105 protein-coding genes and 7 tRNA genes (1 of these 112 running past the window's edge) are annotated in these 114,068 nt (G+C 70.7%); 86 read left to right on the top strand and 26 right to left on the bottom strand.

The genetic code is table 11. The annotated features are described in order from the left end of the window. A protein-coding gene (locus ACZ4EG_RS21720; protein ID WP_467791729.1) for a pyridoxamine 5'-phosphate oxidase family protein crosses the window boundary here: on the bottom strand, window positions 1-309 show its 5' portion. 279 nt of this gene lie to the left of the window's left edge; the window shows 309 of its 588 coding nt (coding positions 1-309); the start codon lies at window positions 307-309; the stop codon falls past the left edge of the window. A 154-nt stretch (window positions 310-463) separates the two neighbouring features. After that, window positions 464-1,336 carry a hypothetical protein gene (locus ACZ4EG_RS21715; protein WP_467791728.1) on the bottom strand — a complete coding sequence of 291 codons (873 nt, stop codon included), beginning with the start codon at window positions 1,334-1,336 and terminating at the stop codon, window positions 464-466. A 187-nt stretch (window positions 1,337-1,523) separates the two neighbouring features. On the opposite strand from ACZ4EG_RS21715, the gene ACZ4EG_RS21710 reads away from it, so the two are divergent. From ACZ4EG_RS21710 to ACZ4EG_RS21690, 5 genes are all read left to right on the top strand, one after another. Next, window positions 1,524-2,720 (top strand): argininosuccinate synthase, encoded by a 1,197-nt coding sequence (locus ACZ4EG_RS21710; RefSeq protein WP_467791727.1) that lies wholly within the window; start codon window positions 1,524-1,526, stop codon window positions 2,718-2,720. A 102-nt stretch (window positions 2,721-2,822) separates the two neighbouring features. Beyond that, window positions 2,823-4,247, top strand: a complete 1,425-nt coding sequence (gene argH / locus ACZ4EG_RS21705) for an argininosuccinate lyase (protein ID WP_453549587.1) — start codon at window positions 2,823-2,825, stop codon at window positions 4,245-4,247. A 216-nt stretch (window positions 4,248-4,463) separates the two neighbouring features. Continuing rightward, window positions 4,464-5,435 carry an aldo/keto reductase gene (locus ACZ4EG_RS21700; RefSeq protein WP_467791726.1) on the top strand — a complete coding sequence of 324 codons (972 nt, stop codon included), beginning with the start codon at window positions 4,464-4,466 and terminating at the stop codon, window positions 5,433-5,435. Window positions 5,436-5,545: 110 nt separating this feature from the next. Then, the gene (locus ACZ4EG_RS21695; RefSeq protein ID WP_453549582.1) at window positions 5,546-6,097 is read left to right on the top strand and encodes a TetR/AcrR family transcriptional regulator; all 552 of its coding nucleotides are present in this window, start codon (window positions 5,546-5,548) and stop codon (window positions 6,095-6,097) included. Continuing rightward, a complete protein-coding gene (locus ACZ4EG_RS21690; RefSeq protein ID WP_467791725.1) occupies window positions 6,094-7,617 on the top strand; it encodes an MFS transporter in 1,524 nt (507 codons plus the stop codon). Before ACZ4EG_RS21695 ends, ACZ4EG_RS21690 begins: the two co-directional genes overlap by 4 nt. Before the next feature lie 87 nt (window positions 7,618-7,704). Here the strand turns inward: ACZ4EG_RS21690 and ACZ4EG_RS21685 are convergent, their stop codons facing one another. Then, window positions 7,705-8,376 (bottom strand): lysophospholipid acyltransferase family protein, encoded by a 672-nt coding sequence (locus tag ACZ4EG_RS21685; protein ID WP_263206736.1) that lies wholly within the window; start codon window positions 8,374-8,376, stop codon window positions 7,705-7,707. 368 nt (window positions 8,377-8,744) lie between these two features. Between ACZ4EG_RS21685 and ACZ4EG_RS21680 the strand changes: the two genes are divergently transcribed. From ACZ4EG_RS21680 to ACZ4EG_RS21670, 3 genes are all read left to right on the top strand, one after another. Continuing rightward, the gene (locus ACZ4EG_RS21680) at window positions 8,745-9,917 is read left to right on the top strand and encodes a glycerophosphodiester phosphodiesterase (RefSeq protein ID WP_453549577.1); all 1,173 of its coding nucleotides are present in this window, start codon (window positions 8,745-8,747) and stop codon (window positions 9,915-9,917) included. 75 nt (window positions 9,918-9,992) lie between these two features. Continuing rightward, window positions 9,993-10,499: a sigma-70 family RNA polymerase sigma factor gene (locus ACZ4EG_RS21675; protein ID WP_453549575.1), complete on the top strand. Its 507-nt coding sequence runs from the start codon at window positions 9,993-9,995 to the stop codon at window positions 10,497-10,499. Between the two features lie 45 nt (window positions 10,500-10,544). Next, window positions 10,545-11,042, top strand: coding sequence for a GNAT family N-acetyltransferase (locus tag ACZ4EG_RS21670; protein WP_390710903.1), 498 nt, complete (start codon window positions 10,545-10,547; stop codon window positions 11,040-11,042). On the opposite strand, the gene ACZ4EG_RS21665 is transcribed toward ACZ4EG_RS21670, so the two are convergent. Both ACZ4EG_RS21665 and ACZ4EG_RS21660 read right to left on the bottom strand, forming a co-directional pair. Beyond that, complete coding sequence (locus ACZ4EG_RS21665) at window positions 11,032-11,460, bottom strand: hypothetical protein (protein WP_453549572.1); 429 nt, start codon at window positions 11,458-11,460, stop codon at window positions 11,032-11,034. The two genes, ACZ4EG_RS21670 and ACZ4EG_RS21665, sit on opposite strands and share 11 nt — an antisense overlap. Before the next feature lies 1 nt (window position 11,461). Beyond that, a complete protein-coding gene (locus tag ACZ4EG_RS21660; protein WP_467791724.1) occupies window positions 11,462-11,821 on the bottom strand; it encodes a hypothetical protein in 360 nt (119 codons plus the stop codon). A gap of 69 nt (window positions 11,822-11,890) precedes the next feature. Here ACZ4EG_RS21660 and ACZ4EG_RS21655 point away from each other — a divergent pair, with 69 nt between their 5' ends. The 10 genes from ACZ4EG_RS21655 (at window position 11,891) to ACZ4EG_RS21610 (ending at window position 24,779) form a co-directional block, all read left to right on the top strand. Continuing rightward, window positions 11,891-12,541, top strand: a complete 651-nt coding sequence (locus tag ACZ4EG_RS21655; RefSeq protein WP_453549568.1) for an HAD family hydrolase — start codon at window positions 11,891-11,893, stop codon at window positions 12,539-12,541. Between the two features lie 370 nt (window positions 12,542-12,911). After that, complete coding sequence (locus tag ACZ4EG_RS21650; protein ID WP_467791723.1) at window positions 12,912-13,955, top strand: methionine ABC transporter ATP-binding protein; 1,044 nt, start codon at window positions 12,912-12,914, stop codon at window positions 13,953-13,955. Continuing rightward, window positions 13,952-14,689 (top strand): methionine ABC transporter permease, encoded by a 738-nt coding sequence (locus ACZ4EG_RS21645; protein WP_467791722.1) that lies wholly within the window; start codon window positions 13,952-13,954, stop codon window positions 14,687-14,689. The genes ACZ4EG_RS21650 and ACZ4EG_RS21645 overlap by 4 nt, the downstream gene beginning before the upstream one ends. Window positions 14,690-14,812: 123 nt before the next feature. Next, entirely contained in the window at window positions 14,813-15,643 is an 831-nt protein-coding gene (locus ACZ4EG_RS21640) for a MetQ/NlpA family ABC transporter substrate-binding protein (protein ID WP_467791721.1), read from the top strand. A 176-nt stretch (window positions 15,644-15,819) separates the two neighbouring features. Then, a complete protein-coding gene (locus tag ACZ4EG_RS21635) occupies window positions 15,820-16,458 on the top strand; it encodes a GNAT family N-acetyltransferase (RefSeq protein ID WP_453549557.1) in 639 nt (212 codons plus the stop codon). Window positions 16,459-16,581: 123 nt separating this feature from the next. After that, window positions 16,582-17,793, top strand: coding sequence for a precorrin-6y C5,15-methyltransferase (decarboxylating) subunit CbiE (cbiE, locus tag ACZ4EG_RS21630; protein WP_467791720.1), 1,212 nt, complete (start codon window positions 16,582-16,584; stop codon window positions 17,791-17,793). A gap of 345 nt (window positions 17,794-18,138) precedes the next feature. Further along, window positions 18,139-22,098: a nicotinate-nucleotide--dimethylbenzimidazole phosphoribosyltransferase gene (cobT, locus tag ACZ4EG_RS21625; protein ID WP_467791719.1), complete on the top strand. Its 3,960-nt coding sequence runs from the start codon at window positions 18,139-18,141 to the stop codon at window positions 22,096-22,098. Window positions 22,099-22,242: 144 nt separating this feature from the next. Continuing rightward, window positions 22,243-23,487 (top strand): uroporphyrinogen-III C-methyltransferase, encoded by a 1,245-nt coding sequence (gene cobA, locus ACZ4EG_RS21620; RefSeq protein ID WP_453549550.1) that lies wholly within the window; start codon window positions 22,243-22,245, stop codon window positions 23,485-23,487. Window positions 23,488-23,550: 63 nt separating this feature from the next. Then, window positions 23,551-24,369: a TrmH family RNA methyltransferase gene (locus ACZ4EG_RS21615; RefSeq protein WP_390710893.1), complete on the top strand. Its 819-nt coding sequence runs from the start codon at window positions 23,551-23,553 to the stop codon at window positions 24,367-24,369. An 8-nt stretch (window positions 24,370-24,377) separates the two neighbouring features. Beyond that, the gene (locus ACZ4EG_RS21610; RefSeq protein WP_453549547.1) at window positions 24,378-24,779 is read left to right on the top strand and encodes an NUDIX domain-containing protein; all 402 of its coding nucleotides are present in this window, start codon (window positions 24,378-24,380) and stop codon (window positions 24,777-24,779) included. A 588-nt stretch (window positions 24,780-25,367) separates the two neighbouring features. On the opposite strand, the gene ACZ4EG_RS21605 is transcribed toward ACZ4EG_RS21610, so the two are convergent. Further along, the gene (locus ACZ4EG_RS21605; protein ID WP_467791876.1) at window positions 25,368-26,702 is read right to left on the bottom strand and encodes a protein kinase domain-containing protein; all 1,335 of its coding nucleotides are present in this window, start codon (window positions 26,700-26,702) and stop codon (window positions 25,368-25,370) included. Between the two features lie 196 nt (window positions 26,703-26,898). Between ACZ4EG_RS21605 and ACZ4EG_RS21600 the strand changes: the two genes are divergently transcribed. From ACZ4EG_RS21600 to ACZ4EG_RS21585, 4 genes are all read left to right on the top strand, one after another. Further along, window positions 26,899-27,198: a hypothetical protein gene (locus ACZ4EG_RS21600; RefSeq protein WP_467791875.1), complete on the top strand. Its 300-nt coding sequence runs from the start codon at window positions 26,899-26,901 to the stop codon at window positions 27,196-27,198. Between the two features lie 203 nt (window positions 27,199-27,401). Beyond that, the gene (locus tag ACZ4EG_RS21595) at window positions 27,402-27,593 is read left to right on the top strand and encodes a hypothetical protein (protein ID WP_467791718.1); all 192 of its coding nucleotides are present in this window, start codon (window positions 27,402-27,404) and stop codon (window positions 27,591-27,593) included. 243 nt (window positions 27,594-27,836) lie between these two features. Continuing rightward, window positions 27,837-28,928, top strand: a complete 1,092-nt coding sequence (locus ACZ4EG_RS21590) for a phosphotransferase (protein WP_467791717.1) — start codon at window positions 27,837-27,839, stop codon at window positions 28,926-28,928. A gap of 80 nt (window positions 28,929-29,008) precedes the next feature. Next, complete coding sequence (locus ACZ4EG_RS21585; protein WP_467791716.1) at window positions 29,009-29,308, top strand: TFIIB-type zinc ribbon-containing protein; 300 nt, start codon at window positions 29,009-29,011, stop codon at window positions 29,306-29,308. Window positions 29,309-29,361: 53 nt separating this feature from the next. On the opposite strand, the gene ACZ4EG_RS21580 is transcribed toward ACZ4EG_RS21585, so the two are convergent. From ACZ4EG_RS21580 to ACZ4EG_RS21560, 5 genes are all read right to left on the bottom strand, one after another. Next, a tRNA-Val gene (locus tag ACZ4EG_RS21580) sits at window positions 29,362-29,433 on the bottom strand. Between the two features lie 12 nt (window positions 29,434-29,445). Beyond that, window positions 29,446-29,517, bottom strand: a tRNA-Val gene (locus ACZ4EG_RS21575). A 35-nt stretch (window positions 29,518-29,552) separates the two neighbouring features. Beyond that, window positions 29,553-29,624: transfer RNA gene (locus ACZ4EG_RS21570), tRNA-Val, on the bottom strand. Between the two features lies 1 nt (window position 29,625). Further along, window positions 29,626-29,699, bottom strand: a tRNA-Cys gene (locus ACZ4EG_RS21565). Between the two features lie 37 nt (window positions 29,700-29,736). Continuing rightward, window positions 29,737-29,809, bottom strand: a tRNA-Gly gene (locus ACZ4EG_RS21560). A gap of 177 nt (window positions 29,810-29,986) precedes the next feature. Here ACZ4EG_RS21560 and ACZ4EG_RS21555 point away from each other — a divergent pair. The 3 genes from ACZ4EG_RS21555 to ACZ4EG_RS21545 all read left to right on the top strand — a co-directional run bounded on the left by ACZ4EG_RS21555 (window position 29,987) and on the right by ACZ4EG_RS21545 (window position 32,767). After that, window positions 29,987-31,039, top strand: a complete 1,053-nt coding sequence (locus tag ACZ4EG_RS21555) for a chorismate-binding protein (protein WP_467791715.1) — start codon at window positions 29,987-29,989, stop codon at window positions 31,037-31,039. Then, window positions 31,036-31,857: an aminotransferase class IV gene (locus ACZ4EG_RS21550; RefSeq protein WP_467791714.1), complete on the top strand. Its 822-nt coding sequence runs from the start codon at window positions 31,036-31,038 to the stop codon at window positions 31,855-31,857. The genes ACZ4EG_RS21555 and ACZ4EG_RS21550 overlap by 4 nt, the downstream gene beginning before the upstream one ends. A gap of 85 nt (window positions 31,858-31,942) precedes the next feature. After that, window positions 31,943-32,767, top strand: a complete 825-nt coding sequence (locus ACZ4EG_RS21545; RefSeq protein WP_467791713.1) for a GNAT family N-acetyltransferase — start codon at window positions 31,943-31,945, stop codon at window positions 32,765-32,767. 30 nt (window positions 32,768-32,797) lie between these two features. On the opposite strand, the gene ACZ4EG_RS21540 is transcribed toward ACZ4EG_RS21545, so the two are convergent. Then, a complete protein-coding gene (locus tag ACZ4EG_RS21540) occupies window positions 32,798-33,325 on the bottom strand; it encodes a DsbA family protein (protein ID WP_390710887.1) in 528 nt (175 codons plus the stop codon). A 224-nt stretch (window positions 33,326-33,549) separates the two neighbouring features. On the opposite strand from ACZ4EG_RS21540, the gene ACZ4EG_RS21535 reads away from it, so the two are divergent. Next, entirely contained in the window at window positions 33,550-33,984 is a 435-nt protein-coding gene (locus tag ACZ4EG_RS21535; protein WP_453549532.1) for a hypothetical protein, read from the top strand. A gap of 189 nt (window positions 33,985-34,173) precedes the next feature. Then, a complete protein-coding gene (locus tag ACZ4EG_RS21530; protein ID WP_263206696.1) occupies window positions 34,174-34,326 on the top strand; it encodes a hypothetical protein in 153 nt (50 codons plus the stop codon). An 84-nt stretch (window positions 34,327-34,410) separates the two neighbouring features. On the opposite strand, the gene ACZ4EG_RS21525 is transcribed toward ACZ4EG_RS21530, so the two are convergent. Both ACZ4EG_RS21525 and ACZ4EG_RS21520 read right to left on the bottom strand, forming a co-directional pair. Further along, entirely contained in the window at window positions 34,411-34,971 is a 561-nt protein-coding gene (locus ACZ4EG_RS21525) for a CGNR zinc finger domain-containing protein (protein WP_453549530.1), read from the bottom strand. Window positions 34,972-35,237: 266 nt separating this feature from the next. Then, window positions 35,238-35,651 (bottom strand): SsgA family sporulation/cell division regulator, encoded by a 414-nt coding sequence (locus tag ACZ4EG_RS21520; RefSeq protein ID WP_004002642.1) that lies wholly within the window; start codon window positions 35,649-35,651, stop codon window positions 35,238-35,240. 191 nt (window positions 35,652-35,842) lie between these two features. Between ACZ4EG_RS21520 and ACZ4EG_RS21515 the strand changes: the two genes are divergently transcribed. The 7 genes from ACZ4EG_RS21515 to ACZ4EG_RS21485 all read left to right on the top strand — a co-directional run bounded on the left by ACZ4EG_RS21515 (window position 35,843) and on the right by ACZ4EG_RS21485 (window position 43,416). Continuing rightward, a complete protein-coding gene (locus tag ACZ4EG_RS21515) occupies window positions 35,843-36,295 on the top strand; it encodes a TIGR02611 family protein (RefSeq protein ID WP_453549527.1) in 453 nt (150 codons plus the stop codon). 63 nt (window positions 36,296-36,358) lie between these two features. After that, window positions 36,359-36,430: transfer RNA gene (locus tag ACZ4EG_RS21510), tRNA-Val, on the top strand. 337 nt (window positions 36,431-36,767) lie between these two features. Next, window positions 36,768-38,054, top strand: a complete 1,287-nt coding sequence (locus ACZ4EG_RS21505; RefSeq protein WP_467791712.1) for an ABC transporter substrate-binding protein — start codon at window positions 36,768-36,770, stop codon at window positions 38,052-38,054. A gap of 73 nt (window positions 38,055-38,127) precedes the next feature. Continuing rightward, window positions 38,128-39,096 (top strand): carbohydrate ABC transporter permease, encoded by a 969-nt coding sequence (locus tag ACZ4EG_RS21500; RefSeq protein ID WP_467791711.1) that lies wholly within the window; start codon window positions 38,128-38,130, stop codon window positions 39,094-39,096. Continuing rightward, on the top strand, window positions 39,093-39,965 hold the full coding sequence (locus ACZ4EG_RS21495) for a carbohydrate ABC transporter permease (RefSeq protein WP_467791710.1): 873 nt from the start codon (window positions 39,093-39,095) through the stop codon (window positions 39,963-39,965). Before ACZ4EG_RS21500 ends, ACZ4EG_RS21495 begins: the two co-directional genes overlap by 4 nt. Window positions 39,966-39,969: 4 nt before the next feature. Continuing rightward, on the top strand, window positions 39,970-40,560 hold the full coding sequence (locus tag ACZ4EG_RS21490; RefSeq protein ID WP_467791709.1) for a hypothetical protein: 591 nt from the start codon (window positions 39,970-39,972) through the stop codon (window positions 40,558-40,560). 117 nt (window positions 40,561-40,677) lie between these two features. After that, window positions 40,678-43,416, top strand: a complete 2,739-nt coding sequence (locus ACZ4EG_RS21485) for an exo-rhamnogalacturonan lyase family protein (protein WP_467791708.1) — start codon at window positions 40,678-40,680, stop codon at window positions 43,414-43,416. Between the two features lie 4 nt (window positions 43,417-43,420). Here ACZ4EG_RS21485 and ACZ4EG_RS21480 read toward each other — a convergent pair whose 3' ends face one another. Further along, complete coding sequence (locus ACZ4EG_RS21480; protein WP_467791707.1) at window positions 43,421-45,829, bottom strand: SCO7613 C-terminal domain-containing membrane protein; 2,409 nt, start codon at window positions 45,827-45,829, stop codon at window positions 43,421-43,423. A gap of 102 nt (window positions 45,830-45,931) precedes the next feature. On the opposite strand from ACZ4EG_RS21480, the gene ACZ4EG_RS21475 reads away from it, so the two are divergent. Together ACZ4EG_RS21475 and ACZ4EG_RS21470 are read left to right on the top strand one after the other, a co-directional pair. Further along, window positions 45,932-46,378, top strand: coding sequence for an SRPBCC family protein (locus ACZ4EG_RS21475; RefSeq protein ID WP_453549510.1), 447 nt, complete (start codon window positions 45,932-45,934; stop codon window positions 46,376-46,378). Between the two features lie 39 nt (window positions 46,379-46,417). Next, window positions 46,418-46,489, top strand: a tRNA-Val gene (locus ACZ4EG_RS21470). Window positions 46,490-46,571: 82 nt separating this feature from the next. Here the strand turns inward: ACZ4EG_RS21470 and ACZ4EG_RS21465 are convergent. Then, window positions 46,572-47,297, bottom strand: coding sequence for a 3'-5' exonuclease (locus ACZ4EG_RS21465; protein WP_363296799.1), 726 nt, complete (start codon window positions 47,295-47,297; stop codon window positions 46,572-46,574). A gap of 168 nt (window positions 47,298-47,465) precedes the next feature. Here ACZ4EG_RS21465 and ACZ4EG_RS21460 point away from each other — a divergent pair, with 168 nt between their 5' ends. The 4 genes from ACZ4EG_RS21460 (at window position 47,466) to ACZ4EG_RS21445 (ending at window position 52,049) form a co-directional block, all read left to right on the top strand. Then, window positions 47,466-48,032: a DUF4365 domain-containing protein gene (locus ACZ4EG_RS21460; protein WP_316755150.1), complete on the top strand. Its 567-nt coding sequence runs from the start codon at window positions 47,466-47,468 to the stop codon at window positions 48,030-48,032. Further along, window positions 48,029-49,264, top strand: coding sequence for a hypothetical protein (locus tag ACZ4EG_RS21455; protein ID WP_467791706.1), 1,236 nt, complete (start codon window positions 48,029-48,031; stop codon window positions 49,262-49,264). Before ACZ4EG_RS21460 ends, ACZ4EG_RS21455 begins: the two co-directional genes overlap by 4 nt. Window positions 49,265-49,408: 144 nt before the next feature. Next, entirely contained in the window at window positions 49,409-51,385 is a 1,977-nt protein-coding gene (thrS, locus tag ACZ4EG_RS21450; protein ID WP_467791705.1) for a threonine--tRNA ligase, read from the top strand. Between the two features lie 103 nt (window positions 51,386-51,488). Further along, complete coding sequence (locus ACZ4EG_RS21445) at window positions 51,489-52,049, top strand: HIT family protein (RefSeq protein ID WP_453549502.1); 561 nt, start codon at window positions 51,489-51,491, stop codon at window positions 52,047-52,049. Between the two features lie 180 nt (window positions 52,050-52,229). On the opposite strand, the gene ACZ4EG_RS21440 is transcribed toward ACZ4EG_RS21445, so the two are convergent. Together ACZ4EG_RS21440 and ACZ4EG_RS21435 are read right to left on the bottom strand one after the other, a co-directional pair. Next, entirely contained in the window at window positions 52,230-53,876 is a 1,647-nt protein-coding gene (locus tag ACZ4EG_RS21440) for a hypothetical protein (protein ID WP_467791704.1), read from the bottom strand. A 217-nt stretch (window positions 53,877-54,093) separates the two neighbouring features. Continuing rightward, entirely contained in the window at window positions 54,094-56,292 is a 2,199-nt protein-coding gene (locus ACZ4EG_RS21435) for an elongation factor G-like protein EF-G2 (protein ID WP_453549497.1), read from the bottom strand. 284 nt (window positions 56,293-56,576) lie between these two features. On the opposite strand from ACZ4EG_RS21435, the gene pgsA reads away from it, so the two are divergent. From pgsA to ACZ4EG_RS21360, 15 genes are all read left to right on the top strand, one after another. After that, window positions 56,577-57,260, top strand: coding sequence for a phosphatidylinositol phosphate synthase (pgsA, locus tag ACZ4EG_RS21430; protein WP_390710870.1), 684 nt, complete (start codon window positions 56,577-56,579; stop codon window positions 57,258-57,260). Continuing rightward, complete coding sequence (locus tag ACZ4EG_RS21425; RefSeq protein WP_453549495.1) at window positions 57,257-58,165, top strand: phosphatidylinositol mannoside acyltransferase; 909 nt, start codon at window positions 57,257-57,259, stop codon at window positions 58,163-58,165. The genes pgsA and ACZ4EG_RS21425 overlap by 4 nt, the downstream gene beginning before the upstream one ends. After that, complete coding sequence (locus ACZ4EG_RS21420) at window positions 58,162-59,322, top strand: glycosyltransferase family 4 protein (RefSeq protein WP_467791703.1); 1,161 nt, start codon at window positions 58,162-58,164, stop codon at window positions 59,320-59,322. Before ACZ4EG_RS21425 ends, ACZ4EG_RS21420 begins: the two co-directional genes overlap by 4 nt. 545 nt (window positions 59,323-59,867) lie before the next feature. Next, window positions 59,868-60,410, top strand: a complete 543-nt coding sequence (locus ACZ4EG_RS21415; protein ID WP_453549490.1) for a LemA family protein — start codon at window positions 59,868-59,870, stop codon at window positions 60,408-60,410. A gap of 126 nt (window positions 60,411-60,536) precedes the next feature. Beyond that, window positions 60,537-61,442, top strand: a complete 906-nt coding sequence (gene pdxS, locus ACZ4EG_RS21410; protein ID WP_390710866.1) for a pyridoxal 5'-phosphate synthase lyase subunit PdxS — start codon at window positions 60,537-60,539, stop codon at window positions 61,440-61,442. 20 nt (window positions 61,443-61,462) lie between these two features. Next, window positions 61,463-62,068 (top strand): pyridoxal 5'-phosphate synthase glutaminase subunit PdxT, encoded by a 606-nt coding sequence (gene pdxT / locus ACZ4EG_RS21405; protein WP_453549488.1) that lies wholly within the window; start codon window positions 61,463-61,465, stop codon window positions 62,066-62,068. A gap of 49 nt (window positions 62,069-62,117) precedes the next feature. After that, complete coding sequence (locus tag ACZ4EG_RS21400) at window positions 62,118-62,870, top strand: YebC/PmpR family DNA-binding transcriptional regulator (protein WP_453549486.1); 753 nt, start codon at window positions 62,118-62,120, stop codon at window positions 62,868-62,870. A 125-nt stretch (window positions 62,871-62,995) separates the two neighbouring features. After that, on the top strand, window positions 62,996-63,535 hold the full coding sequence (gene ruvC, locus ACZ4EG_RS21395; RefSeq protein WP_467791702.1) for a crossover junction endodeoxyribonuclease RuvC: 540 nt from the start codon (window positions 62,996-62,998) through the stop codon (window positions 63,533-63,535). Then, window positions 63,532-64,137: a Holliday junction branch migration protein RuvA gene (gene ruvA, locus ACZ4EG_RS21390; RefSeq protein WP_263206653.1), complete on the top strand. Its 606-nt coding sequence runs from the start codon at window positions 63,532-63,534 to the stop codon at window positions 64,135-64,137. The genes ruvC and ruvA overlap by 4 nt, the downstream gene beginning before the upstream one ends. Window positions 64,138-64,170: 33 nt before the next feature. Continuing rightward, window positions 64,171-65,241 carry a Holliday junction branch migration DNA helicase RuvB gene (gene ruvB, locus ACZ4EG_RS21385; protein ID WP_467791701.1) on the top strand — a complete coding sequence of 357 codons (1,071 nt, stop codon included), beginning with the start codon at window positions 64,171-64,173 and terminating at the stop codon, window positions 65,239-65,241. A gap of 167 nt (window positions 65,242-65,408) precedes the next feature. Next, complete coding sequence (gene yajC, locus ACZ4EG_RS21380) at window positions 65,409-65,906, top strand: preprotein translocase subunit YajC (RefSeq protein ID WP_390710862.1); 498 nt, start codon at window positions 65,409-65,411, stop codon at window positions 65,904-65,906. Window positions 65,907-66,046: 140 nt separating this feature from the next. After that, window positions 66,047-67,825 (top strand): protein translocase subunit SecD, encoded by a 1,779-nt coding sequence (gene secD / locus ACZ4EG_RS21375; protein ID WP_467791700.1) that lies wholly within the window; start codon window positions 66,047-66,049, stop codon window positions 67,823-67,825. A 1-nt stretch (window position 67,826) separates the two neighbouring features. After that, complete coding sequence (gene secF / locus ACZ4EG_RS21370; RefSeq protein WP_453549479.1) at window positions 67,827-68,930, top strand: protein translocase subunit SecF; 1,104 nt, start codon at window positions 67,827-67,829, stop codon at window positions 68,928-68,930. Beyond that, window positions 68,927-69,466, top strand: a complete 540-nt coding sequence (locus tag ACZ4EG_RS21365; protein WP_453549477.1) for an adenine phosphoribosyltransferase — start codon at window positions 68,927-68,929, stop codon at window positions 69,464-69,466. Before secF ends, ACZ4EG_RS21365 begins: the two co-directional genes overlap by 4 nt. A gap of 719 nt (window positions 69,467-70,185) precedes the next feature. After that, window positions 70,186-72,714 carry a RelA/SpoT family protein gene (locus ACZ4EG_RS21360; protein WP_467791699.1) on the top strand — a complete coding sequence of 843 codons (2,529 nt, stop codon included), beginning with the start codon at window positions 70,186-70,188 and terminating at the stop codon, window positions 72,712-72,714. A 122-nt stretch (window positions 72,715-72,836) separates the two neighbouring features. Here the strand turns inward: ACZ4EG_RS21360 and ACZ4EG_RS21355 are convergent, their stop codons facing one another. Beyond that, the gene (locus ACZ4EG_RS21355) at window positions 72,837-74,066 is read right to left on the bottom strand and encodes a DUF349 domain-containing protein (protein ID WP_453549472.1); all 1,230 of its coding nucleotides are present in this window, start codon (window positions 74,064-74,066) and stop codon (window positions 72,837-72,839) included. Between the two features lie 144 nt (window positions 74,067-74,210). Continuing rightward, on the bottom strand, window positions 74,211-75,032 hold the full coding sequence (locus ACZ4EG_RS21350; protein ID WP_467791698.1) for a peptidylprolyl isomerase: 822 nt from the start codon (window positions 75,030-75,032) through the stop codon (window positions 74,211-74,213). Window positions 75,033-75,199: 167 nt separating this feature from the next. On the opposite strand from ACZ4EG_RS21350, the gene ACZ4EG_RS21345 reads away from it, so the two are divergent. After that, window positions 75,200-75,910, top strand: a complete 711-nt coding sequence (locus ACZ4EG_RS21345) for an MBL fold metallo-hydrolase (RefSeq protein ID WP_467791697.1) — start codon at window positions 75,200-75,202, stop codon at window positions 75,908-75,910. A gap of 11 nt (window positions 75,911-75,921) precedes the next feature. Next, window positions 75,922-77,184 (top strand): histidine--tRNA ligase, encoded by a 1,263-nt coding sequence (gene hisS, locus ACZ4EG_RS21340; protein ID WP_453549467.1) that lies wholly within the window; start codon window positions 75,922-75,924, stop codon window positions 77,182-77,184. 65 nt (window positions 77,185-77,249) lie between these two features. On the opposite strand, the gene ACZ4EG_RS21335 is transcribed toward hisS, so the two are convergent. Genes ACZ4EG_RS21335 through ACZ4EG_RS21320 form a run of 4 tightly spaced genes read right to left on the bottom strand, consistent with a single transcriptional unit; the run spans window position 77,250 to window position 80,786 of the window. Then, a complete protein-coding gene (locus tag ACZ4EG_RS21335; protein ID WP_467791696.1) occupies window positions 77,250-77,876 on the bottom strand; it encodes a response regulator in 627 nt (208 codons plus the stop codon). Further along, the gene (locus ACZ4EG_RS21330; RefSeq protein ID WP_467791695.1) at window positions 77,873-79,081 is read right to left on the bottom strand and encodes a sensor histidine kinase; all 1,209 of its coding nucleotides are present in this window, start codon (window positions 79,079-79,081) and stop codon (window positions 77,873-77,875) included. Before ACZ4EG_RS21330 ends, ACZ4EG_RS21335 begins: the two co-directional genes overlap by 4 nt. Next, a complete protein-coding gene (locus ACZ4EG_RS21325) occupies window positions 79,078-79,923 on the bottom strand; it encodes an ABC transporter permease (protein ID WP_467791694.1) in 846 nt (281 codons plus the stop codon). The genes ACZ4EG_RS21330 and ACZ4EG_RS21325 overlap by 4 nt, the downstream gene beginning before the upstream one ends. Beyond that, window positions 79,920-80,786 carry an ABC transporter ATP-binding protein gene (locus ACZ4EG_RS21320; RefSeq protein ID WP_453549458.1) on the bottom strand — a complete coding sequence of 289 codons (867 nt, stop codon included), beginning with the start codon at window positions 80,784-80,786 and terminating at the stop codon, window positions 79,920-79,922. Before ACZ4EG_RS21320 ends, ACZ4EG_RS21325 begins: the two co-directional genes overlap by 4 nt. A 145-nt stretch (window positions 80,787-80,931) precedes the next feature. Between ACZ4EG_RS21320 and ACZ4EG_RS21315 the strand changes: the two genes are divergently transcribed. The 3 genes from ACZ4EG_RS21315 (at window position 80,932) to rpsD (ending at window position 83,898) form a co-directional block, all read left to right on the top strand. Beyond that, window positions 80,932-81,582: a vitamin K epoxide reductase family protein gene (locus tag ACZ4EG_RS21315; protein WP_467791693.1), complete on the top strand. Its 651-nt coding sequence runs from the start codon at window positions 80,932-80,934 to the stop codon at window positions 81,580-81,582. A gap of 43 nt (window positions 81,583-81,625) precedes the next feature. Next, a complete protein-coding gene (locus ACZ4EG_RS21310) occupies window positions 81,626-82,981 on the top strand; it encodes a replication-associated recombination protein A (RefSeq protein WP_453549453.1) in 1,356 nt (451 codons plus the stop codon). A gap of 302 nt (window positions 82,982-83,283) precedes the next feature. Continuing rightward, the gene (rpsD, locus tag ACZ4EG_RS21305; protein WP_014671539.1) at window positions 83,284-83,898 is read left to right on the top strand and encodes a 30S ribosomal protein S4; all 615 of its coding nucleotides are present in this window, start codon (window positions 83,284-83,286) and stop codon (window positions 83,896-83,898) included. A 21-nt stretch (window positions 83,899-83,919) separates the two neighbouring features. Here the strand turns inward: rpsD and ACZ4EG_RS21300 are convergent, their stop codons facing one another. Continuing rightward, window positions 83,920-86,085, bottom strand: a complete 2,166-nt coding sequence (locus ACZ4EG_RS21300; RefSeq protein WP_467791692.1) for an ATP-binding protein — start codon at window positions 86,083-86,085, stop codon at window positions 83,920-83,922. A 163-nt stretch (window positions 86,086-86,248) separates the two neighbouring features. Here ACZ4EG_RS21300 and ACZ4EG_RS21295 point away from each other — a divergent pair, with 163 nt between their 5' ends. The 13 genes from ACZ4EG_RS21295 to nusB all read left to right on the top strand — a co-directional run bounded on the left by ACZ4EG_RS21295 (window position 86,249) and on the right by nusB (window position 99,297). Then, window positions 86,249-86,692 carry a DUF948 domain-containing protein gene (locus tag ACZ4EG_RS21295; protein ID WP_263216346.1) on the top strand — a complete coding sequence of 148 codons (444 nt, stop codon included), beginning with the start codon at window positions 86,249-86,251 and terminating at the stop codon, window positions 86,690-86,692. Between the two features lie 9 nt (window positions 86,693-86,701). Beyond that, window positions 86,702-87,049: a hypothetical protein gene (locus ACZ4EG_RS21290; RefSeq protein ID WP_453549448.1), complete on the top strand. Its 348-nt coding sequence runs from the start codon at window positions 86,702-86,704 to the stop codon at window positions 87,047-87,049. After that, window positions 87,049-89,721, top strand: coding sequence for an alanine--tRNA ligase (alaS, locus tag ACZ4EG_RS21285; protein WP_467791691.1), 2,673 nt, complete (start codon window positions 87,049-87,051; stop codon window positions 89,719-89,721). Before ACZ4EG_RS21290 ends, alaS begins: the two co-directional genes overlap by 1 nt. A 14-nt stretch (window positions 89,722-89,735) precedes the next feature. Beyond that, window positions 89,736-90,200 carry a Holliday junction resolvase RuvX gene (gene ruvX / locus ACZ4EG_RS21280; RefSeq protein ID WP_362584756.1) on the top strand — a complete coding sequence of 155 codons (465 nt, stop codon included), beginning with the start codon at window positions 89,736-89,738 and terminating at the stop codon, window positions 90,198-90,200. Between the two features lie 123 nt (window positions 90,201-90,323). Then, window positions 90,324-92,033, top strand: a complete 1,710-nt coding sequence (gene mltG / locus ACZ4EG_RS21275; protein WP_467791690.1) for an endolytic transglycosylase MltG — start codon at window positions 90,324-90,326, stop codon at window positions 92,031-92,033. A gap of 82 nt (window positions 92,034-92,115) precedes the next feature. Next, complete coding sequence (locus tag ACZ4EG_RS21270; protein ID WP_467791689.1) at window positions 92,116-92,955, top strand: shikimate dehydrogenase; 840 nt, start codon at window positions 92,116-92,118, stop codon at window positions 92,953-92,955. 175 nt (window positions 92,956-93,130) lie between these two features. Continuing rightward, window positions 93,131-94,315: a chorismate synthase gene (gene aroC / locus ACZ4EG_RS21265; protein WP_467791688.1), complete on the top strand. Its 1,185-nt coding sequence runs from the start codon at window positions 93,131-93,133 to the stop codon at window positions 94,313-94,315. A gap of 32 nt (window positions 94,316-94,347) precedes the next feature. Next, window positions 94,348-94,830 (top strand): shikimate kinase, encoded by a 483-nt coding sequence (locus ACZ4EG_RS21260; protein WP_467791874.1) that lies wholly within the window; start codon window positions 94,348-94,350, stop codon window positions 94,828-94,830. Further along, entirely contained in the window at window positions 94,827-95,918 is a 1,092-nt protein-coding gene (gene aroB, locus ACZ4EG_RS21255) for a 3-dehydroquinate synthase (protein ID WP_453549439.1), read from the top strand. Before ACZ4EG_RS21260 ends, aroB begins: the two co-directional genes overlap by 4 nt. Window positions 95,919-96,140: 222 nt before the next feature. Continuing rightward, a complete protein-coding gene (locus ACZ4EG_RS21250; protein ID WP_390710838.1) occupies window positions 96,141-97,031 on the top strand; it encodes a Pro-rich N-terminal domain-containing protein in 891 nt (296 codons plus the stop codon). A gap of 104 nt (window positions 97,032-97,135) precedes the next feature. Continuing rightward, window positions 97,136-98,242, top strand: coding sequence for an aminopeptidase P family protein (locus ACZ4EG_RS21245; protein ID WP_467791687.1), 1,107 nt, complete (start codon window positions 97,136-97,138; stop codon window positions 98,240-98,242). 51 nt (window positions 98,243-98,293) lie between these two features. Further along, the gene (efp, locus tag ACZ4EG_RS21240; RefSeq protein WP_046726575.1) at window positions 98,294-98,860 is read left to right on the top strand and encodes an elongation factor P; all 567 of its coding nucleotides are present in this window, start codon (window positions 98,294-98,296) and stop codon (window positions 98,858-98,860) included. A 2-nt stretch (window positions 98,861-98,862) separates the two neighbouring features. Next, window positions 98,863-99,297, top strand: coding sequence for a transcription antitermination factor NusB (gene nusB, locus ACZ4EG_RS21235; RefSeq protein ID WP_453549432.1), 435 nt, complete (start codon window positions 98,863-98,865; stop codon window positions 99,295-99,297). A 196-nt stretch (window positions 99,298-99,493) separates the two neighbouring features. On the opposite strand, the gene bldD is transcribed toward nusB, so the two are convergent. After that, a complete protein-coding gene (gene bldD / locus ACZ4EG_RS21230; RefSeq protein WP_086170636.1) occupies window positions 99,494-99,997 on the bottom strand; it encodes a transcriptional regulator BldD in 504 nt (167 codons plus the stop codon). A gap of 254 nt (window positions 99,998-100,251) precedes the next feature. On the opposite strand from bldD, the gene pyrR reads away from it, so the two are divergent. From pyrR to ACZ4EG_RS21165, 13 genes are all read left to right on the top strand, one after another. Further along, window positions 100,252-100,833, top strand: coding sequence for a bifunctional pyr operon transcriptional regulator/uracil phosphoribosyltransferase PyrR (gene pyrR / locus ACZ4EG_RS21225; RefSeq protein WP_453558045.1), 582 nt, complete (start codon window positions 100,252-100,254; stop codon window positions 100,831-100,833). Between the two features lie 95 nt (window positions 100,834-100,928). Further along, window positions 100,929-101,909: an aspartate carbamoyltransferase catalytic subunit gene (locus tag ACZ4EG_RS21220; protein WP_263206597.1), complete on the top strand. Its 981-nt coding sequence runs from the start codon at window positions 100,929-100,931 to the stop codon at window positions 101,907-101,909. A 5-nt stretch (window positions 101,910-101,914) separates the two neighbouring features. Further along, the gene (locus ACZ4EG_RS21215; protein WP_467791686.1) at window positions 101,915-103,201 is read left to right on the top strand and encodes a dihydroorotase; all 1,287 of its coding nucleotides are present in this window, start codon (window positions 101,915-101,917) and stop codon (window positions 103,199-103,201) included. Continuing rightward, a complete protein-coding gene (locus ACZ4EG_RS21210) occupies window positions 103,198-103,776 on the top strand; it encodes a PH-like domain-containing protein (protein WP_467791685.1) in 579 nt (192 codons plus the stop codon). The genes ACZ4EG_RS21215 and ACZ4EG_RS21210 overlap by 4 nt, the downstream gene beginning before the upstream one ends. After that, a complete protein-coding gene (gene carA, locus ACZ4EG_RS21205; protein WP_453558038.1) occupies window positions 103,773-104,930 on the top strand; it encodes a glutamine-hydrolyzing carbamoyl-phosphate synthase small subunit in 1,158 nt (385 codons plus the stop codon). The genes ACZ4EG_RS21210 and carA overlap by 4 nt, the downstream gene beginning before the upstream one ends. Continuing rightward, window positions 104,923-108,231, top strand: a complete 3,309-nt coding sequence (carB, locus tag ACZ4EG_RS21200) for a carbamoyl-phosphate synthase large subunit (protein WP_453558036.1) — start codon at window positions 104,923-104,925, stop codon at window positions 108,229-108,231. The genes carA and carB overlap by 8 nt, the downstream gene beginning before the upstream one ends. A 55-nt stretch (window positions 108,232-108,286) precedes the next feature. Continuing rightward, window positions 108,287-109,402: a quinone-dependent dihydroorotate dehydrogenase gene (locus ACZ4EG_RS21195; protein ID WP_467791684.1), complete on the top strand. Its 1,116-nt coding sequence runs from the start codon at window positions 108,287-108,289 to the stop codon at window positions 109,400-109,402. Continuing rightward, a complete protein-coding gene (pyrF, locus tag ACZ4EG_RS21190; protein ID WP_363296848.1) occupies window positions 109,399-110,244 on the top strand; it encodes an orotidine-5'-phosphate decarboxylase in 846 nt (281 codons plus the stop codon). The genes ACZ4EG_RS21195 and pyrF overlap by 4 nt, the downstream gene beginning before the upstream one ends. Window positions 110,245-110,576: 332 nt before the next feature. Next, window positions 110,577-110,900, top strand: coding sequence for an integration host factor (locus ACZ4EG_RS21185; RefSeq protein ID WP_003977346.1), 324 nt, complete (start codon window positions 110,577-110,579; stop codon window positions 110,898-110,900). A 60-nt stretch (window positions 110,901-110,960) separates the two neighbouring features. Continuing rightward, window positions 110,961-111,518, top strand: coding sequence for a guanylate kinase (gene gmk / locus ACZ4EG_RS21180; RefSeq protein ID WP_453558032.1), 558 nt, complete (start codon window positions 110,961-110,963; stop codon window positions 111,516-111,518). A gap of 38 nt (window positions 111,519-111,556) precedes the next feature. Then, window positions 111,557-111,829 (top strand): DNA-directed RNA polymerase subunit omega, encoded by a 273-nt coding sequence (gene rpoZ / locus ACZ4EG_RS21175; RefSeq protein ID WP_005319902.1) that lies wholly within the window; start codon window positions 111,557-111,559, stop codon window positions 111,827-111,829. Between the two features lie 139 nt (window positions 111,830-111,968). Next, window positions 111,969-113,171 (top strand): bifunctional phosphopantothenoylcysteine decarboxylase/phosphopantothenate--cysteine ligase CoaBC, encoded by a 1,203-nt coding sequence (coaBC, locus tag ACZ4EG_RS21170; RefSeq protein WP_467791683.1) that lies wholly within the window; start codon window positions 111,969-111,971, stop codon window positions 113,169-113,171. 238 nt (window positions 113,172-113,409) lie between these two features. Beyond that, window positions 113,410-114,068 (top strand): S-adenosylmethionine synthetase N-terminal domain-containing protein (locus tag ACZ4EG_RS21165; protein ID WP_467791682.1); only part of this gene is annotated, 659 nt, incomplete at its 3' end.

Raw genomic sequence — 114,068 nt, 5'->3', positions numbered from 1 at the left:
GTCGTCACGGAAGACGGCCTCGCCCCGCCCGTGCACCCGCACGATGTTCGGCGGGCCCTGGAAGGCGCACCACATCAGGGTGATGCGGCCGTTCTCCCGCAGATGCGCGATGGTCTCCGCGTTGGATCCGGCGAAGTCCAGATACGCCACGGTGTGCTCGTCGAGCACCGCGAAGGAGCCCTTGAGGCCCTTGGGGGAGAGGTTGACCGTGCCGTCGCCGGACAGGGGCGCGGTCGCGGTGAAGAAGAGGGGCTGTTCCTCGATGAACGTGCGGAGCCTGCCGTCGATGCGCTCATAGGTCTTTCCCATGGCCAACGATTATCGGGAGAGTCCTTTCGACTGTCTAAGGATTTCCCTGAGCGGCGATCCGGCGATCCGGCGATCCCGCGATCCGGCGGTCGACCGGTCCGCCGTGGCCGCCCCGGCCGGAGGGAGTGCGGGGCGGCCACAGCAGCCTGTCACCTCACTTGGTGAGCGTGCAGGCGGCCAGGGAGTCGAGGCCCGTCGGCTTGGCCGACGTACGGCCGATGGCGATGGCGATGCGGTCGATCGTCGAGACGCGCTTGCCCTGGAGTGGGCCGAGGATGGCGTTGTTGACGAAGTTGGGGCCGCCCTGGCCCACGGTGTCGACCAGGCGTTTGTTGGCTTCCTGGATCTGGGTCTGGAGGAGGGCGAGGTTGCGGTCGACCTCGGCCTTGGCGGAGGCGGGGATCGCGGGGAGCTTCGAGGCCACGTCCGGGCAGCTGATCGTGCCCACGGCGGCGTTGGCGTTGTTCGTGCCGCCGGTGGACTGCTGCGCGGCCGTCGCGCTGGGGGTGGCCGTCGCCTGGTTGCCCGCGGCGGCACCGCCCGTGCTGGTGCCCGCGTTCGTGCCCGTGTTCGCGCCGCCCGCGTTCAGCGTGCACGGTGCCAGCGCGTCCAGGCCCGTCGGCTTGGCGGCCGTACGCCCGATCGCCGTGGCGATGCGGTTGACGGTCGCCACCCGCTTGTCCTTGAGTGGGCCGAGGATGGCGTTGTTGACGAAGTTGGGGCCGCCCTGGCCCACGGTGTCGACCAGGCGTTTGTTGGCTTCCTGGATCTGGGTCTGGAGGAGGGCGAGGTTGCGGTCGACCTCGGCCTTGGCGGAGGCGGGGATCGCCGGGAGCTTCGAGGCCACGTCCGGGCAGCTGATCGTGCCGGGGCTCGCGAGGGTGCGGGCGTTCGTGGCGCTGCTGCTCTTGGCGGGCGTCCCGGCGAGGGCGGTGCCGGCGATGACCGCGCCGGACAGCACCACGGCGGCAGCGCCACCGATGACGGCCACGCGACGCTTGTTGTACTTCGGAAGAGCCCTGGACATGCGGATGCCTCACTTGGGTCAGGAGTGGGTCGGCGAACGCGGCGCCGGCGTTCGGGGGTGAGTACGGGAAAGCGGTTTCGTTTGTTCAGCGTCTCTTCGAAACTCTCTCGACAGGCTCGCGGATTGACGAATCATGCAGAGCACTGCATACTCATGCATGTCAGTAATGCACGGTGAGGAGACACCAGTGACCGAGCGCGTCGTACTCGCCTACTCGGGCGGTCTGGACACCTCCGTCGCCATCGGCTGGATCGCCGAGGAGACGGGCGCCGAGGTCATCGCGGTCGCGGTCGACGTCGGTCAGGGCGGCGAGGACCTGGACGTCATCCGCAAGCGCGCCCTCGCGTGCGGGGCCGTGGAGGCCGAGGTCGCGGACGCCAAGGACGAGTTCGCCGACGAGTACTGCCTCCCGGCGATCAAGGCCAACGCCCTCTACATGGACCGCTACCCGCTGGTCTCCGCCCTGTCCCGGCCGGCGATCGTCAAGCACCTCGTTGCCGCGGCCCGGAAGCACGGCGCCACCACGGTCGCCCACGGCTGCACCGGCAAGGGCAACGACCAGGTCCGCTTCGAGGCCGGCATCGTCGCCCTCGCCCCCGACCTCAAGTGCATCGCCCCGGTCCGTGACTACGCGATGACCCGCGACAAGGCGATCGCTTTCTGCGAGGCCAAGCAGCTCCCGATCGCCACCACCAAGAAGTCCCCGTACTCCATCGACCAGAACGTCTTCGGGCGCGCGGTCGAGACGGGCTTCCTGGAGGACATCTGGAACGCCCCGATCGAGGACATCTACGAGTACACCTCCAATCCGGCCGAGCCCCGCGAGGCCGACGAGGTGATCATCACCTTCGAGCACGGCGTCCCCGTCGCCATCGACGGCAAGGCCGTCACCGTCCTCCAGGCGATCCAGCAGCTCAACGAGCGCGCCGGCGCCCAGGGCATCGGCCGGATCGACATGGTCGAGGACCGTCTCGTGGGCATCAAGTCCCGCGAGGTGTACGAGGCCCCGGGTGCGATCACGCTCATCACGGCCCACCAGGAGCTGGAGAACGTCACCGTCGAGCGCGAACTCGCCCGCTACAAGCGGCAGGTGGAGCAGCGCTGGGGCGAACTGGTCTACGACGGCCAGTGGTTCTCCCCGCTCAAGCGCGCCCTCGACGGCTTCATCGCCGAGGCCGATCAGCACGTCAACGGCGACATCCGGATGACCCTGCACGGCGGCCGCGCGGTCGTCACCGGCCGGCGCTCCGAGTCGTCGCTGTACGACTTCAACCTCGCCACCTACGACACGGGCGACACCTTCGACCAGGCCGCGGCCAAGGGCTTCATCGACATCTACAGCATGTCCTCGAAGATCGCGGCGCAGCGTCAAGCGCAGGCGTAGCCTGACGCGACCTCGCGTAAGCAGTAACGCCATTGCCGCCTCCCTGACCGCCGGTCGGCAGGGAGGCGGCGGCACATCCGTCTCTCTCTAGGAGCAACGCAAGTGAGCAGCAACAGCGGTGACGTACGGCTCTGGGGCGGCCGTTTCGCCGACGGTCCCGCCGAGGCCCTGGCCAAGCTGTCCGCGTCCGTCCACTTCGACTGGCGGCTCGCGCCCTACGACATCGCCGGTTCGCGTGCCCACGCGCGCGTGCTGCACAAGGCGGGGCTCCTCACGGAGGACGAGCTGACCCGGATGCTCGCCGGGCTCGACCAGCTCGAAGCGGACGTGGCCGACGGCTCCTTCGTCGGCACCATCGCCGACGAGGACGTCCACACCGCCCTGGAGCGCGGCCTCCTGGAGCGCCTCGGCCCCGACCTCGGCGGCAAGCTGCGCGCGGGGCGGTCGCGGAACGACCAGGTGGCGACCCTCTTCCGGATGTACCTGAGGGACCACGCCCGTACGATCGGCGGTCTGATCGCCGACCTCCAGGACGCCCTGATCGGCCTCGCCGAAGCCCACCCCGACGTGGCCATGCCCGGCCGCACCCACCTCCAGCACGCCCAGCCGGTCCTCTTCGCCCACCACGTCCTCGCACACGTCCAGTCCCTGTCCCGGGACGCCGAGCGGCTGCGCCAGTGGGACGAGCGCACGGCGGTCTCGCCGTACGGCTCGGGTGCCCTCGCCGGCTCCTCCCTGGGCCTGGACCCGGAGGCGGTCGCCAAGGACCTCGGCTTCGAGCACGGCAGTGTCGGCAACTCCATCGACGGCACGGCCTCCCGCGACTTCGTCGCCGAGTTCGCCTTCATCACGGCGATGATCGGGGTGAACCTCTCCCGGATCTCCGAGGAGATCATCATCTGGAACACGAAGGAGTTCTCCTTCGTCACGCTGCACGACGCGTTCTCCACGGGCTCGTCGATCATGCCGCAGAAGAAGAACCCGGACATCGCGGAGCTGGCGCGCGGCAAGTCCGGCCGGCTGATCGGCAACCTGACGGGGCTGCTGGCGACCCTGAAGGCCCTGCCGCTGGCCTACAACCGCGACCTCCAGGAGGACAAGGAGCCGGTCTTCGACTCCTGCGACCAGCTGGAGGTGCTGCTCCCGGCCTTCACCGGGATGATCGCCACGCTCACGGTCAACCGCGAGCGCATGGAGGAGCTGGCCCCGGCCGGCTTCTCCCTCGCCACCGACATCGCGGAGTGGCTGGTCAAGCAGGGCGTGCCGTTCCGGGTGGCGCACGAGGTCGCGGGGGAGTGCGTCAAGGTCGCCGAGTCCGAGGGCAAGGAACTCGACGGCCTCACGGACGAGCAGTTCGCGAAGATCTCCGCCCACCTCACACCGGAGGTGCGGAGCGTCCTGAACGTCCCGGGCGCCCTGGCCTCCCGCGACGGCCGCGGCGGTACGGCCCCGAGCGCGGTCGCGATCCAGCTGGCCGAGCTGAAGCAGAACGTGGCGGCCCAGCACGAGTGGGCGACGGCCAAGTAAGAGGCCTGTGCTCCCAAGGGCCGCAGGCCCTTTGGGGGCGCGGGGCTGTATCGATCTGCGGCTCCGCCGCGCGGGAGCGACAAGCTACGACGCTCCCGCACCCGCCCAGGAGCCGCACCACCCGAGCTCTTGGGCGCCCCCGCCTCGCTGAGCGCAGCGGCATCGCGGGTTACGTTGGTCGCAAGCCGTAACGGAGCCGACCGAACGGAGCCCGCGATGCCCTTCGCGCGACTGGCCTCAGCAACGACCCCGACCTGCCACATCGGACTCGGTCTCGCCGCCGTCGGCCGCCCCGGCTACATCAACCTCGGCCGGGACCAAGACCTGGGCGAGGACCGCAGCGTCGGGACGCTGCGCACCCGCACCCACGAGCTCCTCGACGCCGCCTACGCCCAGGGCGTGCGCTACTTCGACGTCGCCCGTTCCTACGGCCGCTCCGAGGAGTTCCTCGCCGACTGGCTGAACACCCGCCCCGACATCGACGACATCGTCGTCGGCAGCAAATGGGGCTACACCTACACCGCCGGCTGGTCCACCGACGCGGAGGAGCACGAGGTCAAGGACCACAGCCTCGCCACCTACGAGCGGCAGCGCGCCGAGACCGACGAACTGCTCGGCGACCGCCTCGACCTCTACCAGATCCACTCGGTGACCCCGGACAGCCCGGCCCTCACCGACAAGGAACTCCACAGCAGGCTCGCCCAGGCCGCCGCCGAGGGGGTGACCATCGGCTTCTCCACCAGCGGCCCCGCCCAGGCCGACGCCGTCCGGGCCGCCCTCGCCGTGACCGTCGACGGCGAGCCCCTCTTCCGTACCGTCCAGTCGACGTACAACGCCCTGGAGACCTCGGCCGACCCCGCCCTCGCCGAGGCCCATGACGCCGGGCTCACGGTGATCGTCAAGGAGGGCATGGCCAACGGGCGGCTCGCGGAGCCCCATGCACCGGAGGTGCTGAAGGCCGTGGCCGCGGAGACCTCCCTCGGCTGCGACGCCGTGGCCCTCGCCCTGATCCTGCGCCGGCCGTGGGCCGGGATCGTCCTCTCCGGTGCCGCGACCACCAACCAGCTCGCCTCCAACCTGCACGCCGCGGTCGTCGACCTCGACGAGGACCAGCTGGAGAAGCTCGCGGCCCTCGTCGAGGAGCCGGCCGCGTACTGGGAGCGGCGCGGGCAGCTGCCCTGGCACTGACGGACCCACCCGTGCCCCGGGGGCGGCGGGGCATGTCCACCGACCAGCAACGATGAGTCACGCACGCCTATAATGAGACAAAGATGTCTCACATGGGCTACGATTGTTTCATGGCCTTCGATCGTGATCACGTGCTGCGCAGCGCCGCGGCCCTGCTGACCCGTAAATCCACCGCCACCATGGACGAGGTCGCCAGGGCGGCCGGGATCAGCCGCGCCACGCTGCACCGCCACTTCGCCGGGCGCGACGCGCTCGTGCGGGCGCTGGAGGCGCTCGGCATCGCGGAGTGCGAGGCGGCGCTCGACGAGGCCCGGCCCGACGAGGGGCCCGCGAGCGAGGCCGTACGCCGGCTGGTGCGGGCGATCGAGCCCGCGGCCGGACTGCTCGCCTTCCTCTACACCGAGAACCAGCTGTTCGAGGGCGAGGAACAGAACGAGGGCTGGGCCCGTCTCGACGCCCGCGTCGCCGCCCTGTTCCGGCGCGGCCAGGCCGGCGGCGAATTCCGCATCGACCTCACCCCGGCCTGGCTCACCGAGGCGCTGTACGGCCTGATGGCCTCCGGCGCCTGGGCGGTCGCGGAAGGCCGCGTGGCCCCCAAGGACTTCACCCACATGATCACCGAGCTGTTGCTCGGCGGCGCACTCAGAAGAGAGGAATCATGACCAGCACCCTGCAGCCGGCCCCCATGACGGAGGCGGAGAAGCGTCCGGGCCGTTGGCTCGCGCTCTCCGTCCTCGTGCTGGCCGTGCTGCTGGTGGCCGTCGACGCGACCGTCCTCGGTCTCGCGACCCCCTACATCAGCGAAGACCTCAACCCCTCCGGCACCCAGCTCCTGTGGATCGGTGACGTCTACTCGTTCGTCATCGCCGGACTGCTGGTCTCCATGGGCAGCCTCGGCGACCGCATCGGCCGCAAGCGGATCCTGCTCGGCGGCGCCACGGTGTTCGGCGCGATATCCGTCCTCAACGCCTACGCCACCACGCCGGAGCTGCTGATCCTGGCGCGGGCGCTGCTCGGTGTCGCGGGCGCGACCCTGATGCCCGCCACACTCGCCCTGATCCGCAATCTGTTCCACGACCCGCGCGAGCGCAGCCTCGCGGTCGGCATCTGGGGTGCCACCGCCTCCGCCGGCACGGCCGTGGGGCCGATCGTGGGCGGCTTCCTCCTCGGGCACTTCTGGTGGGGCTCGGTCTTCCTCATCAACCTGCCGGTGATGGTGGTCCTCGTCCTCGTCGGCATCAGGACGCTGCCCGAGTCCCGGAACCCCGATCCCGGCCCGTGGGACCTGATCAGCGTCGTGCTTTCGCTGGTCGGCATGATCGGCGTCGTCTACGCGGTCAAGGAGGCCGCGACGCACGGCTTCACCCCGGAGACGCTCGTCGCGGGCCTGCTGGGCGCCGCCGCGCTGTACGGCTTCGTCCACCGCCAGCTCACCATGCCCACGCCCCTGCTGGACATGCGGCTGTTCCGCAAGCGGGGTTTCAGCGGCGCGGTCCTCGCCGACCTGCTGACCGTGCTCGGCATGTCCGGCCTGGTGTTCTTCCTCTCCCAGTACCTGCAACTCGTCCAGGGCAGGCGCCCGTTCGAGGCGGGTCTGGCCGAACTGCCCGCCGCGGTCGGCGCGGTGACGGCCGGTCTCGTCGCGGGCCGCGCGGCCCGGCGCTTCTCGGTACGGGCCGTGGTCTCCGGCGGCCTCGCGGTGGTGGGTCTCGCCCTCGCCGTCCTCACGACGCTGGGGCAGTCGACGGGCTATCCGGTCCTGGGCGCGGCGCTCCTGGTCGTCGGCGTGGGCGCGGGCTTCTCCTTCACCGTCACCGCCGACGTGATCCTCTCCAGCGTCCCCAAGGACCAGGCGGGCGCCGCCTCCGCGGTCTCCGAAACGGCGTACGAACTCGGCGCCGCGCTGGGCATCGCCCTGCTCGGCTCGATCGTGACGGGTGTCTACCGCGACTTCACGGGCCCGGCGGGCACTCCGGAAGCGGCCCATGAGTCACTGGGCGCCGCGGTGGAAACGGCGACGACTCTCCCGGCCCACACCTCGGCGGAACTCCTGACGGCGGCCCGGGACTCCTTCGTCCACGGCCTGCACCTGGCCTCGGGCGCAGGAGCGGCCGTCCTCCTGGCAACAGCGGCGGCGGCGTGGTTCCTACTGAAGGACCAGAAACTGGAAAGCACCGGGTGAGTGCAGAGCCCCTTCAGGGGCGCGGGAAACTGCGCGACAAGCCACAACGCACCCGCACCCGGGAAACGACAGAAACCCCTGTGGCGCTCAGGCCGCCTTCGCCTTCGTGGCGTACATGTCCACGTACTCCTGCCCCGACAGCCGCATGACCTCCGCCATCACGGAGTCGGTCACCGCCCGCAGCACATACCGGTCCCGGTCCATCCCCTCGTACCGGGAGAACTCCATCGCCTCACCGAAACGAACGGTCACGCGGCCCGGCCGCGGAATACCCCGACCCCCCGGCTGCAACTTGTCCGTGCCGATCATCGCGAAGGGAACCACCGGCGCGCCCGTCATCAGAGTGAGGCGGGCGATGCCGGTGCGGCCCCGGTACAGACGGCCGTCGGGCGACCGCGTGCCCTCGGGGTAGATGCCGAAGACCTTGCCCTCCTCAAGGATCCGGCGACCGGTCATCAGCGCGGCCACGCCACCGCTCGCCCCGTCCCGGTCCACCGGGATCATGCCGACGCCGGTGAAGAACCAGGCCATCAGCCGGCCCTTGAGGCTCTTGCCGGTGACGTACTCGTCCTTGCCGATGAAGAACACCTGCCGCTTGGTCACCAGCGGCAGCACGAGCGAGTCGATGAACGTGAGGTGGTTGCCGGCCAGGATGACCGGTCCGTCGCCCGGGATGCGCTCCGCGCCTTCCACCTGGGGGCGGAACATCAGGCGCATGATCGGTCCGAGCACTGCCTTGATGAGCGCGAAGCGGGACAACGGGTCCTCCGATGTCGAGGGGGTCGATATGAGTCTGTGCAGGTGAGGACATTACTCGCGGCTCCGGGGGAAGCGCACATCGGGTGCGTCCGCTTCACCGAGGTCTTACGTAGTGTTGACGCAGGTTTACCTGCGGTGGCGTGCCGGAATCCGCGCGTAACGTCGGTGCGACGATGTGACGGACATCGCGCGGGTGGCCCATCGGGCCGGGTACCCGCGCCGTCCGCGCCGATGCCGACGGACCGTCACATCTTGCTTTCCTCATGACATCCGGCGTCACCCGCGTGTTCGAACCGAGGTCTCCCGGCAGTCATGTCCACGCCCCTACCATCGGGCCGCAATCACGGGCGGACGGCAGGAGGGCCCTCATGGAAAGCCACGAGTCGAACGAGCAGACGCAGGGCACCGCACGACGGGCGCTTCTCGGCGCCGCGGTGCTCGGGGCGGGCGGAGCGGTCTTCGGGCTGCCCGGCGCCGCCAGAGCCGCGGAGGCCAAAACGGCCCGGACCGGCGGTGGTCTGAAGAGCCTGCCCAAGCCGACGATCATCGGCCACCGGGGTACCAGCGGCTACCGGCCCGAGCACACCTTCGGGTCGTACAACCTGGCCCTCGACCTCGGCGCCGACGTCGTCGAGGCCGGTGACCTGGTCCCCACCAAGGACGGCCATCTGGTCTGCCGCCACGAGCCCGAGATCGGCGGCACCACGAACGTCGCGGACCATCCCGAGTTCGCCGGCCGCAAGACCACCAAGGTGCTGGACGGCGTTCCCACCACCGGCTGGTTCACCGAGGACTTCACACTCGCCGAGCTGAAGACGCTGCGCGCGATCGAGCGCATCCCGGCGAACCGCCCGCACAACACCCTCTACGACGGCCGCTGGGAGATCCCCACCTTCGAAGAGGTCCTCAAGTGGCAGGACGAGGAGACCCGTAAGCGGGGCAAGCAGGTCTGGATCTACCCGGAGACCAAGCACCCCACCTACTTCCGCAAGCTGGGCCTCGGCCTCGAGGAGCGGGTCGCCAAGCTGCTGCGCAAGTACGGCAAGGACCGGCGGAACTCGCCCGTCATCCTGCAGTCCTTCGAGCCGACCAGCATCCAGCGCCTGAACAAGCTGGTCGACAACCCGCTCGTGGTCCTGCTCTCCGGCGCGACCAGCCGCCCCTGGGACTTCGTCGAGGCGGGCGACCCGCGCACGGTCGCCGACCTCATCACGCCCAAGGGCCTCAGGGAGATCGCCGGCTATGCGCAGGGCGTCGGCCCGACGCTCGACCTGGTCATCCCGAAGGACGCCAACGGCAGGCTCACCACGCCGACGACCCTGGTCGCGGACGCGCACAAGGTGGGTCTGATCCTGCACCCCTACACCATGCGCAACGAGAACCCCTTCCTCCCGGCGGAGTTCCGCAAGGGCACCGGCGTCGACGCCTACGGAGATGCCTTCGGGGCATTCAAGACGTACTTCGCGACCGGTATCGACGGTGTCTTCACGGACAACGCGGACACCGGTCTGCTCGCCCGCGAGGACTTCGTCAACGGCTGAGCCCGCTGAACCCGTTCGGGTAGACCCGCGGCCGCCCCGGCAACCTATCGTCGGGGCGGCCGCGTCGTTCCGCATATGACGCACGATCTGGTTGCCGCGCTGAGCCCGCTGCTCACCGCCGAGGCATCCGCCGAGGGATATGCCTCCGGAACCGAACCGGGTGATCTGGAGCAGGCGGTCTGGCTGCGCCTCCTCGAGCGACTGGACTCCGACGGGCCGCCGCTCGACCCCGAGGCGTGGCTGCGCAAGGCCGTCCGCGCCGAGGTGCGCCGCAGCCGTCGTGCGAACCGTCTTGAGCGGCCGTACGACACGGAGCCCGCCGACGACAGCGGCCGGGGGCCCGAGCAGCTCGCCCTCACCGCCGCCAGGCACCGTGCCCTGCGTGACGCGGTCCGCCGGCTGCCCGGCCGCTGCCCTCGTCTGATGGAGGCGCTGCTCTCCCCGAGGGACCTCACATACCGGGAGATCGCGGGGGAGTTGGGTATCTCACAGGGCAGTCTTGGCCCGGAACGTTCCCGATGTCTGGGATGTCTGCGTCGATTGCTCGCACCGGAGGTTGCGGCCCGCGAAGCGCGGGGATAGGAGTGGGGGACGACAGGCGATCAGGTGAGCGGGAGGCGTGCGCACATGGGCATGAGCGTGACCATCTCGGTGGCGACCGAGCAGGACACGGAGCAGATCTTCAGGCTCCAGTACTTGTGCTTCCAGAGTGAGGCGGCGTTGTACGGCAACTACCGCATCGACCCGCTCGTCCAGAGTCTCGACTCGGTCCGTCAGGAGGTCGCCTCCGACTGCGTCTTCGTCGCCCGGCTCGGCGAAGAGGTGGTCGGCTCGGTGCGCGGCACGGTGACCGAGGACGGCGCGGCCGCCATCGGCAAGCTCTGTGTCCACCCGCGTCTGCAGGGCCACGGCATCGGGGCCAGACTGCTGCGCGCGGCCGAGGGGGCCCTCGCCGAGGAGCGCGGCGCCAAGAAGTTCCGCCTCCACACCGGCCACCGCAGCGAGGGGAACCTGCGGCTGTACCGGCGGGTGGGCTACGAGACGGTGGGCACGTCCAAGGGCGCGGACGGCGTACCCATGATCGTCCTGGAGAAGCCGGCGGGGACGTACGCGACTACGGCGTGACGCCGTCCCGCGCCTTCCGCAGCCAGTACATGGCCGACAGGGGCAGCAGTACGGGGATGAAGATGTACCCCATGCCGTAGTCGGACCAGACCGTCGCGTCCGGGAAGGCCGACGGCTCGACCAGGGTCCACGTACCGACGACGAGCACTCCCGCGAGTTCGGCGGCGCAGCACACCAGCGCCGCCCTGCGGGCCTTCTCGCCGCCACGCACCAGCGAATACGTGATGAACCCGTACACCACACCCGCGACGGCGGACAGCGAGTAGGCGAGCGGCGCCCGCCCGAAGTCCGTCGCGATCTGGACGACGGACCGTGAGACGGCTCCGACGACCATCACGCCGTAGAACCAGACGAGCAGCATCCCCGGCCCGCTGATGAGCCGTGTCCGCGCCGGCTTCGTCTCCTCCGTGGCCGTCATCTCACCCTCCCCAGATGTCGAAGAGCCGCACTTCGAGCACGGCCAGCACCACGCCGCCCGCGGCGACGGTCACCGACCCCCACCGCGTCCGCTCGGCCAGCGACATGAAACCCGCCGCCGGGATGCACGCGAACGCCCCCAGCAGATACGCCACGAAGATCGTCGTGCCCTGCTCCGGCTTCTCGCCCCGCGCCAGCAGGACCACCCCGATCACCAGCTGCACCACGGCCAGCAGCGACACCACGGCCATGCCGATGAAGTGCCAGTCCTTGGTCGGCTGGTCACGATAGGCGGCCCACCCGCACCAGGCGGCGAGCAGCAGCGCGGCGACGCTGGTGACCAGCGTCAGGACATTGAGCATGCGCAGACCCTATTACGGGCCAAACGGTCCGATGCGGTCGCCCCCGCCGTACGCCGTAGGGTCTGGACCATGACGATCCATGCGCAGGCCCTCCTGTTCGACAACGACGGCACCCTTGTCTCCTCGCTCGACTCCGTGGACCGGTGCTGGGCGCGGTGGGCGCGGGAGTTCGGGATCGCGGCGGAGGACTTCGCGCGGGTCGAGCTGCACGGGCGGACCGCGGTGGAGATAGTCGCCGATCTGCTGCCCGCGGGGGTCGTCGCGGAGGCGGTCGCGCGGGTCGAGCAGCTGGAGGTGGAGGACGTACCGGACGGGGGTGTCCGGCTGCTGCCCGGTACCCGGGACTTCCTCGCCCCGCTGCCCGCCGAGCGGTGGGCCGTGGTCACCTCCGCGACCCGCAGGCTGGCCGAGGCGCGGCTCGACGCCGTCGGGATCCGGCCCAAGATGCTCGTCGCCGCCGACGACGTCACGCGCGGCAAGCCCGACCCCGAGCCCTATCTGCTCGCCGCGCGCCGGCTGGGCGTCGACCCGGCCCGCTGCGTCGTCTTCGAGGACGCCCCGGCGGGCCTCCGGGCAGGCCGCGCCGCCGGGATGACCACCGTGGCCTTGGCCACAACCCACCCGGCCCATGAACTGGTCGCCGACCTGGTCGTCGACGACCTGTCGGCCTTGTCCGCCCTGGTCACCGACGGGGGAGTGGAGATCTCCGTACGCCACTGACCGGTGTCCACCACTGTCCGGCATGCGGACGGCTGCGGACTGTCAGGACCGTACGTCTGGTTTACTGATCGCATGACCACGACGAGCAGCCGCATCCTTGCGACCGAGGCGACCATGACGCCCGGTGCTCGTTGTATGTGTCGAATGTGCGCCTTCTAGAGGGCCCCTGCACCACCTGAGCCTCGCGCCCCGAAGCGAGAGCCGTGGCACGTCCGCGTGTCGTCCGACGACATCCGCGACGTAAGCCGCCCCCGCGCACATGTTCTCCCCCGGTTCCATCGCCACCGCGAGAACCGTGCCGCGTCCCTGAACGAATGCACCTGTGCCCGGGCACACCCACGCCCGCGCACTCGACAGTGACGGAATCACAGTGATCACCACATCGGGCCTGAGCAAGGTCTACCGCTCGCGCGGCCGAGAGGTCACCGCCCTGGACGGCGTCGATCTCCACGTCCGCGAAGGCGAGGTGTACGGCGTCATCGGCCAGTCCGGCGCCGGCAAGTCCTCGCTCATCCGCTGCGTCAACCTGCTGGAACGTCCCACCGCCGGGACCGTGACCGTCGCGGGGCAGGACCTCACCGCCCTCGCCGGGCGCGGTCCGCGGGCCGGCTGGGAACTGCGCCGGGCGCGCAGCCGGATCGGCATGGTCTTCCAGCACTTCAACCTGCTGTCCTCGCGCACCGTGCAGGACAACGTCGAACTGCCGCTGGAGATCCTCGGCAGGTCGGGCAAGGACCGCTCCCGCAAGGCGCTCGAACTGCTCGACCTCGTCGGCCTCGCCGACAAGGCCAATGCCTACCCGGCACAGCTCTCCGGCGGACAGAAGCAGCGGGTCGGCATCGCCCGCGCGCTCGCCGGCGACCCCAAGGTGCTGCTCTCCGACGAGGCCACCAGCGCCCTCGACCCCGAGACCACCCGCTCCATCCTCCAGCTGCTGCGCGACCTGAACCGGCAACTCGGCCTGACCGTCCTGCTCATCACGCACGAGATGGACGTGGTCAAGAGTATCTGCGACTCGGCCGCGCTCATGGAGCAGGGACGCATCGTCGAGTCCGGCACCGTCAGCGAGTTGCTCGCGACCCCCGGCTCCGAACTGGCCTCCGCGCTGTTCCCGGTCGGCGGCGAGGCCACCGGCGCCGACCGGACCGTGCTCGACGTCACCTTCCACGGCGAGGCCGCCACCCAGCCGGTCATCTCCCAGCTCTCGCGCACCTACAACATCGACATATCGATCCTCGGCGCCGCCATCGACACCGTCGGCGGCCTCCAGATCGGCCGTATGCGCATCGAACTGCCCGGCCGTTACGAGGACAACGTCGTGCCCATCGGGTTCCTGCGCGAACAGGGCCTGCAGATCGATGTCGTGGGCGAAGCGGGCCAGGAGCCCGTGCTGGTGAAGGAAGGTGCCAAGTGACCTGGTCCGAGATGCAGCCGCTGCTGTCCCAGGCGTGTTGGGACACGCTCTACATGGTCGGCTGGTCCACGCTCATCGCCGTCGTCGGCGGGCTTCCGCTCGGCATCCTGCTCGTCCTCACCGACAAGGGCGGACTGATGCAGAACGTCGTCGCCAACAAGGTCGTCGGGCAGATCGTGAACATCGCCCGCTCGATGCCGTTCATCATCCTGATGGTCGCGCTGATGAGCTTCACCCGCTGGATCACGGGGACGACCATCGGCCGCGAGGCCGCCATTGTGCCGCTCGCCATCGGCGCCATCCCGTTCTTCGCCCGCCTCGTCGAGACGGCTGTCCGCGAAGTGGACGGCGGGCTCGTCGAGGCCGTGCAGTCGATGGGCGGCAGCACCTGGACCATCGTCCGCAAGGTCCTCGTACCCGAGTCGCTGCCCTCGCTGATCTCCAGCACCACGACCACGGTCGTCGCCCTGATCGGCTACTCCGCCATGGCCGGCACGGTCGGCGCGGGCGGCCTCGGCGACATCGCCATCCGCTACGGCTACCAGCGCTTCGAGACCCAGATGATGTGGATCACCGTGGCGATCCTCGCCGTCGTCATCTCGGTCATCCAGTTCGCCGGCGACTACGCGGCCCGCTCCCTGCACCGGCGCGGCGGCCGCTCCGGCCCGGCGCCGAAGCTGCGCCTGCTCAAGGCCAGGACGCCCGCGGCCGCCGACGTGAGCAAGGCCGCCTGAGCACCCCTCCACAGACTCCCCGTCACACCCACCCGTCGCCCGACCACCGCCCCTCAACGACGGCGCTTCGCGCCGACGCCCCTTGATTCAAGGGGTCGCACCACCCTAGGAAAGGCACTTTTCGTGCGTAACACCGCCAAGATCACCACCGCCGTCCTCGCCGCCGGAGCCCTCACCCTCGGGCTCTCCGCCTGCGGCTCGGAGAAGGCATCCTCCTCCGCCGACTACAGCGGCCCGCTGGTCGTCGCCGCGAGCCCCACCCCGCACGCCGAGATCCTGAACTTCGTCAAGCAGAACCTGGCGAAGAAGGCGGGCCTCGATCTGGAGGTCAAGGAGTTCAGCGACTACATCGTGCCGAACACGGCCACGGAGGACGGTTCCGTCGGGGCCAACTACTTCCAGAACCAGCCGTACCTGGACGACTTCAACAAGAAGCGCGGCACCCACATCGTGCCCGTCGTCACGGTGCACCTGGAGCCGCTCGGTCTCTACTCCCACAAGGTGAAGAGCACCGACGCCCTGAAGAGCGGTGCGACCCTCGCCGTCCCGAACGACACCGTGAACGAGGCGCGCGCCCTGAAGCTCCTCGCCGACAACGGGCTCATCGCCCTCAAGGACGGCGTGGGCACCGAAGCGACCCCGCAGGACATCACGAAGAACCCGAAAAACCTCAAGTTCAAGGAGGTCGAGGCGGCCCAGACCCCGCGCTCCCTGGACGACGTGGACGCCGCGGTCGTGAACGGCAACTACGCCATCTCCTCCGGTCTCAAGCCCGCCACGGACGCCCTCGTCCTGGAGTCCGCGAAGGACAACCCGTACGGCAACTTCCTCGCCGTGAAGAAGGGCAACGAGAAGGACCCGCGGGTCAAGAAGCTCGCCAAGCTCCTGACCTCGCCCGAGGTGAAGAAGTTCATCGAGGACAAGTACCAGGGCTCGGTCATCGCGTCGTTCTGACGGGGCGTATACCGCGTATCGCCACGCACGGGGTCCACTCCCTCACCCGGTGGGGGTCCCCCCCACGCCCCTTTGGGCAGTGGGGGAGGGCCCCGTTGCGGGGTTGAGTGGTTTCATGCTGCATGCTGGGCAGTTCAGCAGGCCCTGAAGGTTTTCCGAAGGTTACGGAGTGGCGCATGACTAGCACCTTCCCCAACATCTCCATCAGCACGGAGCGGTTGGTGCTGCGGCCCCTCGACGAGGACGACGTGCCCGCCCTGGCCGAGATGATGAACGATGAACAGGTCGCGGCCTGGACCGACGTCCCCCAGCCGTTCACCGAGGACGGCGCCCGGCACTGGATCACCGAGTACGCGCCCGCCGAGCGCGCCGCCGGCCGGGGCCTGGACCTCGCCGTCACCGAGTTCCTCACCCAGCGCCTGGTCGGCATCGTCCAGCTGACGAAGACCAACTGGCAGATCCGGTCCACCGAACTGTCGTACATCATCGCCCCCTGGGCCCGCGGCGAGGGCTATGCCTCCGAAGCCGCGCTCGCCACCGCCCAATGGCTCCTCGGCGACCGGAAGTTGGAACGCATCGAGCTGCGCACCGCCGCCGACAACACCGCCTCCCAGCAGGTCGCCCAGAAGATCGGCTGCATCAGCGAGGGCGTCCTGCGCAACGCGTGCATAGTCCACGTCCGCACCGAGGACGGCGCGTGGACCGATGTGCGCACCGACTTCATCGTGTGGAGCCTGCTGCCCGAGGACCTGGAGGGCGCGGGCGAGCAGCTCGCCGACACCGGCGGTTTCACGTCGTTCTCGGACTGGAACTGACAGCACGGGACCCACAGGGGCACCGCCGGTCGCGCGCCCGTCGCCCCCACCAGGTACTCTCACGGAGCCTGCCTGCGGGCCCCCACCACTGACGACCTGCGCAAACCCTGGAGACTGACGACGATGGCCGACCGCGTCACGGTGATCGGCTGGGACGGTTCACCGCTGACCGCCGCGGCCCGCGGAGCCCTGGGCGCCGCCACCCTCGTCGCGGGCGCCGCCCACCACCTGGCGCTCCCCGAGGTGCCCCGGGCCGCCGAACGCATCCGCCTCGGCAGCGTCGCCCTCGCCGCCCGCCGCATCGCCGCCCACCGGGGCACCGCGGTGGTGCTCGCGGACGGAGACCCCGGCTTCTTCGGTGTCGTACGGATTCTGCACGCACCCGAGTTCGGCCTGGAGGTCGAAGTCGTCCCCGCCGTCTCCTCCGTGGCCGCCGCCTTCGCCCGAGCCGGAATGCCCTGGGACGACGCCCAAGTGGTCGTCGCACACCGGCGCACCCTGCGACGCGCGGTGAATGTGTGCCGGGCCCACACCAAGGTCGCCGTACTCACCTCACCCGGCGCTGGCCCCGCCGAACTCGGGCTGCTCCTGGACGGGGTCCACCGCACCTTCGTCATCTGCGAGGAACTGGGTACCGAGCGCGAACAGGTCACCGTCGTCACCTCCGACAAGGCCGCCGACCACACCTGGCGCGACCCGAACGTCGTCATCGTCATCGGCGGGCCGGTCGGGGCGGGCGAGGGCGGTGGCTGGATCGCCGGACGCGACCCCGGCGCGGGTCCGCGCGGCTGGGTACTGCCCGACGAGGCCTACGGCGGCGGACTCGGCGAGGGGGAGACGGATCTGCTCCGGGCCGCCCAACTCGCCCGCCTGGGACCGCGCGTCGGCGACCTCGTCTGGGACATCGGCTGCGGCGGCGGCGCGTTCGCCACCGAGGCCGCGCGCGCCGGTGCCGCCGTGATCGCGGTCGACCGGAACCCGGAGGCGTGCGCCCGCACCGAGGCCGCCGCGCGGCACTTCGGCGTGCAACTGCAGATCGTGCACGGCACTGCCCCGCACGTCCTGGAGAACCTGCCCGAACCGGACGTCGTCCGTGTCGGCGGCGGGGGAGCGGCCGTGGTCTCAGCGGTCGCCGACCGGCGTCCGCAGCGCATCGTCACGCACGCCGCGACCCGCGACGCGGCCGAACTCGTCGGCCGCGATCTGACCGAGCACGGCTACCGGGTCGAGTGCGCCCTGATGCAGTCCGTCGAACTGGAGACACGAGGCTGGACGGAGACGGAGCGGAACGTTGCGTTCCTGCTCAGCGGGCTTCTACCGGATCGCGCCCCGTGATCCTGTTGTCGTACTGCGCGCGGTAGGCTGGCCGATCGTTGTACCGCTCCAGTGGCCCGGAAATTCGTTCGTCAATGTCCGGAAAACACGCCCGTTTTGGGGTGGGTGTGGTACGGCAGAACCGGAGGACGCGCAACGTGGCGCAGTCCACAGCGGGCTGTCGCGGATCAAGCTGCCGCGAGGGTGGAACGACCGGGACAATGCCACCGAATGGCTTTGTCGCCTTTTGTGGGACGGTCGTTCGTGCCGCTGGGCACGCACGCTCGTTCTTCACTGCGGGGCGGTCGGTGCGCCGTTCCGGGTGAGCTGGTCGTAGAAGCACTAACCGATGGGCGAGGGGTACGCATGACGGACACCGGCCAGGTCCCGGGCGAGGGACTGCCGGAGAGCGCAGGCAGGGTGGAACAGCCAGGCGTTCCCGCGCACGGCATGTACACCTACCTCTCCGAGACCACCGCCGAGGACGAGGACCTGCTCCTGCCGGGCGCCCAGAGCGCATGGGGCAACGAGGTGCCGCCGCCCGCCCCGGAGCCGGTCGTCGAGGCCGTGCACGAGCCGGGACCGCACGAGGCGGCCGGCCGCGACAGCGGCTCCGTCGACCTCGGTGGCGTCCGCCTGCCCGACCCGCCCGTGTCCGTCCCGCCGTCCCCGATCCTCTCGGCCCCGCACGAGCAGACCGCGGCCCCGCGCCGCCCGCTGCACATGGGTCCGCCGATCCCCAACGCCTCGGCCAGCCCGGTCCGTTCCCTCGCCGACCGCGGTCCCGCGGGCGCGCCGGTGAGACAGCCCGGCCCGCAGACGACCGGCCCCGAGTACCTCGACGTCCAGGCGCTGCCCGACGCGGCCCCCCAGGGCGCGGCCCCTTGGGGCGCGCCGCAGGCACCCGAGGCACAGCTGGGCGCTCCGGCCCCGGTCCCGGCCGCGGAAGCGGTGGCTCCCCTTCTGGAGTCGGCCGCAGAGCCGGCCGCCGGCCGACCCGGCGCGGCCCAGGCGGCCGTGGCCCGGCTCGCCACGGAGGCCGTCGCGAGCGGTACGGCGGAGCAGGCGCCCTCGCCGGGCTTCGCGACCGCCGCCGTTCCGGCGGATGTGGCGTTGTCCGTCCAGGGCGTCCAGGCCGCTGCGCAGGGGGGCCCGCAGGCCGTGCAGGGGCACGACGGGATGCAGCCCGTGCACGGACACGACGGGGTGTACGGCGCGCCTGTCGCGCAGGAGACCGGGCCGGCTCAGGGTCCGGCGGCCGTGCCGGGCGCCGAGGCCGGCCAGGGTGCCGAGGCCGGCCTCGGCGCCGAGGTCGCGCAGCCTTCCGCAGGCGTTCAGGTGTCCGGCGGGACCGGCCCGCAGGAGACCGGGGCCGCGCGGGTCGCCGGGGCTCCGGACGGTGTGCAGGGCCCGGTCGCCGTACAGGGTGCGGAGGGCACCCAGGCGCAGGGGGCGCCGGTCCCCGAGGGGCACGCTCCGGACGGGCCGCAGGTCCCGCCGAGCCAGGCTCCCGAAGGTTCGCGGTTCCCGGAGGCCGAGGGAGCGCGGCTCGCCGAGGCCGCACAGGCTCAGGCTCAGACGCCCGCCGCCGGTGTGCCCGGTGCCCAGGTCATCGTGTCGCCGGCTCAGGCAGTCGCCCCGGTCGCCCCCGTCGCCGAGGCCGTGCAGGCACCCGAGCCCGTGGCCGTCGTCCAGGAGACGCCGGAGGCCGAGGCGATCGTGTCCGCCCCGGACGCCGTACCGACCATGCCCACAGGCGAGACCGTCGCGACGCCTGCCGCCGGCACCCCCGTGCCCGTGGCCCCCCAGCCCGCGCAGCCGGACGCCGTCGCCCCGGCCCCCCAGCCCGCGCGCCCCGCTGCCGACGAGATCCCGCAGGCCGTCGGTGCCGTGGGCGAGCAGCCGCCCGCCGAGGAGGCGCGGCAGCCCCAGCCCGGCCAGGAGCCGCAGGCCGTCGCGGCCGAGTCCGGCCACGCCGAGGAAGCCCCGGCCGCCATCGCCGTACCGCCGCAGGGGCCCGTCGCCCCGGAGGCCGAGGCGGCTCAGCCGGTCGTCGACCCCGTCGCGCCGCACGCCCAGCCCCAGCCGTCGGCGCCCGTCGTGGCCGAGGGGCCGCAGGCCGCGCCGCCCGCGGCCGTCGCGCACCCCGTGACCGACGCCGCTGCCGAGGCAGTTGCCCCTGAGGCGGGCACCCCCGAAGCCGCGCCGGAGGCCGACGGCCCCGTGGCGGCGGCCGTCCCCGAGCAGGCCGCTCCCGGCGACTCCCTCCCGGGCAGCGTCCCGCTGGTGGCGCACCCGGACCAGCCCCTGGGTCAGTTCGTGCCCGTCGAGGGAACGGTGCCGACCACTCCGCACCTGGCCCCGACCCCGCCGCACCCGCTGGTCCTCCCCCTCCAGGAGCAGCCCGCCGCGGCCCCGGAGGAGCCCGCGGCCACGGTCCCCGCACCCCGCGAGGCCGAACCCGCGCCCGTCCCGGTCGCGCCGGACGTGGAGCCCGGTCCCGAAGTCGTACAGCACGCGGAGGACCTGGAGACCAGGGCCGCCGACCAGGAAGAGAGCACGGCCGCAGTGGCAGAAGCACGACAGTCCACCGGCCCGGCCGCGCCCGCCTATGACGACGCCGAACGCGAGGCCGTCCTCAAGGTCATGCGTGAGCGCCGCGACATCCGCAACGGCTTCCGCAGCGACCCGATCCCGCACGAGGTGCTGCTGCGCGTGCTGGAGGCCGCCCACACCGCGCCCTCCGTCGGCCACTCGCAGCCCTGGGACTTCGTCGTCATCCGGTCCGCCGAGACCCGCCGCACGATGCACGAACTGGCCATGCGCCAGCGCGACGCGTACGCGAAGTCGCTGCCCAAGGGCCGGGCGAAGCAGTTCAAGGAACTGAAGATCGAGGCCATCCTCGACACCCCGGTGAACATCGTCGTCACCGCCGACCCGACCCGCGGCGGCCGGCACACCCTCGGCCGCCACACGCAGCCGCAGATGGCGCCGTACTCCGCGGCGCTCGCGGTCGAGAACCTCTGGCTGGCCGCCCGCGCCGAGGGCCTCGGCGTCGGCTGGGTCAGCTTCTTCGACGAGCGCGAGATGGTCCGCGCCCTCGGCCTGCCCGAGCACCTGGAGGTCATCGCCTACCTGTGCGTCGGTTACGTCGACGAGTTCCCGGACGAGCCCGAGCTGATGCAGGCGGGCTGGTCGAAGCGGCGTCCGCTGTCCTGGGTCGTGCACGAGGAGACGTACGGCCGTCGCGCGCTGCCCGGCGAGGACCCGCACGACCTGCTCGCCGAGACCGTCGCCGGGATCCGCCCGCTGGACGCCAAGGCGCTCGGCGAGGCCTGGGAGCGGCAGAAGCGGATGACCAAGCCGGCCGGTGCGCTCGGCATGCTGGAGATCATCTCCGCGCAGCTGTCCGGGCTGTCCCGGCAGTGCCCGCCGCCGATCCCCGAGCCCGCGGCCGTCGCCATCTTCGCCGGCGACCACGGGGTGCACGCCCAGGGCGTCACCCCCTGGCCGCAGGAGGTCACGGGCCAGATGGTGGCCAACTTCCTCGGCGGCGGAGCGGTCTGCAACGCCTTCGCCAACCAGGTGGGCGCCGAGGTCTGCGTCGTCGACGTGGGCGTGGCCTCCGACCTGCCCGCCACGCCCGGGCTGTTGCCCCGCAAGGTCCGCGCGGGCACGTCCGACATGACGACCGGTCCCGCGATGACCCGCGAGGAGGCCAAGGCCGCCATCGAGGTGGGCATCGAGACCGCCCGCGACCTGGTGGCGGCCGGCAACAAGGCGCTGCTCACCGGCGAGATGGGCATCGCCAACACCACCGCGTCCGCGGCCCTGATCTCCGTCTTCACCGGCGCCGACCCGGCCGAGGTGACCGGCCGTGGCACCGGCATCAACGACGAGACCCTGGCCCGCAAGACCGAGGTCGTCCGCCGGGCCATCGAGCTCCACCAGCCGGACCCGGCCGACCCGATCGGCGTCCTCGCGGCGATCGGCGGCTTCGAGCACGCGGCGATCGTCGGCCTGCTCCTCGGCGGCGCCTCGCTGCGCACGCCGGTGATCCTGGACGGCGTCAGTGCCGGAGCCGCCGCCCTGGTGGCCCGTGCCATCGCACCGGAGGTCCTCGCGGCCTGCATCGCGGGCCACCGCAGTGCCGAGCCGGGCCATGTGGCCGCCCTCAACAAGCTGGGCCTGCGCCCCCTGGTCGACCTCGACCTGCGCCTCGGCGAGGGCACGGGCGCGCTGCTCGCCCTGCCGCTGGTGCAGAGCACGGCACGGGCGATGCACGAGGTGGCGACGTTCGATTCGGCCGGAGTGACCGAGAAGTAGGCCCCGCGGCGGCGGTGGTCCGGTGTTCAGCCATCGGACCACCGAGCCGCGTGTCCCATCCGCACCTTAAAATCCGCACGTCAGGGCCGCTCCGAAGTCGCAGCGCGCCCACCGCACCGCTGCCTGTACGAGGAGCCGCCCCTCATGGCCGAACACCCCGCCTACCCCGTAGGCCTCCGCCTCTTTGGCCGCCGAGTGGTCGTCCTCGGCGGTGGCCAGGTCGCCCAGCGCCGCCTGCCCGCACTGATTGCGGCGGGCGCGGACATCGTCCTCGTGTCCCCCGGGGCGACCCCCTCCGTGGAGGCCATGGCGGACGCGGGCGAGATCACCTGGGAGCGGCGCCCGTACGCGGACGGGGACCTGGCCGACGCCTGGTACGCCCTGATCGCCACCAGCGACGCCGACGCCAACACCGCCGCCTCCGCCGAGGCGGAGCGCCACCGTGTCTGGTGCGTCCGCTCCGACGACGCCGACGCGGCCACCGCCTGGACCCCGGCGACCGGCCACAGCGAGGGCGTCACGGTCGCCGTGCTCACCACGGACGCGCGCGGTCGCGACCCGCGCCACACCGCGGCCATCCGTGACGCGGTCGTGGAGGGCCTGCGCGACGGCACCCTCGTCGCCCCGCACCACCGCACCAGGACGCCCGGAGTGTCGCTGGTCGGCGGCGGCCCCGGCGACCCCGACCTCATCACGGTCCGCGGCCGCCGTCTCCTCGCCGAGGCCGACGTCGTCATCGCCGACCGCCTCGGCCCGCGCGACCTGCTCGCCGAACTCCCGCCGCACGTCGAGGTGATCGACGCGGCGAAGATCCCCTACGGCCGCTACATGGCCCAGGAGGCCATCAACAACGCGCTCATCGAGCACGCACGGCAGGGCAAGTCCGTCGTACGCCTCAAGGGCGGCGACCCCTTCGTCTTCGGCCGGGGCATGGAGGAGGTGCAGGCGCTCGCGGAGGCCGGTATCCCGTGCACGGTCGTCCCGGGCATCTCCAGCTCGATCTCCGTGCCCGGCGCGGCCGGCATCCCCGTCACCCACCGGGGCGTCGCCCATGAGTTCACCGTGGTCAGCGGTCATGTCGCGCCCGACGACGAACGCTCCCTGGTCGACTGGCCGTCGCTCGCCAAGCTGACCGGCACCCTGGTGATCCTGATGGGCGTCGACAAGATCGGGAAGATCGCCGAGACACTGGTCGCCCACGGCAAGTCCCCCGACACCCCGGTCGCCCTGGTCCAGGAGGGTACGACCGCAGCCCAGCGCCGTGTCGACGCCACCCTGGCGACCGTCGCCGAGACCGTACACGCCGAGGACGTGAAGCCGCCGGCGGTCATCGTCGTCGGCGCGGTCGTCGGCGTGGGCCCGCGGCCCGGCCCGGCACCGACCGCGTAACCGCGGGTAACCTGTCCCGTCAGAGCCGTTGGCACCACACCCAGGACAAGGCAGTATCACCCTGTGGCCGATCTCATCACCGTTGAGGATCCCGACGACCCGCGCCTGCGCGACTACACGGGCCTGACCGACGTCGAGCTGCGCCGCAAGCGAGAACCGGCCGAGGGCCTGTTCATCGCCGAGGGCGAGAAGGTCATCCGCCGCGCCAAGGACGCCGGTTACGAGATGCGCTCCATGCTGCTCTCCGCCAAGTGGGTCGACGTCATGCGCGACGTCATCGACGAGCTCCCGGCGCCCGTGTACGCGGTCAGCCCGGAGCTCGCCGAGAAGGTCACCGGCTACCACGTGCACCGCGGCGCCCTCGCCTCCATGCAGCGCAAGCCGCTGCCGACGGCGGCCGAACTGCTGCGCTCCGCCCGCCGGGTGGTCGTCATGGAGTCCGTCAACGACCACACCAACATCGGCGCGATCTTCCGCTCGGCGGCCGCCCTCGGCATGGACGCGGTCCTGCTCTCGCCGGACTGCGCGGACCCGCTCTACCGCCGCAGCGTCAAGGTCTCCATGGGCGCGGTCTTCTCCGTGCCCTACGCCCGCCTGGACTCCTGGCCCAAGAGCCTGGAGTCGGTCCGCGAGGCCGGCTTCTCGCTGCTCGCACTCACCCCGGACGAGAAGGCGAAGAGCCTCGACGAAGCCGCCCCGCACCGGATGGACCGGGTGGCGCTGATGCTCGGCGCGGAGGGCGACGGCCTGTCCACGCAGGCGCTGGTCGCCGCCGACGAATGGGTACGCATCCCGATGTCCCACGGCGTCGACTCCCTCAACGTGGGCGCGGCCGCCGCGGTCGCCTTCTACGCGGTGGCGACCGGCCGCCCCGTGGCCTAGGGGGTGTCATGCGTGACGCAATCGTCGCGGTCCTCCCGCGCGGCGACCGGGTGCTGGTCATCCGCCGCGGTCCGGCCGCCGAGCGCTCCGGCTACTGGGCGCCCCTCAGCGGCAGGCTCGAACCGGGCGAGACACAGGCGGAGGCCCTCGTGCGCGAGGTCCGCGAGGAGGTCGGCCTCGTGGTGACCGCGGGGGAGAAGGTCTGGGAGTCGGTGACCGACGACGGCACCTTCCGCCTCCACTGGTGGACCGCGGACCCCGGCACCGCCGACCCGGTCCCCGACCCCGGCGAGGTCGCCGACGTCCGCTGGGTGACAGCGCAGGAGTTCCTGCACCTGGACCCCGTCTTCGACGGCGACCGCGAGTTCTTCGAGCGGATCCTGCCGCAACTCCGGGGCGCTGCCCCCTGAGTTGCGGGCCTGCCCGCACTGCGCACGGCCGCCTCCAGGACGCGGTCGGCCGGTGACGGGTCACGTCCCGCCTCGGGTCCCGTCGGACGAGTGTCGCGGACCGCGTGCCGGGTGTCGGCGACGATCCGGTTCTCCCCGTGGTCGTCGAGCCTCAGGGGCAGGTTGCGGGCGCCGGCCGAGGAGCGGACGCGACGGATCCGCCCGGCGCGGGCCGGATCGAGTGGGCGGTTCGCCGCCCTGCCACTGTTCCGGCGCGCCGCTTCCCTGAGTTCGCGCTTGCCGCGCGGAGCATGGCCGACGTCCGGCCGCGGGTGGGCCGGGACAGGTCCGGGCGCCGGCCGAGGCGAGGATGTGGCGCAACCGTCCGGCATGGGCCGGAGCCGGGCGGGCCGCCGCCGTACGTCACCCTGGCGCGACGACGGTTCGGCGGACACCTGGCGGAAGACGCGCAGGCGCGTGTCGACCGCCCGGCCGAGCTCCGAGTCGGGGCCCAGGCGTCGTGGATGCCCGCATCCCCCTCCGCACAGCTGAACAGGTGTCGGCCCTGGCCCGGTGGAGCGCGCCGCAGACCCAGGGCGCACAGCCTCCTCAGGCCGCCCTGACATCCGGCGGTGGCGCATATACGTGTGCGTGCCCCCGCGACACCGTTCCTCCCACGCCGCCGAGTCCCCGCGACGGCCCCTGACAGCCCTGGGCCGTCGCGATGCCGAGGGCGACCAGCAGGGTCACCACGACGAACACGAACAGCCGCTGCCGCAGCAGCCGTGGATTGGCCGGCCGACGCCCGGTCCCCGTGGCGCGCGGCCCCGGGCGGCCGGTGCCGCTGCGGGGCGCGGGACGGCTGCCGCTGCCGGACCGTGTCGTATTGCGGGCCGCCGGGGTCGGCCGTGATCCGCCCCGCGACGGGGCGCCGCCGCCGCGCGAGGCGCTGCCGCCCCGTGCGGGAGTGCCGCCGCGCGGGGCAGGGGTCGAGCTCGGGGACGGCTGTGTACGGCGCAGTGTGCGCTGCTGCTCGGGGTGGGTGCCGGTGAGCCGACCGGTGGGCCGGTCGGTCTCGCCGGGCCGCGGCGTGGGCGGCCGTACGTCGGACAGGCCCTGGGCCTCGCGGGCCGCGATCTCCTTGAGCCTGAGGGAGAGTTGGAGCGTGCTGGGCCGCTCCTCGGGGTCCTTCGCCAGACATGCCCGTACCAGTGGGGCGAGCGCGTCCGGTACGCCGTGCAGGTGCGGTTCCTCGTGCACCACGCGGTACAGCATCACCTCGGAACTGCCGTGCCCGAAGGGGGAGTCACCGGTCGAGGCGTACGCCAGGGTCGCGCCCAGCGAGAACACGTCCGTGGCGGGCGTGACCGCGGCACCGCGCACCTGCTCGGGCGCCAGGAACCCGGGGGAGCCGACCGCCGTGCCGACGTGCGTGAGCGTCGAGGCCCCCGTCGCCCAGGCGATGCCGAAGTCGATGATCCGCGGTCCCTTCGGGGACAGCAGGATGTTGGACGGCTTCAGATCCCGGTGCACGACCCCGGCCTCGTGCACCGCGACGAGCCCCTCGGACAGGGCGGCACCGATCGCGGCCGCCTCCGCCGCCCCGAGCGCACCCTCGTCGGCGACCTTGTCGTGCAGAGAGGGGCCGGGCACGTACTGCGTGGCGAACCACGGCCGCTCCGCGTCGAGATCCGCCGCGACGAGCCGCGCCGTACACCCGCCCCGGATCCGCCGTGCCGCCGAGACCTCACGGGCGAAGCGCGACCGGAACTCCTGATCCTCGGCCAGATCGGGCCGGATGACCTTCAGGGCGACCCGCTGCCCCTTCTTGTCGGAGCCCAGGTAGACAACGCCCATCCCGCCCGCGCCCAGCCGTCTGTGAAGCCTGAACGAGCCGACGACGCGCGGGTCCTCGCGCCTCAGGCGCATCATCGCCATGTTCATCCCCGCTGCCCGGTCCGTGTGACGTGCCACAGCTTACGTTTCCGCGGCCGCCCGCGCGCAGAGGCCGCGCCCTCTCGGCCCGAAGGATTGTCAGTGCCGGGTGGGAGACTTGAGGGTTGGTCAGGAAGCCGCCGATCCGGGCGGCCTTGACCGTGCTGTGACCTCAACCGCCTGTCACAGAAGGGGGATTGAACCCGTGAAGGGTGACCGCGGGGAGATGGTCGTGGATGGCGGCGACGCGACGCGCACATACGAGGTGGTGGCGAGCAGAGCGGGCCGCAGGGTGGAGACAGCGGTGCGCCGAGGCGTTGTGGAAGTGAGCGAAGTCACGCTGGGGGTCCCCTCACGCCCTTCAGACAGTGGGGGAGGCTCCGTCGTCCGTACGGCCCGTTTCATGGCGAACCGGGTCCTGGCCCTCGTGGAGCAGCCGGTGCCCCGCGAGGACAGCTCGGAAAAGCCCGGACACACCGGGCGACCCCTCAGGGAAGACCCCTAGACCTAGGACCTCGTCTCCACCCAGGGGAGTACTCCGCAGGTGATGGCTCATCCTCCGGGAGGCCCGCGATTCGGTACGACGGCATGACGCCCGGTGGGCGCCACGAGCCTAGATTTGAGGTCAAGCGGCGGGTGCAGCACTCGTCCCCCGAGGTCAGACACCCGCCGCTGCCAACGACAACCGAGACGGTCAGGAGAGGGACCATGGCCCTGACGGCACCGCGGACACTGATGCGCACGCAGGGGCGCACAGCGCCCCGCCGCACGGGCCGCCGCCACCCCCTGGTGGCGACGATCATGGCCCTTCCCCTGGCGGCCCTGCTCCTCCTCGTCTTCGACGGCTGGGAGACAGTGGCCACACAAGCGTCGTCCGTGGGCGTGATGCTGGGGCGCTGAGCGGCGACCCCAGGCCCGGAAGAGCGGTCCGGGCGGGGACATCCACCCATGAAACCCCGTGGGGACGGGGGTGCGGCGGACGGCACAAATGCCGGCGCAGCTGGGGAGCTGCGCCGGCATTGCTTTTGTGCGCCGGGCCGGCGTCGAGCTCCTGCGCAGGGGCCGACGCCGGCTCGGGCACGGCACGGCGCTCCACAGCCGCGTACGCTCGCCGGACACAGCCGTACGCACTCAGGGAACCCCGTGACCGCAGACGTACTGCCGCAGCTGACCGCGAAGGCCACAGCCGCGGCCCACCCCGGCGAAGCCTCCTGCGCCTGCGGTGCGACCGTCACCCTCGCCGACCGCCCCGACGCCACCGTCGTCCGCCATGCCGACACCGTCGCGAAGGCCCATGCCCCGCGCACCGACCCCGCCGAGCTGGCCCTGCGTCTCACCGCGGCCGTCCGCCACCCGGAGATCCTCCTTGCCCCGCTGACCCCGGCCCCCGCCGCCCTGAACGACCGCTTCGTGACCTTCTGGCCGTACGGCACCCCCGTGGACCCGGACGACCCGGACGCGGCCCCCTGGGAGGCCGCGGCCACCCTGCTCGCCCGCCTCCATCGCATCCCGGCCACGGACCGTGCCCCCGCTGACCGAGCTTCCGCTACGGAAACTTCCGGCCCCCGGTGCGACCTCCCCACCGAGCCCCCCGCCGTCCCTGCCCCTCGGCGCCCCCTTGCGGCCCCCCTCCCTGCCACCTCCACCGCCACGTCCGCCCTGCCCCTGCCTCCCATGCGCGGCCCCGCCAAGGCCGCCCGGGCGATCGGTCGTCTCCGGGCGGCCCTCGCCGCGGCACCGGCCCCCCACCCCGCCGCACCCCCGATACTGCGAGCCTGGGCGGCGCTCCCGGCCTGGGCCCGCGCCGAGGCCCCCATGCCCGGCGCCCCGGCCCTGTGCCATGGCGATCTGCACCTCGGCCAGCTGGTCCGGCACCCGTCCCCGGGCGGTCCCTGGCGGCTCATCGACGTCGACGACCTCGGTGTGGGCGTCCCGGCCTGGGATCTCGCACGACCCGCCGCCTGGTACGCCTGCGGACTCCTCCCGCCCGACGAGTGGACCCGCTTCCTGACCGCCTACCGTGCGGCCGGCGGCCCGGCCGTACCCGCCGACGGCGACCCCTGGCCGGCCTTGGACGTCCCGGCTCGTGCCCTCACCGCACAGACCGCCGCCCTGTTTGTCACGAAAGCGCTCGCGGCCGGCCGCCCCCTGGACGAGGTGGAGCAGTCCCTGGTCGACGCCTGTGACCGAATGGGTTCCGTACCGCCCGAGTTGTTGCACGGATTCCCGAAGTAGGGTGCAACCGACCGGGGCCGGACTGAGTCTGTCCTGGGGAAACACGAAGCAGGACCTACCGGCGAGGAGTTGAGCCGACCATGCAGTGTCCGAAGTGCCATGCGCCGATGCACACCTACAACCGCAATGGCGTCCAGATCGAGCAGTGCAGCGGCTGCCGCGGCATCTTTCTCGACTACGGCGAGCTGGAGGCGCTGACCCGCCTGGAGTCCCAGTGGTCCCAGCCCGCCCCGCCGCCTCCGGCCGCCCCGCAGGCGTACCCGGCCGCTCCGGCCGCCCCCGCCTGGGGCGCCCCGCACGGTGGGCACGGCGGCCACTACGGCGGTCACGGTGGCCACCACCGCCACAAGAGCTTCGGTCACATGCTGTTCTCCAGCTGAGCCGCGCACGACGGAGCCCCCGGCCGTACGAGACGGCCGGGGGCTCCGGTGTGTGGACGATACTGGGATTGAACCAGTGACCTCTTCCGTGTCAGGGAAGCGCTCTCCCGCTGAGCTAATCGTCCGGGAGTACTGCGTGCGCGATACTGGGATTGAACCAGTGACCTCTTCCGTGTCAGGGAAGCGCTCTCCCGCTGAGCTAATCGCGCGGGGATCCTCGCGGATCAAGGTCCTTGCGGACCAGTGGACGATACTGGGATTGAACCAGTGACCTCTTCCGTGTCAGGGAAGCGCTCTCCCGCTGAGCTAATCGTCCTTGGAGGTGGAGACGGGATTTGAACCCGTGTAGACGGCTTTGCAGGCCGTTGCCTCGCCTCTCGGCCACTCCACCAGGAGTGTAGGGGATCGGGAATACCCCTGTTCCTTCGAGCGGACGACGAGGCTCGAACTCGCGACCTCAACCTTGGCAAGGTTGCGCTCTACCAACTGAGCTACGTCCGCCTGTCGTTTCGGTCCGCTTCCGCGTCCCGGCGACGTGTTGAACTCTAGCGGATTCCCGGGCCAGCACAAAAACGCGTTTGCGCAGCGTGCTGCGCTGCACCCGCCGAAGGACGCGGTCAGGGCACCGGCGGGACATGCCCGGGCCACCCTGACCACACCCGCCATAGACTCGACTCCGTGCTCGACCTTGCTCCTCTTGCCCGCTTCGGCGACCGTGTCGCCACCGGCCTGCTCGATGTCACCAGTGATCCCGCGGCCCTGGACTCCTCCGGTTTCTGGGCGGTCTGCGCGGACTTCGAGGGGCGGCTGACCTGCGCCCGCTTCGCGGACGTACGGGACGAGCCGGTGCCCGCCCCGGTGCCGGGCCGGTGGCGGGGCCCGGCGGCCGGCGACTGGACGTCGTCCCTCGACCGTGCGGCGTACATCGCGGCCGTGCACCGGATACGCGAGCACATCGTGGCCGGCGAGGTCTACCAGGCCAACCTCTGCCGGGTGCTCTCCGCGCCGGTCGCCCCCGACGCCGACGTGGACGCCCTGACCGCACTGCTGGCCCGCGGCAACCCGGCGCCGTACGCGGGAACGATTCGGCTGCCCGGGGACGGGGTGGAGATCGCCACGGCCTCGCCCGAGCTCTTTCTGCGCCGTGCCGGACTGATCGTCGAGTCCGGGCCGATCAAGGGCACCGGGCGCACCGAGGCGGACCTCCTGGAGAAGGACTACGCCGAGAACGTGATGATCGTGGACCTGGTCCGCAACGACATCGGGCGGGTCTGTGCCACCGGCAGCGTGACCGTCCCCGACCTGTGCGCCGTGGAGAAGCACCCCGGCCTGGTCCACCTCGTGTCGACGGTCCGCGGCGAGCTGCGTGACGGCGCGGGCTGGCCCGGGCTGCTCGCCGCCGCCTTCCCGCCCGGCTCCGTCACCGGCGCGCCCAAGTCGAGCGCCCTGCGGATCATCGAGGCCCTGGAGACGGCGCCCCGCGGCCCGTACTGCGGCGGCATCGGCTGGGTCGACGCCGACCGGGGCACCGGCGAGCTGGCCGTCGGCATCCGCACCTTCTGGATCGACCGGTCCGCCCAGGGCGCGGCGACGCTGCGCTTCGGCACCGGCGCCGGTATCACCTGGGGATCCGACCCCGAGGGGGAGTGGCGGGAGACCGAGCTGAAGGCGTCCCGGCTGCTCGCGGTAGCGTCGGGCACGTACACGGAGAGTGGAAGGGGTCTTGGGTGAAGATCTGGCTGGACGGCGGGCTGCAGGACATCGAATCCGCCCGTGTCTCCGTCTTCGACCACGGGCTGACCGTGGGCGACGGCATCTTCGAGACGGTGAAGGCGACCGACGGGAAGCTGTTCGCGCTCACCCGCCACCTGGACCGGCTGACCCGCTCGGCCCGGGGGCTGGGGCTGCCCGACCCGGACCACGACGAGGTGCGCCGCGCCTGCGTCGCCGTCCTGGAGACCAACCCGATGCCACTGGGCCGGCTGCGGATCACCTACACCGGCGGCCACGGCCCCCTCGGCTCCGACCGCGGCGAGCACGGCCCGACCCTGGTGGTCGCCCTCGGCGAGACCACCCGCCGCGCCGACTCCACCGCCGTGATCACCGTCCCCTGGACCCGCAACGAGCGGGGCGCGCTGACCGGCCTGAAGACGACCTCGTACGCCGAGAACGTCGTCGCCCTCGCCCGGGCCAGTCAACAGGGCGCTTCCGAGGCGCTGTTCGCCAACACGGTCGGGCAGCTCTGCGAGGGCACGGGCTCGAACGTCTTCGTCGTCCTCGACGGCGAGATCCACACCCCGCCGCTCGCCTCCGGCTGCCTCCCCGGCATCACCCGCGCCCTGACCGTCGAGTGGACCGGCGCCAAGGAGACCGACCTGCCGCTGGACGTCCTGGAACGCGCCGACGAGGTCTTCCTCACGTCCACCCTCCGGGACGTACAGGCCGTGCACCGCGTCGACGCCCGCGAACTGCCCGGCGCGCCGGGCCCGGTGACCGCCAAGGCGATGCGGATCTTCGACGAGCGGTCCGGGCACGACCTCGACCCCTGACCGGCCCGGACACTCCCCGACGCTCCCGGCAGGGGCCCCGGATATTGGGCTGCTCCGGGCCCCGGGAACGGGTAGAACACCCGTGATGACCACTACCCTGCGGCCGACCGAGCCGCTTCAGCGGGCCACCGACGGGGCGCTGTCGCGCCACTTCCAGGTGTGCGTGAACGGCCGTCCCGTCGGTGTGGTGCACCTCTCCACGCACCCGGTCTTCGGGCCCTCCGTCGCCCGGATCGACGAGCTGCGCATCGAGGAGCCCGACCGCGGACGCGGCCGGGGCACGGTGGCCGCGCTCGCCGCCGAGGAGGTGACGCGCGGCTGGGGGTGCAGGCGCATCGAGGTCTCGGTGCCCGCCGACGCCGAGGGCGCGCTGCGGCTCGCCACGGCGCTCGGCTACGTCCACCGCAACCGCGGCATGGAGAAGCCGCTCGGCGACACACCGCCCGGACTGCCCGCGGGCAGCCGGGGCAGACCCATGACCGAGGCCGAGTACGGGCCTTGGCTCGTGCGCAAGCTCGCGGACTACGCGCAGGACTGGATCGACCGCGGCGTACCCGGGGCCGAGGCGCGGGCCAAGTCGGAGCACGACCACGCACAGCTGCTGCCCCAGGGCCTCGCGACCGAGAACATGCTGGTGAGCGTGCTGGAGCGGGAGGGAGCCAGGGTCGGGACCCTGTGGCTGTCGCTCGCCGGGGACACGGCGTACGTCTACGACGTGGAGACCGACGAGCACGCCCGCGGCCGGGGCCACGGACGCTCGCTGATGCTGCTGGCCGAGGCCCAGGCGATCGCCGCCGGAAAGTGCGTCCTGGGCCTCAACGTCTTCGCCGGCAACACACCGGCCGAGCGGCTGTACGCGTCACTGGGATACGTGCCGACGTCGTACTCGATGTACAAGAACCTGCTCTGAGGTCTCGACGTACAAGAGCTTGCTCCGAGGTCAGCTCTCCCCGGCCAGCAGCCGGTCGGCGATCTCCTCGATGCGCTCGCGCAGCCCCTCCTGGCTCTTGCCGCCGTCGAGGCGTTCGCCGCCGATGACATACGTCGGGGTGCCCGTCACACCGATCGCCTTGCCCTCGGCCTGGTCGGCGTCGACGATCAGGATGTGCCGCCCGTCGATCAGCGCGGTGTCGAACTCCTCGGCGTCCAGCCCGAGTTCGCCGGCGACCTCGACCAGGAGGGGTTCTCCCTTGCGGTCCAGTTCCTCGACCCGGCCGAGCACGGCCTCCACGTACGCCCAGCCCTTCCCCTGCTCCAGAGCCTCCTCGGCGGCCTGCGCGGCGGCGAAGGCGTGCTTGTGCTTCTCCAGCGGGAAGTGCCGCAGCCGCAGCTCCAGCCGGTCGCCGTAGCGGGCGCGCAGGGCGTGGAGGTCGTCCAGCGCGCTGCGGCAGTCCGGGCACTGGAGTTCGCACCACACGTCGAGTACGGGAACGGGGGTACCGGTGGGTGCGGGGGAGGAGTCACTCATGGGCACCAGTCTCCCAGGCGAGCCTCCCGGGGCCGAATCGGGACCGTACGGCGGTGACCGGCACCTGGGGAGGATGCGACCCGGAGATGTCCCTGATGTCGGGCCCGGCCATGGCATTGCGGGTACCGGGCGGTGCAGGATGGAAGGGACGAAGCGCAGCTCGCTCTTCCGTAAGCGCACTCTGCCCTTCCGCTCTGCCCGACCGAGCCCGCCAGGAGGACCGGATGATTGCCGAGACCGTCTGTTCCGCCGTGTCCGCGGCCGGCCTGGGCATCGCTGCGGTCACCGCGTACCGCAAGCGCTTCCTGGCGGCCGTCCGTATCGCGGCCTATTCGCTCATTCCCGTCGGCCTGGTGATGACCGGTGTCGTCGGCTGGCTGGCCGACACCGCGTTCAGCCCCACGGCCTGGATCGGCTTCGGCCTGCTGGGCGGGGCCTGGGCCCTGCTCGCGACCACGCGCGCCGTCGAACGCCGGCGCGGGGGAACCCGTGCGGAGCGCAAGGCCGCGCGCGCCGCCCGGAGCGAGACGGCGGTGGCCCCGACGGCCTCCGCGCCCTCTCTCGGCCCGGCGACCCGGCCGACGACCGCGCCCCGCGCCACCGGCGCCACGGACGACTTCAGCGACATCGAGGCCATCCTCAAGAAGCACGGCATATGACGGTTCAGGAAGTACCGCACAGGACGGCCGCGTGACGCACTGAAACGACACAGTGGGTCGAGACCGCGCCCGGAAGTGATCATGGTCGGACCGGAACCGGACCGGACATCACAGAATTCGGCGAACTCCCGCATCCAACGGGCGTGTTGATCGCGCGGAGGGTGCTCCCTGGGTCATCATCGCCGCGAGATGCTGGACACGACACAGAGCGATGCCGCGCCGCCGAAGGACGAGCCGCGTGGATGCCTCTTCGCCCTTTCCCAGCCACCGCTGATGATCTTCCTTGCGGTGATCGGGTGTCTGCTCCTCATGGCCGCGCTGCACGATCTGCTGTGGCTTTGAGCCGTACACGCTCCTCCCGGCGCCACCCGCCGGGACGGGCGTCGGCACCGAGGTGTCCCGCATCGAGAAGGGCGGACCGGGCGGTCAGCCCGCCGCTTCCTTGCGCCGTGCCCGGTACGCGGCCACATGCAGCCGGTTTCCGCAGGTGCGGCTGTCGCAGTAGCGCCGCGAGCGGTTCCGGGAGAGATCGACGAAGGCGCGCCGGCAGTCGGGGGCCTCGCAGCGCCTGAGCCGCTCCTGCTCCCCGGCGACCACGAAGAAGGCCAGTGCCATTCCGCAGTCGGCCGCGAGGTGGTCGGCCACGGAGGCGCCGGGGGCGAAGTAGTGCACATGCCAGTCGTAGCCGTCGTGGTCCGTCAGCCGGGGCGTCGTGCCCGCGGCGGCGACCAGTTCGTTGATCAGGACGGCCGCGGACCGGGCGTCCGGGGCCGCGAAGATCCCCGCGAACCGTCCGCGGATCTTGCGCACCGCCGACAGATCGAACTCGGACAGGGTCCCGACATCACTTATTTTGTGCGTTCGCACGAAAACTTCGAGGGCTGCGACATCCGGCAGTCCGTCCGCGGTCGTGTCGTCCTCCGGCACGGTGTTCACCAGATCCACCACGGTGTCGAGGGCGCACCGGGTGTCGTGGGTGATCAGCACGTTTCGCTCCCTGGCCTGGGGGGTCGGGCGGGCGCCCGCCGATGCTGGCCGATGGTAGTGGCTGGCTGCCGGTAGAACGTTCCGGTGGCCGAAGGGGTTCCCAGGGGCACGCTCCGTGACCGCGGGCGCCGGACGCCCGCGCACACCGACGCCGCCCCCGCGGAAACCCACGGTGACGGCGCCGGTGCGCATCCCGTATGCGATTGTCTTGGGCCCGTGCCGTCTCCCCGAGTGGACGGCGCCGGGCGGCTTCGAGGGGCCGCGACCTAGCTTTCCGCCAGGATGTGCGAGAGCTCCTGATCCAGATCGAAGTGCCGGTGTTCCGTGCCGGGAGGCACGGCGGCATCCGTCCGCTTCAGGAAGGACTCCAGGGCCCGCGCAGGGGCCTCGAGCAGGGCTTCCCCCTCCGGGGAGCTCAGGGCGATGCACACGACGCCCTGGCCATGGCTGCGGGACGGCCAGACGCGGACGTCGCCGGTGCCTGTGGGCCGGTGCAGACCCTCGGCGAGGAGGTCGCGGGCGAACACCCACTCGACGGTCTCCTCGGCTCCGGTGTGGAAGGTGGCGTGCACGGCGTAGGGGTCGGCCGTGTCGTACCGCAGGCCTGCGGGGACAGGCAAGGAGGACTCGCTCGACACAACGAGGCGCAGGTGCAGCTCGCAGCTGACCGTGGTGTTCATAAGCGCCAGGGCCTTTCGCTCAGTGTGCGCTCGGGGATTCGCACGTCGGCGAAATCGACATGCCACCTACGGTGCCGTTGTAAACCCCTCTGAGTGTTTTGCGTGTCTTTACGTAACTCTTCCGGCCGAGAACCAGTACGCGAGGTACGACCATTCCGGTGACCTGTTTCACTCGGGTAGGGTTTGGCTGCATGGATACGGGGAGTAACGAGCCGAGCGACGTCGCGGTGGCGTCCGGCGAGGCGGAGGCTGACGGGGTGCGCGTCGAGGGCGGGCTCGGATCGAAGGCGCCGGAGTTCATCAAGGCGCGGCGCGCCCTGCACGTGAGCTGGCAGGTCGGCATCTTCGTCGTCGGTCTGGCGGTCGTCGTCGCGGGCATCGTCCTGCTGCCGCTGCCGGGACCCGGCTGGGTGGTGATCTTCGGCGGTATGGCGATCTGGGCCACCGAGTTCGTCTGGGCCCAGCTCGTGCTCCGCTGGACCAAGCGCAAGGTCACCGAGGCGGCCCAGCGGGCGCTGGACCCGAAGGTCCGGCGGCGCAACATCGCGCTGACGGTGATCGGCCTGGTGATCGTGGCCGTCCTCGTCGGGATCTACCTCTGGAAGTTCGGCGTCGTGATGCCCTGGAAGCTCGAGCATCAGTGATCCGCACCGGTCGGCGCTGGTCGGAGGCACCCCCTGACATGGGGTAATGTTCTCCCTGCGCCCGGGCGATTAGCTCAGTGGGAGAGCGCTTCGTTCACACCGAAGAGGTCACTGGTTCGAACCCAGTATCGCCCACCCGGGACCGACGGCCCGTCTGCATCACTGCAGGCGGGCCGTCGGTCGTTCGGCGTCGGCCGCGTCCCTCTGCGCTGTGAGGCATCGGCTCGGCCATTGGGCGATTCGGGCCGGCCGCAGGAGTCAAACGCCCAGGTGCGACGGCTCCGGGGCGGCCCAAACCTTCCAATCGCCCCCGGGTCCCTCCTCGGCCCCGCCGCCCTGCCGCCCGGCGACCGCGACGAGAAATTCTGTCCGAGTCATTGACGCGCCTCTGGGCCCTCCGTACCTTGTGCCAGCAAGCGCTTACTTGAAACGATTCATGTGCGCAGCGGTGACGCGCGGGGAGGGTTCGACTGTGGGAACCAGCGGGAATGTGGAGAGGCGAACGATCCTGAAGGCGGCCGGGGCATCGGCGGCCGCGCTCGGGCTGGCCGCTACGACGGGGTGCGGCGGCGACAGCGGTTCCGGGGGCGGGACGGTGACGATCCGTTACTCGTGGTGGGGTGCCGAGGAGCGGGCGAAAAGGATCAATCAGAGCATCGCGCTCTTCGAGAAGAAGTATCCGAAGATCAAGGTCAAGACCGACTTCCAGACGTATCTCTCGTTCTGGGAGAAGTTTCAGACGCAGGCCGCGGGCGGAAATCCGCCGGACGTTTTCCAGAATGCCGTCGGATTTCTTCGGAAGTACGACAAGAGAGGCATTCTTCTCGACCTGAAGTCCCAGGTGCAGGCAGGCAATCTGAGCCTGGATCACTTCCGCACCGGTGTCACCAAGGTCGGCGAGGTGGACGGCAAGCAGCTCGGTGTGCCCGTCGGCTCGAACACCATGGCGCTGGTCGTCGACAAGAAGGTCTTCCAGCGGGCGGGCGTGGATCCGCGGGCGGGCTGGACCTGGGACGAGTACTTCAAGGCCCTGAAGACCATCCACGACAAGACCAGGATCCCCGGCGACACCGGCTACTTCACCATCATGTACCTCTACGACCTGTACCTCCGGCAGAACGGCAAGGCGTTCTTCACCAAGGACGGGCTCGGCTTCGACCAGGCCGATCTGACGGAGTGGTGGCAGGACGGCTACAACCGCGTGAAGGCCGGCATCGTCACCGACCCGAAGGTCGTCTCCCAGGACCAGCCCAAGTCCTCGCTCTCCGCCGGCCACGGCGGCTCGGAGTTCACCTGGGACAACTTCACGGTCCGCTACTCGGCGGAGGGCAGCAGCACCTACGGCCTGGCCCCGATCCCCACGGTGGACGGCACGCACACCGGCCAGTACCTGGCGTCGCTGATGCTGAGCGCCTCGGCCCGTACCGCGCACCCCAAGGAAGTCGCCCAGTTCATCGACTTCATGGTCCACGACCCCGAGGTCGGCAAGATCATGGGCTACGACCGGGGCATCCTGGCGAGCACCGAGCAGTACGCGGCGTTCAAGCCGACCGACGCGGTGAGCCAGGAGATCGCGCAGTACGAGGAGGACACCGCCAAGTCCGGCGTCCTCGGCACGATCACGCCGCACCCCTCCGGTGCCGACACCGTCGAGGCCGCCTTCCTGCGCATCGGCGGTGACCTCGGACAGGGCAAGACCACGGTCGCGAACTCGGTCAAGCAGTTCTTCACCGAGTCCGAGGCCGCCTTCCAAGCCTGAGCGGGCTGCGCCTCAGTCCGATCAGGCCGACAAGCCCGATCAGCCCGACCGCCCGATCAGCCTGACAAGTCCGATGGGAACCTCCGTGACGCTCGTCAAGGAATCCGTGCCCGCCACCCGGAAGGCCCGCTCCGCCGCCCCCACGGCCAGGGGGCGGCGGAGCCGCCGGGAGAACCTCGCCGGCTATCTGTTCATGTCCCCGTGGATCGCGGGCTTTCTGCTGCTGACCGCGGGCCCGATGGCCGCCTCGCTCTACTTCGCCTTCACGGACTACAACCTCTTCAACACCCCGAAGTGGGTCGGGTTCGACAACTTCAGCAAGATGTTCGACGACCCCCGGTGGCAGAAGTCGGTCGAGGTGACGGCCAAGTACGTGGTCATCGGCACCCCGCTGAAGCTGCTGCTCGCCCTCGGCGTCGCCCTGTTGCTCGCGCAGAGCCGCCGTGGCCAGGCCTTCTACCGGGCCGCCTTCTACGCGCCCTCGCTCATCGGCGCGAGCGTGTCGGTCGGCTTCGTCTGGCGGTCGCTCTTCTCCGACGGCGCCGTCGTGGACCGTACGCAGTCCTTCCTCGGCTTCCACGTCGGCGGCTGGGTCGGCAACGCCGACTGGGTCCTGTACTCCCTGGTGGCGCTCACCGTCTGGCAGTTCGGGGCGCCGATGGTGATCTTCCTGGCCGGGCTCAAACAGGTGCCCAGGGAGCTCTACGAGGCCGCCGAGATGGACGGCGCGGGGCCGCTGAGGAAGTTCTGGAACATCACCCTGCCGATGATCTCCCCGGTGCTGTTCTTCAACGTGCTCCTGGAGACCATCCACTCGTTCCAGATCTTCGGGTCGGCGTACGTCGTCTCCAACACCTACTGCGGGCCCGCGGACGCCACGCTCGTCTACACCTGCTACCTCTACCAGCAGGGCTTCAAGAACTCCCAGATGGGCTTCGCCGCGGCGATGGCCTGGATGCTGCTGCTCGCCGTGGCTCTGGTGACGGCCGTCCTCTTGTGGTCCCAGAAGAAGTGGGTGCACTACGAGGAGGAGGCCCGATGAGTGTCATGACGACGAAGGCGACGGGAGTGGGCCGTCGGCGGACCGGCTCGCTCGGCTGGCACCTGGGCGCCCTGCTGATCCTCGCCGTCATCCTCTACCCGGTCGTCTGGGTCGTCGGCGCCTCGTTCAAGCCCAGCAAGGACATCATCAACAGCCTCCAGCTGTTCCCGGGCCATCCGGTCCTCGGGAACTTCAAGGGCCTCGCGGACGGCATAGCCGACATCTCCATCTGGACGTTCTTCCAGAACTCCCTCTTCTACGCGGTCGGTTCCGTCGTCGGCATCCTGATCTCCTGCTCGCTGACCGCGTACGCCTTCGCCCGCATCAGGTTCGCCGGCCGGAACCTGCTGTTCTCACTCATGATCGGCACGCTGCTGCTGCCGTACCACGTACTCCTGATCCCGCAGTACGTGATGTTCCAGAAGCTGCACTGGATCAATACCTACGCTCCGCTGCTGATCGGCAAGTACCTCGCCACGGAGGCCTTCTTCGTCTTCCTCATGGTGCAGTTCATGCGGAACCTGCCCCGCGAGCTGGACGAGGCCGCCCGGCTGGACGGCTGCGGTCATCTGCGCATCTACTGGTCGATCGTGCTGCCGCTGTGCAGGCCCGCGCTCATCACCAGCGCGATCTTCACCTTCATCAACGCCTGGAACGACTTCATGGGCCCGCTGATCTACCTCAACGAGCCCGGCAAGTACACCGTCTCCCTGGGGCTGATGATGTTCCGCGACTCCGACGGCGTGGCCGCCAACTACGGCGGCATGATCGCCATGTCGCTGGTCGCGCTGCTGCCCGTACTGCTGTTCTTCCTCGCCTTCCAGCGGTATCTGATCGACGGCATGGCGACCTCCGGACTGAAGGGCTGAAGCCGTGGCCGACGTACGGGTGAGGGTGCGGCGCGAGTCGGTGTTCGCGGAGAGGTTCGCTGTCTTCGCCGAGTGCCTGCTCACGGGCGTGTGGATCGCCGTGGCCTCGCTGGGGGTCGTCACCTGGCCGGCGGCCTTTGCGGCCGGCGCCCGGCATCTGCGGCGGCGTACGGCCCATGAGCGCGGGGGGTGGCGGGAGTTCGTCGTGGACTTCCGGGCCGCCCTGCGCGGCGGCTGGGTCGTCGGCGCCGTCGGGTGGGGTGCGGTGGCCGCCGCCTGGGTGGACGTCCAGGCCGTGCGAGCCGGACTGCCGGGTGGGCCGCTCGTCGGGGCCGCGGGGATGTTCGCGGTGATCGGGCTCGCCGTCGCCGCGCTGCGGGCGGCCGCGGTCTGGGCGCCGGGGAACACCTGGCGCGCTCTGCTCGCGGACGCGGGCCGTCGTACCGTGCTCGACCCCGCCGGATCCTTCCTGCTCGTCGGCGGAGCTGTGCTCGTCGTCTGCTCCGCGCTGCTCATCGCGCCGCTCGCGGTCCCCGTGCTGGGGGCCGTCGTGGCCGCGGCCGTCGCCGTGGAGGAGCGGTACCGCCGCCGCTGAGCGGCGGTTCCTCGATCAGGGTCGGTGCCTCGGTGCCGTACCTCGCACTGTCATGCCCCTGATCACCTTTGCCCTGACCACCTTGCACTCGCACGGAAAGGAAAGGCGGAATTTCTCATGTCTCCCATTCCCCGCAGGTCCCTCCTCAAGGCAGCGGCCGTTGCCGGAGCCGCCGCCCAGTTCAGCTGGGCACTGGGGTCGAAGGACGCCCAGGCCGCGCCGAGAGCCCAGGCCGCCGACGCGGACCCGGTGACCCTCGACTGGCTGGAGGACGGCGGCCTCGGCGCGGCCCCCGGCTCCACCGTCGGCGTGCCCTGGCCGATGGGCGCGTACCAGGAGGACCAGACCTTCGCGCTGACGGACTCGGACGGCAGGGCCGTGCCCGTGCAGTCCTGGCCGATCGCCCACTGGCCGGACGGCTCCCTCAAGTGGACCGCGCACGCGGTCTCCTCGGGCAGCGGAAAGCTCACCCTCGCGGCAGGCGCGCCGCAGTCCCCCGACAAGAAGGTGACCGTCGACAAGAGCGGTGGGACCGTCGATGTGTCGACGGGCGTCATCACCGTCCGGATCGGCACGTCCGGTGCCGCGCTCGTCAAGTCGGTCACCCGCGGCTCGAAGGAGATCGCCAGGAACGGCCGTCTCGTCCTCCTCCGCCGACCGGAGATCGAGGACGAGGACCAGGGCACGGTGAAGACCGAGCGCTTCGACGGCGCGATCGCGTCGGTCACCGTCGAGCAGGACGGACCGGTCCGCGCCGTGGTCCGCATCGACGGCAAGCACCGCAAGGGCGACCGCAGTTGGCTGCCGTTCTCGATCCGGCTCTACTTCTACGCGGGCGCCGGCTCCTTCCGGATGGTGCACACGATCACCTACGACGGGACGCAGGAGCCGGGGAAGGCGAGCGGCGACTTCGTCCGCGGGCTCGGCGTCCGCTTCACCGTGCCCATGCGGGACGCCGCCTACGACCGGCACATCCGCATCGGCGGCGAGGGAACGGGCCTGTTGCGGGAGGCCGTCCAGGGCATCACCGGGCTGCGCCGCGACCCGGGGGCGGCCGTGCAGGCGGCCCAGTACGCGGGGCGGAAACTGCCCGATCCCGCCACCTGGGACCAGCGCGTCACGACCCGGCTCCAGTACATCCCGCAGTGGGGCGACTACACCCTCTCCCAGCTCTCCGCCGACGGCTTCACCGTCCGCAAGCGGACGAGGAAGGGGTACGGCTGGATCGCCGCCGGCGGTGGCGGGCGGGCCTCCGGGTTCGGCTATGTGGGCGGGGCGAGCGGCGGATTCTCCTTCGGGCTCAGGGACTTCTGGGAGAAATTCCCCGCCCAGCTCGACATCCGCGACGCCCACACCGACGAGGCGACCGTCACCCTCTGGCTCTGGTCGCCCGAGGCACAGCCCATGGACCTGCGCTTCTACCACGACGGCATGGGCCAGGACACCTACCCCGAGCAATTGGAGGGACTCAACATCACCTACGAGGACTACGAGCCCGAGTTCGGCACCCCCTACGGCATCGCCCGCACCTCCGAACTCCTCTTCTGGGCCGACGAGTCCACCCCGGACCCGCAGACCCTCGCCGACCAGGTCGCCGCGGTCCGCGTCCTGCCGCAGCTCGCCGCCCCGCCCAAGCAGCTGATCAAGGCCAAGGTCTTCGGCCCCGGCCTCTACTCCGAACCCGACCGCTCGACGGCCGCCAAGGCGAAGATCGAGGACCACCTCGACTTCCTCTTCACCTACTACAAGGACCAGGTGGAGATGCGCCGTTGGTACGGCTTCTGGGACTACGGCGACATCATGCACACCTATGACACGGTCCGGCACCAGTGGCGGTACGACGTCGGCGGCTACGCCTGGGACAACTCCGAGCTGTCGCCCGACCTGTGGCTCTGGTTCGCCTACCTGCGCTCCGGCCGCGCCGACATCTTCCGCTTCGCCGAGGCCATGACCCGGCACACCGGCGAGGTCGACGTCTACCACCTGGGTAAATGGGCCGGACTCGGTACCCGGCACGGCGTGCAGCACTTCGCCGACAGCGCCAAGCAGCAGCGCATCGCCAACACCACCTACCGGCGCTACTACTACTTCCTCACCGCCGACGAGCGCGTCGGCGACCTCATGCACGCCAATGTCGACTCCGACGAGACGTTCCTCGTCCTCGACCCGATCCGCAAGATCCGCACCGAGCCGTACACACCCGACCGGCACGCCCTGTCCATCGGCTTCGGCACCGACTGGAGCGGACTGGTGTCGGCCTGGCTCACCGAGTGGGAGCGCAAGGGCCCCAAGTGGGAGAAGGCCAAGGCGCGCGTGCTGTCCACCATGGAGACCATCGCCGCCCAGCCCAACGGCTTCGTGCAGGGCAGCGGTCTGTACGACCTCGACACCGGCAGGTTCGCCGTCGCCGAGGCGCCCGTGGTCTCGGTGTCCCACCTCTCCGCCGTCTTCGGCCTCAACGAACTGTGCGCCGAGCTCATCCACCTCGTCGACATGCCGCGGTTCAAGGAGGCCTACCTCGACTACTGCCGCTATTTCAACGCCACCAAGGCCGAGCAGACGGCCCGTTACGGCTCCAACTTCGGCACCCTGCTGCTCTTCCAGGGCCATTCGCGCCTCGACGCCTATGCCGCCGTACAGACCGGCGACGCGACGCTCGCCAAGCGTGCCTGGACGAAGTTCTACAGCTCCGACGGCTATGCGGAGTCCTCGCCGTGGAAGACGGAGCAGCTGACCGGCCCGGCCACGCTGGTCGAGGGCGGCGAGGCGAGCTGGGTGTCCTCGAACGACACCGCGCTCTACGGCCTCGCCGCCATCGAGAACCTGGCGCTGCTCGGCGACAAGATGCCGTCGTAACCGCTCAGTTCATCTTCCCGAGGACCTCCCGCACCCGCCGGACGTCCCGGATGCGCTGCTCGTACGTCGCCCCGAGCGCGAGCAGGAGCAGTCCGGCGAGGGCGGGAGGCACCCAGCGGGGCAGCGCGCCGGCCATCTGCACGAGGTACGGGGCGAGTTCGTGCAGCGCGACCAGGGTGAGCACGCCGCCGCCGAGCACGAGCGGCGCCTGCAGCCGGTGCCGGGCGCCCAGCAGGGTGAGCAGGAGCGCCGCCGTGCCCAGCAGCAGGGGACGGGTCCAGTGTGGGTCGCCCCAGGCGGCGGCGAGGCTCGGCAGCAAGGTGGCGCCGAGTCCGGGGCCGTACGCCGTCCAGGACGAGGTCCGCGGATCGTGCCGCCTGCGCAGTACGCCGAGGAACAGCGCCGGGACGGTGACCGGGAGCGTGTACGCCTCGGGTGCCGAGACACCCCAGGACGCCAGCCGCACCCAGGCGGCCAGGGCGAACAGGGCCGCGGACGCATAGCCGGCGGGGCGGCGGTCGGGGCGGATCGCCACGCCCGCGGTGATCACTGCGCACAGGCCGAGCACCAGGGCCAGCATCGGCGGGTCGGCGAGGGCGAGCCCGGCCGCGAGCAGCCCGGCCGCCGCTCCCGCCGCCTCCACCGGAACGGTCGCGGGGGAGTCGCCGAGACGCGCGGCGAGGAGCGCGGCGGCCACGGGGACCGCCAGCACGAGCAGGGCCGTGTGGGACGGCTGCCAGTCGGCGGCGGCGCCCGTGGCGACGGCGAGCGCGGAGGCGTGGGTGAGCGCGGCGGGGGCCGTGACCGGGGCGAGACGCGAGACGAGGGATGCCCCCGCGAACAGCGCCGTCAGGGCGCAGAGCACGGTCAAGGTCGCCGTCCGCGACGCGAGCGCGCCGAAGGAGAGGGCAAGGGAGGCGAGGAGCGCGAGGACCAGGGCGGTCACCTGCGCGGGCAGGTAGGCGGTCGCCTGCGCGCTCGGGCGGTCGGGCTCCTGCGCGAAGGCGTGGCGACGTATGGATCCGGCCACCAGCAGCGGTGCCCCCGTCGTGACCCCCTGGACCGACAGCCCGGCGGCATACGGCAGTTCGAGCACCGCCGGGAGGACGAGAGCGGTGGCCCACGCCAGGGTCAGGGCGCCGACGAGGGCCCGTGGGCGCCAGGTCGTATTGCGGACTGCCAGTAGCAGTACGGCGGTGACGACCGCGAGGACGACCGGCACCGCCACCGCGTGCGGCGGCCACGGCGCGTCGGCCGTCACCGTGGCGCGCGCGTCGGACGGGGCGCCGGACCAGACGTGTGTCGCCCGGGCGACGGGGCCCAGGAGGGTGACGGCGACCAACGGGACGGTCCACAGCAGCGCCAGGGCCTGGACACTGCCCGAGGCCAGCAGAAGACCACGGCGTACTGGCTCGGGGAGCGGAGCTCGTACGGCCGCCAGCAGGGCGACGCCCAAGGCCAGATGGCCGGGCACCGTCCAGTCGTCCGGCAGCGTCACGCGCAGGAGGCCGCCGAACGCCGTCACCAGCAGCAGACCACCCGCCACAGCGCCACCCGCGGCGGTGACCGGCTGCTCCAGGCGCCATGCGGCGCCGAGCGCGATCACCGCCGCGAGGGCGAGGAGCGCCGCCGCACGGGCGGCGGCGCTCGGGCCGGCTGCGTCCCAGGAGAGCCAGCCGGCCGTCCATGTGCCGAGGGCGCCCGTGCCGCACGCGCCGAGGGCGGCGACGAGGCGGACGGCCCCGGCGGTGCTCAGGAGTGCTACGACCGTGTCGAACCCGGCCGTCGCCAGGAGCGCCGACGCGATGCGGTACGGGCCCCCGCCCACTGCCAGCGCCCAGAGAAGCAGTGGGAGTTGGGCCGAGAGCAGCGCGGCGGGGACGGGCGAGCGCAGCCGTGCCGTCGGCGGCAGCAGCCCGTACGCCGCCCACAGTCCCGCCAGTGCCGCCGCGGCGAGCGCCGCGTATGCCATGCCGCCCGTGCCGGTGAACGCCACCTCGTGCAGCGCGTACGCGTCGAGCACGGTCAGCGCGAGACCCAGACCCGCCACCGACTCGGCCGTGGATCCGAGCCCCCGCTTCAGCAGCGCCACCGGCGCCGCGAGCGCGGCCAGGGTGACCGCGCCGAGCACCAGGGCCCGCCCGGCGATGCCCAGATGCCCCCAGCTGACCAGCGTGAACGCCACCGCCGCGATGGTCAGGAGCACACCGCCGAGCACGAGCAGCACGTTCTGCACGCGTGGCGCGGAGGCCTCGGGGCGCGGCGGCGCGAGGGGCATCGGCGGCACCGGACGGTGCAGGGCGGCGACCAGCCGGGCGCGGCGGGTCAGCAACTGGGCCCGGCGGGCGTCGAGTTGCCACAGCTCCGCATCGATGAGCCGCAGCTCCTCGACCGGGGGCAGAGGGTACGTCATGCCCTGGAGTGTGGTCCGCGTCACGTCACCCGACATGAGTGCGCATACTCAGAACGTACTCAGATCCCGGTGTGCGGCGCTGGGTACGGGCAGACTCCGCCCATGGACTGGACCCACTACCGCTTCCTCAGCCTGTGGTCCCTGACTGCGCCGGCCGGCGTCGTCTACGGGGCCCTGGAGCGTCCCCAGGACTACCCGTGCTGGTGGCCCCAGGTGCGCTCGGTGCACCGTCTCGACGACACCACGGGCCTGTTCACCATCCGCGCGTTCCTCCCGTACGACCTGACCTTCACCGCGCGCGAGGTGCGCCGCGACCCGGCCGCCGGGGTCCTGGAGACGGCGCTGTCCGGCGACATGGACGGCTGGGCCCGCTGGACCGTCACCCCCGACGGCTCCGGCACCCTCGCCCGCTACGACCAGGTGGTCGACGTCGGCAAGCCCCTGCTGCGGCGACTGGCCGTGCCCGGACGCCCGTTCTTCCGCGCCAACCACCGGCTGATGATGCGGGCCGGGCGGCGCGGCCTGGCCGCGTACCTCGAAGCGGTTTGAAGGAAGCCCGCCCGGACCTGTATTGTTCAGTGCGTTCCCGGGCGATTAGCTCAGTGGGAGAGCGCTTCGTTCACACCGAAGAGGTCACTGGTTCGAACCCAGTATCGCCCACCGGGAAAGAGCCGGTCCGCAACTCGCGGACCGGCTTTTTTGTCGGCCCATCACCGGGGTCCGATGCCGGGCCCCTGAGCCGCTACGCCGCCGCCGGCAGCTCCGGTCGCAGCGGCCAGTCCGTGCTCACCGCCTCGTCCGAGCCGCTGCGTGCGAACCAGGCCTGCAGGCCGCGGGCCTGTGCCGCGTGCCAGGTGGTCTGCAGGGTGTGCAGTTCGGCGGGGGACAGGCGCTCCAGCCGGGTCGCGAAGCGCCGCCCGAGCGCCCGTACGACCTCCAGCGCGGCCAGCGCGTCCGCGCCCGCGTCGTGCGCGCCCTCCAGCACGACGCCGTAGTGCGCGCACAGGTCCGTCAGCGTGCGGCGGCCCTTGCGGTAGCGGTCGAGGTGCTTGTCCAGGACCCGCGGGTCGAGCACCAACAGCGGTGACGACTCAAACCAGCGGTCGAGCGACGACGCGCGATGGCGGCGCAACTCGCGGTCCAGGAGCGTCAGATCGAACGGCGCGTTCATCACCACCAGCGGGCGGTGCATGGTCGCGTGCTCGGCCAGCTCCTCCGCTATCTCGAACATCACCGGCGCCGGCCAGCGGCCGTTGCGCTGCAGATGTTCCTCCGTCAGCCCGTGCACCGCCGTCGCCGCCTCCGGCACCGGCACACCCGGGTTGACCAGCCAACGGGTCACCCGGGGCCGGGTGCCCGGGGCGTCCTGGACGACGACGGCGGCCGACACGATCCGGTCGGTCTCGACGTCCACGCCCGTGGTCTCCGTGTCGAAGGCGGCCAGCGGCCCCTCGTACCAGCACGTCATCGCAACACAACTCCTCGTTCACCCACGGCAGCTGACGTCCCGTCTTCTGCCTGTTTGGTGATACCCGGGCTGTTTGCGCCGTACGCCGGAAGGACACAACAGGAGTGCGGGTCTTTGCAGTTCAGCGGCCCGCAGCGGGGAAACACTTGGCTTGGAAGGCTGTTGGTCATGGTGATAGCGCAGCCCGAGCGGGGCGGGCTGCTGCCCGAACGGACGGCACCCCATCGCGGCACACTCGCCACCACCGCCTGCATGGAGACACTGCAGGTGGGTTATCTGCACGCGGTCGCCGCGGCGGCCGGCTGCTCGCTGTCGCAGCCGTTCCCGGACAACGGCATCGACTGGCACGTCAGCCATGGCTCACCCGGCCACACCGTCGACGACGAGGTGACCATCAAGGTGCAGCTGAAGTGCACGTACCAGATCGCGCCGAACCCGCCGGGCCGCTTCTTCTCCTTCACCCTCGACAACGACCATCTGCGCAAGCTCGCCCGCACCCCGGTCTCGGTGCACAAGATCCTCGTCGTGATGCTGGTGCCCCGCTCCCAGGACGACTGGCTGCGCGCCAGCCACGACCGGCTCGACCTGCGGCACTGCTGCTACTGGGTCAACCTGGCCGGCCACCCGATCACCGGCCGGCACCGGACCACCGTTCGGATCCCGACCTCGCGCATCTTCGACGACCGGGCGCTGTGCGAGATCATGACGCGGGTCGGGACGGGAGGCAGACCATGAGGGACCGTCCGTACGACGAGCCCCTGCGGGAGGGCAGGCCGCATCCCGTCACCGGGGACGCCGCCCACTGGAACCGTCCCCCCGACCCCGCCGACGTCGACCCCGCCGTGCTCGGCGCCCTGCTGCACCGGCACGGCTGGCAGCGGCGCGGCGGCGCCCCCGGGCGCTACGGCCGCTGGACCCCGCCCGGGCCGGGCGGCGGCGGGACCAGCCTGCTGGTGCCCGAGAGCCGGGCCTTCCCCGACAGCGACGACCTGCTCGGCGAGGCCCTGGTCGCCCTGTCCCGCAGCGGCAACCCCTCGGCGCGTGAGGTCCTCGTCGGACTCGCCGTGCCCAGCGACGAGATCCGCTGGTGGCGGGACGTACCGCCCGGACCGGTGGACACCGCGCCCTGGACGGTCGAGGAACAGCTGCGCACGGCCGCCCGGCAGATGCTGCTCGCGGCCGCGCTCGCCACACGCGCGCGTGCGGGCTACTACGGCGCCCGGCACCGTCGGTCGGCGGCCGTGATGCTGGAGAACGTCCTGGTCGGCTCGGCGACCGGTGGCCGCAGGCTCACCGCCTTCGCCCCCGTGGCCGCCGCCCGCCCGCTCGCCGTACGCCTCCAGCAGGCCCTGTACGCCATCCGCGAGGCCATCGACTACCAGCGGGCCACCGGCGGCATGGACGCCTTCGACGGCGCGGTCGAGGCCGGCGTCAGCCGGGAGCTCACCGAGTCCCTCGTCGCCCTGGTGCGCGGCACCGAGGGAGCCCGGATCGCCGTCGAGTGGGCGCCGGCCGCGGGCGTCCCCGAGGACTGCGCGGCGTCCGCCGAACCGGTCGAGTTCTCGCCCGGCGACCTGCCCGCCCTGCGCGAGGCGGGCGCCCGCTATCTGCGCGACGAACCGTCCGTGCCGGTGCGGATCACCGGTTCCGTCGTCCGGATGCGCCGGTCGGGGCCGCGCGGCGAGGGCAGCGTACGGCTGCGGGTGCTCGCGGGTGCCGAGGTGCCGCACGTACGCGTGACGCTGGACGAGGAGGACTACCGGATAGCCGGACACGCCCACCTCGTCGGACTGCCGGTGCGGGTGCACGGGCGGCTGGAGAGCCGCGGCGGCTTCCGGCGGCTGACCGGGGCCTCCGGGGTCGTACCGGTGCAGGTGGACGAGGCCGAGCGGGACCGGCTGCTGAAGTCGCTCCAGGAGAACCTCGACTTCTTCGAGGAGGCGTGCAGTGGGGAGGACTGCGACTGAGGACGGCCGCGATGGGCACGGGGTTGCGACTGGCCGGGGACTGTGGGTGACCGTTTCGCGGTCGGCCGGTCCGGGTCGGTACGATCCCCTATTGCGCGCGCTCCCGGTATGGCGCCGCACCCCACCTGCAGTCAGGAGAGACCGGTGTCAGACGTCCGTGTGATCATCCAACGCGATTCCGAGCGGGAAGAACGCGTGGTGACGACGGGCACTACGGCCGCCGACCTCTTCGCCGGCGAGCGCTCGATCATCGCGGCGCGCGTGGGCGGCGAGCTCAAGGACCTCACCTACGAGCTCAAGGACGGCGAGACCGTCGAGGGCGTCGAGATCTCCTCCGAGGACGGCCTGAACATCCTGCGCCACTCCACCGCGCACGTCATGGCCCAGGCCGTGCAGGAGATCTTCCCCGAAGCCAAGCTGGGCATCGGCCCGCCGGTCAAGGACGGCTTCTACTACGACTTCGACGTCGAGAAGCCGTTCACCCCCGAGGATCTCAAGGCCGTCGAGAAGAAGATGCAGGAGATCCAGAAGCGGGGCCAGAAGTTCTCCCGCCGTGTGGTCACCGACGAGGCCGCCCGCGAGGAGCTCGCCGCCGAGCCGTACAAACTGGAACTGATCGGCCTCAAGGGCTCCGCCTCCTCCGAGGACGGCGCGGACGTCGAGGTCGGCGCCGGCGAGCTGACGATCTACGACAACCTGGACGCCAAGACCGGCGAGCTGTGCTGGAAGGACCTCTGCCGCGGTCCCCACCTGCCCTCCACCCGGCTGATCCCGGCGTTCAAGCTGATGCGCAACGCGGCCGCCTACTGGCGCGGCAGCGAGAAGAACCCGATGCTCCAGCGCATCTACGGCACCGCCTGGCCGTCAAAGGACGAGCTGAAGGCGTACCTCGACTTCCTCGCCGAGGCCGAGAAGCGCGACCACCGCAAGCTGGGCAACGAGCTCGACCTGTTCTCCATCCCGGAGCAGATCGGCTCCGGCCTCGCCGTCTTCCACCCCAAGGGCGGCATCGTCCGCCGCGTGATGGAGGACTACTCGCGGCGCCGCCACGAGGAAGAGGGCTACGAGTTCGTCTACACCCCGCACGCGACCAAGGGGAAGCTCTTCGAGACGTCGGGCCACCTCGACTGGTACGCCGAGGGCATGTACCCGCCCATGCAGCTCGACGAGGGCGTGGACTACTACCTCAAGCCCATGAACTGCCCGATGCACAACCTGATCTTCGACGCGCGCGGCCGCTCGTACCGTGAACTGCCGCTGCGCCTCTTCGAGTTCGGGACCGTGTACCGGTACGAGAAGTCGGGCGTCGTGCACGGCCTGACCCGGGCCCGCGGCTTCACCCAGGACGACGCGCACATCTACTGCACCCGTGAGCAGATGTCGGACGAGCTCGACAAGACGCTCACCTTCGTCCTCGGCCTGCTCCGTGACTACGGCCTGACCGACTTCTACCTGGAGCTGTCCACCAAGGACCCGGAGAAGTTCGTCGGCTCCGACGAGGTCTGGGAGGAGGCCACGGAGACTCTCCGCCAGGTCGCCGAGAAGCAGGGCCTGCCGCTGGTCCCCGACCCGGGCGGCGCCGCCTTCTACGGCCCGAAGATCTCCGTCCAGACCAAGGACGCGATCGGCCGCACCTGGCAGATGTCGACCATCCAGCTCGACTTCAACCTGCCCGAGCGCTTCGACCTGGAGTACACGGCCGCCGACGGCTCCAAGCAGCGTCCGGTCATGATCCACCGGGCCCTCTTCGGCTCGATCGAGCGCTTCTTCGCGGTGCTCCTGGAGCACTACGCCGGCGCCTTCCCCGCCTGGCTGGCCCCGGTCCAGGCGATCGGCATCCCGATCGGTGACGCGCACGTCGACTACCTGCAGAAGTTCGCCGCGGCGGCGAAGAAGCAGGGCCTGCGCGTGGAGGTGGACGCCTCCTCCGACCGTATGCAGAAGAAGATCCGCAACGCCCAGAAGCAGAAGGTGCCCTTCATGGTCATCGCGGGCGACGACGACATGGCGGCCGGCTCGGTCTCCTTCCGCTACCGCGACGGCTCGCAGGAGAACGGCATCCCGTTCGACGAGGCGATCGCCAAGATCGCGAAGGTGGTGCAGGACCGGACGCAGGTCTGACCCTGCTCGCCTCGGGGCCCCGGCGGGTGGACGACATCCCCGGGGCCCTGCCCTTCCCCGTCCCGGGACGCCCCGGCGACACGCCACGAACGGGCGAAGCCATATGCTGCGTAGCATGACGAGTGAGCCGGAGCAGCAGATCGGAGTGGGGACGCAGGATGCGTTCCAGCGCCTGTGGACACCCCACCGGATGGCCTACATCCAGGGCGAGAACAAGCCGAGCGGCCCGGGTGCCGACGACGGCTGCCCCTTCTGCTCGATCCCGGCCAAGTCCGACGAGGACGGTCTGATCGTCCGCCGTGGCGAACACGTCTACGCGGTGCTGAACCTCTACCCGTACAACGGCGGCCACCTGATGACGGTGCCGTACCGCCACGTCGCCGACTACACGGACCTGACCGGCCCGGAGACCGCCGAGCTCGCCGAGCTGACCAAGCAGGCCATGACGGCCCTGCGCACCGCCTCCGGCGCCCACGGCTTCAACATCGGCATGAACCAGGGCACCGTCGCGGGCGCGGGCATCGCGGCCCACCTCCACCAGCACATCGTCCCCCGCTGGGGCGGCGACACGAACTTCATGCCGGTGGTGGGCCACACCAAGGTGCTCCCGCAGCTCCTGGCCGACACGAGGAAGATGCTGGCGGAGGCCTGGCCGACGACGTGAGCGACGCTTCCGGCGCTTCGCCGGTCGGCCGGTACATCGCAGCCCGGCCCGCACATTTCAGCCCGTCCGGCGTTTGAGGACGAGGCCGTCCAGGCCGAAGCGGGGGTCTGGGGGGCGGCAGCCCCCAGGGGACGGGAACCCCCACCCACCCGCACGAAACCCGGCCGAACCGCCGGAGGCCTACGCGTCGTAGAGGTCGGCCTTCTTCGGCGCCGGATCCTGCACAGCCGTACTGAGAAACGCCGAGCGCGTGCCGAACTTCTCCGTGTCGACGCCGTTCTCCTCCAGCACCCGGATCGCCGCCGAGTGCACCACCCGCAGCACCGGCGTGGCCGCACGCAGCGCATCGTCGGCCATGAAGCGGTGCCGCCACGGCCGGTCCGCCCACGCGTGCCGCAGACCGAACGGCTCGGGCAGGCCCAGCGAGCCGCCGAGCCAGTTGAGCAGCGGCGGATACCAGGTCAGCGGCGCCCGCGCGGTGAGCCGTACCACCTCGTCCGTGCCGACCAGCGGGAGCTTGATCGTCCGGTTCTCCCAGGGCTTGAAGGACTTGGCGACCTCCTTGGTCGGCGCCGCGGGCTTCGTGGTGAACAGCGAGTGCACCGGCCCCAGCGCATGCCCGGTCACCTCGATGCGCAGCGTCTGATGCAGCACGGTCACCGTGATCAGCATGGTGAGCACCAGCTGCCCGTCCCACAGCGTCCACTGCACGCCCAGGTAGTGCCGGTCGCCGCTGCCGAACTGCTGCTTGTTGCAGATGTCCTGTATCGCGTGGGTCTTGACCGAGTACGCCTCGACGTCCGTGCCCTCCGGCCGGGACACCGCTGCCGCGTTCTCCCCGATCGGCGTGACGATCCAGTGCTTGATGGACGGCTTGGGGAACCCGCCGGTGTTCAGTGGGCCGCGCTCCAGCATGCGCAGCTGGTCGTGGATGGACCGTATGACGTCCCAGCTGCGGAACGGGTGGATCTCCCGGCTGGGATCGGCCGGCAGCAGGTCCTCGGCGAGCTGCCAGGAACCCCAGCGCGTGCCCATGCCGAGTATGCCCTTGGGCCCGGCGTAGAAGACGGAGTTGGACCGCTGCTCGGCGCTCAGCCGGGCGAGGGACTGGCGCAGCTGCTCGGCCGCGGTCTCACCGGGGCTGCTCGGCACCGTCTCGGGGATCTTCGCGCCGACGCTGCTGCCGGAGAGCAGGCCGTCCCAGCGCCCGCGCAGGTCCTGCGCCGTGCGCTCGCAGATCTGCTTGGCCCAGAACCAGCCCAGCACCGGGGCGACGACGCACCCGCGCGCATACCAGGCCCAGAACCCCGTGAACGGCATGCGGACCAGGAAGATCGCGGCGACCGCGCCCACCGCGACGAGCAGCGTGGTGGCGAGCGCCCCGGCCCGCTTGTCGTCGCGCTTGGCGACGAACGTGCGGAGCTGGAAGACCAGCAGCCACAGCAGCAGTCCGGGCAGGAACAGCAGGCCGCACAGCACCATGACGGTGCTCAGCCGGTTGTCACGCGCCTTGCGGATGTTGTTGGCCGCGAGGCTGTGCTCCACGACGACCTGGGGATCCATCCCGAAGGACTGGATGAGTGGCGCGCGGCCGGAACGGAGCATGCGGTCGACCACGGCCCGCGAGAAGGCCTCGCCCAGATTCGGCCGGAACAGCGCGATCCGGCCGGGCTTGACGGTCGACTTGTGCCATTCGTTGTCGGCCTTCTTGATCTCGTCGAACGGACTGTCCCGGTAGGCGGCCGAGGCCAGCGCGAAGGTCGCCGCCTGGCTCTCGCCGCCGGAGATGGGCACCTGTGGTCCGTCCCACTCGGTTCCAATCGACATTCCCGCCCCCGATCGCCGCCGGTGTCGCTTCTGCGGCCTTCCCGACTTCCTTGCCCCGCACACCTGTTGAACAGGTCATCGTCCTGATCCGGCATGACGGGATCAGGTGATCAGCGTATCCGCAGGCACCGACATCCGTAGGCGGACGGCCAAAGCCGCCCGCCCGTACGGAGGATGACGTTCCGGAAGGTTGTGCGGTGCCCTCCGGGAACGCCGACTACGAGGCTTCCTTGGCCTGTTCGCGAATCCTTTCGGCGACCTGGGGCGGCATCGGCTCGTGCCGTGCGTACGCGCGACTGAAGCGGGCGGTGCCGTGCGAGAGGGACCGCAGGTCGACGGCGTACCGGCCGATCTCGAACTCGGGCACCTCGGCCCGTACGAGCGTGCGCCCGGAGCCCACCTGCTCGGTGCCGAGCACCCGGCCGCGCCGTCCCGACAGGTCGCTCATCACGGCGCCCACGTAGTCGTCGCCGACCAGCACGCTCACCTCGGCCACCGGTTCCAGCAGATGGATCTTGGCGTCCGCCGCGGCCTCGCGCAGCGCGAGCGCGCCGGCCGTCTGGAAGGCGGCGTCGGAGGAGTCCACCGAGTGGGCCTTGCCGTCGAGCAGCGTGATCCGCACGTCGACCAGGGGATAGCCGGCCGCGACCCCCTTGGCCGCCTGGGCCCGTACCCCCTTCTCCACCGACGGGATGAACTGCCGGGGCACGGCTCCGCCCACCACCTTGTCCACGAACACGATGCCCGAGCCTCCGGGCAGCGGCTCGACCTCGATCTCGCAGATGGCGTACTGCCCGTGCCCGCCGGACTGCTTCACATGCCGTCCGCGTCCCGCGGACCTGCTCCCGAACGTCTCCCGGAGGGAGACCTTGTGCGGTACGACGTCGACCTGGACGCCGTAGCGGCTGCGCAGCCGTTCCAGGGCGACGTCCGCGTGGGCCTCGCCCAGGCACCACAGCACCACCTGGTGGGTGTCCTGGTTCTGCTCCAGGCGCATCGTCGGGTCCTCGGCGACCAGCCTGCTCAGCCCCTGCGAGAGCTTGTCCTCGTCCGCCTTGCTGTGCGCGTGGATGGCCAGCGGCAGCAGCGGGTCGGGCATCTGCCACGGCTCCATGAGCAGTGGGTCGTCCTTGGCCGAGAGCGTGTCCCCGGTCTCGGCGCGGCTCAGCTTCGCGACGCACACCAGATCGCCCGCGACGGCGTGCGTCACCGGCCGCTGCTGCTTGCCGAACGGCGTCGACAGGGCGCCGATCCGCTCGTCGACGTCGTGGTCCTCGTGCCCGCGGTCGGCGAGCCCGTGCCCGGAGACATGCACCGTCTCGTCGGGGCGCAGCGTGCCGGAGAACAGCCGGACCAGGGAGACCCGGCCGACATACGGGTCGGACGAGGTCTTCACGACCTCCGCTACCAGCGGCCCGCCCGGATCGCACGCCTTCAGCTCGCGCGACTTCCCGTCGACCGTGGCGACCCCGGGCGCCTCCCGCTCCAGCGGGGTCGGGAAGCCCCGGGTGATCAGTTCGAGCAGCTCGACCGTGCCGATGCCCTGCTTGGCGCCCTCGGCCGCGGGGGCGGCGGCCAGGACCGGGAAGAAGGCCCCGCGGGCCACGGCCCGCTCCAGGTCCTCGATCAATGTCTTGATGTCGACCTGCTCCCCGCCGAGGTAGCGGTCCATGAGGGTCTCGTCCTCGCTCTCCGAGATGATCCCCTCGATGAGCCGGTTGCGTGACTCCTCGATCTGCGGCAGCTGGTCCGGACCCGGCTCGGACTCCTTGCGCTCCCCGGAGGAGTAGTCGAACAGCTGCTGCGACAGCAGCCCGATCAGCCCGGTCACGGGCGCGTGCCCGTCGGGCGCCTGCGGGCCGTGCAGCGGCAGATAGAGCGGGAGTACGGCGTCGGGGTCGTCCGCGCCGAACGCCTGCGCGCACACCCGTGTCATCTCCTCGAAGTCCGCGCGGGCGGCCTCCAGGTGCGTGATGACGATGGCCCGCGGCATGCCGACCGCCGCGCACTCCTCCCACACCATCCGGGTCGAGCCGTCCACGCCGTCCGATGCCGAGACGACGAAAAGGGCCGCGTCCGCCGCTCGCAGACCGGCCCTCAGCTCTCCGACGAAGTCGGCGTATCCGGGGGTGTCCAGAAGATTGATCTTGAACCCGTCCCATTCGACGGGCACGAGAGAGAGCTGCACGGAGCGCTGCTGCCGGTGCTCGATCTCGTCGAAGTCCGAAACGGTGCCGCCGTCCTCCACACGGCCCGCCCGGTTCACGGCCCCCGCGGTCAGCGCGAGAGCCTCCACCAGAGTCGTCTTGCCCGAACCGGAGTGGCCGACCAGCACCACATTCCGTAGGGACGCGGGATGGTCGGCCGCCGTAGCCCTGCCGGCGGCCCCGGGGTGTGATTGTGCCTTGTCGCCCATGGCCTTGCCTCCCGTGCACGGTGAGGTCATTGTGGGCGCGGGCATGCCGGGCCGCGTGCGGTGGCGGCTCCGATGACGCCCGCGGTCCTTCGAGCTTTCCACTCCCGTCACGGTGCGTCCATACGACGGACGCCGATCGCGTGGCCCACCGTCACTTGCGGGCCGGCCGCCGGATCCGGAGACGGGCTCCGGGTGCCCGGCGGTCACCCGCACGCGCGCGTGACTACGATGGGCCAGCCGGCGACCATCAGGGCCGCGCGGCGACACCGACCGTCGGGAAGGCCATGCTGAACAAGTACGCGCGTGCATTCTTCACGCGTGTCCTCACGCCGTTCGCCGCGTTTCTCATCCGCAGGGGCGTCAGCCCCGACACGGTGACGCTCATCGGCACGGCCGGTGTGGTCGCGGGCGCGCTGGTCTTCTTCCCCAGGGGCGAGTTCTTCTGGGGCACGATCGTGATCACGCTGTTCGTCTTCTCGGACCTGGTCGACGGAAACATGGCCCGCCAGCTGGGCCGCTCCAGCCGCTGGGGAGCCTTCCTGGACTCCACCCTCGACCGGGTCGCCGACGGAGCGATCTTCGGCGGCTTCGCGCTGTGGTATGCCGGAAACGGCAACGACAACGTCCTGTGCGCCGTCTCGATCTTCTGTCTGGCCAGCGGTCAGGTGGTGTCGTACACCAAGGCCCGTGGCGAGTCGATCGGCCTGCCGGTCGCCGTCAACGGGCTCGTCGAGCGGGCCGAGCGGCTGGTGATCTCGCTGGTCGCCGCCGGCCTGGCCGGCCTGCACAAGTTCGGCGTTCCCGGCATCCAGGTGCTGCTGCCGATCGCCCTGTGGATCGTCGCCGTGGGCAGCCTGGTCACCCTGATCCAGCGGGTGGTCACGGTCCGCAGGGAGTCCGCCGAGGCGGAGGCGGCCGCGTCCGACGACAACGCCAACGCGTCCCAGGGGAGCGAGGCGGCGAAGTGAGCACCGCGGAGCGGCTGACCGACACGTTGTACGGCCTCGGCTGGAGCACCGTCAAGAAGCTCCCCGAGCCGGTCGCCGTGCGCCTCGGCCACGGCATCGCCGACCTCGCCTGGAAGCGGCGGGGCAAGGGCGTCCAGCGCCTGGAGAGCAACTACGCGCGCGTGGTGCCCGACGCGACCCCCGAGCGTCTGGCCGAGCTCTCGCGCGCGGGCATGCGCTCGTACCTGCGCTACTGGATGGAGTCCTTCCGGCTGCCCTCATGGAGCCCGGAGCGGATCAGGACCGGCTTCGAGTGCAAGGACGTCCACCACCTGACCGACGGTCTGGCCTCCGACCGGGGCGTGATCCTCGCGCTGCCGCACCTGGCCAACTGGGACCTCGCGGGCGCCTGGGTCACCACCAAGCTGGAGACGCCCTTCACCACGGTCGCCGAACGCCTCAAGCCGGAGACGCTGTACGACCGCTTCGTCGCCTATCGCGAGGGCCTCGGCATGGAGGTCCTGCCGCACAGCGGCGGCTCCGCGTTCGGCACGCTGGCCCGGCGGCTGCGCGACGGCGGCCTGATCTGCCTGGTCGCCGACCGTGATCTGTCCGCCTCCGGCGTGGAGGTCAAGTTCTTCGGCGAGGCGGCACGGATGCCCGCGGGCCCGGCCCTGCTCGCCCAGCAGACGGGCGCGCTGCTGCTGCCCGTCACCCTCTGGTACGACGACTCGCCCGTCATGCAGGGCCGGGTCCATCCTCCGATCGAGGTACCCGAGACAGGTACTCGGGACGAGAAGACGTCTGTCATGACACAGGCGCTGGCGGACGCCTACGCCACGGGTATCGCCGAACATCCGGAGGACTGGCACATGCTCCAGCGGCTGTGGCTCGCCGATCTCGATCCCGCGAAGGGGACGCCGTGAGGATCGGCATCGTCTGCCCGTACTCCTGGGACGTGCCGGGTGGCGTCCAGTTCCACATCCGCGACCTGGCCGAGTACTTCATCCGCCTCGGCCACGAGGTGTCCGTCCTCGCCCCGGCCGACGACGACACCCCGCTCCCGCCGTACGTCGTCTCGGCCGGCCGCGCGGTGCCGGTGCCGTACAACGGCTCGGTGGCCCGGCTGAACTTCGGATTCCTCTCCGCGGCCCGGGTACGGCGCTGGCTGCACGACGGCGAGTTCGACGTGGTCCACATCCACGAGCCGACGTCTCCCTCGCTGGGCCTGCTGACCTGCTGGGCGGCCCAGGGCCCCATCGTCGCGACGTTCCACACCTCGAACCCCCGATCCCGGGCGATGATCGCCGCGTACTCGATCCTGCAGGCCGCGCTGGAGAAGATCAGCGCGCGGATCGCGGTGAGCGAGTACGCCCGACGCACCCTGGTCGAACACCTCGGCGGGGACGCGGTCGTCATCCCCAACGGCGTCGACGTCGACTTCTTCGCCAAGGCGGAGCCGAATCCCGACTGGCAGGGCGACACGATCGGCTTCATCGGCCGCATCGACGAGCCCCGCAAGGGCCTGCCGGTACTGATGAAGGCCCTCCCCAAGATCCTCGCCGCCCGCCCGCAGACCCGGCTCCTCGTGGCCGGCCGCGGCGACGAGGAGGAGGCGGTGGAAACCCTCCCCGCCGAACTCCGCTCCCGCGTCGAGTTCCTGGGCATGATCAGCGACGAGGACAAGGCGCGCTTCCTGCGCAGCATCGACCTCTACGTGGCGCCCAACACCGGCGGCGAGAGCTTCGGCATCATCCTCGTCGAGGCGATGTCGGCGGGCGCGCCTGTCCTCGCCTCCGACCTGGACGCCTTCGCCCAGGTCCTGGACCAGGGCGCGGCCGGAGAACTCTTCACCAACGAGGACGCGGACGCCCTGGCCGACGCGGCCGTACGCCTCCTCGCCGACCCGGCCCGCCGCGCCCAACTCCGCGCCCACGGCAGCGTCCACGTACGCCGTTTCGACTGGTCGACGGTCGGCGCGGACATCTTCTCGGTCTACGAAACGGTCACGACGGGCGCGGCGGCGGTGGCCACGGACGAACGATCGGGCCTGAGAGCACGCCTGGGACTGGCCCGGGACTGAGACTTCACCGGCTTGTATGCGGCCTGGTCCTGATGCCGAGGTCGGCGAGATTCAGCCCGTCCGGTGTTCGAGGACGAGGCCGTTCGGGCCGATGCCGAGGTCTGGGGGCGGCAGCCCCCGGGCGGGCGTGAGGGCCGGGGTGGCCGTATCGGGTGCGGCCGGGAGCGTTGAGGTTGGGGTCGCCGGTAGCAGGACCGGCCCGGCCCTGCTACCGAGGCCGGTGAAATTCACCCCGTCCGGCGTTTGAGGACGACGCCGTTCAGGGCCGATGCGGGGTCCGGGGCGGCAGCCCCAAGACGGGCCTGAGGGCCTGGGGCGGTGGTAACGGGTACGGCCCGGAGCTGTGGGGTCGAAGTGACCGCTGACCGGACCGCCCGGCCCTGATGCCGAGGCCGGTGACATTCAGCCCGTCCGGCGTTTGAGGACGAGGCCGTTCAGGCCGATGCGGGGGACCGGGGGCGGCAGCCCCCGGACGGTCACTGCAACGTCGGCAACAGCAAGGCCCTCGGCCAACCCAGCGGAGCGCCCCGGTAGCCTTGCCGCCCGTGAGCGCAACCCTCATCTGGATCCTCGTCGCCCTTGTCGTGATCGGTCTCTACCTCAGCTGGACGGCCGGCCGCCTGGACCGTCTGCACTCCCGGATCGACGCCGCCCGTGCCGCCCTCGACGCCCAGTTGCTGCGCCGCGCGTCGGTGACCCAGGAGCTGGCGACCTCCGGCGTGCTGGATCCGGCCGCCTCGATCGTCCTGTACGAGGCCGCGCACGCGGCCCGGCAGGCCGAGGAGGAGCAGCGGGAGGTAGCCGAGAGCGAACTGAGCCAGGCGCTGCGCGCGGTCTTCGCGGAGTCCCAGCAGGTCGAGGCGGTCCGCGAGGCCCCCGGAGGGGAGGCGGCGGCCCGCGAGCTGACCGAGGCGGTGCGACGCGTCCCGATGGCCCGCCGCTTCCACAACGACGCGGTGGGCGCGGCCCGTCGGCTCCGCGAGCACCGCAAGGTGCGCTGGTTCCGGCTGGCCGGCCACGCCCCCTTCCCGCTGGCCTTCGAGATGGACGACGAGCCCCCGGCGGCGCTGGTGGACCGAGCCGTCTAGCTGCGGTTTCTCGGGATCGTAGGCCAAAAGGATCCACCGCCTTCACATTGGCCCTTGCTGTGGCCTGGTCCACTCACGTTTCCTGCTCTGCAGCAGAAACTGTCTTTCACTTCAGTGAGGTCACCCGTGTCCACCACCGAGAACCAGGCTCCCGAGACCGGCACCGCCCGCGTGAAGCGCGGCATGGCCGAGCAGCTCAAGGGCGGCGTGATCATGGACGTCGTCACGCCGGAGCAGGCGAAGATCGCCGAGGACGCGGGCGCCGTCGCCGTCATGGCCCTGGAGCGGGTCCCGGCCGACATCCGCAAGGACGGCGGCGTGGCCCGTATGTCCGACCCGGACATGATCGAGGGCATCATCAGCGCCGTCTCCATCCCGGTCATGGCCAAGTCCCGCATCGGCCACTTCGTCGAGGCCCAGGTCCTGCAGTCCCTCGGCGTCGACTACATCGACGAGTCGGAGGTCCTCACCCCGGCCGACGAGGTCAACCACTCCGACAAGTGGGCGTTCACGACCCCCTTCGTCTGCGGTGCCACCAACCTGGGCGAGGCCCTGCGCCGCATCGCCGAGGGCGCAGCGATGATCCGCTCCAAGGGCGAGGCCGGCACCGGCAACGTCGTCGAGGCCGTCCGCCACCTGCGCCAGATCAAGGGCGAGATCGCCAAGCTGCGCGGCTGCGACAACAACGAGATCTACGCCGCCGCCAAGGAGCTGCGTGCCCCGTTCGAGCTCGTCAAGGAGGTCGCCGAGCTCGGCAAGCTGCCGGTCGTGCTGTTCTCCGCCGGTGGCGTGGCCACCCCGGCCGACGCCGCGCTGATGCGCCAGCTCGGCGCCGAGGGCGTCTTCGTCGGCTCCGGCATCTTCAAGTCCGGCGACCCGGCCAAGCGCGCCGCCGCCATCGTGAAGGCCACCACCTTCTACGACGACCCGAAGATCATCGCGGACGCGTCCCGCAACCTCGGCGAGGCCATGGTCGGCATCAACTGCGACACCCTGCCCGAGGCCGAGCGCTACGCCAACCGCGGCTGGTAAGAGGCCCTGGTAGAGACCCCATGAGCACTCCTGTCATAGGCGTCCTGGCACTTCAGGGCGACGTACGGGAGCACCTCATCGCCCTGGCCGCGGCGGACGCCGTGGCCAGGCAGGTGAGGCGCCCCGAAGAACTCGCCGAGGTCGACGGGCTCGTCATTCCCGGCGGCGAGTCCACGACCATCTCCAAGCTGGCCATCCTCTTCGGAGTGATGGAGCCCCTCCGCGCGCGCGTGCGGGACGGCATGCCGGTCTACGGCACCTGCGCGGGCATGATCATGCTCGCCGACAAGATCCTCGACCCGCGCTCGGGCCAGGAGACCGTCGGCGGCATCGACATGATCGTGCGCCGCAACGCCTTCGGACGGCAGAACGAGTCCTTCGAGGCGGCGGTCGACGTCCGCGGCGTCGAGGGCGATCCTGTAGAGGGCGTCTTCATCCGCGCCCCCTGGGTCGAGTCCGTGGGTGCCGAGGCCGAGGTGCTCGCCGAGCACGGCGGCCACATCGTCGCGGTCCGCCAGGGCAACGCGCTCGCCACGTCGTTCCATCCGGAACTGACCGGCGACCACCGCATGCACGCCCTGTTCGTCGACATAGTGCGCGCCAACCGGACGCCGGAGTCCTTGTAGGATCTCTGGAGTTCGTTGCAGAGATGGGTTACGCGAAGGAGACAGGCAGATGTCCGGCCACTCTAAATGGGCCACGACGAAGCACAAGAAGGCCGTGATCGACGCCAAGCGCGGCAAGCTCTTCGCGAAGCTGATCAAGAACATCGAGGTCGCGGCGCGTATGGGTGGCGTCGACCTCGAGGGGAACCCGACCCTCTACGACGCCGTCCAGAAGGCCAAGAAGCAGTCGGTCCCGAACAAGAACATCGACTCCGCCATCAAGCGCGGTGGCGGTCTCGAGGCCGGTGGCGCCGACTACGAGACGATCATGTACGAGGGCTACGGCCCCAACGGTGTCGCGGTGCTCATCGAGTGCCTCACCGACAACCGCAACCGCGCCGCCTCCGACGTGCGCGTCGCCATGACCCGCAACGGCGGCAACATGGCCGACCCGGGCTCGGTGTCGTACATGTTCAGCCGCAAGGGCGTCGTCATCGTCCCCAAGGGCGAGCTGACCGAGGACGACGTCCTCGGTGCCGTCCTGGAGGCGGGTGCCGAGGAGGTCAACGACCTCGGTGAGTCCTTCGAGGTCATCAGCGAGGCCACCGACCTGGTCGCGGTCCGCACCGCCCTCCAGGAGGCCGGCATCGACTACGACTCCGCCGAGTCCAGCTTCGTGCCGTCCGTCCAGGTCGAGCTGGACGAGGAGGGCGCCAAGAAGATCTTCAAGCTGATCGACGCCCTCGAGGACAGCGACGACGTGCAGAACGTCTTCGCCAACTTCGACGTCAGCGACGAGATCATGGAGAAGGTCGACGCGTAACGCTTTCGCCACCTCCACGGACTCAACGGGCCGACGGGACACACCCCGTCGGCCCGTCGTCGTGTCGGCCGTTGTCAGTGGCACCCGATAGCCTGCACAAACAGGCGAGCGAGAGGGAGGGGCCGGTGCGCGTACTGGGGGTGGACCCGGGACTGACCCGCTGCGGTGTCGGGGTGGTCGAAGGCGTGGCGGGACGCCCGCTCACCATGCTCGGCGTGGGCGTCGTCCGCACCCCGGCGCACGCCGACCTGGGACACCGGCTGGTCGCCGTCGAGCAGGGCATCGAGCAGTGGCTGGACGAACACCGGCCCGAGTTCGTCGCCGTCGAGCGCGTCTTCAGCCAGCACAACGTCCGTACGGTCATGGGCACCGCCCAGGCCAGCGCCGTCGCCCTGCTCTGCGCCTCACGGCGCGGCATTCCCGTCGCCCTGCACACCCCCAGCGAGGTCAAGGCCGCCGTCACCGGCAGCGGCCGCGCCGACAAGGCGCAGGTCGGCGCCATGGTCACCCGCCTGCTGCGGCTCAGCGCGCCGCCCAAGCCCGCCGACGCGGCCGACGCCCTCGCCCTCGCCATCTGCCACATCTGGCGCGCCCCCGCCCAGAACCGACTCCAGCAGGCCGTCGCCCTGCACGCAGCCCAAGCAACGAAAGGCCGTACGGCATGATCGCCTTCGTCAGCGGCACGGTCGCCGCACTCGCTCCCGACGCAGCGGTGATCGAGGTGGGCGGAGTCGGCATGGCCGTCCAGTGCACGCCGAACACGCTCTCCACGCTCCGCATGGGCCAGTCGGCCAAGCTCGCCACCTCCCTGGTCGTCCGCGAGGACTCGCTGACCCTGTACGGCTTCGTGGACGACGACGAGCGCCAGGTCTTCGAGCTGCTCCAGACCGCCAGCGGAGTCGGCCCGCGCCTGGCCCAGGCGATGCTCGCCGTGCACACGCCGGACGCGCTGCGCAGGGCGGTCTCCACGGGGGACGAGAAGGCCCTCGTCGCCGTCCCGGGCATCGGCAAGAAGGGCGCCCAGAAGCTGCTGCTGGAACTGAAGGACCGCCTGGGCGAGCCCGTCGGCGCCCCCGCGATCGGCGCACCGGTCACCAGCGGCTGGCGCGACCAGCTGCACGCGGCCCTCATCGGCCTCGGCTACGCGACCCGCGAGGCCGACGAGGCCGTGTCCGCCGTGGCACCGCAGGCCGAGGCCGCCGGCGGCACGCCCCAGGTGGGCCAGCTGCTGAGGGCCGCCCTGCAGACCCTGAACCGCGCCCGCTGACCCAACTGCGCCACCCTCAGCTAGGAGACCTCAGTGAACTGGGACGACACGACCGACGCCTCCGCCGCCGAGCGGCTGGTGGGCCCTGTCGCCGACCGTGAGGACCAGGCCGTCGAGGCCGCGCTGCGCCCCAAGGACCTGGGCGAGTTCATCGGCCAGGAGAAGGTCCGCGAGCAGCTCGACCTGGTCCTGCGCGCCGCACGCGCGCGTGGCGCCACCGCCGACCACGTGCTGCTCTCCGGTGCCCCCGGCCTCGGCAAGACCACCCTCTCGATGATCATCGCGGCAGAGATGGGCGCCCCCATCCGCATCACCAGCGGCCCCGCCATCCAGCACGCCGGCGACCTCGCGGCGATCCTCTCCTCCCTCCAGGAGGGCGAGGTCCTCTTCCTCGACGAGATCCATCGCATGTCCCGGCCCGCCGAGGAGATGCTCTACATGGCGATGGAGGACTTCCGCGTCGACGTCATCGTCGGCAAGGGCCCCGGCGCCACCGCCATCCCCCTCGAACTGCCCCCGTTCACCCTGGTCGGCGCCACCACCCGCGCGGGCCTGCTGCCGCCCCCGCTGCGCGACCGCTTCGGCTTCACCGCGCACATGGAGTTCTACGAGCCGCACGAACTGGAGCGCGTCGTCCACCGCTCGGCGGGCCTGCTCGACGTCGAGATCGGGTCCGACGGCGCCGCCGAGATCGCCGGCCGCTCCCGCGGCACGCCCCGTATCGCCAACCGCCTGCTGCGCCGGGTCCGCGACTATGCGCAGGTCAAGGCGGACGGGATCATCACGAAGGAGATCGCCGCGGCCGCCCTGCAGGTCTACGAGGTCGACGCCCGTGGCCTCGACCGCCTGGACCGCGCCGTCCTGCAGGCCCTGCTCAAGCTGTTCGGCGGCGGCCCGGTCGGCCTGTCGACGCTCGCCGTCGCGGTGGGCGAGGAGCGCGAGACCGTCGAGGAGGTCGCCGAGCCCTTCCTCGTCCGGGAGGGACTGCTCGCCCGGACCCCGCGCGGACGCGTCGCCACGCCCGCGGCATGGGCGCATCTCGGCCTCACCCCGCCCCGCTCGACGGCCTCGGGAACCGGACAACAGGACCTGTTCGGGGCGTGACGGCGAGCGCATTGGCCGGGGCAGGAACCCAGGTGCCATGCTGAGCGTTGTTCCATGCACGCGGACTCGCTTAGACTCCGCCGATGCCGCTCTTACCGGCGGCGCCGACCACACCCCCATCCACCAGGCCGCTCCCCGCCGCGGTCGTGCGAAGGAAATCCCGTCCCGTGAATACCTTGACCCTTCTCCCGTTCATCGTGCTCATCGCGGCCATGTTCCTGATGACGCGCTCGGCCAAGAAGAAGCAGCAGCAGGCCGCCAACATGCGGAACGAGATGCAGCCCGGTTCCGGCGTCCGCACGATCGGGGGCATGTACGCGACGGTCAAGGAGGTCAACGAGGACACGGTCCTCCTTGACGCCGGCCCGGGTGTCGAGCTCCTCTTCGCGAAGAACGCGATCGGCGCCGTCCTCACCGACGACGAGTACAACCGCATCGTCCACGGCATCGAGCACGACCTGAAGTCCGACGTCGTCCCGGACGACGCCTCCTCCCTCACCGAGACCGACGCGTCCGCCGCCGACGCTGCCGCCGCCTCCGACGACAAGGCCGTCGACCTCGGTAAGAAGGACGAGGCCGACGAGCAGGCCGACCAGGCCGAGTCCGTCGAGGCGAAGGCCGACGACGAGCCGAAGAAGACCGACGGCGACTCCGACGCGAAGTAGCCACGTCCCGGGGAGCGCGGCGCGATCCGTTCGCGCCCAGCGCGCCCCGGGCGCGTCTGTTTCCCGGACGGGATCCCGACACCATGTCATGGCCGACCGCGCCGACCGGCGCGAAACGGCCCGAGAGGGAGTACGAGAAGGTGGCAGCACCTAAGAGGGGCCGGAGCGCGAGCGCCCAGAGCAAGCCGGGGCGCTCGCTGGCCCTCATCCTGATCGCCATCGCGGCGCTGACCGGCGGCATGTTCGCCACCGGGCACACCACCCCGCGTCTGGGCATCGACCTTGCCGGCGGCACGAGCATCACGCTCAAGGCCAAGGCCGACCAGGGGTCCGCGATCAACAAGGCCAACATGGACACCGCGGTCGACATCATGAACCGCCGTGTCAACGGCCTGGGCGTCTCCGAGGCGGAGGTGCAGACCCAGGGAACCGACAACATCATCGTCAACATCCCCAGGGGCACCAACTCCAAGGAGGCCCAGGAACAGGTCGGCACCACCGCGAAGCTGTACTTCCGGCCCGTCCTGGCCAGCGAGGCCAGCGTTCCGGCGTCGGCGAGCCCCTCGCCGAGCGCCTCCTCCAGCGGCAGCTCCTCGCCGAGCCCGTCGAGCAGCGCGTCCTCGAACGAGAAGGCGTCCTCGTCCTCCTCCGCGTCCCCGACGGCCACCGCCACCTCGCAGGGCCGCGCGGTCACCGACGCCCTCAAGGACGACGCCACGCCGTCCTCCTCCGCGTCCGGGAGCGCCACGTCCTCCGCGAGCCCGTCCGCCTCCTCCAGCGGCGGCGCCGACGCCGCGGCGGCCGCGAAGCTCCAGGCCGAGTACGCCGCCCTGGACTGCTCCAAGCCCACCGTCCGTGCCACCGCCGGCAAGAAGGCCAAGCCCGGTGAGCCCACGGTGGCCTGCGGCGAGAACAACAAGGTCTGGTACAAGTACCTGCTCGGCCCGGCCGCCGTGGACGGCACCGAGGTCAAGAAGGCCCAGGCCGTGTACGACACGCAGGGCGCCTCCGGCTGGCAGGTCCAGATGAACTTCAACGGCAGCGGTGCCAAGAAGTTCGCGGACATCACCGACGAGCTGTCCAAGAAGCAGCAGCCGCAGAACGAGTTCGGCATCGTCCTCGACGGCGAGGTCGTCTCCAGCCCGTACGTCCAGCAGTCCATCACCGGCGGCCAGGCGGAGATCTCCGGCAGCTTCACGCAGCAGGAGGCCCAGAGCCTCGCCAACATGCTGTCGTACGGCGCGCTCCCGCTGTCCTTCCAGGAGCAGAGCGTCACCACCGTGACCGCCGCGCTCGGTGGCGACCAGCTGCACGCCGGTCTGCTCGCCGGCGCGATCGGCCTCGCGCTGGTCGTGATCTACCTGGTGGTCTACTACCGCGGTCTGTCGCTCGTCGCGATGGCCTCGCTGCTGATCTCCGCCGTCCTCACCTACGTGCTCATGGCGCTGCTCGGCCCGGCCATCGGCTTCGCGCTGAACCTGCCCGCGGTCTGTGGCGCCATCGTGGCCATCGGTATCACCGCGGACTCGTTCATCGTGTACTTCGAACGCATCCGGGACGAGATCCGCGAGGGCCGCTCGCTGCGACCCGCCGTCGAGCGGGCCTGGCCGCGTGCCCGGCGCACCATCCTGGTCTCCGACTTCGTGTCGTTCCTCGCCGCCGCGGTGCTGTTCATCGTCACCGTCGGCAAGGTCCAGGGCTTCGCGTTCACGCTGGGTCTGACCACCGTGCTCGACGTGGTCGTCGTCTTCTTCTTCACCAAGCCGCTGATGACGATCCTCGCCCGCCGCAAGTTCTTCGCGAGCGGCCACAAGTGGTCCGGCCTCGACCCGAAGAGCCTGGGTGCCAAGGCCCCGCTGCGCCGCACCCGCCGTCCCGCCGGTCCTGCCGCCGGCCCTGTCGACCCGAAGGAAGCGTGAGATGTCGAAACTCGGCAACCTCGGCGCCCGACTGCACCGTGGTGAGGTCAGCTACGACTTCATCGGCCACCGCAAGCTCTGGTACGGCATCTCCATCCTGATCACCATCACGGCCATCGTCGGCCTGGCGGTGCGCGGTCTGAACATGGGCATCGAGTTCCAGGGCGGAGCGGTCTTCACGACGCCCAAGGGAATGCACGTCTCGGTGACCCAGGCGGAGGAGTACGCGAAGGACGCCTCCGGCCATGCGGCGATCGTGCAGAAGCTCGGCGACGGCAGCATGCGCATCCAGATCGCCGGCATCGAGACCAACAAGTCCGACCAGGTCAAGCAGACGCTGGCCAAGGACCTGAGCATCGACCCGGAGAAGCTCGCGGCCGACCTGGTCGGCCCCAGCTGGGGCGAGCAGATCGCCTCCAAGGCCTGGCAGGGCCTGGCGATCTTCATGGTCCTCGTCGTGATCTATCTGGCGATCGCCTTCGAGTGGCGCATGGCCGTCGCGGCACTCGTCGCGCTGATCCACGACATCACGATCACGACCGGTATCTACGCCCTGGTCGGCTTCGAGGTCACCCCGGGTACGGTCATCGGTCTGCTGACGATCCTCGGTTACTCGCTCTACGACACGGTCGTCGTCTTCGACAGCCTCAAGGAGCAGACGAAGGACATCACCAAGCAGACCCGCTTCACCTACAGCGACATCGCCAATCAGTCGATCAACGGCACCCTGGTCCGTTCGATCAACACCACGGTGGTCGCGCTGCTGCCGGTGGCGGGCCTGCTGTTCATCGGTGGCGGTTTCCTCGGCGCCGGCACGCTCAACGACATCTCACTGTCGCTGTTCGTCGGCCTCGCGGCAGGTGCGTACTCCTCGATCTTCATCGCCACGCCGCTCGTCGCCGACCTCAAGGAGCGCGAGCCGCAGATGAAGGCCCTCCGCAAGCGTGTCCTGGCCAAGCGGGCCCAGGCCGCCGCGGAGGAGGAGGCAGCGGAGAACCGGGCCGCGGGTGAGCCGGAGGACGCCGCGGCCGCCGTGGTCGGCCCCCGCGGCCAGTCCGCGTCCCGCAGCCGGGGCCGTGGGCGAGCCTCGGGGAAGCGCCGATGACGGGCATCGAGGAACTGCTGCTCAGCCGTATCCGCGAGGTGGCCGACTACCCGGAGCCGGGGGTGATGTTCAAGGACATCACCCCGCTCCTGGCGGACCCGGCGGCGTTCACCGCGCTCACCGACGCGCTGGCGCAGATCGCCGGGAACACCGGTGCCACCAAGATCGTCGGCCTGGAGGCCCGTGGCTTCATCCTCGGCGCTCCGGTCGCCGTCCGCGCGGGCCTCGGGTTCATCCCCGTGCGCAAGGCGGGCAAGCTTCCCGGTGCCACGCTGCGCCAGGCGTACGACCTGGAGTACGGCTCGGCGGAGATCGAGGTGCACGCGGAGGACCTCACGTCCGGCGACCGTGTGCTGATCGTCGACGACGTGCTGGCCACCGGCGGCACGGCCGAGGCCGCGATCCAGCTCATCCACCGGGCGGGTGCCGAGGTGGCGGGCGTCGCGGTCCTGATGGAACTCGGCTTCCTCGACGGCCGCGCCCGCCTGGAAGCGCCCCTGAACGGCTCTCCCCTGGAGGCTCTCCTCAGGCTCTGAACACCACAGACCCAACCGAACGGCCGCCCCGGAACCCGGGGCGGCCGTCGGCGTTCGGCCATGCTGTCCCTCGGCAGCACCGTGACGACTCCCACAGGCAACCACGGCAGCCCTCGCAAACCTTCCGCAACCCCCAGGCCACCCGCCGACCGCCGTAGGGCGGCCCGCGGGGGTCCAGCGGCGGCCTGTCGCTTGCGCGTCGACGGAGTCGGCTTCGCCCTCGGTGGGGCTGCCGCACGGCTTCCGCAGCAGGTCCGGCGGCAGCCTTTCGTGCGGGTGTTCGCGAGGTCGGCGTCGTTTCTGGGGCGGGCTGCCGCAAGCCTGTGCCTGCGGGAGTCGGCTTCGGTCCCGGGTGGCTGCCGTAAGGCGCTTGCAACCCGCGCAGGTCGGCCGACCGTCCGCAGGTGGTCCGGGTGGGTCCGGTGGCGGCCTTTCGTGCGAGTGTCCGCGGAGTCGGCGTCGTTCCTGGGGCGGGCTGCCGCAAGCCTCGGTTCGCGGGAATCGGCTTCGCTCGCGGCGGCTGGCGCAAGGCTCTCGCAACCACCGGGACATCCGCCGACCACCCGCGCGCCGCCCCTGTGGAATCCGGCGGCAGCCTCTGGTGTTTCTCTGGTAGTCGGTCCTCACATCGGCCTGAAGGCGATGCTTGGGCTGAGGATCGCTACCATGGGGTCTCCGGAGCCTGACCGGGGGACCCGGATCGCGCACGAGGAGTCCTCTTGCCAGACGAGGCCCAGCACCTGACCGCCGCCAAGGCCGAGTCCGCCTCGGCGCCGGCGGCCAAGCCCGCGCCGCACGCGAAGAACGACACCCGCGGGACGGTCGAGCACGCCCAGTCCACGCCCGTCGAGAAGCCTGCAGCGACCTCGCGCCCCAAGCCGGCCCCGCCCGAGCGCTCCGCGCAGCCCCCCGTGGTCCGTCCCTCCGCGGGCCAGCCCGCCCGCTCCGGCTCCTCCAACCGCGTCCGCGCCCGCCTCGCCCGCCTCGGCGTCCAGCGCGCGAACCCGTACAACCCGGTTCTCGAACCGCTGCTGCGGATAGTGCGCAGCAACGACCCCAAGATCGAGAACGCCACGCTCCGCCAGATCGAAAGCGCCTACCAGGTCGCCGAGCGCTGGCACCGCGGCCAGAAGCGCAAGAGCGGCGACCCGTACATCACCCACCCGCTCGCGGTGACCACGATCCTCGCCGAGCTGGGCATGGACCCGGCCACCCTCATGGCGGGCCTGCTGCACGACACCGTCGAGGACACCGAGTACGGCCTCGACCAGCTCCGCCGTGACTTCGGCGACACCGTCGCCCTCCTCGTCGACGGCGTCACCAAGCTGGACAAGGTGAAGTTCGGCGAGGCCGCGCAGGCCGAGACCGTGCGCAAGATGGTCGTCGCCATGGCCAAGGACCCGCGCGTCCTGGTCATCAAGCTCGCCGACCGCCTGCACAACATGCGCACCATGCGTTACCTCAAGCGCGAGAAGCAGGAGAAGAAGGCGCGCGAGACCCTTGAGATCTACGCGCCGCTCGCCCATCGCCTCGGCATGAACACCATCAAGTGGGAACTGGAGGACCTCGCGTTCGCGATCCTCTACCCCAAGATGTACGACGAGATCGTACGGCTGGTGGCCGAGCGGGCACCGAAGCGTGACGAGTATCTGGCCATAGTGACCGACGAGGTCCAGGCCGATCTGCGCGCCGCCCGCATCAAGGCGACGGTCACCGGCCGCCCGAAGCACTACTACAGCGTCTACCAGAAGATGATCGTCCGCGGCCGGGACTTCGCGGAGATCTACGACCTGGTGGGGATTCGTGTACTTGTCGACACCGTCCGCGACTGCTACGCGGCCCTCGGCACCGTGCACGCGCGATGGAACCCGGTCCCCGGCCGGTTCAAGGACTACATCGCGATGCCCAAGTTCAACATGTACCAGTCGCTGCACACGACGGTGATCGGCCCCAACGGCAAGCCCGTCGAACTCCAGATCCGCACGTTCGACATGCACCGCCGCGCCGAGTACGGCATCGCCGCGCACTGGAAGTACAAGCAGGAGGCCGTCGCCGGCGCCTCCAAGGTCCGTACGGACGCGCCCAGGACGTCCGGCAAGGACAAGGACGCCATCAACGACATGGCGTGGCTGCGGCAGTTGCTGGACTGGCAGAAGGAGACGGAGGACCCCAGCGAGTTCCTGGAGTCGCTGCGCTTCGACCTGTCCCGCAACGAGGTCTTCGTCTTCACCCCCAAAGGCGATGTCATAGCGTTGCCGGCCGGGGCCACCCCGGTCGACTTCGCCTACGCGGTCCACACCGAGGTCGGCCACCGCACCATAGGAGCACGGGTCAACGGCCGGCTCGTACCGCTCGAATCCACCCTGGACAACGGCGACTTGGTGGAGGTCTTCACCTCCAAGGCACCCGGTGCGGGCCCGTCCCGCGACTGGCTCGGCTTCGTCAAGTCGCCGCGCGCCCGCAACAAGATCCGGGCCTGGTTCTCCAAGGAACGCCGCGACGAGGCGATCGAGCAGGGCAAGGACGCCATCGTCCGCGCGATGCGCAAGCAGAACCTGCCGATCCAGCGCATCCTCACCGGTGACTCGCTCGTGACGCTCGCCCACGAGATGCGCTACTCGGACATCTCCGCGCTGTACGCGGCGATCGGCGAGGGCCATGTCTCCGCGCAGAACATCGTGCAGAAACTCGTCCAGGCCCTCGGCGGCGAGGAGGCCGCCACCGAGGAGATCGACGAGGCCGTACCGCCCACGCGCACCCGTGGCCGCAAGCGCCGCTCCAGCGCCGACCCGGGCGTCGTGGTCAAGGGCGTCGACGACGTGTGGGTCAAGCTGGCCCGCTGCTGTACGCCCGTACCCGGCGACCCGATCATCGGCTTCGTCACACGCGGTAGCGGCGTATCGGTTCACCGCAGCGACTGCGTCAACGTGGAGTCACTGTCCCGCGAACCCGAGCGCATCCTCGACGTCGAGTGGGCGCCCACCCAGTCCTCGGTCTTCCTGGTCGCCATCCAGGTCGAGGCGCTGGACCGCTCCCGGCTCCTGTCGGACGTCACCCGCGTCCTGTCGGACCAGCACGTCAACATCCTCTCCGCGGCCGTCCAGACCTCCCGCGACCGCGTCGCCACCTCCCGCTTCACCTTCGAGATGGGCGACCCGAAGCACCTCGGACACGTCCTGAAGGCCGTGCGGGGCGTGGAGGGCGTGTACGACGTCTACCGCGTGACCTCGGCGCGCAACCGGTCATGACCACCGCATCGCGGTAGCGCGGCGCACAGGCGCACACCGCGTCGCACCGGCGCATACGACGAGAGGGCCCCGTACATGGCGTACGGGGCCCTCTCGCATGCGTAAGGCGTTGTCGCGGCCCGTCAGCCGCCGAACTCCTGCAGACCCTTCAGAGCCTGGTCCAGGAGCGCCTGGCGGCCCTCCAGCTCCTTTTCGAGCTTGTCGGCCCTGGACGTGTTGCCCTGGGCGCGCGCCTGCTCGATCTGGCCCCTCAGCTTGTCCACGGCCGCCTGCAGCTGACCGGTCAGACCCTCGGCACGCGCGCGTGCCTCCGGGTTCGTCCGGCGCCACTCGGCCTCCTCGGCCTCCTGGATGGCCCGGTCGACCGTGTGCATCCGGCCCTCGATCTTCGGACGCGCGTCACGCGGCACATGGCCGATGGCCTCCCAGCGCTCGTTGATCGAGCGGAAGGCGGCCCGGGCGGCCTTCAGGTCCGTGATCGGAAGGAGCTTCTCGGCCTCCTCGGCCAGCTCCTCCTTCAGCTTCAGGTTCTCCGACTGCTCCGCGTCCCGCTCGGCGAAGACCGAGCTGCGGGCGGCGAAGAAGACGTCCTGGGCGCCGCGGAAGCGGTTCCACAGATCGTCCTCGTGCTCGCGCTGGGCGCGGCCCGCGGCCTTCCACTCCGCCATCAGCTCGCGGTAGCGGGCGGCCGTCGGACCCCAGTCCGTGGAGTCGGACAGCGCCTCGGCCTCGGCGACCAGCCTCTCCTTGGCCTTGCGGGCGTCCTCGCGCTGCGCGTCGAGCTGCGCGAAGTGGGCCTTGCGGCGCTTGGAGAACGCCGAGCGGGCGTGCGAGAAGCGGTGCCACAGCTCGTCGTCGGACTTGCGGTCCAGCCGGGGCAGCCCCTTCCAGGTGTCCACCAGCGCACGCAGCCGCTCGCCGGCCGCCCGCCACTGGTCGGACTGGGCCAGCTGCTCCGCCTCGGTGACCAGGTCCTCCTTGGCCTTGCGGGCCTCGTCGGACTGCTTCGCACGCTGCGCCTTGCGCTCCTCGCGGCGCGCGTCGACGGTCGCCACCAGCTTGTCCAGCCGCGCCCGCAGCGCGTCCAGGTCGCCCACCGCGTGGTGCGCCTCGATCTGCTCCCGCAGGTGGCCGATGGCCGTCTGGGCGTCCTTCGCCGACAGGTCGGTGGTCTGCACTCGCTTTTCGAGGAGGCCGATCTCGACAACCAGGCCCTCGTACTTGCGCTCGAAGTAGGCCAGCGCCTCCTCGGGGGAGCCGGCCTGCCAGGAACCGACGACCTGCTCGCCGTCGGCCGTACGCACGTACACGGTCCCCGTCTCGTCGACGCGGCCCCACGGGTCGCTGCTCACAGCGCCTCCTCCACATGATGCCTGCGAGGAGCCTTCGCGCCCCCGGGCATCGTCCACAGTTTCGTCACGGCCAACATAGGCGACCGGCGGGTTGCCTGTCCGCATCCCGCGCGACCGAAATTCCGCAGCTGGCCGTCATGCTCGTCAGGATTTTGTGACCGTCGCCTTGTTGATGACGACCGTCGCGTTCGGGGCTCCGTCACCGGCGCCCGTGTTCTCGCCCGCGGTGGCGATCTTCTTCAGCACCTTCAGGCCCGCCGCGTCGACAGTACCGAACGGTGCGTAGCTGGGCGGCAACTGGGAGTCCGCGTACACCAGGAAGAACTGGCTGCCGCCGGTGTGCTTCTGGCCGGTGTTCGCCATCGCGACCGTGCCCGCCGGGTAGACGTTGCCCTTCAGGCTGCTGTCCTTCAGGTTCTCGTCCGGGATCGTGTAGCCGGGACCGCCGCTGCCGGTGCCCGTCGGGTCGCCGCACTGGAGCACGTAGATGCCGTTGGTGGTGAGCCGGTGGCACTTGGTGTGGTCGAAGTAGCCCTGGCCGGCGAGGAAGTTGAACGAGTTCACGGTGTGCGGCGCCGCGGACGCCTTCATCGCGACGTCGATGTCACCGCACGTCGTCGCCAGCTTCATCGTGTACTTGGCCGACTTGTCGATCGTGACCGTCGGCTCCTTCTTCCAGCTGAGCTTCTTCACGGAGCCCGCGGCGGCCTTCTCGCACGGGTCCGGCGCCTTGCTGGGGGCCGAGGCGCTGGGCGTGACGTCCGCGCTCGCGTTGGTCTTGTCGTCGTCGTTCTTGAGTACCCCGGTCGTGTACAGGGCGACACTGCCGATGACGACCACGCCGAGCACCGACGCGATCACGGAGTTGCGCATGCGTGCCTTGCGCCGCGCGCTCGTGCGCCGCTGCTGCTGCCGCAAGAACTTCTCCCGGGCGAGCTGACGCTTCCGCTGTTCCTGGCTGACCACCGGGTTCTCTCCTCATGAGTGTCGTGTGTCGACCGGTACGCGTGCGCCCTGTGAGCCGACCGCAGCGTGTAGCCCCGTACCGTATATGGGTTCGCTGAGGAATCGGCAGCGCCGGTAGGCTCTGCAGCAGCATCAGCCTGCCCGTATCGACACAACGAAGGACGATCGTGCTCATTGCCGGGTTCCCCGCCGGGGCCTGGGGGACGAACTGTTATCTCGTCGCCCCCGCCGCCGGTGAGGAGTGCGTGATCATCGACCCGGGCCACCAGGCCGCCCAAGGAGTCGAGGAAGCGCTCAGGAAGCATCGGCTCAAGCCCGTCGCCGTCGTCCTCACCCATGGCCACATCGACCACGTGGCCTCGGTCGTCCCGGTGTGCGGCGCGCACGACGTACCCGCGTGGATCCACCCCGAGGACCGGTACATGATGAGCGACCCCGGTAAGGCGCTCGGCCGTTCCATCGGCATGCCGCTCATCGGCGAGCTGACCGTGGGGGAGCCCGACGACGTCAAGGAGCTGACCGACGGCGCCCGGCTGGAACTGGCGGGTCTGGAACTCTCCGTCGCGCATGCGCCCGGCCATACCAAGGGGTCGGTGACCTTCCAGATGCCTGAGACCGCGGACATCCCGTCGGTCTTCTTCTCGGGCGATCTGCTCTTCGCCGGCTCCATCGGACGCACCGACCTGCCCGGCGGTGACATGGCCGAGATGCTCGACTCGCTGGCCCGCGTGTGCCTGCCGCTCGACGACTCGACCGTGGTGCTGTCCGGCCACGGCCCCCAGACGACCATCGGCCAGGAGCGCGCCACCAACCCGTATCTGCGGCAGGTGGCCGCCGGCCCGGGAGCGAATGTCGACGCTCCCCGACGAGGAATGTGACGAGACCTTCCGTGAGCACCTTCAAGGCCCCCAAGGGCACGTACGACCTGATCCCGCCGGATTCCGCCAAGTACCTCGCTGTGCGCGAGGCGATCGCCGCGCCCCTGCGCAACTCCGGCTACGGCTACATCGAGACGCCCGGCTTCGAGAGCGTGGAGCTCTTCGCGCGCGGTGTCGGCGAGTCGACCGACATCGTGACGAAGGAGATGTACGCCTTCGAGACCAAGGGCGGCGACCGGCTCGCCCTGCGCCCCGAGGGCACGGCCTCCGTACTGCGCGCGGCGCTGGAGGCCAACCTGCACAAGGCGGGCAACCTCCCGGTCAAGCTCTGGTACTCGGGCTCGTACTACCGCTACGAGCGCCCCCAGAAGGGCCGCTACAGGCACTTCTCCCAGGTCGGCGCCGAGGCGATCGGCGCGGAGGACCCGGCGCTGGACGCCGAGCTGATCATCCTGGCCGACCAGGCGTACCGCTCGCTGGGCCTGCGGAACTTCCGCATCCTGCTGAACAGCCTGGGCGACAAGGAGTGCCGGCCGGTGTACCGGGCCGCGCTGGTGGACTTCCTGCGGGGCCTGGACCTGGACGAGGACACGCGCCGCCGCGTCGACATCAACCCGCTCCGGGTGCTCGACGACAAGCGTGAGTCGGTCCAGAAGCAGCTGGGCGACGCGCCCCTCCTGCGGGACTACCTCTGCGACGCCTGCAAGGCGTACCACGAGGAGGTCCGTGAGTTGATCACGGCGGCGGGCGTGGCCTTCGAGGACGACCCGAAGCTGGTGCGCGGCCTGGACTACTACACCCGTACGACCTTCGAGTTCGTCCACGACGGTCTGGGCTCCCAGTCCGCGGTGGGCGGCGGCGGCCGCTACGACGGCCTGTCGGAGATGATCGGCGGTCCGGCGCTGCCGTCCGTGGGCTGGGCGCTGGGTGTCGACCGGACGGTCCTGGCCCTGGCGGCGGAGGGCGTCGAGCTCGACCTCCCGTCCTCGACCTCGGTCTTCGCGGTCCCGCTCAGTGAGGACGCCCGTCGGTTGCTCTTCGCGAAGGTCACGGAGCTGCGCAGGCTCGGTGTCGCGGCCGACTTCTCCTACGGCGTGAAGGGGCTCAAGAGCGCGATGAAGAGCGCCAACCGCAGCGGGGCCCGCTACGCGCTCATCGCCGGCGAACGCGACCTCGTCGAGGGCGTCGTCCAGCTCAAGGACATGGAGTCCGGCGAGCAGACGGCGATCGGCGTGAACGAGATCGTGGCGGAGCTGGAGTCGAGGCTCGGCTAGTACAGCGAGCGGCTGGGCCGGCAGTAACGCACCAAGGGGCGCCGGGGAATCCGGCGCCCCTTCGCTCACTGGTCGAGCAGCCCGTGCCGCATCGCGCAGGTGACCGCCGCCGTCCGGTCGTCCACGCCCAACTTGCCGAAGACGCGCAGCAGATGGGTCTTCACCGTCGACTCCCCGATGAACAGACGACGTCCGATCTCGGCATTGGTGCAGCCTTCCGCGACCAACCGCAGCACCGCCCTCTCCCGCTCCGACAGCCGCGGCCGTTCCGGCCTGGCGCGGAGCTGGTCCACCAGACGGGCCGCGACCGACGGTGCCAGTACGGTCTCGCCCCGGGCCGCGGCCCGTACCGAGTCGGCGAGTTGGCCGCGGGGCAGGTCCTTCAGCAGATAGCCCGCCGCCCCCGCCTCCACGGCCCGCAGGATGTCGCGGTCGGTCTCGTACGTGGTGAGCACGATCACCCGGCACGGCAGCCCGGCTTCGCTCATCCGCAGGATGGAGTCGACGCCGTCACCGCCCGGCATCCGCAGGTCCATCAGCACGATGTCGGGCCGGAGTTCGGCCGCCAGTGCCTCGGCCTGCGGGCCGCTGGTCGCGTCGGCCACCACTTCCAGGTCCGGCTCGGCACTCAGCATGGCGCGCAGCCCCTCGCGGACGACGGGATGGTCGTCGGCCAGGACGATCCGGATCACGGGGTCTCACTCCTCACGGTGGCGGCGGGGACGGGCAGTCGTACGGTCACGGTCGTGCCGTCGCCGGGCGTGCTGCACACCGAGGCCGTCCCGCCCACCTCGGCGACCCGGGCGCGCAGCCCCGCCAGACCGTAGCCGCCGGACACCGTGACCGGGTCGAAGCCGCAGCCGTCGTCGCGCACGGAGACGGTCACCGTCGCGTCGGCGTACGACAGCCGGATGCCGACCGCCGCCGAACTCCCCGCGTGCTTGCGGGCGTTCGCCAGCGCCTCCTGGCAGGAGCGCAGCGCCACCACCTCCGGGGCGGCCGGCAGCGCCCGCACCGGACCGGTCACCTTCAGTGTCGCCCCGTGCCGTGCCGCCAGTCTGCCCAGCGCGTCGGGGAGGGAGGCGCCATCGAGGTCGGCGGGTGCGCCGCCGGCCACCAGGGCGCGGGCCTCGGCGAGGTTCTGGCGGGCCGTCTCGTCCATCAGCGCCAGATGGCGGCGGGCCTGCGGGAGATCGTCCTCCAGCTCGGCCTCGACCGCCTGCACCAGCATCAGCAGGCTGGTGAAGCCCTGAGCGAGGGTGTCGTGTATCTCACGGGCCATGCGCTCGCGCTCGGCGAGTGCGCCGTGCGCGGCCGACAGCCGGGAGATCTCGTGCCGGCTCGCGTCCAGTTCCGCGATCAGCTCGGCCCGTTCCTCGCTCTGCTCGATGATCCGGATGATCCAGCTGCCGACCGCCACCGAGAACACGAGCGTGACCACGGCGAACAGCGCGTTGGCGAACAGATCGGTGGCGTCGGGCCGCCACACCAGCGCCCAGCCCACCACCGGCACCAGGTTGATCACGGTCACCGCGGCCAGGGCGGCGCGCATGCGCAGCGCCATGAAGCACTGGGGGACGAGGGCGAACGCCATCAGCCGCGTCTCGCCGACCAGCACCGCCGACGGCAGGAACAGCGCGATCGCCCCCGAGAGATAGCGCAGCATCCGCCGCTCGCCCGGCTCCTCCGCCAGGAGCAGGGGACGGCCCACCGCGGCGTACCACGGCACCAGCGGTACGAGCAGCGCGGCGGCGACGGCCCGGACGGTCCACCACGGATGCGCCGCCGCGAGGACGAAGGCCAGTGTGGCTGCCCAGGCGACCGCGAAGTACGCGTCCCAGAGCCCGATCGCGCGGTCCCAGACGTCCGCGCCGCGCGCCGCGCTCCAGCGGGTCATCCCTCGCGCCGGTTCTTCCACCGGAAAGTGAGCAGACACAGCGCCAATCCTCCGACGCACCAGGCGGCCAGCACCAGTGCGATGCGCCCGAACTCCCAGCTCCCCGCCTGTTCGAGGACGCGCGCGGAGTCCGGCAGGAACACCCCGCGCAGCCCCTGGCACAGCCACTTCAGCGGGAACAGGGCGCCGATGTCCAGCATCCAGTCGGGGATGGTGCCGATGGAGATGTAGACGCCGGAGATGAACTGGAGGACGAGGAAGGGCAGTACGACGACGGAGCTCGCGCTCTTGCCCGACTTGGGCACCGAACTGATGGCGATCCCGAGCAGCGCGCAGCCGGTCATACCGAGCACGAAGATCCATGCGAAGTCGAACCAGCGGTCCGCGTCCGACGGCAGGTCGACGCCGTAGAACGTGGTGCCGACGAGCAGGAGGATCGCGGTCTCCAGCACGCCGGTGAACAGAACCAGCCAGATCTTCCCCAGGAAGTACGACGCCGGCGGCATCGGAGTGCCGCGCAGCCGGCGCAGCACCTTCTCGTCCCGCTCGATGGCGATCGAGATGCCCAGCGACTGGAAGCTGGTCGACATGATCCCCGAGGCCATCATCGCCGGGACGTACAACTGGGAGGCGGTGACGCCGCTACCGCGCACGTCGTCGTGGAAGATCGAGGCGAAGAGGAACAGGAAGACGACCGGGAAGGAGAAGGTGAAGACCACCTGCTCGCGCTGCCGGAAGAACTGCTTGATCTCCAGCGCGCCCCGGTGCAGTCCGAGGGCCCAGGCTCCGGGCAGGCGCACGGCGGCGGGTTCCGTCCGGGTGGGTACGGCGGTCGTGGTCATCGCGCTGTCTCCTGTCCGGTCAGCCGCAGGTAGACGTCCTCCAGCGTCGGGCGGCTCACCCTGAGGCCCGGTATCTCGCCGTCGAAGCGGTGCATGAGCCCGGCGACGGTCTTCGTCGGGGTGTCCGTGTGCTCCGCGCGCGTGGAGCCGTCGGGGTCCGTCCACTCGACGGTGGCGCCGGTGCCGTACCGCTCGCGGAGCCCGACGGGTTCGCCCTCGGCGACGACCCGGCCCCGGGCGACGATCGCCAGCCGGTCCGCGAGCGCCTCGGCCTCCTCCAGATAGTGCGTGGTCAGCAGGATCGTGGTGCCCTCGTCGGCCAGCAGCCGGATGAGGTCCCAGAACTGCCGTCTGGCCGCCGGGTCGAAGCCGGTCGTCGGCTCGTCCAGGAGCAGCAGTTCGGGGTTGCCGATCACGCCGAGCGCCACGTCCAGACGGCGCCGCTGCCCGCCCGAGAGGGCCTTGATCCGGCTGTCCGCCTTCGCCTCCAGACCGACCAGTCCGATGACCTCCCGCGGATCGCGCGGCCTCGGGTAGTAGCGGGCGAAATGCCGTACGGTCTCGCGGACCGTCAACTCCGCGGGCGCCGATTCGTCCTGCCAGACGATTCCCACACGGGATCGCCACGCGCGCGTGCCCGTCGCCGGGTCCGCGCCCAGGACCGAGACCTCTCCCGCGTCCCGCGAGCGGTTGCCCTGGAGGATCTCCATCGTGGTGCTCTTGCCCGCACCATTGGGTCCCAGCAGGCCGAACACCTCACCCCGCCGGATGCCGAGATCGATTCCGTCCACCGCGGTCACGTCTCCGTACTGCTTGCGCAGCCCTCGTACGTGCACCGCGTGTTCGTTCGCGTGTGCTGTCATGCCGTCGAGCTTCGGCCGGAACCGAACGTTCGGGGACGACCGTGCGTACCTCCTTATGTCCACCGAACGGTGGACAGACGTGCTCGTGCGGCACAATGGCCCCTGCCCAAAGAATGTCCAACTCTCAAGCAGACGGATCGGCGTGATGAGCAAGACGACAGTCAAAGACGTCTCGACGGACCCCGCGCCCGAGCGTGCCACCGCGCGCACGGAGGGCGGCAGCCGCGCCTTCGCCCTGCTGCTGATCATCACCGGCGCCGCCGGTCTGCTCGCCGCCTGGGTCATCACGATCGACAAGTTCAAGATCCTTGAGGCCAAGGTCGCGGGCAAGACCTTCACCCCCGGGTGCAGCCTCAACCCGGTCGTCTCCTGCGGCAGCGTCATGGAGAGCAAGCAGGCCGCCGCCTTCGGCTTCCCCAACCCGATGCTCGGCCTGGTGGCCTACGGCATCGTGATCTGTGTCGGCATGAGCCTGCTGGCCCGGGCCCGCTTCCCGCGCTGGTACTGGCTGACGTTCAACTTCGGCACGCTCTTCGGCGTCGGCTTCGTCACCTGGCTGCAGTTCCAGTCCCTGTACCGGATCAACGCGCTGTGCCTGTGGTGCTCGCTGGCCTGGGTCGCCACGATCATCATGTTCTGGTACGCGACCTCGTTCAACGTCCGCAACGACTTCCTGCCGGCCCCGCGCTGGCTCAAGGGCTTCTTCGGCGAGTTCACCTGGGTGCTGCCGGTCCTGCACATCGGCATCATCGGCATGCTGATCCTGACCCGCTGGTGGGACTTCTGGACCGGCTGACGGACCGGACGGGATTGTCAGTGCCGTGTCTTAGGGTTTCAGCGTGGAACCCGACCTCTTCACCGCCGCGGCGGAAGAACGCCAGGAGAAGGACCCGGCAGGCAGCCCCCTGGCGGTGCGGATGCGCCCGCGCACCCTCGACGAGGTCGTGGGTCAGCAGCACCTGCTGAAGCCCGGCTCGCCCCTGCGCAGACTGGTCGGCGAGGGCAACGGCGGCCCGGCCGGACCGTCCTCGGTGATCCTCTGGGGGCCGCCCGGCACCGGCAAGACGACCCTCGCGTACGTCGTCTCCAAGGCCACCAACAAGCGGTTCGTGGAACTGTCCGCGATCACGGCGGGCGTCAAGGAGGTCCGCGCGGTCATCGACGGCGCCCGCCGCGCCACCGGTGGATACGGCAAGGAGACCGTCCTCTTCCTCGACGAGATCCACCGCTTCAGCAAGGCCCAGCAGGACTCCCTGCTCCCGGCGGTGGAGAACCGCTGGGTCACCCTGATCGCGGCGACCACCGAGAACCCGTACTTCTCGGTGATCTCCCCGCTGCTGTCCCGCTCCCTGCTGCTGACCCTCGAACCCCTCACGGACGACGACGTACGCGGCCTGCTGCGCCGCGCGCTGAGCGACGAACGCGGTCTGAAGGACGCCGTCACCCTGCCCGAGGACACCGAGGACCACCTCCTGCGGATCGCCGGCGGCGACGCCCGCCGTGCCCTGACCGCCCTGGAGGCCGCCGCCGGGGCCGCGCTCGACAAGGGCGAGACGGAGATCGCCCTGGCCACGCTGGAGGAGACGGTCGACCGGGCCGCGGTGAAGTACGACCGCGACGGCGACCAGCACTACGACGTCGCGAGTGCCCTCATCAAGTCGATCCGCGGCTCCGACGTCGACGCGGCCCTGCACTACCTGGCCCGGATGATCGAGGCGGGCGAGGACCCCCGCTTCATCGCCCGCCGCCTGATGATCTCCGCCAGCGAGGACATCGGCCTCGCCGACCCGAACGCGCTGCCGACAGCGGTCGCGGCCGCGCAGGCCGTGGCCATGATCGGCTTCCCGGAGGCCGCCCTCATCCTCAGCCACGCCACCATCGCCCTCGCCCTGGCCCCCAAGTCCAACTCCGCGACCACCGCGATCGGCGCCGCCCTGGAGGACGTACGCAAGGGACTGGCCGGTCAGGTGCCCCCGCATCTGCGCGACGGGCATTACAGGGGCGCCGCCAAGCTCGGCCATGCGCAGGGGTACGTCTATCCGCACGACCTGCCCGAGGGCATCGCCGAGCAGCAGTACGCCCCGGACCCGATCAAGGACCGCGAGTACTACACCCCGACCCGGCACGGCGCCGAGGCGCGCTACGCGGACGCGGTCGAGTGGACCAGGAAGCACCTCGGTCGCAGGCGGTCCTGAGCAGCCTGTAGAATTCCTGGAGCGCTGAGTCCCGCGCTGTCAGAGCGGGACAACCAGCCGGAGCCCGGTTCCTCGTGGACCGGCTCCAGGAGCGTCGCGCACCGTCGAAGGTGTCGCGGGCAGCCCACCACCACCCGGAGCTCCGGGAGCGGTCGGTGGGCCACTCGCGTGCTGCACGTATGTGCCCAGACCAGGGGAGCGGCTGCCCGGCAGGTCCCAGGTGGACCCGGCGGGTTTCCCCGGCTGCGGATGCGACCTCCCTCAACCCTGACGAGCCGAATATCAGAAGGAAGAAAGAGACAGTGGCGAACCAGTCCCGCCCCAAGGTCAAGAAGTCGCGTGCCCTCGGCATCGCGCTGACCCCGAAGGCCGTCAAGTACTTCGAGGCCCGCCCCTACCCGCCGGGTGAGCACGGCCGTGGCCGCAAGCAGAACTCGGACTACAAGGTCCGTCTGCTGGAGAAGCAGCGTCTGCGCGCGCAGTACGACATCTCCGAGCGCCAGCTGGTCCGCGCCTACGAGCGCGCCTCCAAGGTTCAGGGCAAGACCGGTGAGGCCCTGATCGTCGAGCTGGAGCGCCGCCTCGACGCGCTGGTCCTGCGTTCGGGCATCGCCCGCACGATCTACCAGGCCCGCCAGATGGTCGTCCACGGCCACATCCAGGTCAACGGCCAGAAGGTCGACAAGCCGTCCTTCCGTGTCCGTCCGGACGACGTCGTCCAGGTCCGCGACCGCTCCAAGGACAAGACGCTCTTCCAGATCGCCCGTGAGGGTGGCTTCGCCCCCGACGGTGAGACCCCCCGCTACCTGCAGGTGAACCTCAAGGCCCTGGCGTTCCGCCTGGACCGCGAGCCGAACCGCAAGGAAGTTCCGGTCATCTGCGACGAGCAGCTCGTCGTCGAGTACTACGCCCGCTGATCACCAGCCGGACGTAGTACCTCAGCCCGCCGTCTCCCCGCCCTTCCGGGTGGGCGAGGCGGCGGGCTTTCGCATGTCCGACGCTTCCGGGGCGTGCCGCTCCGGTCCGCGCGGCGACGGCAGGGCGTCCAGCGGGCGCACGCCGTGCCGCCCCAGCGCCCGGGCCACCGCCGCCTCCCGGTCCAGCCGCGCTCCCTCCCGTGCGCACTCCTCGTACCGCTCGTCGCCCAGCGCTTCCCGGGCCGTCGCCTCGCACAGCTCGTGCGGGGCGTTGAAGTGGGCCGAGCCGAACAGCGGCAACCCCACCGACGGCCACAGCCGGCCCGCCGCGCCCTGCAGCACGGCCGCCTCACCGGGGTCGCCCAGCGTCGCCGTGACCAGGGCCAGCAGCTCGATCGACAGCACCGAGCCCAGCAGGTCGCGGAACGAGTGCGCATGGTCCAGGCTGTCCGCCAGCAGGTCCCGGGCCCGTGCCGGATCGCCGTCCCGCCAGGCCGCGTACGCCAGCACGTACAGCGCGTACGACCGGGCCCACCGCTCCCCGTGGTCGTCGCACACCTGGCGCACGTCCTCGCACAGCCGCACCGCGTCCGGCAGTTGCCCGCGAAACGCCCGCGCCATCGCCAGCTCGACCTGGGCCATCAGCACGTTGCTGTTGAGCTCGCCGATCTCCCGGTAGCGGGCCAGCGCCGAGCGCAGCAGCGTTTCTGCGCGTGCCATGTCGTCCGTGACCAGGGCCAGACAGCCGCTGCGGTGCTCCGCGTACGCCACCGCCCTCGCGTTCGCGGCCCGCTCCGCCTCTTCCCGGCACTCGCGCAGGGCGGCCAGCGCCGGAACCGGGTCGCCCTGCAGGATCGCGACATGAGCGAGCACCCACAGGGCCTTCAGCCGGGACTGCTCGTAGTCCGACTCCAGCTCCACGCTGCGCTCCAGCCAGCGCCGCCCCTCCGACAGCTGTCCGCAGCCGACCCAGTAGAACCACAGCGAACCCGCCAGGTACTGGCCCAGATGCGCGTCGTCGGACCCGGACAGGCAGTGTTCCAGGGCGATCCGCAGATTCGGCAGCTCGGCCTCGACGCGCGCGGCCACCTCGGCCTGCCGCGGCGAGAACCAGTCCAGTTCGCACCAGGTCGCCAGGCCCATGTACCAGTCGCGATGGCGCCGGCGCAGCCGCTCCGCGTCCCCCGTCGCCGCCAGCCAGTCGGCGCCATAGGCACGGACCGTGTCCAGCATGCGGTAGCGGACGCCCGCCGGGCTCTCCTCGCGCGAGACGACCGACTGCGTGAACAGCTCAGACAGCACGTCGAGGACGTCGTCGGCGGGCAGTCCGGCACCGCTGCACACATACTCGGCGGCCTCCAGGTCGAAGGTCTGGGCGAACACCGAGAGCCGCGCCCACAGCAGCCGCTCCGCGGGCGTGCAGAGCTCGTGGCTCCAGCCGATGGTCGTGCGCAGGGTCCGATGGCGGGGGAGGGCGTCCCGGCTCCCGCCGGTCAGCAACCGGAACCGGTCGTCGAGCCGCTCCAGCAGCCGGTCGGGCGGCAGGACCCGTAACCGCCCCGCGGCCAGCTCGACCGCCAGCGGGATCCCGTCCAGGCGGCGGCACAGCTCCCGCAGGTCCGCATCGTCCCGCGCCTCCACCCCCTGCCGGGCCGCCCGGTCCAGGAGCAGCTCGACCGCCTCGTCCTCACCGAGCGGAGCCAGCGGGAACAGCCGCTCACCCGCCACCGCCAGCGGCCGCCGCCCCACGGCGAGCACCCGCAGCCCCGGCACCCGCCGCAGCAGTTCGGTCACCAGCGCGGCGCACGCGTCCGCCAGATGCTCGAACCCGTCCAGAACCAGCAGGAGTTGGCGATGCGCGAGATGCTCAAGCAACGCCCGGCGCGGCGGCCGCGTGGTGTGGTCCGTCAGCCCCAGCGCCGCCACGACCGCATAGTCCACGAACTCCGGATCGTGCACCGGCGCCAGCTCCACGCGCCACACGCCGTCCCGCGGCGCCGATTCCGCGGCCGCCCGCGCCGCGAGCCGCGACTTGCCGACCCCGCCCGCACCGGTCACCGTCACCAGCCGCCCGGCCCGGAGTGCCCGGCTCAGCCCGGCGAGTTCGGCCGAGCGGCCCACGAAGGAGTCGAGCTCCAGGGGCAGATTGCCATCCGCCGAGGGACCCGGGCGCTGAGGAGCTCGCATGGGACACGGAGCGTACTGAACCGTGTTCGGTCCGTACAATCGCTTCGCGCAACTACGCCGCTCGCGGAAGGTAATCCGGTACGGAGCCCCATGCCCGGCGCGATAGGCTCGGTGCACTGCTTTTTTCATGGTTCCGATCTTCAGAGCACGTTTCAGAGAGCGGGTGCGCACGGTGTCCGGTGGAGAGGTGGCCGGGATCCTGGTGGCCGTCTTCTGGGCGATCCTGGTCTCCTTCCTCGCCGTCGCGCTGGCGAGGCTGGCCCAGACGCTCAAGGCGACCACCAAGCTCGTCGCGGACGTGACCGACCAGGCCGTGCCGCTGCTCGCCGACGCCTCGACGGCCGTGCGCTCGGCGCAGACGCAGATCGACCGGGTCGACGCGATCGCCTCCGACGTCCAGGAGGTCACGTCGAACGCCTCCGCGCTGTCGACCACCGTCGCCTCCACCTTCGGCGGCCCCCTGGTCAAGGTCGCGGCCTTCGGCTACGGCGTGCGCCGGGCGCTGGGGGGCCGCAAGGCGGACGTGCCCGTCAAGGAACCCAGGCGTACCGTGATCGTGGGCCGGACGGTCCCGGCCGCGCGGCGGGCGAAGCGGAAGAAGGACTGAGACCTAGCGATGTTCCGCCGTACGTTCTGGTTCACCACGGGTGTCGCCGCCGGTGTGTGGGCCACCACGAAGGTCAACCGCAAGCTCAAGCAGCTGACCCCCGAGAACCTCGCCGCGACCGCCGCGAACAAGGCGCTCGAGACGGGTCAGCGCCTCAAGGACCGCGCGGTCGGCTTCGCGCTCGACGTCCGCGACAACATGGCGCAGCGGGAGGCCGAGCTGGAGGAGGCCCTGGGCATCGACCAGAGCCCCCAACTCCCCGCGCCCCGGCGGTACACCGCCATCGAGAACAACCGCAGCAACCCGAAGTACATCGAGAACACGACGTACTCGCACAACCGGAATGAGGACCACTGATGGAGTCGGCCGAGATTCGCCGCCGCTGGCTGAGCTTCTTCGAGGAGCGCGGGCACACCGTCGTCCCTTCGGCGTCGCTCATCGCGGACGACCCGACTCTGCTCCTCGTTCCCGCCGGCATGGTGCCCTTCAAGCCCTACTTCCTGGGTGAGGTCAAGCCGCCGTACCCGCGCGCCACCAGCGTGCAGAAGTGCGTGCGCACGCCCGACATCGAAGAGGTCGGCAAGACCACCCGCCACGGCACGTTCTTCCAGATGTGCGGCAACTTCTCCTTCGGCGACTACTTCAAGGAAGGCGCCATCAAGCTCGCCTGGGAGCTGCTCACCGACCCTCAGGACAAGGGCGGTTACGGCCTCGACCCCGAGCGTCTGTGGATCACTGTCTACAAGGACGACGACGAGGCCGAGCGCATCTGGCACGAGGTCGTCGGTGTGCCCAAGGAGCGCATCCAGCGCCTCGGCATGAAGGACAACTACTGGTCCATGGGCGTCCCCGGACCCTGCGGCCCCTGTTCCGAGATCAACTACGACCGCGGCCCCGAGTTCGGCGTCGAGGGCGGCCCGGCCGTCAACGACGAGCGGTACGTGGAGATCTGGAACCTCGTCTTCATGCAGTACGAGCGCGGCGAGGGCACCGGCAAGGACAACTTCGAGATCCTCGGCGAGCTCCCGAGCAAGAACATCGACACGGGCCTCGGCCTGGAGCGTCTCGCCATGATTCTGCAGGGCGTGCAGAACATGTACGAGATCGACACCTCGATGGCCGTCATCAACAGGGCCACCGAGCTGACCGGTGTCGCCTACGGCGACGCCCACGACTCGGACGTGTCCCTGCGTGTGGTCACCGACCACATGCGCACCGCCACCATGCTCATCGGCGACGGCGTCACCCCCGGCAACGAGGGGCGTGGCTATGTCCTGCGCCGCATCATGCGCCGCGCCATCCGCAACATGCGGCTGCTGGGCGCCACCGGTCCGGTCGTCAAGGACCTGATCGAGGTCGTGATCGGCATGATGGGCCAGCAGTACCCGGAGCTGGTCACCGACCGCGAGCGCATCGAGAAGGTCGCCCTCGCCGAGGAGAACGCCTTCCTCAAGACGCTGAAGGCCGGCACCAACATCCTCGACACCGCCGTCACCGAGACCAAGCAGGCCGGCGGTACGGTCCTGGCCGGCGACAAGGCCTTCCTGCTCCACGACACCTGGGGCTTCCCGATCGACCTCACGCTTGAGATGGCCGCCGAGCAGGGCCTGTCGGTGGACGAGGAGGGCTTCCGCCGCCTGATGAAGGAGCAGCGGGAGCGCGCCAAGGCCGACGCCCAGGCCAAGAAGACCGGCCACGCCGACATGGGCGCCTACCGTGAGATCGCCGACAAGGCCGGTGCCACCGACTTCATCGGCTACTCGGACACCGAGGGCGAGACCACCGTCGTCGGCATCCTGGTCGACGGCGTCTCCTCCCCGGCCGCCACCGAGGGCGACGAGGTCGAGATCGTCCTCGACCGCACCCCCTTCTACGCCGAGGGCGGCGGTCAGATCGGTGACACCGGCCGTATCAAGGTGGACTCCGGTGCCGTCATCGAGGTCCGCGACACCCAGAAGCCGGTCCCGGGCGTGTACGTCCACAAGGGCGTCGTCCAGGTCGGCGAGGTGACCGTCGGCGCCAAGGCCCACGCCTCGATCGACCAGCGTCGCCGCAAGGCCATCGCCCGCGCCCACTCGGCCACCCACCTGACCCACCAGGCGCTGCGCGACGCCCTCGGCCCGACGGCCGCCCAGGCCGGTTCCGAGAACCAGCCCGGCCGCTTCCGCTTCGACTTCGGCTCCCCGTCGGCCGTTCCGACGGCCGTGATGACCGACGTCGAGCAGAAGATCAACGAGGTGCTCGCCCGCGACCTCGACGTGCACGCCGAGGTCATGGGCATCGACGAGGCCAAGAAGCAGGGCGCCATCGCCGAGTTCGGCGAGAAGTACGGCGAGCGGGTCCGCGTCGTGACCATCGGCGACTTCTCCAAGGAGCTGTGCGGCGGCACGCATGTACACAACACCGCCCAGCTGGGTCTGGTGAAACTGCTGGGCGAGTCGTCCATCGGCTCCGGTGTGCGCCGTATCGAGGCCCTCGTCGGTGTCGACGCCTACAACTTCCTCGCCCGCGAGCACACGGTCGTCGCCCAGCTCCAGGAGCTGATCAAGGGCCGCTCGGAGGAGCTTCCGGAGAAGGTCTCCGCCATGCTTGGCAAGCTGAAGGACGCCGAGAAGGAGATCGAGAAGTTCCGCGCCGAGAAGGTGCTGCAGGCCGCCGCCGGTCTCGTCGAGTCCGCCAGGGACATCAACGGCGTCGCCGTGGTCACCGGCCGGGTCCCGGACGACACCACGCCGGACGATCTGCGCAAGCTGGTCCTCGATGTGCGCGGCCGCATCCAGGGCGGCCGGGCCGCCGTGGTCGCCCTGTTCACGGTGAACAACGGCAAGCCGCTCACGGTCATCGCCACCAATGAGGCCGCCCGTGAGCGCGGTCTCAAGGCCGGTGACCTGGTCCGTACGGCCGCCAAGACGCTCGGCGGCGGCGGTGGCGGCAAGCCGGACGTCGCCCAGGGCGGCGGTCAGAACCCGGGCGCCGTCGGTGAGGCCGTGGACGCCGTCGAGCGTCTCGTCGCCGACACCGCCAAGTAAGGAAACGGTCGGAAATGCGTAGAGGGCGTCGACTTGCGATCGACGTCGGGGATGCCCGGATCGGGGTCGCCTCGTGCGACCCCGACGGGATCCTCGCCACTCCGGTGGAGACCGTTCCCGGGCGGGACATTCCGGCAGCTCACCGCAGGCTCAGGCAACTGGTCGAGGAGTACGAGCCGATCGAGGTCGTCGTCGGTCTGCCTCGCTCCCTCAAGGGGGGTGAGGGCCCGGCCGCGGTCAAGGTCCGCGCCTTCGCCCAGGAACTCGCCAAGGGCGTCAAACCGGTGCCGGTCCGCCTGGTCGACGAGCGGATGACTACGGTGACGGCCAGTCAGGGACTGCGCGCCTCCGGGGTGAAATCCAAGAAGGGCCGCTCCGTCATCGACCAGGCGGCCGCTGTGATCATCCTGCAGCAGGCACTGGAATCCGAACGGGTGTCAGGTAAACCACCCGGCGAGGGCGTCGAAGTGGTCATCTGATCGCGATACGGTAACGTTCCGCGCGATGCGATGGTGTTCGAACAGCCACCGCACAGCAAGAGGCGGAACGGATACCGGCCCCCGGGCCGTGTGTCGCCGCCGCCTCGCGGCTCTAGGGGATCGATGACTGAGTATGGCCGGGGCCCAGGCTCCGAACCGTGGCATCCGGAGGACCCGTTGTACGGGGACGTCGGATGGGAAGGGCAGCAGCAGGCCCACGTGGGCCAGCAGTCTGCCTACGGCGGCCAGCCGCAGCACTATCCGCAGCAGCCGCAGCAGGGTGGCTGGGGCCAGGGCCAGCAGGGCGAATACGGCCAGCAGCAGAACCAGTACTACGACGCTCAGGGTCGGCCCTACGGCCAGCAGCAGTACGCCGGTCAGCCACAGCAGCAGTACGCCACGCAGGCCCAGCCGCAGTACCAGCAGGGAGGCTGGGACGCGACCGGCACCCATGGACACGTCCCCTACGCCGCCGACCCGGGCGACCCGTACGGCCAGCAGCCCGTGGCGTACGGCGGGGAGCAGCCCGATCTCTACGGCACACCCGACGCGTATCCCCCGCCGGAGCCGCCCGGCCGCAGGCGTCCCGAACCGGAGCCGGAGACCGACTGGGACCCGGGCCCCGACCAGGGCGAGCATGCCTTCTTCTCGGACGACGATGACGAGGACGACCTCGACGACGACCCGAAGGGCCGGCGCGGGCGCGGTGACGGGAAGGGCAAAACGGCCAAGGGCGGCAAGGGCGCCAAGAAGAAACGGCGCAACGGCTGCGCCTGCATGGTGGTCGTCCTGGTGTTCGGTGGCGGCCTCGGCGCGGTCGGTTACTACGGGTATCAGTTCTACCAAAATCGTTTCGGCGCGGCCCCGGACTATGCGGGCAGCGGAAACGGCGAGCAGGTCGTGGTCGTCATCCCGAAGGGTGCCGGCGGCTGGGCGATCGGCCAGAAGCTGCAAGAGGCGGGCGTCGTCGAGAGCGCGGCCGCGTTCGTCTCCGCACAGCAGGCCAACCCCAAGAGCAAGTTCCTCCAGGACGGCGTCTACACGCTGGAGAAGCACATGTCCGCCGCGAGCGCGGTGGAACTGATGCTCAGCCCGAAGAGCCGCAGCAACATGATCATCGCCGAGGGCCGGCGCAACTCGGCGGTCTACAGCGAGATCGACCAGCGCCTCGGAGTGAAGGCGGGCACCACGGCCGCCGTCGCGAAGAAGGAGTACAAGCACTTCGGTCTGCCCGCCTGGGCGCTGAACCAGTCGAACCTCAAGGACCCGCTGGAAGGGTTCCTCTACCCCTCCAGCTACGCGGTCGCAAAGGGTCAGAAGCCCGAGGCCGTCCTCAAGAGCATGGTGTCCCAGGCCACCGCCACGTACCGGGAACTGGGCGTGGAGAAGAAGGCCAAGGCGCTCGGCCTCGACAGTCCGTGGCAGCTGCTCACCGTGGCGAGCCTGGTGCAGGCCGAGGGCACGAGCCACGACGACTTCCGCAAGATGGCCGAGGTCGTCTACAACCGCCTCAAGCCCGACAACCCGCAGACCTACGGGCGGCTGGAGTTCGACTCCACGTACAACTACGTGAAGAACCAGAGCAAGATCGACCTGAGCATCGCCGAGCTGCGCAGGTACAACAACCCGTACAACACCTACTACTCCAAGGGTCTGCCGCCGGGCCCGATCGACAACCCCGGCGAGGAGGCGCTCAGGGGCGCGCTCGCCCCGACGCACGACGGCTGGTACTACTTCATCTCGATGGACGGCAAGACCAGCAAGTTCACCAAGACGCTCGCGGAGCACGAGAAGCTGGTCAACCAGTGGAACGAGGCGCGGAAGAAGAGCTGACCATCTGCGTATGATCCGCACACACCGTCAGAGAGCAGCTCTTCGGTCGATGAGTGGCGATGTCCCGATATCCGAGGTTCCCATGACGTCAAGGGCAGTTGACGCCCGCCGTGCCGCCGTGCTCGGTTCGCCCATCGCCCACTCGCTCTCCCCGGTGCTGCACCGGGCCGCGTACGACGCTTTGGGTCTCACCGGGTGGTCGTACGACCGCTTCGAGGTCGACGAGGCCGGCCTGCCCGGTTTCCTGGAGGGGCTGGGCCCGGAGTGGGCGGGGCTGTCGCTGACCATGCCGCTGAAGCGGGCGGTCATCCCGCTGGTCGACGAGATCACCGAGACGGCCGCCTCCGTCGACGCGGTCAACACCGTCGTCTTCACCGAGGACGGCCGGCGCCTGGGGGACAACACCGACATCCCGGGTATCGTGGCCGCCCTTCGTGAGCACGGCATCGAACAGGTCGGCTCGGCGGCCATCCTCGGTGCGGGCGCCACCGCCTCCTCCGCCCTGGCCGCCCTGGCCCGCATCTGCACCGGCGAGGTCGTCGCCTACGTCCGCAGCGAGACCCGGGGCGCCGAGATGCGGCAGTGGGGCGAGCGGCTCGACATCGAGGTCCGTACGGCCGACTGGGCCGACGCGGCACAGGCACTGCGCGCGCCCCTCGTGATCGCCACCACCCCCGCCGGCGCCACCGACGCGCTGGCCACCGCCGTACCCGAGCGGCCCGCCACCCTCTTCGACGTGCTCTACAACCCCTGGCCCACCGACCTCGCCGCCCGCTGGTCGATGTTCGGCGGGGCCGTCGTCAGCGGCCTGGACCTGCTGGTGCACCAGGCCGTGCTCCAGGTGGAGCAGATGACCGGGCGTGCGCCGGGCCCGCTGGACGCCATGCGCCGGGCCGGGGAGAAGGCGCTCGCCGAGCGCTGACTTCCCGTTTCCCTCCCGACGCGCGTCCGCTTGCTGGACCGGCGGCCGGACAGCGCCTCGGACGTGGGAGGATCGGAGGTGGCGGACCGGGGCCGCGCACCCGGTCGAGCCGTCGCCGTACGCGAGGTCGCGCGTACGCAGGGCAGTACCAGGGCGCGAGCACTGAGGAGCATCGTTGAGCAGGCTGCGTTGGCTGACCGCGGGAGAGTCCCACGGTCCCGCACTTGTCGCGACGCTGGAGGGCCTTCCCGCCGGCGTGCCGATCACCACGGAGATGGTCGCCGACCACCTCGCGCGGCGGCGGCTCGGCTATGGGCGCGGTGCGCGGATGAAATTCGAGCGCGACGAGGTCACCTTCCTCGGCGGCGTCCGCCACGGCCTCACCCTCGGCTCCCCGGTCGCGATCATGGTCGGCAACAGCGAGTGGCCCAAGTGGGAGCAGGTCATGGCGGCCGACCCGGTGGACCCGGAGGTCCTCGCCGGGCTCGCCCGCAACGCCCCGCTGACCCGTCCGCGTCCCGGTCACGCGGACCTCGCGGGCATGCAGAAGTACGGCTTCGACGATGCCCGGCCGATCCTGGAGCGTGCCTCGGCGCGTGAGACGGCGGCCCGTGTGGCACTCGGCGCCGTCGCCCGGTCGTACCTGAAGGAGACGGCGGGCATCGAGATCGTCTCGCACGTCGTCGAGCTGTGCTCCGTGAAGGCTCCGCAGGGTGTGTACCCGACCCCGGCGGACGTCGAGAAGCTGGACGCCGACCCGCTGCGTTGCCTGGACGCGGACGCGTCGAAGGCGATGGTCGCGGAGGTCGACCAGGCCCACAAGGACGGCGACACGCTCGGCGGCGTGGTCGAGGTGCTCGCGTACGGCGTTCCGGTGGGCCTCGGTTCGCATGTGCACTGGGACCGCAAGCTGGACGCCCGGCTGGCCGGTGCCCTGATGGGCATTCAGGCGATCAAGGGCGTCGAGCTCGGCGACGGCTTCGAGCTGGCCCGGGTTCCGGGTTCGAAGGCGCACGACGAGATCGTCAACACGCCCGAGGGCATCCGCCGTGTCTCCGGCCGCTCCGGCGGCACCGAGGGCGGGCTGACCACCGGTGAGCTGCTGCGGGTGCGGGCCGCGATGAAGCCGATCGCGACCGTGCCCCGGGCGCTGCAGACCGTGGACGTCTCGACCGGCGAAGCCACCCAGGCCCACCACCAGCGCTCCGACGTCTCCGCCGTGCCGGCCGCGGGCATCGTCGCCGAGGCGATGGTCGCCCTGGTCCTCGCGGACGCGGTGGCGGAGAAGTTCGGCGGCGACTCGGTCACCGAGACCCGCCGCAACGTCCAGTCGTACCTCGACAACCTGGCGATCCGGTGAGCGCCGTGCCCGCGGTCGTGCTCGTCGGCCCGATGGGTGTCGGCAAGTCCACGGTCGGGCAGCTGCTCGCCGAGCGGCTGGGCGTCGGCTACCGGGACACCGACGAGGACATCGTGGCCGCCGAGGGCCGGACCATCGCCGACATCTTCGTGGAGGACGGCGAGCCCGCCTTCCGCGCGATCGAGAAGCGGGCGGTGCACACCGCGCTCGCCGAGCACAACGGCGTCCTCGCGCTCGGCGGCGGCGCCATCCTCGACGAGGACACCCGCGCGCTGCTCGCCGGGAACCGCGTGGTCTACCTCTCGATGGACGTCGAGGAGGCCGTCAGGCGCACCGGCCTGAACGTGGCCCGGCCGCTGCTCGCGGTCAACCCGCGCAAGCAGTGGCGCGAGCTGATGGAGGCGCGGCGGCACCTGTACGAGGGGGTCGCCACGGCGGTCGTGTCCACGGACGGCCGTACGCCCGAAGAGGTCACCCAAGCATCGTTGGACGCACTGGAGTTGAAGGAAGCATGAGCGAGGCAGTGACGCGGATCCAGGTCGGCGGCACGGCGGGCACCGAGCCGTACGAGGTCCTGGTGGGCCGTCAACTCCTGGGTGAGCTCGCCGGGTTGATCGGTGACCGGGTCAAGCGGGTCGCGGTGATCCACCCCGAGGCCCTCGCGGAGACGGGCGACGCCCTGCGAGCCGACCTGGCCGGACAGGGCTACGAGGCCGTAGCCATCCAGGTGCCCAACGCCGAGGAGGCCAAGACCGCCGAGGTCGCCGCCTACTGCTGGAAGGCGCTCGGCCAGTCCGGGTTCACCCGCAGCGACGTGATCGTCGGCGTCGGCGGCGGCGCAACCACCGACCTCGCCGGATTCGTGGCCGCGACCTGGCTGCGCGGGGTCCGCTGGATCGCGGTCCCGACGACCGTGCTGGCCATGGTCGACGCGGCCGTCGGCGGCAAGACCGGCATCAACACGGCCGAGGGCAAGAACCTCGTCGGCGCCTTCCACCCGCCGACGGGCGTGCTGTGCGACCTGGCCGCGCTGGAGTCGCTGTCCGTCAACGACTACGTCTCCGGGCTCGCCGAGATCATCAAGGCCGGTTTCATCGCCGACCCGGTGATCCTGGAGCTCATCGAGTCCGACCCGGAGGCGGCGCGCACCCCGGCGGGCCCGCACACGGCCGAGCTGATCGAGCGGTCGATCCGGGTCAAGGCGGAGGTCGTCTCCTCCGACCTGAAGGAGTCGGGCCTGCGCGAGATCCTCAACTACGGCCACACGCTCGGCCACGCGATCGAGAAGAACGAGCGCTACAAGTGGCGGCACGGCGCCGCGGTCGCGGTCGGTATGCACTTCGCCGCCGAACTCGGACGCCTGGCGGGCCGGTTGGACGACGCGACGGCCGACCGCCACCGCACCGTCCTGGAGGCCGTCGGACTGCCGCTGCACTACCGCCACGACCAGTGGCCCAAGCTGCTGGAGACGATGAAGGTCGACAAGAAGTCCCGCGGCGACCTGCTGCGCTTCATCGTTCTCGACGGCCTCGCCAAGCCGACCGTCCTGGAGGGTCCCGACCCGGCCGTTCTTCTCGCCGCGTACGGAGAAGTGGGCCAGTAAGTCCACCGACGTTCCTTCTGCCCGAATCGCCTTCGCAGGCGGGCACTTTGCACCGCCCCCGGTCGTTTCACCAAACGACGGCCGGGGGCGGTACCGTTCGGATGGGGGCCCCTCCCATGCCCTTTAGGCTGTGGGGGAGAGCGGGTCCACACCCGCTGCCAGCACCAATTGCCCGCGGCGAGTGGTGGACCGAGCAAGAAGAACGAGACGGAGTGGCACCGGATGCAGCACGCAGTGGGATCTCCGCTGCCGCAGCCCCCTCAGCCGGGGCAGGGACCGGCCGCCGGCTGGTCGCCGGCCGCACACCACCCGGGTCCGCACCACCCGGGAGCCCACCAGGGTCCCGCACCCGTGCCGCCACCGCCACCGGCGCCGGGCTTCACCGGCGCCGGAATCCCGTCCGGACCGATGCCGCCCGCACCCCCGCAGCCCCCGGTCCCGCAGCACGCTCCCGCTCCGTCGACGCCCGACACCACCGGCCATGTGCCACTGCCGCCCGGCGGCCCCGTCGCCATGCCCAGCGCGCCGCCCGCCGCGGTCGCGCCCGACCCGACGGCCACGACGCTGGCCGTGCTGCTGATCGGCCCGGCGGGCGCGGGCAAGACGAGCGTGGCCAAGTACTGGGCGGACCACCGCCGGGTCCCCACCGCCCACATCAGCCTCGACGACGTGCGCGAATGGGTCCGCTCGGGCTTCGCCGACCCCCAGTCCGGCTGGAACGACCACTCCGAGGCGCAGTACCGCCTGGCCCGCCGCACCTGCGGCTTCGCCGCCCGGAACTTCCTGGCCAACGGCATCTCGTGCATCCTCGACGACGCGGTCTTCCCGGACCGCCCGGTCGTCGGCCTCGGCGGCTGGAAGCGTCATGTGGGCCCCGGCCTGCTCCCTGTCGTCCTGCTGCCCGGCCTGGACATCGTCCTGGAGCGCAACGCCGAGCGCACCGGCAACCGCCGTCTCACCGACGAGGAGGTCGCCCGCATCCACGGCCGCATGGCCGGCTGGTACGGCTCGGGCCTCCCGATCATCGACAACTCCCAGCTCGACGTCCCGGCCACGGCACGGGTCCTGGACGACGTCCTGGCCAGGGCGATAGCCAGCCCCCCGAACTGGTAGCCAGGGGCGTCGCCGCACCCGGCACCTCGCGGCCGAATCCACTCCGTCCCCCGACCGCACCCTCCCAACCGGCACAATCCGCCCACCGCTCCTACGCTCGTGTCATGTCAGAGGTGTACGCGGCCCGCCGAGCCAGGCTCAAAGAACGCTGCAACGCCGGCGGCAGCCCCGCCGCGCTGGTGTCATGCCCCGCCAACGTGCGGTACCTCGCGGGCGCGTCCCCGCAGGGTGCCGTACTGCTGCTCGGCAGACGCGAGGATCTCCTGGTGTGCGCCGGCCCGCCCGACGACCGCCCCTGCGAAGGGCGGCCGGACGAGAACCTGAGGGTGCACATCCTGTCCGGCAGGGGAGGCGACCCGGCGGTCGCGGCAGCCGGGCTCGCCACGGCCCAGGACGCCGACTCCATGGCCGTCGAGGAACACCACCTCACGGTCAGCCGCCACCGGGCGCTCGCCTCGACCGCCCCCGAGCTGCGCCTCGCCGACCTCGGCGGAGCCGTCGAACAGCTCAGGGTCGTCAAGGACGAGGAGGAGATCTCCTGCCTGCGGATCGGCGCCGAGATCGCCGACCAGGCGCTGGGCGAGCTCCTGGAGTCCATCCTGGTCGGCCGCACCGAACGGCACCTCGCCCTGGAACTGGAGCGGCGGCTCGTCGACCACGGCGCCGACGGCCCCGGCTTCCCCACCTCCGTGGCCACCGGGCCGAACTCCGGCCGCCGCGGCCACCGCCCGACCGACCGGCGCGTCGAGGAGGGCGACTTCCTCTCCGTCTGTCTGGGCGCCACCTATCGCGGCTATCGCTGCGAGATCGGCCGTACCTTCGTCATCGGTACCTCGCCTGCCGACTGGCAGATCGAGCTGTACGACCTGGTCTTCGCCGCTCAGCGCGCAGGCCGGGAGGCCCTGGCACCCGGTGCGGCCTACCGTGACGTGGACCGGGCCGCACGGCAGATACTGGATTCGGCAGGGTACGGAGAAGGCCTGCAGCCGCTCACGGGACATGGGGTAGGACTCGAAATCGACGAGGACCCGCAGTTGGCTCCCGCAGCCATGGGTAAACTGGACGCTTGCGTGCCGGTCACCGTCGAACCGGGGGTCCACCTCCCGGGCCGGGGCGGTGTCCGGATCGATGACACGCTCGTCGTGCGCCCCGAGGCGGACGGCGGACCCGAGCTACTCACCATCACGACCAAGGAGCTGCTCGCCCTCTAGGCAGGTGCGTGCCCCGGGGTCGTCCACGTCAGTCCAGGAGATTCCGCAACCGTGGCTTCCACGAACGACCTCAAGAACGGCCTGGTGCTCAAGCTCGAAGGCGGCCAGCTCTGGTCCGTCGTCGAGTTCCAGCACGTCAAGCCCGGCAAGGGCCCCGCTTTCGTGCGCACCAAGCTCAAGAACGTGCTGTCCGGCAAGGTGGTCGACAAGACCTTCAACGCCGGCGTCAAGGTCGAGACGGCCACTGTCGACAAGCGCGACATGCAGTTCTCGTACATGGACGGCGAGTACTTCGTCTTCATGGACATGGATACGTACGACCAGCTGCACATCGACCGGAAGACCGTCGGCGACGCCGCGAACTTCCTGATCGAGGGCTTCACGGCCGTCGTCGCCCAGCACGAAGGCGAGGTGCTCTTCGTCGAGCTCCCGGCCGCCGTCGAGCTGACCATCCAGGAGACCGAGCCGGGCGTCCAGGGTGACCGCTCCACCGGTGGCACCAAGCCCGCCACCCTGGAGACCGGTCACCAGATCCAGGTCCCGCTCTTCATCACCACCGGTGAGAAGATCAAGGTCGACACCCGTACGAGCGACTACCTCGGCCGGGTGAACAGCTAACCGTGGCTGCCCGTAACACGGCCCGCAAGCGCGCCTTCCAGATCCTCTTCGAGGGCGATCAGCGCGGGGCCGATGTCCTGACGGTCCTCGCGGACTGGATCCGGCTCTCCCGGACCGACGACCGGCAGCCGCCGGTGAGTGAGTACACGATGCAGCTGGTCGAGGGCTACGCGCAGCACGTGCGGCGCATCGACGAGCTGATCGCCCAGTACGCGGTCGGCTGGACGCTCGACCGCATGCCGGTCGTCGACCGCAACATCCTGCGGCTGGGTGCGTACGAGCTGATCTGGGTCGACGAGACCCCGGACGCCGTCGTCCTCGACGAGATGGTGCAGCTGGCGAAGGAGTTCTCCACGGACGAGTCGCCCTCGTTCGTCAACGGCCTGCTCGGGCGGCTGAAGGAGCTCAAGCCCTCGCTGCGCCGGGACGAGGCGTAAGCCGGAACGAGGCCCAAGAGGCATCGAAGGCCTCAGCGGTACAAACGCCACAGGGCCCGCAGCGCGACTGCTGCGGGCCCTCTGGCGTATTCGTACGTGTGAGCCCTGTGAGGCCCGCAGAAAGCCGCCGGGGTGGCCGGAACCATGAAGTTCCGGCCACCCCGGCGGCACGTTTCTGCACAAGTGCTGAGCGGGCTCAGCTCTCCTCGTGGGTGGCCACGGCACGGCGCGCGTCCGCGTCCAGGACACCCCAGCTGATCAGCTGCTCGGTCAGGACCGAGGGCGACTGGTCGTAGATGACGGCGAGTGTGCGGAGGTCGTCCTGCCGGATCGACAGCACCTTGCCGTTGTAGTCGCCGCGCTGGGACTGGATCGTCGCCGCGTACCGCTGCAGGGGGCCGGCCTTCTCGGCCGGGACCGTGGCGAGCCGCTCCAGGTCCAGGACCAGCTTCGGCGGCGGCTCGGCCGCGCCGCCCGGGGTGGTGCCCGGAAGCAGCTCCTGCACCGGAACACCATAGAAATCGGCCAGTTCCGCAAGGCGCTGCACGGTTACGGCGCGGTCGCCGCGCTCGTACGAACCGACCACGACCGCCTTCCAGCGTCCCTGGGACTTCTCCTCGACACCGTGGAGGGAAAGGCCCTGCTGGGTGCGGATGGCCCGGAGCTTGGCCCCGAGCTGTTTGGCGTATTCGCTGGACATATGGCTCCCCGGACACTGTGTCGACGCGGCCGGCTGTGGTTCCGAGCCGCGCGGCTGGTAACTCACTGTGAGGTTACGCAGCGTGACGCCCGCGCGTCAAGCCGAACGGTCCACACCGACTCTTCCGTGGTAGCGGTGGCCCATTACGCCATAGGGGTGATCAGGGGCGTCGCCGCGACCTGCTACCGTGGATGGCGCAAATCCGACGTCCTTTAAGGTCCGTCCCGTGAGGCGGAGAAGGAGGTCCGTTTCGTATGGACAAGCAGGACATTCAAGCGTCCGATGCGCGGCCCGTTCTCGAAGGGCCCGACATCGCACGGGTGTTGACCCGTATCGCCCACGAGATCGTCGAGCGCGCCAAGGGCGCCGACGACGTGGTGCTCCTCGGCATTCCGACCCGGGGCGTCTTCCTCGCCCAGCGGCTCGCCGCCAAGCTCGAAGAGGTCACCGACCGCAAGATCCCGGTCGGCTCCCTCGACATCACCATGTACCGCGACGACCTGCGCATGCACCCGCCGCGTGCGCTGGCCCGCACCGACATTCCCGGTGACGGCATCGACGGCCGGCTGGTCGTCCTCGTCGACGACGTGCTCTTCTCCGGCCGCACGATCCGCGCCGCCCTCGACGCCCTGAACGACATCGGGCGCCCCCGGGCGGTCCAGCTCGCGGTTCTCGTCGACCGCGGCCACCGCGAACTGCCCATCCGCGCCGACTATGTCGGCAAGAACCTCCCCACGTCGCTGCGGGAGACGGTCAAGGTCCAGCTCGCCGAGGAGGACGGTCGCGACACCGTGCTGCTCGGTGCGAAGCCGGCCGCCCCGGGCGAGCGGCAGTAGCGCACCGGCGTACGGCACCCGACGTACGCCCCGCACCCGCGCCCCCGCCTGCCCGGAATCTCCCAAAACCTGAACTGCCTTACGGAGCCTGACAGATGCAGCGTCATCTCATCTCGGCCGCCGATCTCACCCGCGACGACGCCGTCCTGATCCTCGACACCGCCGAGGAGATGGCCCGGGTCGCCGACCGGCCGATCAAAAAGCTGCCGACCCTGCGCGGCCGCACGATCGTCAACCTCTTCTTCGAGGACTCCACGCGGACCCGGATCTCCTTCGAAGCCGCGGAGAAGCGCCTGTCCGCGGACGTCATCAACTTCTCCGCCAAGGGGTCGAGCGTCTCCAAGGGCGAGTCCCTGAAGGACACCGCCCAGACCCTGGAGGCGATGGGCGTCGACGCCGTCGTCATCCGGCACGGCGCCTCCGGAGCCCCCTACCGCCTGGCCAACTCCGGCTGGATCGACGCGGCCGTCATCAACGCCGGTGACGGCACCCACCAGCACCCCACCCAGGCCCTGCTCGACGCCTTCACCATGCGCCGCCGGCTGATCGGCCGGGACGCCGGGCTCGGCCAGGACCTCGCCGGCAAGCGCATCACCATCGTCGGGGACGTGCTGCACAGCCGCGTCGCCCGCTCCAACGTCGACCTGCTGCACACCCTCGGCGCCGAGGTCACCCTGGTCGCCCCGCCCACGCTGGTGCCGGTCGGCGTCGGGAACTGGCCCTGCGAGGTGTCGTACGACCTCGACAGCACCCTGCCGAAGTCCGACGCCGTGATGATGCTCCGCGTGCAGCGCGAGCGCATGAACGCCGCCTTCTTCCCGACCGAGCGCGAGTACTCGCGGCGCTACGGCCTCGACGGCGACCGCATGGCCAAGATGCCCGAGCACGCCATCGTGATGCACCCCGGCCCCATGGTCCGCGGCATGGAGATCACCGCCGAGGTCGCCGACTCCGAGCGCTGCACCGTCGTCGAGCAGGTGGCGAACGGAGTCTCCATCCGGATGGCCGTTCTGTATCTGCTGCTGGGCGGCAACGAACCCGCCGTCACCCACGCCCGCACCCTTGAGGAGAAGTAGGACCCATGAGCAAGATCCTGATCCGTGGTGCGAAGGTGCTCGGCGGCGAGCCGCAGGACGTGCTGATCGACGGCGAGACGATCGCCGAGGTCGGCGTCGGACTGAGCGCCGACGGCGCGCAGGTGATCGAGGCCGCCGGCCAGGTGCTGCTGCCGGGCCTGGTCGACCTGCACACCCATCTGCGCGAGCCGGGCCGCGAGGACTCCGAGACCGTGCTGACCGGCACGCGCGCCGCCGCCAGCGGTGGTTACACGGCCGTGTTCGCCATGGCCAACACCTTCCCGGTCGCCGACACCGCCGGTGTCGTCGAGCAGGTCTACCGGCTCGGCCAGGAGCACGGCTACTGCGATGTGCAGCCCATCGGCGCCGTCACCGTCGGCCTGGAGGGCAAGAAGCTCGCCGAACTGGGCGCGATGCACGAGTCGGCGGCGGGCGTGACCGTCTTCTCCGACGACGGCAAGTGCGTCGACGACGCCGTGATCATGCGCCGCGCACTGGAGTACGTGAAGGCCTTCGGCGGCGTTGTCGCCCAGCACGCGCAGGAGCCGCGGCTGACCGAGGGCGCCCAGATGAACGAGGGCGTCGTCTCCGCCGAACTCGGCCTGGGCGGCTGGCCGGCCGTCGCCGAGGAGTCGGTCATCGCCCGCGACGTCCTGCTCGCCGAGCACGTCGGCTCCCGCGTCCACATCTGCCATCTGTCGACCGCCGGGTCCGTCGAGATCGTCCGCTGGGCCAAGTCCCGCGGCATCGACGTCACCGCCGAGGTGACCCCGCACCACCTCCTCCTGACGGATGAGATGGTGCGCACCTACAACCCGGTGTACAAGGTCAACCCGCCGCTGCGCACCGAGCGCGACGTGCTGGCCCTGCGCGAGGCGCTCGCCGACGGCACGATCGACATCGTCGCCACCGACCACGCCCCGCACCCGCACGAGGACAAGGACTGCGAGTGGGCCGCGGCCGCCATGGGCATGGTGGGCCTGGAGACCGCGCTGTCGGTGGTCCAGGAGACCATGGTCGACACGGGCCTGCTGGACTGGGCCGCCGTCGCCGACCGCATGTCCGTCAAGCCCGCGCTGATCGGACGGGCCGAGGGCCACGGCCGTCCCGTCTCGGCAGGCGAGCCCGCCAACCTCACGCTCGTCGACACCGCATACCGTGGCCAGGTGGACCCCGCGGGCTTCGCCTCGCGCAGCCGCAACACCCCGTACGAGGGACGTGAGCTGCCGGGCCGTGTCACCCACACGTGGCTGCGGGGCAAGGCGACGCTCGTCGACGGGAAGCTCACGTGACACCTGTAATCCTGCTGGCCGCCGACCTGGCCGAGAAGAAGTCGGCCGAGGTCACCGACTGGGCCGCCCGCGCCGGCTGGCTCGTCGGACTCGTCCTGTTCGTCGCGCTCGTCTACTGGCTGATGCGCGAGGGCTGGAAGTGGCGGGGCACCCTCCAGGGCGACATCCCGGAGCTGCCCAGCGCGCCGGACGACCTCGGCCCGGCCACACTGAGCATGAGCGGCCGCTACCACGGCTCCACCACCGCCGGGCAGTGGCTGGACCGCATCGTGGCCCACGGCCTCGGCACCCGCAGCCGGGCCGAGCTCACCCTGACGGACGCGGGCCTCGACGTCGTACGCCCCGCAGCGGCCGACTTCTTCGTCCCCGCCGCCGCGCTGCGCGAGGCCCGGCTCGACAAGGGCATCGCGGGCAAGGTCCTCACCGAGGGCGGCCTGCTCGTGGTCACCTGGGCCCACGGGGACCGGCTGATCGACTCCGGCTTCCGCTCCGACCGCGCGGCCGAGCACAACGAGTGGGTCGACACCATCAACTCCATGATCAAGACAAACAGCACGGAAGGCGCCGAACGATGACGACCTCCACCAAGGGAGCCGCCTCGCAGAGGCACAAGACGGCTCCCGCCGTACTCGTCCTGGAGGACGGCCGGATCTTCCGCGGCCGCGCCTACGGGGCCGCGGGGGTGACCTTCGGCGAAGCCGTGTTCTCCACCGGCATGACCGGCTACCAGGAGACCCTCACCGACCCGTCGTACCACCGCCAGGTCGTCGTGATGACTGCCCCGCACGTCGGCAACACTGGCGTCAACGACGAGGACCCCGAGTCGAAGCGGATCTGGGTCGCGGGTTACGTCGTGCGCGACCCCGCGCGCGTGCCCTCCAACTGGCGCGCCAAGCGGTCACTGGACGAGGAACTGCGCCACCAGGGCATCGTCGGCATCAGCGGCATCGACACCCGCGCGCTCACCCGCCATCTGCGCGAGCGCGGCGCCATGCGCGTCGGCATCTTCTCCGGCAACGCGCTGCCCGACGAGGGCACGATGCTGGCCGAGGTGCGCCAGGCCCCCGAGATGGAGGGCGCCGACCTCTCCGCCGAGGTCGCCACCAAGGAGACGTACGTCGTCCCCGCGATCGGGGAGAAGAAGTACACCGTCGCCGCCGTCGACCTCGGCATCAAGGGCATGACCCCGCACCGCATGGCCGAGCGCGGCATCGAGGTGCACGTGCTGCCCGCCACGGCCACCGCCGAGGACGTCTACGCCGTCGACCCCGACGGTGTGTTCTTCTCCAACGGCCCCGGCGACCCGGCAACCGCCGACCACCCCGTCTCCGTCATGCGGGCGGTGCTGGAGCGCGGCACCCCGCTCTTCGGCATCTGCTTCGGCAACCAGATCCTCGGCCGCGCGCTCGGCTTCGGCACCTACAAGCTGAAGTACGGCCACCGGGGCATCAACCAGCCGGTGCAGGACCGCACGACCGGCAAGGTCGAGGTCACCGCGCACAACCACGGCTTCGCCGTGGACGCCCCGCTCGACCAGGTCTCCGACACCCCCTTCGGCCGCGTCGAGGTCTCCCACGTCTGCCTCAACGACAACGTGGTGGAGGGCCTCCAGCTCCTCGACAAGCCGGCCTTCAGCGTCCAGTACCACCCCGAAGCAGCCGCGGGTCCGCACGACGCCGCCTACCTGTTCGACCGCTTCGTATCCCTGATGGAGGGCCAGCGTGCCTAAGCGCACCGATATCCAGTCCGTCCTGGTCATCGGCTCCGGCCCGATCGTCATCGGCCAGGCCGCCGAGTTCGACTACTCCGGCACCCAGGCGTGCCGCGTCCTGCGCGCCGAGGGCCTGCGCGTCGTCCTCGTGAACTCCAACCCGGCGACGATCATGACCGACCCGGAGATCGCCGACGCCACCTACGTCGAGCCGATCACCCCGGACTTCGTCGAGAAGATCATCGCCAAGGAGCGGCCGGACGCGCTGCTGCCCACCCTGGGCGGCCAGACGGCCCTCAACACCGCCATCTCGCTGCACGAGAACGGCGTCCTGGACAAGTACGGCGTCGAACTGATCGGCGCCAACGTCGAGGCCATCCACAAGGGCGAGGACCGCGACCAGTTCAAGCTGGTCGTCGAGGCGGTCCGGGAGAAGACCGGCCACGGCGAGTCCGCCCGCTCGGTCATCTGCCACTCCATGGAGGACGTCCTCGCGGGCGTCGAGCAGCTCGGCGGCTACCCGGTCGTCGTCCGCCCGTCCTTCACGATGGGCGGCGCCGGCTCCGGCTTCGCCCACGACGAGGACGAGCTGCGCCGTATCGCGGGCCAGGGTCTGACCCTCTCGCCGACCACCGAGGTGCTCCTGGAGGAGTCCATCCTCGGCTGGAAGGAGTACGAGCTGGAGCTGATGCGCGACAAGCACGACAACGTCGTGGTCGTCTGCTCCATCGAGAACTTCGACCCCATGGGCGTGCACACCGGTGACTCGATCACCGTCGCCCCGGCGATGACCCTCACCGACCGCGAGTACCAGATCCTGCGGGACATCGGCATCGCCGTCATCCGCGAGGTCGGCGTCGACACCGGCGGCTGCAACATCCAGTTCGCGGTGAACCCCGAGGACGGCCGGGTCATCGTCATCGAGATGAACCCGCGCGTGTCGCGCTCCTCGGCCCTCGCGTCCAAGGCGACCGGCTTCCCGATCGCCAAGATCGCGGCCAAGCTCGCCGTCGGCTACACCCTCGACGAGATCCCGAACGACATCACGCGGGAGACCCCGGCCTCCTTCGAGCCGACCCTCGACTATGTCGTCGTGAAGGCCCCGCGCTTCGCCTTCGAGAAGTTCCCGCAGGCCGACTCCACCCTCACCACCACCATGAAGTCGGTCGGCGAGGCCATGGCCATCGGCCGCAACTTCACCGAGGCCTTCCAGAAGGCGCTGCGCTCGCTGGAGAAGAAGGGCAGCCAGTTCACCTTCGTCGGCGAGGCGGGCCAGAAGGACGAACTGCTGCGCGAGGCCGTACGGCCCACCGACGGCCGGATCAACACGGTCATGCAGGCCATCCGCGCGGGCGCCACGCAGGAGGAGGTGTTCGAGGCCACGAAGATCGACCCGTGGTTCGTCGACCAGCTCTTCCTCATCAAGGAGATCGCCGACGAGCTGGCCGAGGCCGCCGAGCTCACCCCGGAGCTGCTGGCCGAGGCCAAGCGGCATGGGTTCTCCGACCAGCAGATCGGCGAGATCCGCGGGCTGCGCGAGGACGTCGTGCGCGAGGTCCGCCACGCGCTCGGGATCCGGCCGGTCTACAAGACGGTCGACACCTGCGCCGCCGAGTTCGCGGCGCGGACGCCGTACTTCTACTCCTCCTACGACGAGGAGACCGAGGTCGCGCCGCGCGAGAAGCCCGCGGTCATCATCCTCGGCTCCGGTCCGAACCGGATCGGGCAGGGCATCGAGTTCGACTACTCGTGCGTCCACGCCTCCTTCGCGCTCAGCGACGCCGGGTACGAGACCGTGATGGTCAACTGCAACCCGGAGACCGTCTCCACGGACTACGACACCTCCGACCGCCTCTACTTCGAGCCGCTGACCCTCGAGGATGTGCTGGAGATCGTCCACGCGGAGCGGCAGGCCGGTCCGGTCGCCGGTGTGGTGGTCCAGCTGGGCGGCCAGACGCCGCTGGGTCTGTCGCAGGCGCTCAAGGACAACGGCGTGCCGATCGTGGGCACGTCCCCCGAGGCCATCCACGCGGCCGAGGACCGGGGTGCCTTCGGGCGGGTGCTGGCCGAGGCGGGCCTCCCGGCCCCCAAGCACGGCACCGCCACGACCTTCGCCGGGGCCAAGGCCATCGCCGACGAGATCGGCTACCCGGTGCTCGTCCGCCCGTCGTACGTCCTGGGCGGACGCGGCATGGAGATCGTGTACGACGAGACCCGGCTGTCCTCCTACATCGCGGAGTCGACGGAGATCAGCCCGTCGCGCCCGGTGCTGGTCGACCGGTTCCTCGACGACGCGATCGAGATCGATGTCGACGCCCTCTACGACGGCCACGAGCTCTACCTCGGCGGCGTCATGGAGCACATCGAGGAGGCCGGCATCCACTCCGGCGACTCGGCCTGTGCGCTGCCCCCGATCACGCTGGGCGGCTTCGACATCAAGCGGCTGCGCGCCTCGACCGAGGCCATCGCCAAGGGCGTGGGCGTGCGGGGTCTGATCAACATCCAGTTCGCGATGGCGGGCGACATCCTCTACGTCCTGGAGGCCAACCCGCGCGCGTCCCGCACCGTCCCCTTCACGTCGAAGGCGACCGCGGTCCCGCTGGCCAAGGCCGCCGCCCGGATCTCGCTGGGTGCGACCATCGCCGAGCTGCGCGCCGAGGGGCTGCTGCCGGCCACCGGCGACGGCGGCGAGCTGCCGTTCGACGCGCCGATCTCCGTCAAGGAGGCGGTCATGCCGTGGTCGCGGTTCCGTGACATCCACGGCCGCGGGGTGGACACCGTGCTCGGCCCGGAGATGCGCTCCACCGGCGAGGTCATGGGCATCGACTCCGTCTTCGGTACCGCCTACGCCAAGTCCCAGGCGGGTGCCTACGGCCCGCTGCCGACGAAGGGCCGGGCGTTCATCTCGGTCGCCAACCGGGACAAGCGCTCGATGATCTTCCCGGCCCGTGAACTCGTCGCGCACGGCTTCGAGCTGCTGGCCACGTCCGGCACGGCCGAGGTCCTCAAGCGCAACGGCATCCACGCCACCATCGTGCGCAAGCAGTCGGAGGGCGTCGGACCGAACGGCGAGCGAACGATCGTCCAGCTCATCCACGACGGCGAGGTCGACCTGATCGTCAACACCCCGTACGGCACCGGCGGCCGCCTCGACGGCTACGAGATCCGTACGGCGGCCGTGGCACGGTCCGTGCCCTGCCTGACGACGGTGCAGGCGCTCGCCGCCGCGGTCCAGGGCATCGACGCCCTCAACCACGGCGACGTGGGCGTGCGTTCGCTCCAGGAACACGCGGAACACCTGACCGCGGCCCGCGACTAGCAGCCCTGAGGGGGACACCGGAAAACGGTGTCCCCCTCTTCATGAGGACACCGACATGTACAAGCTTTTCTTCCGTCTGGTTTTCAAACGGATGGACCCGGAGCAGGCCCACCACCTGGCCTTCCGCTGGATCCGCCTCGCCGTCCGCGTCCCGGTGCTGCGCATCTTCCTCGCGGCCGCCCTCGCGCCCCGCTACAAGGAGCTGCGGACGGAGGCGTTGGGACTGCGGATGCACGGCCCCTTCGGCCTCGCCGCCGGCTTCGACAAGAACGCCGTCGCCGTCGACGGAATGGCGATGCTGGGCTTCGACCACGTCGAGATCGGCACGGTGACGGGCGAGCGGCAGCCCGGAAACCCCAGGAAGCGACTGTTCCGCCTCGTCCCGGACCGTGCGTTGATCAACCGCATGGGCTTCAACAACGACGGCTCCCTCGCCGTCGCCGCCCGCCTCGCGACCCGTGAGCCGGTCTTCCGGACCGTCGTGGGCGTGAACATCGGCAAGACCAAGGTCGTCCCGGAGGCGGAGGCCGTGCGCGACTACGTGAAGTCCGCCGAGCGGCTCGCGCCGTACGCCGACTACCTGGTGGTCAACGTCTCCTCGCCGAACACGCCCGGGCTGCGCAACCTGCAGGCGACCGAGGCGCTGCGCCCGCTGCTGACCGCCGTGCGCGAGGCCGCCGACCGCACGGTGTCCCACCGCCGGGTGCCGCTGCTGGTGAAGATCGCGCCGGACCTCGCGGACGAGGACGTGGACGCCGTGGCCGACCTGGCCGTTGCGCTCGGCCTGGACGGGATCATCGCCACGAACACCACCATCGCGCGCGAGGGGCTCGGTCTGAAGTCGGACCCGTCCCTCGTCAAGGAGACCGGCGGGCTGTCCGGCGCCCCGCTGAAGGCGCGCTCCCTGGAGGTCCTGCGCCGGCTGTACGCGCGCGTGGGCGACCGGATCACCCTGGTGGGCGTGGGCGGCATCGAGAACGCCGAGGACGCCTGGCAGCGGATCCTGGCGGGCGCCACGCTGGTCCAGGGCTACAGCGCCTTCATCTACGAGGGGCCCTTCTGGGGCCGCGCCATCCACAAGGGGCTCGCCGCCCGGCTCCGTACGAGCCCGTACGCGACCCTCGCCGACGCGGTCGGCGCCGATGTCAGGAAGGCAGGAAAGACGGTATGACCGCCCTGGAACCCTTCGGCGCACGCCTGCGCCGGGCCATGGACGAGCGCGGCCCGCTGTGCGTCGGCATCGACCCGCACGCGTCGCTGCTCACGGAGTGGGGACTGAACGACGACATCGCCGGCCTGGAGCGGTTCAGCCGCACGGTCGTCGAGGCGATGGCCGACCGGGTGGCCGTGCTCAAGCCGCAGAGCGCGTTCTTCGAGCGCTTCGGTTCGCGGGGCGTCGCCGTCCTGGAGAGGACCGTCGAGGAGGCACGCGCGGCCGGTGCGCTGGTCGTCATGGATGCCAAGCGCGGCGACATCGGCTCGACCATGGCCGCCTACGCCGAGGCCTTCCTGCACAAGGACGCCCCGCTGTTCTCGGACGCCCTGACCGTCTCGCCGTACCTCGGCTACGGCTCGCTGAGCCCGGCGATCGCGCTGGCGCGGGAGAGCGGCGCGGGTCTGTTCGTGCTGGCGCTGACCTCCAACCCGGAGGGCGGCGAGGTGCAGCACGCGGTGCGGGCCGGCGGCCGGAACATCGGCGCGACGATGCTGGCCCACCTGGCGGCCGAGAACGCGGGGGAGGAGCCCCTGGGCTCCTTCGGGGCGGTCGTGGGCGCCACGCTCGGCGACCTGTCGTCGTACGACCTCGACATCAACGGTCCGCTCCTCGCCCCCGGCATCGGCGCCCAGGGGGCGACCCCCGCTGATCTTCCCGGGGTCTTCGGGGCGGCGGTGCGCAATGTCGTGCCGAACGTCAGCCGGGGTGTTCTGCGTCACGGTCCCGAGGTCGGAGCGCTGCGCTCGGCCGCGGATCGCTTTGCGGAGGAGATCAGGGCGGCCGTGACGGCCGTCTGAGTCCTCCGATGAGTCTCCGTCGGGGCTTGGGTATGTGTCCGAAGGGTGTTCCGGTGAGGGACGCCTGGACGTCCTGAGTCTGAATACATCCTCAAATCCGGGGCAGTATGTCTGAAATGTCCGGCCTGACGGAGGCTGACCAGGACTTTTCCGCTGTTCTCGCTGACTCTGGCGGTCTCGACCGCTAGTCTCCGAGCAGTGGGGACACCCCCACACCCATTAGGTAGTGGGGGAGAACGGGCAAGCGTGTTGCTCGTGGCTCCCCAGGTGTGGGGCGACTAGGTTCCTCACCGGTCCGTATCCGACAGTTCGACATCCGAGGTGACGTAGGCGTGGCTCTTCCGCCCCTTACCCCTGAACAGCGCGCAGCCGCGCTCGAAAAGGCCGCCGCGGCTCGCCGGGAGCGGGCCGAGGTCAAGAATCGACTCAAGCACTCCGGCGCCTCTCTTCACGAGGTCATCAAGCAGGGCCAGGAGAACGACGTCATCGGCAAGATGAAGGTCTCCGCCCTGCTCGAGTCCCTGCCGGGCGTGGGCAAGGTCCGCGCCAAGCAGATCATGGAGCGACTCGGTATCTCCGAGAGCCGCCGCGTGCGCGGCCTCGGTTCGAACCAGATCGCCTCCCTGGAGCGCGAGTTCGGCAGCACCGGTTCCTGAGTACTGGGCAGTCCGGGACTGGCGTCCCGGGCAACCCGGGATTGCTGGAATAATCGCTGCATGAGTGAACGTCCGCGGCTGACCGTGCTCTCCGGCCCCTCCGGGGTCGGCAAGAGCACGGTCGTCGCCCATATGCGCAAGGAACACCCCGAGGTCTGGCTCTCGGTGTCGGCGACCACCCGTCAGCCCCGTCCCGGCGAGAAGCACGGTGTCCACTACTTCTTCGTCACCGACGAGGAGATGGACAAGCTGATCGCCAACAGCGAGCTGCTGGAGTGGGCCGAATTCGCCGGCAACCGCTACGGCACGCCGCGTGCGGCCGTGCTGGAACACCTGGAGGCCGGTGTGCCGGTTCTCCTGGAGATCGACCTCCAGGGCGCCCGGCAGGTCCGTGACTCCATGGCGGAGGCCCAGCTGGTGTTCCTGGCTCCTCCCTCCTGGGAGGAACTCGTGCGCAGGCTCACGGGCCGGGGCACCGAGCCGCCTGAGGTGATCGAGCGCCGCCTGGAGGCGGCCAAGACCGAGCTGGCGGCCGAGCCGGAGTTCGATGTGACCTTGGTCAACACCTCCGTCGAGGACGTGGCCCGCGAGCTGCTAGCCTTGATGGACGTTGTGTGATCGTGTCTGATCTTTTCCCATCTTTCGGAAGGTAGAGCGTGTCCTCTTCCATCACCGCGCCCGAGGGCATCATCAACCCGCCGATCGACGAGCTCCTCGAGGCCACCGACTCGAAGTACAGCCTCGTGATCTATGCGGCCAAGCGGGCCCGCCAGATCAACGCGTACTACTCGCAGCTCGGCGAGGGCCTCCTCGAGTACGTCGGTCCGCTCGTTGACACCCACGTCCACGAGAAGCCGCTCTCGATCGCCCTGCGGGAGATCAACGCAGGTCTGCTGACGTCCGAGGCCATCGAGGGCCCGGCGCAGTAGTACTTTCAGATTGCGGTTGGCTTTATCCACAGGCCCGGCAGCGCGACTGCCGGGCCTGTGGTGTGCTCGGGGGTGCGGGGGTCGTTCCCGGCCCGTGATGCAGCATTGAGTCGTACGTTGTCGAGTTCGGGGAGCCACGGTGGACAAGCCAAGGGTCGTTCTGGGGGTCAGCGGCGGCATCGCCGCGTACAAGGCCTGTGAGCTGCTGCGGAGGCTGACGGAGTCCGGTCATGACGTCCGCGTTGTCCCGACCGCCTCCGCGCTGCACTTCGTCGGCGCAGCCACCTGGTCCGCCCTGTCCGGCAACCCCGTCTCCACCGAGGTCTGGGACGGCGTCCACGAGGTCCCGCACGTCCGCATCGGCCAGCACGCCGACCTGGTGGTGGTGGCTCCGGCCACGGCCGACATGCTCGCCAAGGCCGCCCACGGCCTCGCCGACGACCTCCTCACCAACACGCTCCTCACCGCCCGCTGTCCGGTCGTCTTCGCCCCGGCCATGCACACCGAGATGTGGGAGCACCCAGCCACCCAGGAGAACGTGGCGACGCTGCGCCGCCGCGGCGCCGTCGTGATCGAGCCGGCAGTGGGCCGGCTCACCGGCGTCGACACCGGCAAGGGCCGGCTGCCCGACCCCGCAGAGATATTCGAGGTCTGCCGCCGGGTGCTGGCCCGGGGCGTCACCGAGCCGGACCTGAAGGGCCGGCATGTCGTGGTCACCGCCGGCGGCACCCGTGAGCCCCTCGACCCGGTCCGCTTCCTCGGCAACCGCTCCTCCGGCAAGCAGGGCTACGCCCTCGCGCGTACGGCCGCCGCGCGGGGCGCCCGGGTGACGCTGATCGCGGCGAACACCGGCCTGCCGGACCCGGCCGGCGTGGACGTCGTCCCGGTCGGCACGGCCGTGCAGCTGCGCGAGGCGGTGCTGAAGGCGGCCGCGGACGCCGACGCGGTGGTGATGGCCGCCGCCGTCGCGGACTTCCGGCCCGCGAACTACGCCTCGGGGAAGATCAAGAAGAAGGACGGCCAGGACCCGGAGCCGGTCGTGCTGGTGCGGAATCCGGACATCCTCGCGGAGATCTCAGCCGACCGGGCGCGCCCCGGACAGGTGATTGTCGGTTTCGCCGCCGAGACGGACGACGTTCTCGCCAACGGCCGGGCGAAGCTGGCACGCAAGGGATGCGACCTCCTCGTGGTGAACGAGGTGGGGGAGCGCAAGACCTTCGGTGCCGAGGAGAACGAGGCCGTTGTGCTGGGCGCGGACGGCAGTGAGACGCCCGTACCCCACGGCCCCAAGGAGGCGCTGGCCGACATCGTCTGGGACCTGGTCGGGCCCCGTCTGGCCTGATTCGTTTCGGCCATGCGACGGCGCCTTCCCCGGTGACATTGTCGCGTGGCGGCACTGGCCAATGCCGCTCGGCATTGGGCAGAATGCGCGTGCCGCAGGTCACAGCGCTCCCGAGAGGCGAGACGGGTGGGCCGGTGGCGGAGCACGACCGATAAGCTGTTCTTGGACGACGCCGGGCGCAGCCCCCGTGTCGTCCGACAATGATCAGCCAGCAGCCGCTGCAACCCCAGGGAGCGTTGTGTCCCGTCGACTGTTCACCTCGGAGTCTGTCACCGAGGGTCACCCCGACAAGATCGCTGACCAGATCAGCGACACCATTCTCGACGCGCTTCTGCGCGAGGACCCGACCTCCCGGGTCGCCGTGGAGACACTGATCACCACGGGCCTGGTGCACGTGGCCGGTGAGGTCACGACCAAGACGTACGCGGACATCGCGACGCTGGTCCGCAACACGATCCTGGAGATCGGCTACGACTCCTCCAAGAAGGGCTTCGACGGCGCCTCCTGCGGTGTGTCGGTGTCGATCGGCGCACAGTCGCCGGACATCGCCCAGGGTGTGGACAAGGCGTACGAGACCCGGGTCGAGGGTGACGACGACGAGCTCGACAAGCAGGGCGCGGGCGACCAGGGCCTGATGTTCGGCTACGCGACGGACGAGACGCCGACGCTGATGCCGCTCCCGATCTTCCTGGCGCACCGCCTGTCCAAGCGCCTTTCGGACGTCCGCAAGAACGGCACGATCCCCTACCTGCGCCCGGACGGCAAGACGCAGGTCACCATCGAGTACGACGGCGACAAGGCGGTCCGCCTGGACACGGTGGTCGTCTCCTCGCAGCACGCGAGCGACATCGACCTGGAGTCGCTGCTCGCCCCCGACATCCGTGAGTTCGTCGTGGA

The organism is Streptomyces sp. NPDC025638 (assembly GCF_055558775.1).
This window is presented reverse-complemented; position numbering and strand designations above follow the sequence as displayed.

Excerpts from the sequence above, each read along its gene's own strand:
- ACZ4EG_RS21715 (WP_467791728.1), bottom strand. The coding sequence starts at position 1,336 with ATGTCCAGGGCTCTTCCGAAGTACAACAAGCGTCGCGTGGCCGTCATC.
- ACZ4EG_RS21700 (WP_467791726.1), top strand. The coding sequence starts at position 4,464 with ATGCCCTTCGCGCGACTGGCCTCAGCAACGACCCCGACCTGCCACATC.
- ACZ4EG_RS21695 (WP_453549582.1), top strand. The coding sequence starts at position 5,546 with ATGGCCTTCGATCGTGATCACGTGCTGCGCAGCGCCGCGGCCCTGCTG.
- ACZ4EG_RS21690 (WP_467791725.1), top strand. The coding sequence starts at position 6,094 with ATGACCAGCACCCTGCAGCCGGCCCCCATGACGGAGGCGGAGAAGCGT.
- ACZ4EG_RS21680 (WP_453549577.1), top strand. The coding sequence starts at position 8,745 with ATGGAAAGCCACGAGTCGAACGAGCAGACGCAGGGCACCGCACGACGG.
- ACZ4EG_RS21675 (WP_453549575.1), top strand. The coding sequence starts at position 9,993 with ATGACGCACGATCTGGTTGCCGCGCTGAGCCCGCTGCTCACCGCCGAG.
- ACZ4EG_RS21670 (WP_390710903.1), top strand. The coding sequence starts at position 10,545 with ATGGGCATGAGCGTGACCATCTCGGTGGCGACCGAGCAGGACACGGAG.
- ACZ4EG_RS21665 (WP_453549572.1), bottom strand. The coding sequence starts at position 11,460 with ATGACGGCCACGGAGGAGACGAAGCCGGCGCGGACACGGCTCATCAGC.
- ACZ4EG_RS21660 (WP_467791724.1), bottom strand. The coding sequence starts at position 11,821 with ATGCTCAATGTCCTGACGCTGGTCACCAGCGTCGCCGCGCTGCTGCTC.
- ACZ4EG_RS21655 (WP_453549568.1), top strand. The coding sequence starts at position 11,891 with ATGACGATCCATGCGCAGGCCCTCCTGTTCGACAACGACGGCACCCTT.
- ACZ4EG_RS21635 (WP_453549557.1), top strand. The coding sequence starts at position 15,820 with ATGACTAGCACCTTCCCCAACATCTCCATCAGCACGGAGCGGTTGGTG.
- cbiE (WP_467791720.1), top strand. The coding sequence starts at position 16,582 with ATGGCCGACCGCGTCACGGTGATCGGCTGGGACGGTTCACCGCTGACC.
- cobT (WP_467791719.1), top strand. The coding sequence starts at position 18,139 with ATGACGGACACCGGCCAGGTCCCGGGCGAGGGACTGCCGGAGAGCGCA.
- cobA (WP_453549550.1), top strand. The coding sequence starts at position 22,243 with ATGGCCGAACACCCCGCCTACCCCGTAGGCCTCCGCCTCTTTGGCCGC.
- ACZ4EG_RS21610 (WP_453549547.1), top strand. The coding sequence starts at position 24,378 with ATGCGTGACGCAATCGTCGCGGTCCTCCCGCGCGGCGACCGGGTGCTG.
- ACZ4EG_RS21605 (WP_467791876.1), bottom strand. The coding sequence starts at position 26,702 with ATGAACATGGCGATGATGCGCCTGAGGCGCGAGGACCCGCGCGTCGTC.
- ACZ4EG_RS21595 (WP_467791718.1), top strand. The coding sequence starts at position 27,402 with ATGGCCCTGACGGCACCGCGGACACTGATGCGCACGCAGGGGCGCACA.
- ACZ4EG_RS21585 (WP_467791716.1), top strand. The coding sequence starts at position 29,009 with ATGCAGTGTCCGAAGTGCCATGCGCCGATGCACACCTACAACCGCAAT.
- ACZ4EG_RS21545 (WP_467791713.1), top strand. The coding sequence starts at position 31,943 with ATGACCACTACCCTGCGGCCGACCGAGCCGCTTCAGCGGGCCACCGAC.
- ACZ4EG_RS21540 (WP_390710887.1), bottom strand. The coding sequence starts at position 33,325 with ATGAGTGACTCCTCCCCCGCACCCACCGGTACCCCCGTTCCCGTACTC.
- ACZ4EG_RS21535 (WP_453549532.1), top strand. The coding sequence starts at position 33,550 with ATGATTGCCGAGACCGTCTGTTCCGCCGTGTCCGCGGCCGGCCTGGGC.
- ACZ4EG_RS21530 (WP_263206696.1), top strand. The coding sequence starts at position 34,174 with ATGCTGGACACGACACAGAGCGATGCCGCGCCGCCGAAGGACGAGCCG.
- ACZ4EG_RS21520 (WP_004002642.1), bottom strand. The coding sequence starts at position 35,651 with ATGAACACCACGGTCAGCTGCGAGCTGCACCTGCGCCTCGTTGTGTCG.
- ACZ4EG_RS21515 (WP_453549527.1), top strand. The coding sequence starts at position 35,843 with ATGGATACGGGGAGTAACGAGCCGAGCGACGTCGCGGTGGCGTCCGGC.
- ACZ4EG_RS21500 (WP_467791711.1), top strand. The coding sequence starts at position 38,128 with ATGGGAACCTCCGTGACGCTCGTCAAGGAATCCGTGCCCGCCACCCGG.
- ACZ4EG_RS21495 (WP_467791710.1), top strand. The coding sequence starts at position 39,093 with ATGAGTGTCATGACGACGAAGGCGACGGGAGTGGGCCGTCGGCGGACC.
- ACZ4EG_RS21485 (WP_467791708.1), top strand. The coding sequence starts at position 40,678 with ATGTCTCCCATTCCCCGCAGGTCCCTCCTCAAGGCAGCGGCCGTTGCC.
- ACZ4EG_RS21480 (WP_467791707.1), bottom strand. The coding sequence starts at position 45,829 with ATGACGTACCCTCTGCCCCCGGTCGAGGAGCTGCGGCTCATCGATGCG.
- ACZ4EG_RS21475 (WP_453549510.1), top strand. The coding sequence starts at position 45,932 with ATGGACTGGACCCACTACCGCTTCCTCAGCCTGTGGTCCCTGACTGCG.
- ACZ4EG_RS21465 (WP_363296799.1), bottom strand. The coding sequence starts at position 47,297 with ATGACGTGCTGGTACGAGGGGCCGCTGGCCGCCTTCGACACGGAGACC.
- ACZ4EG_RS21460 (WP_316755150.1), top strand. The coding sequence starts at position 47,466 with ATGGTGATAGCGCAGCCCGAGCGGGGCGGGCTGCTGCCCGAACGGACG.
- ACZ4EG_RS21455 (WP_467791706.1), top strand. The coding sequence starts at position 48,029 with ATGAGGGACCGTCCGTACGACGAGCCCCTGCGGGAGGGCAGGCCGCAT.
- ACZ4EG_RS21445 (WP_453549502.1), top strand. The coding sequence starts at position 51,489 with ATGCTGCGTAGCATGACGAGTGAGCCGGAGCAGCAGATCGGAGTGGGG.
- ACZ4EG_RS21440 (WP_467791704.1), bottom strand. The coding sequence starts at position 53,876 with ATGTCGATTGGAACCGAGTGGGACGGACCACAGGTGCCCATCTCCGGC.
- ACZ4EG_RS21435 (WP_453549497.1), bottom strand. The coding sequence starts at position 56,292 with ATGGGCGACAAGGCACAATCACACCCCGGGGCCGCCGGCAGGGCTACG.
- pgsA (WP_390710870.1), top strand. The coding sequence starts at position 56,577 with ATGCTGAACAAGTACGCGCGTGCATTCTTCACGCGTGTCCTCACGCCG.
- pdxT (WP_453549488.1), top strand. The coding sequence starts at position 61,463 with ATGAGCACTCCTGTCATAGGCGTCCTGGCACTTCAGGGCGACGTACGG.
- ACZ4EG_RS21400 (WP_453549486.1), top strand. The coding sequence starts at position 62,118 with ATGTCCGGCCACTCTAAATGGGCCACGACGAAGCACAAGAAGGCCGTG.
- ruvA (WP_263206653.1), top strand. The coding sequence starts at position 63,532 with ATGATCGCCTTCGTCAGCGGCACGGTCGCCGCACTCGCTCCCGACGCA.
- secF (WP_453549479.1), top strand. The coding sequence starts at position 67,827 with ATGTCGAAACTCGGCAACCTCGGCGCCCGACTGCACCGTGGTGAGGTC.
- ACZ4EG_RS21365 (WP_453549477.1), top strand. The coding sequence starts at position 68,927 with ATGACGGGCATCGAGGAACTGCTGCTCAGCCGTATCCGCGAGGTGGCC.
- ACZ4EG_RS21330 (WP_467791695.1), bottom strand. The coding sequence starts at position 79,081 with ATGACCCGCTGGAGCGCGGCGCGCGGCGCGGACGTCTGGGACCGCGCG.
- ACZ4EG_RS21325 (WP_467791694.1), bottom strand. The coding sequence starts at position 79,923 with ATGACCACGACCGCCGTACCCACCCGGACGGAACCCGCCGCCGTGCGC.
- ACZ4EG_RS21320 (WP_453549458.1), bottom strand. The coding sequence starts at position 80,786 with ATGACAGCACACGCGAACGAACACGCGGTGCACGTACGAGGGCTGCGC.
- ACZ4EG_RS21315 (WP_467791693.1), top strand. The coding sequence starts at position 80,932 with ATGAGCAAGACGACAGTCAAAGACGTCTCGACGGACCCCGCGCCCGAG.
- ACZ4EG_RS21300 (WP_467791692.1), bottom strand. The coding sequence starts at position 86,085 with ATGCGAGCTCCTCAGCGCCCGGGTCCCTCGGCGGATGGCAATCTGCCC.
- ACZ4EG_RS21290 (WP_453549448.1), top strand. The coding sequence starts at position 86,702 with ATGTTCCGCCGTACGTTCTGGTTCACCACGGGTGTCGCCGCCGGTGTG.
- alaS (WP_467791691.1), top strand. The coding sequence starts at position 87,049 with ATGGAGTCGGCCGAGATTCGCCGCCGCTGGCTGAGCTTCTTCGAGGAG.
- ruvX (WP_362584756.1), top strand. The coding sequence starts at position 89,736 with ATGCGTAGAGGGCGTCGACTTGCGATCGACGTCGGGGATGCCCGGATC.
- mltG (WP_467791690.1), top strand. The coding sequence starts at position 90,324 with ATGACTGAGTATGGCCGGGGCCCAGGCTCCGAACCGTGGCATCCGGAG.
- ACZ4EG_RS21270 (WP_467791689.1), top strand. The coding sequence starts at position 92,116 with ATGACGTCAAGGGCAGTTGACGCCCGCCGTGCCGCCGTGCTCGGTTCG.
- ACZ4EG_RS21260 (WP_467791874.1), top strand. The coding sequence starts at position 94,348 with ATGGGTGTCGGCAAGTCCACGGTCGGGCAGCTGCTCGCCGAGCGGCTG.
- aroB (WP_453549439.1), top strand. The coding sequence starts at position 94,827 with ATGAGCGAGGCAGTGACGCGGATCCAGGTCGGCGGCACGGCGGGCACC.
- ACZ4EG_RS21250 (WP_390710838.1), top strand. The coding sequence starts at position 96,141 with ATGCAGCACGCAGTGGGATCTCCGCTGCCGCAGCCCCCTCAGCCGGGG.
- ACZ4EG_RS21245 (WP_467791687.1), top strand. The coding sequence starts at position 97,136 with ATGTCAGAGGTGTACGCGGCCCGCCGAGCCAGGCTCAAAGAACGCTGC.
- bldD (WP_086170636.1), bottom strand. The coding sequence starts at position 99,997 with ATGTCCAGCGAATACGCCAAACAGCTCGGGGCCAAGCTCCGGGCCATC.
- pyrR (WP_453558045.1), top strand. The coding sequence starts at position 100,252 with ATGGACAAGCAGGACATTCAAGCGTCCGATGCGCGGCCCGTTCTCGAA.
- ACZ4EG_RS21220 (WP_263206597.1), top strand. The coding sequence starts at position 100,929 with ATGCAGCGTCATCTCATCTCGGCCGCCGATCTCACCCGCGACGACGCC.
- ACZ4EG_RS21215 (WP_467791686.1), top strand. The coding sequence starts at position 101,915 with ATGAGCAAGATCCTGATCCGTGGTGCGAAGGTGCTCGGCGGCGAGCCG.
- carA (WP_453558038.1), top strand. The coding sequence starts at position 103,773 with ATGACGACCTCCACCAAGGGAGCCGCCTCGCAGAGGCACAAGACGGCT.
- ACZ4EG_RS21195 (WP_467791684.1), top strand. The coding sequence starts at position 108,287 with ATGTACAAGCTTTTCTTCCGTCTGGTTTTCAAACGGATGGACCCGGAG.
- pyrF (WP_363296848.1), top strand. The coding sequence starts at position 109,399 with ATGACCGCCCTGGAACCCTTCGGCGCACGCCTGCGCCGGGCCATGGAC.
- gmk (WP_453558032.1), top strand. The coding sequence starts at position 110,961 with ATGAGTGAACGTCCGCGGCTGACCGTGCTCTCCGGCCCCTCCGGGGTC.